Below are 112,671 nucleotides of genomic sequence, written 5' to 3'. Positions count from 1 at the left end.
CCGGCGCGGTTATAGAGCGCCGGATTCGATCAGGCCGATCACCACACTCTTGATGATGAACGCGGCCACGCCCAGGCCCAGCACGAAGAACAGAATGAACGAGCCGAAACGCCCGGCCTTGGACTTCTTCGCCAGATCCCAGACGATGAAACCCATGAAAATGATCAGGATGCTGACCAGGCCAGTCATCATCCATTCTTCGAATACTGCAGGATCCATCGGGCATCTCCGGCGCGCACAGGGCTGAAAGGGCTGGGCGATTATACGCCGAGGGGGATTGCGGGCGCATTGACCTGTGTCGGTGTGCCGCAGTGATGGTGGTCGCCTGTGCCGGCCCCTTCGCGAGCAAGCCCGCTCCCACAGTTGGAATGCATTTCCCTGTGGGAGCGGGCTTGCTCGCGAAGGCGATGTCAGCTGCGCAGATGGGTCAGCGGCAGTTCAGTGCTGTTGAGCACCTGATTCAGCACAAAACTGGAGCGCACGCTGGTTACGCCTTCAATCCGGGTCAGATGCCCCAGCAGCAGCTTCTGATAATGATCCATGTCCGGAACCACCACTTTCAACTGATAGTCGGCATCCACGCCCGTCACCAGGCTGCATTCCAGCACTTGCGGCAGAGTGCGGATTGCCGCTTCGAAATTCTCGAAACGCTCCGGTGTGTGCCGGTCCATGCCGATCAGCACGTAGGCGGTCAGGCTCAGGCCGAGCATCTTGCGATCGAGCAGGGCGACCTGGCGCGAGATGTAGCCGTCGTCCTCCAGTTGCTTGACCCGGCGCGAGCAGGGGGAGGGTGACAGACCGATGCGCTCGGCCAGTTCCTGGTTGGAGATGCGGGCGTCGCGCTGCAATTCCGCCAAAATACTCAGGTCGTAACGGTCGAGTTTGCTCATGAATCAGTCCTTGGTTGTAACTATTGCGGCGGATTATCTATCCAGGGTTAAAAATTGCGCAAGCAGTGTTTATTTGAGCAATCTTCGCAATCCTCTGTCGCGCCTCCCGGCCTATTCTTATCACCAGAATCACTGCTCGGTAACACAGTCCACTGCGGCCCGCCCAATCAGGCCCGCCGCGGCCGCCACCCCCACCGGGGCTGGGCCGGCCCCCGAGCTGCACACTGTCCAGAAGACGGCGTGAGGTGAGCCGACGTCAAAAGCGTCGAGCCAGGACGAAGTTCTCTAAAGGGAGGCCGACGGGTCTCCCTTTTTCTTGCCTGCGATTTTTGTGCCTCGATGCACAGCCTTCCTCAATAAATAAGTTTCGTGACTGATAACCTGTCGCAGAACCCGGTGTGCGTATTCCCGGTCTTAGCTACAAGCCCTCTTAATACCCGCAGTGAGGAAAAGCATGAAGTCGCGCATCTGGCGTCTGGCCGGTGTTGGTTTGCTGTGTGTGAGCGTCAGTGCGCAAGCGCTCGCCGACGATCCGGAGAGCCGCAGCCCTAATGGTGGACGCGGCCCTGAGCATCAGGGAAATAACCAGGGCCATGGGGGCGATCATCAGCCCCACGGGCAGAACAATCCGCCGCCGCAAAATCAGCCGCGGCCGCAGAACAACGAAATCATTCGGGGCGACAACAGCCGCCAGTTCGAGCACAACGGCCAGCAGCACAACAATGGCCAGTGGCAGAACCAGAACCGCGCGCCCAATCAGCCTGCTCCGGTGCATCAGTCGCCACCGTCGAACAACCTGCCGATCCAGCCACGGCCCGACACCGTGCGCCAGACTCAGGAACCGCGCCAGGGTTACTACCGCGACGAGCGGCCGCAGAATGGTTACCACAACCAGCAATGGCAAACCGGCAACCGGCCCAATGACAATCGCTGGCCGGGTCGCCCGGACGGGCATGGCAACGGTTGGGGTCCAGGCCCGCAATACCGCCCGGGGCATGTGATCGACCGTTTCCCGGATCGCGAATACCGCGTGCCGTATCGTGGTCAGGACTACTTCTATTCCGGTGGCTACTGGTATCGCCCGCAAGGCCCGCGCTACATCGTCGTGCAGCCGCCACGAGGGATTCGCACCCAGTATCTGCCGGACTATGCCCGTGAAGTGTGGATCGGCGGTGCGCTGCTGTTCCTCGCTGCCGGTTCCTACTATGCGTATCAGGAAGCCACTCAGGATTACGTCGTAGTCGAACCCCCGGCGCAGCAACCGCCGCAACCGCAGCCGCAATCCCAGGGCTATGACGTCGAGGCCTATCCGGCCAACGGTCAATCGCCGGAACAGGTGCAGCAGGACGGTTATCAGTGCTACCAATATGCTGTGCAGCAGAGCGGTTTCGACCCGCGTACCGCGACCTATCAACCAGCGCCTGAAGTGGTGCAGGCTTACCGTCAGGCTCAGGGCAACTGCCTGAGCAGTCGCGGTTATCAGGTATCTTACTGAATCCGGGTTTGCGCCCGTTCGGTCTTGACCACTTCCTGCGGGTCGGCGTGCACCAGCACTTCGGCTCGTGGGTAGGCGGCGTGAATCGCATCCGCCGCCTGATCGCTGATGCCGTGAGCCACTGACAAGGTCAGCTCTCCTGGCAACTCCAGATGCAACTGCACAAACCAGTGGTTGCCTGAAATCCGCGTGCGCAAATCATGCGCGCCCAGTACGCCGGGTACGCCGCAGGCCAGTTCGAGCATGTGCTGACTGACGTCCGCCGGCAACTCTTCATCCATCAGCACCGAAAAACTTTCCCGGGCGATCTGGATCGCACTCCACAAAATGTACCCGGCAATCCCCAGACCGAACCATGCATCGAGCTGATGAAAGCCCATGCCGGCGAGGATCAGCGCAATCAGAATACTGCCGTTGAGCAGCATGTCCGAACGGTAGTGCAGCGAGTCGGCGCGCACGGCGTTGGAGCCGGTCTGCTTGATCACCCGATGTTGCAGCGTCAGCAACGCGGCGGTCAGCAGCAGCGAGAACACGATCACGCCGATGCTCAGCCACGGCGCGCCGAGCGGCTCCGGTTGCTTGATGCGTTCATACGCCTGGAACGCAATCAGCACCGCACTGCCACCGATGAACAGCGCCTGCGCCATGCCCGCCAGCGATTCGGCCTTGCCGTGGCCGTAACGGTGATCGTCATCGGCCGGACGCAGCGCGTAATGCACCGCCAGCAGATTGAGCAGCGAAGTGACGCCATCCAGCGCCGAGTCGGTGAGGCCGGCGAGCATGCTCACCGAGCCGCTCAGCCACCAGGCGATGGCTTTGGCGATGATCAGCGTGCAGGCCACCGCCACCGAAGCGCGGGTTGCCAGCCGCAGCAGGCGGGCGTGTTCGGGGCTGGTGGTCATGTGATTTCCTTATGCGGCGGGTTGCAGGCCAAACATCGCCAGTTGTTGAGTGCTGCCCTTGTGCTGGATCAGGCGCGGATCGTCCAGTGGCAGGTTGCGGCCCAGTTCTGTTTCGAGAATAGCCTGCAACTTGAGGTTATCGACCTGACCGTCCGGGCCGACCGCCTGTTTGAGCTTGGCCGGATCGACCTGAGCGGTGTGGCCGGGTTCGAAATAGATCGCGCCGGTGGTGAAGTCGACCGCGAACGCGATCAGCCCTGGAATCACGTAGAACAGCAGGCCCACGGCGTCGAGCACGGCAATCGCCGGGTCGATCTTGCCATCGATCTGACCGCGACGATCCGGGTAGAAAATCGAACCGCAAGCCGTGAGTTGCGTGAGCAGGGTGGCGACCAGTACACCGCCGATCAGGCGAGAAGGTAAGCGCATGGAAAATCTCCTGAGTCATTTGAAAACGAAGCGTCGTCATTTGAAATTAAGACCCTGACAAACGCCCGGCAGTTCGCCGTTATACTCGCCCTCGGCAGGGCGCGCCCACAGTAAATTGCGGCCTCGTCTCACCCCTACCGAAATATGTTGAGGATTGAAGTTGTTTTCTCCAGATCGACACCTCGTGAAGGTTGATGAATCCTGGCGGGGTTCGCCCCTCCGGGCTAAAGCTGTGAACGCGCCATGCTGCGTTGCGGAACTTGGCAAGGAAACGACCCTTACCTGCGTCCCGCGCCTTGCCTGGCACGCTCACAGCTTTAACGCGACTCGCAATTTACTGTGGGCACGCCCTGGGGAGCCAGCATGATTTCTTTGCCGATCGATGAAGTTTTACCCGCCCTGCGTGAAGCGTTGGCGACACGCCACGAAGCCGTGCTCGAAGCACCGCCCGGCGCCGGTAAAACCACCCGCGTGCCTTTAGCCTTGCTCGATGAAGCGTGGCTGGCCGGGCAGACCATTCTGATGCTCGAACCACGGCGTCTCGCCGCGCGAGCCGCTGCCGAACGGTTGGCCAGCGAACTGGGTGAGAAGGTCGGTGAAACCGTCGGTTATCGCATCCGCCTCGACAGCAAGGTCGGCCCCAATACCCGTATCGAAGTGGTCACCGAGGGGATTCTCACCCGGCGTCTGCAGGATGATCCGGCGCTGGAAGGCGTCGGTTTGCTGATCTTCGACGAATTTCACGAACGCAGTCTTGATGCCGATCTGGCCTTGGCCCTGAGTTTGAACGGTCGTGAACTGTTCCGAGCTGAACAGCCGCTGAAGATTTTGCTGATGTCCGCCACGCTGGAAGGCGAGCGTCTGGCCGGGTTGCTGGATGACGCGCCGATCCTGCGCAGCGAAGGGCGCATGTACCCGGTGACGATGCGCTGGGGGCGGCCGTTCCAGCCCGGCGAATACATCGACCAGCGCGTGACCCAGACCGTCCTCGAAGCCCTGCACGATGAAACTGGCAGCCTGCTGGTGTTTTTGCCGGGGCAGGCGGAAATCCGTCGGGTGCATCAGCAACTGAGCGATGCCATCGGCGAGCGTAAAGACGTATTGCTCTGCCCATTGCACGGTGAACTGGACCTGAATGCCCAACGCGCTGCCATCGACCCGGCGCCGGCCGGCCAGCGCAAAGTGGTGCTGGCGACCAACATCGCCGAGACCAGCCTGACCATCAACGGCGTGCGCGTGGTGATCGACGCCGGGCTGGCGCGGGTGCCGCGTTTCGACCCAGGCAGCGGCATGACCCGCCTCGATACTCAGCGCATTTCCAGGGCCAGCGCCACCCAGCGTGCGGGCCGGGCCGGACGTCTGGAGCCGGGTGTGTGTTACCGCTTGTGGTCGCAGGATCAGCACGAGCAACTCGCCGCTTACGGCAGTGCCGAAATTCTGTCGGCGGATCTGGCTAGTCTGGCGCTGCAACTCGGACGCTGGGGCGTGACTCCGGGCGAACTGGTCTGGCTCGATATTCCGCCGGCAGCAGCCTACGCCCAGGCGCAGGATTTGTTGCAGCGCCTGGGCGCACTCGAAGGCGAGGCACTGACGTCCCACGGTCAGGCCATGGCCGAGTTGCCTGCGCATCCGCGCATCGCCCATCTGTTACTGCGCGGTCAGGCCCTGGGGCTGGCAAACATGGCGTGTGACGTCGCGGCACTGCTCGGCGAGCGCGATATTTTGCGCGGCGCCGGGGCCGATCTGCACAGCCGCTTGGTGCTGCTCTCCGGCGAAGAACGCGCGGCACGCGGTGCTCAGGGCGGCGTGCAGCGTGCGCGGCAACTGGCGCGGCAATATCGCGGTTACCTGCGCGGCAAGGCCAGCGCGCCGGTCAGCGATCCCGATCACCCGCGCTGGCTCGGTGCGCTGCTGGCGCTGGCCTACCCGGATCGCGTCGCCCAACAGCGGCGTGCCGGTGGCGCCGAATATCGTCTGGCCAATGGTCGCGCTGCGCTGTTCGCCGAAGCCGACAGCCTGATGAAGGAGCCGTGGATTGTGATCGCCGATCTCGGCAGTCGTCAGGGCCAGCGTGAGGAACGGATTTACCTGGCGGCGGATTTTGATCCGGCGCTGTTCGATTCGGTGCTCGCCGAGCAAGTGCGCGCTGTCGATCAACTGGACTGGGATGAGCGCGAAGGCGTGCTGCGCGCCGAGCGTCAGCGCAAGGTTGGCGAACTGATCCTCAGCCGCGAACCGTTGACCGGTCTCGACGAAGCGGCGCGCAGTCAGGCGCTGGTCAATCTGGTGCGGCGCAAGGGACTGGAGTTGTTGCCGTGGACGCCGGAGCTACGGCAGTGGCAGGCGCGGGTTGCTCTGTTGCGGCAATTGGATCTGGCCACGCAGGATGACAGTCAGTGGCCGGATGTCAGCGATGTAACGTTGCTGAAAACCCTCGAGCATTGGTTAATGCCTTACCTGGGCAAGGTCTCGCGGCTCAGCCATTTCGCCAATCTTGACCTGTCGAGCATCGTCCGCAATCTGCTGGCGTGGCCGCTGCCGCAGAAGCTTGATGAGCTGGCGCCACATCACATCAGTGTGCCGTCGGGTTCATCGATTCGTCTGGATTACACCGAGTCTCCGCCGATTCTCGCGGTGCGTCTGCAGGAGTTGTTCGGCCTCGCCGAGACGCCGCGAATTGCCGGCGGCCGGCAAGTGGTCAAGCTGCATCTGTTGTCCCCGGCACGGCGGCCAGTGCAGGTGACGCAGGATCTGGCCAACTTCTGGCGCAGCACCTATGCCGAGGTGAAGAAGGATCTCAAGGGGCGCTATCCGAAGCATTATTGGCCGGATGATCCGTTGGTGGCCGAGGCCACGGCACGGGCCAAGCCACGCGGCACCTGAAGAGCAAAACATCGCAGCCTGCTACCCCATCACGGTACGACATCAATCTATTGTGGGAGCGGGCTTGCTCGCGAAGGCGGTGCGCCAGGCACGGATGCATCAACTGACACGACGCTTTCGCGAGCAAGCCTGCTCCCACAGGGGGATATCGTGTTAACTGGCTACGGGGCTGCGGGCAGCAGGAACCGCGCAATCACCGGCAAGTGATCGGAAATGCGCAAGGTATCGTCCTGGCGCACCCGCGCTTCGACCCGTTTGATCTTCGGGCTGTAGAACAGATAGTCGACCGTGCGGTCCGGGCCATTCAGGCCGGGGTCGTTGGGGTAGTGGGTCAGCCAGTGGGCGCGGTCGATGCCGCTGGCTTCGTTATTGGTCGGGATCATCGGGTACTTGTCCCACAACAGATGCAGGGCGCTGTCGATCGAGTAGGGCCGTGCGCTGCTCGGCGGGCAGACGCTGATACTGGCCCAGCGGCAACAGATTGAAGTCGCCGCCGATCAGCCAGCCACGGCAGGCCCTGGCTTTCGTACTTGTCGAGTACCTTGGTCACCGCTGTCACCTGCGCCTGCAAGGTCTCGTCCGGTTGGCGGGCGCGATCCAGATGGGTGTTGAACACCGTCAGTTGCCCGCCGTCGCTCAGTGGCAGTTTGGTCGCGAGCAGGGCGTCCTTGGGTTCGAACTGGCGGGAGATGAAGTTCGCCGGCGGCACCGGCAATTGCAGGCGTTCGGCGTGTTCGATGCGGTAGCGGCTGAGGGTCGCCAGTTGCCGGCCGACGCTGCCGAAGATGTGCGGATCGGGGACAAAATCGGCCTTCCAGTCGAAGGCGTGAGCGCTGCACGGGTAAAGGTCGGTGACCCGTTCCCGCAGCAGCTTGAGCTGATTCTGGTAATCACTGGCCTTGGCGCCGTCATCCAGTTCCTGCAGCAGCACCACGTCGGGTTGTTCGTCGCGGATCACCCGCGCCACTTCGTCGAGACTGAAGGCCATGTCTTCCCGGGACGGCGCTTCATCGGAGCCTTGGGCGAGATCGTTCCAGAACACGTACCGCTTGCCCGCGAGGTACTGCACGTTCCAGGTCATGACTTTCAGCGCTTGCCCCGGCACCAGGGTCGGCGGCGTACCGCTGCAGGCGACCGGCAGGGTTTCCCGTGCGCCGGGGCGCCAGGTCAGGCTGTAGAACAGCCCGCCGATCAGGACGATGGCGAGCACAATCAGCAACAGGGTGTAGCGCAGCAGACGGGGCATGGCTCGGCTTATCGCGTTACAAAAGTGGCTCCGAGCATACCTGACCGCAGAGCCTTGGCCCAAGGGCCGCGAAGTCAGACTGCTCCGTTACGTTTGTCAGGCAATTCGCTGATCAGCATGAACAGGCGGAACAGCACCACACTGGTGAACAGCTGCAGGAAACTGTGCGCGCTGTCGATCAGTACCGCGATCAGCGGATTCTGCGGGTGGGGGTACGCCGCCAGGGTCGCGCCCTTAAGCAGCCACAACGGCCCCATCACACACAGAATGCACAGCAGGATCCGCCAGAAATGCCCACGGGTCAGGCGCAGACTTTCCTTCATCGCCTGCAACGGCCCCATACCGCGCAACACCAGCAGGTATTCAGCGAATGCGAGCATGACCATCAGCATCAGCCCCGGCAGGAAATACAGCGACAACCCCAGCAGAATCAGCAAGGTATTGAGCGCGGTGAGCAAGGCGAAACGCGGCCACAGGCGCGCGGACATCGCCAGCAGATCGAGATGGCGCGGGGCTTCGCCACGGGTGCGAGCATCGAGGAACAGAATCAGCGCGGCGGTGTACAGCGGATACACCAGCAGACCGACGACCACGCTGGCGGCGGAGAAACTGTCCGGGTCGGTGACGTGATCCACCACTTGTTGCAGCGCCGCCTCGAAGATCACCAGCGGCAGGCACAGCTGCACGATGCTGACCAGATGGCGTTTGAAAAAATACAGAGAGTCGCGCAGTACATCGAAGGCATTCATCAGTCGGTATCGCAGGTCGAAAACAGTGGCTCACTTTAACCGATGATGGGCGGGCGGACACAAACGTAAACATTCGGTAAAGGTCGTTGAAACATCCTGTCACTGCCTCCATTACAGAGGTGCGCCATGTCCACAGTGGACACGGGCAACGTTATCCCCGGCAATCTACGAGGTCGCCATGAACAGCGAAGAGCAAACCCTGATCGATGGACTGTTTTCCCGGCTGCAACAGGCCGAAACGGAGGCAGCCCCGCGCGACGCCCAGGCCGAGGCGCGGATCAAGGAACACCTGACCCGCCAGCCGGCGGCAGGTTATTTCATGACCCAGGCGATTCTGGTGCAAGAGGCGGCCATCAAGAGCCTCGACGAACAGAACAAGCAGCTGACCCAGCAAGTCCAGCAATTGCAGGCTGAACTGCAAGCGGCCAAGTCCCAGAGTGCGGCCCCGGCCCCGGCGCCAAGCGGCGGCGGTGGTTTCCTGTCGAGCATCTTCGGCGGCGGCAGCTCGCGTCCAGCGTCGACCCAGAGCGCTCCGGCTTCTACCGGCGGCTGGCGTGAGCCGGCACCGCAGCAGAACTACGCTGCGCCAGCGCCACAACAGAACTATGCCGCACCACCGCCCAACTACGCGCAGCAAGCAGCTCCGGCTGCGGGCAGCAGCTTCCTCGGCGGCGCCCTGAAAACCGCCGCTGGCGTGGCCGGTGGCGTGATGCTGGCGCAGGGCATCAGCAGCCTGTTCCATCACAACCAGCAGCCTGAAGAAATTGTTGAAGTGATCAAGGAAGATCCGGCGCAGGTGGCTGACCAGAGCGGCAACGACTGGGGCAATGACCAGCGTGTGGCCGATAACGGTTTCTCTGGCAATGACCAGGGCGGATTCACTGATACTGATTACAGCGATGACAACTCGTCATTCTTCGATGACGACGATTCGTTCGTCTGAGTGATAAGCCGCCAGTATCAAACCTGTGGTGAGGGGATTTATCCCCGATGGGCAGCGCAGCGGCCCCGAAAATGGGACTGCTGCGCACTCCATCGGGGATAAATCCCCTCACCACAGTCCACCATCCGTCCGGAGTGGTGGGTTGATTATTCGCGCCACCTTCCTGTGGACTGGCATACTGAGCGCCTTTTTCGGGCCCGGCGCCTGATCCCGCTTCGTGCGCTATGCGCTCACAGGAATCCCGGTGAAAAAAATCGCAGTGTTCGCCGATGTGCAGAACCTCTACTACACCGTGCGTCAGGCCTATGGTTGCCATTTCAACTACGCCGCGCTGTGGGCTGACATTAGCAAACAAGGGCAGATCGTCGAGGCCTATGCCTACGCCATCGACCGTGGCGACAGCAAGCAGCAGCAGTTCCAGCAGATCCTGCGCAACCTCGGTTTCACCGTGAAGCTCAAACCCTATATCCAGCGCAGCGACGGCTCGGCCAAGGGCGACTGGGACGTGGGCATCACCCTCGACATCATGGACGCCGCCGACCACGTCGACGAAATCGTCCTGGCCTCCGGTGACGGCGACTTCGACATGCTGCTCGAACGCATCATCAGCAAGCACGGCGTACAGGCAGTGGCCTATGGCGTGCCGGGTCTGACCGCCAACTCGCTGATCCGCGCCGCCAGCCGTTATGTGCCGATTGAAGGCGCACTGCTGTTGAAAAACTGAGCGTTGCTCAAGAATTGATTTGTACGGAGTTGAACCCGGTTTGGAACGCATTGCAGTCATCGACTTTGAAACCACCGGCCTGTCGCCGAACAGCAGCTGTCGCGCCACGGAAATCGCCGTGGTCATGCTGGAAAACGGCCGTATCGTCGAGCGTTACCAGAGCCTGATGAACGCCGGCGTGCGCGTTCCTGCGTTCATCGAACAACTGACCGGCATCAGCAACGCCATGCTGCGCAGTGCGCCGCCGGCAGAGCGGGTGATGGAAGAGGTCAACGAATTCGTCGGCTGCACCCCGCTGGTGGCGCACAACGCCTCGTTCGACCAGAAGTTCTGGGACTTCGAACTGGGGCGGATCAAACGCACCCGTCTGCAGAATTTCGCCTGCTCGCTGCTGCTGGCCCGGCGCCTGATGCCGGCGGCGCCGAACCACAAGCTTGGCACCCTGACCACGTTCGCCCGCCTGCCACACACCGGCCAGGCGCACAGGGCGATGGCGGATGCCGAGATGGCGGCCAACCTGATGGCGCATCTGGCTGAAGAACTGCGGCACAAGCATGGGGTGCGTGAGCTGAACCACGACCTGCTGTGCAAACTGCAGAAAGTCCCGGCGGCCAAAGTCGGCGAGCACTTGCAGCGCTACCGCTGATCTTGAAGTCACCCAAAATCCCCTGTGGGAGCGGGCTTGCTCGCGAAAGCGGTGTGTCATTCGGCAACTATGTTGTCTGACACTCCCTCTTCGCGAGCAAGCCCGCTCCCACATTTGGATCTTCTGAGTTTCTGATTACTTACCGTTGCCTTCGATGTGGCTGAGCGGCACGCGCTTCTCGATTGCGCTCGACAGCACAATCGAGGTCTTGCTGAAGCCGAACTTCGCCACGCGATTGATCAACTCTTCCAGCTCCGTCATCGACGCCACCGCACCCTTCATCATCACGCACGGATCGCCCGTCACTCGAAAGCATTCGGTCAGTTGCGGGATTTTCACCAGTTCGTCGTAGACCTTCTGGCTGCCGTTCTGGTGCAGGCGCAATTCGATCATGCACTGAATCGGCAAGCCGATTTTCGACAGGTCGATGTTCGCCTGATACCCGGTGATCACGCCGGCGGCTTCCAGCTTGGCCACGCGCTCGGCCACTGCCGGGGCGGACAGGTTCACTTTGCGCGCCAGATCGGCGTAGGACGCACGCCCGTTTTCCAACAGGGCGCTGAGCAGCATGCGGTCGTATTTGTCCAAGGCCGGACTCCTGAAATTGCCAGACTTTCGAAATCGTGGTTTATCCCGTCGATCTCCGTTGTTTCAAAAGTGTACCGGCGCGATAAACAGGTTTTGTAGCTTATTTTTGCTCGCGGGCCTTTCTAGAATAATTCACACCCTGCCTCTGACTGTCGAGCTGCCCATGCCTGCCTTGCGCCGTTTTTCCTTGCCGTTGATCGCCGCGTTTTTCGCGCTGTATGTGATTTGGGGATCAACCTATCTGGTGATCCGCCTCGGCGTCGAATACTGGCCACCACTGATGCTCGGCGGGGTGCGATTCGTGATTGCCGGCAGCCTGATGTACGCCTTCCTGCGCTGGCGCGGGGCACCGGCGCCGACCTGGGCGCAATGGAAAGCGGCGGGGATCATCGGGATTCTGCTGCTCAGTTTCGGTAACGGCGCGGTCAGTGTCGCCGAGCACACTGGCGTGGCTTCCGGCGTGGCGGCACTGGCGGTGGCGACGGTGCCGTTGTTCACCTTGCTCTGCGGCTATTTCTGGGGCGCGCGCAATACGCGCCTCGAATGGGCCGGGGTGGCGTTGGGAATTGTCGGCATCGCCATGCTCAACATGGGTTCCAACCTGCAATCGAGCCCGCTGGGCGCGGCGCTGCTGATTTTTGCGGCGGCGACCTGGGCGTTCGGCTCGGTGTGGAGCAAACACCTGCCGCTGCCGCAAGGGGCAATGGCCAGTGCCGTGGAGATGCTGGTGGGTGGCGTGGTGCTGTTGATCGGCAGCGCAGTGAGCGGCGAACACCTGCAAGCCTTGCCGCCGATGGAAGGCTGGCTGGCCTTGGGTTATCTGATCTTCTTCGGGTCGATCATCGCCTTCAATTCCTACATGTACCTGCTCAAACACGTGCGTCCGGCGGCGGCCACCAGTTATGCCTACGTCAACCCGGCGGTGGCGGTGTTGCTGGGGATCGTGTTTGTCGGCGAGACCATCGGCATGGAAGAAGCGCTGGCGATGCTGGTGATCATCAGTGCCGTGGTGCTGATCGGTCTGCCGCAGTGGCGGCGGCCGGCGCAGCCGCTCGTCGCGGAGCCGCCGAAGACCGCCATTCCAGCAGAGCAACGTGTGAATTAGGGTAAACTGCGCGCCATTGCACACTCGTGTCGCACAATTGCGCTGAATTTTCCTACGGTACTCCCATGACTTTCGCCACCCTTGGCCTGATCGAACCCTTGCTGCGCTCCCTCGAGAAGCTCGGCTACCAGACTCCAACGCCGGTCCAGGCGCAAGCCATTCCGGCCGTTCTGGCCGGTCGCGACCTGATGGCTGCGGCCCAGACCGGCACCGGCAAGACCGCCGGTTTCGCCTTGCCGCTGCTGCAGCTGCTGGCCATGGAAGGACCGAAAGTGGCCGCCAATTCGGCGCGTGCACTGATTCTGGTGCCGACCCGCGAGCTGGCGGAGCAGGTTCATGAGTCGGTGCGCCAATACGCTGAAAACCTGCCATTGCGCACGTATGCGGTGTACGGCGGCGTCAGCATCAACCCGCAGATGATGAAGCTGCGCGGCGGCGTTGATGTGCTGGTCGCCACGCCTGGTCGCCTGATCGACCTGTTCCGCCAGAACGCGTTGAAACTCGATCAGTTGCAAACCCTGGTGCTGGATGAAGCCGACCGTATGCTCGACCTGGGCTTCTCCGAAGAACTGGCGAACATCTACCGCATGCTGCCGAAGAAGCGCCAGACGCTGCTGTTCTCTGCGACCTTCTCCGACGACATCCGCCTGCTGGCCGGGCAGATGCTCAACGATCCGCTGAGCATCGAAGTCAGCCCGCGCAACGTCGCGGCCAACACCGTCAAGCAGTGGGTGGTGACGGTGGACAAGAAGCGCAAGCCGGAACTGTTCGTGCACTTGATGCGCAAGAACAAGTGGAAGCAGGTGCTGGTGTTTGCCAAGACCCGCAATGGAGTGGACGCGCTGGTGGAAAAACTCCAGGGCCTGGGCATCAACGCCGACGGCATTCATGGCGACAAACCGCAGGCGACCCGTCAACGTGCGCTGGATCGTTTCAAGCTCAGCGAAGTGCAGATTCTGGTGGCCACCGACGTCGCTGCCCGTGGTCTGGATATCGAAGATTTGCCGCTGGTGGTCAACTTCGACCTGCCGATCGTCGCCGAGGATTACATCCACCGCATCGGTCGTACTGGCCGTGCGGGCGCGACGGGCGAGGCGATCTCGCTGGTGTGCGCGGATGAAGTAAACATGCTCTCGGCAATCGAGATGCTCACCCGCCAGACCTTGAAGCGTCAGAACGAGCCGGATTTCGAACCTGAGCACCGCGTGCCGGATACCGATGCCAGCGGTCAGGTGATCAAGAAGCCGAAGAAACCGAAAAAGCCGAAAGCATCCGGCGGCGGTGGCAAGCGCAATCTGGGCAAGTGGGTCGACAGTGGCGACACCCAGGCGCCGGAGCCGTCGATCAAGCCTGTGCGTAAAGTGCCGGTGTTCAATACCGGGCCGCGTAAGCGCAAGCCTTAAAGCCAAAAGCCCCTCACCCTAACCCTCTCCCGGAGGGAGAGGGGACTGATTGGAGGATGCTTGAATTCTACGCCGATCTGATTCTGCTGCTGTGAATCCACAATCGACTCGGTCTTTCAGGTCGATGTGTTACGCCAGACACCTCGGTCGGCTCCCTCTCCCTCGGGGAGAGGGTTCAGGCAGGCACCTCGGACTTGAGCCACTGCAACATTCCAATCCCCGCCGCCCGCCCGCTGGCAAAACACCCGGTCAGCAGATAGCCACCTGTCGGCGCTTCCCAATCGAGCATTTCCCCCGCACAGAACACCCCCGGCAACGCCTTGAGCATCAAACGCTGATCCAGCGCTTCGAACGTCACGCCACCGGCACTGCTGATCGCTTCGTCAAGCGGACGGGTTTTCACCAAGGTCAGCGGCAACGCCTTGATCGCCCGCGCCAACAACGCCGGATCAGCGAAGGTTGCTGCGTCGGTCAGCTCGCGCAACAACGCCGCTTTCACCCCATCAATTCCGACCTGACTGTGCAGATGCTTGGCCATCGAGCGTGAACCGCGTGGCTTGCTCAACGCTGCCTGCAATTTATCCACAGGTCGGCCGGGCAACAGATCGATGTGCACCGTGGCTGAACCCTGCGTATTGATCGCCTCGCGAATCGGTGCCGACAGCGCATAGATCAGGCTGCCTTCGACCCCGGTTGCGGTAATCACGCATTCGCCCAAGCGCGGGATATCGTCGTTCAAACCGATGGCGACATTTTTCAGCGGTGCGCCGGCGAATTTGCTGACAAGCAATTCGCTCCAGGCCTGCACCTCGAAGCCGCAATTGCTCGGCTGCAACGGCGCCAGTCCTACGCCTTTTTGCTCCAGGGGCAGCATCCACGCGCCATCCGAACCCAGCCGCGACCAACTGCCACCGCCGAGGGCGAGCAGGGTGGCGTCGGGTTTGACGGTGATTTCGCCGTCGGGGCTGGCGATGCGCAGCGCATCGTGTTCATCCCAGCCGAGCCAGCGATGGCGGGTGTGGATAACCACGCCGCTGTCGCGCAGGCGTTTGAGCCAGGCGCGCAGCAGCGGCGCGGCTTTCATGTCGGTGGGGAACACCCGGCCGGAGCTGCCGATAAAGGTTTCGATGCCCAGTTCATGAATCCAGCGGCACAACGCGTCGGCGTCGAAACCGCGCAGTAACGGCGCGATCTGCGGTGCGCGTTCGGCGTAGCGCGCGAGGAATGCCGGGTAAGGCTCGGAGTGGGTGATGTTCATGCCGCCGACCCCGGCCAGCAGGAACTTGCGCCCCACCGACGGCATGCCGTCGTACAAATCGACGCGCACGCCGGCCTGGCTCAGCACTTCGGCGGCCATCAGGCCGGCGGGGCCACCGCCGATGATGGCGACGTGAGCGGGGTGGGAGGCGGAGGTCTGGGTCATGGCGTGCGCTGCGGTATGGCGGGATAAGGCGCGCATTCTAACAGCGCAGACCTTTGTAGGAGTGAGCCTGCTCGCGATGGCGGTTGATCAGGCGACATAAGTGCTGAATGTCGGTCCGCCATCGCGAGCAGGCTCACTCCTACAAGGAGATCGAAGTGAATTCAGTATGTGGTCAAAAAATAACCATCGCGCTGTACGCCATGTTCGCTGTGGGCTGTAGTCCCTTTCGCTCAGGTTATCCACAGGCCGTTCCACAGCGATTGTGGGTAACGCAGCACAGCTTAGTGACAACCGTGTGACGTCCAGACCCGTTGCGCGCTGTGATGCAGGATGCCGTGGCGGCGGGCGAGGGCGTGGCGATCCTTGCTGTAGCCGCCGCCGATCACGCCGACTACCGGGATGTCGCGGCCCAGGCAATGGCGCATCACGCTTTCATCGCGGGCGGCCACGCCTTCGTCTGTCAGCTGCAGATAACCGAGGGCGTCGTCCTTGTGCACATCGACCCCGGCGTCGTACAGCACCAGGTCCGGTTGATACAGCGGCAGCAGGTAGTTGAGGGTGTCATCCACCACTTTCAGATAATCGGCATCGCCCATGCCGTTGGGCAGCGGAATGTCCCAGTCGCTTTCGGCCTTGCGTGCCGGAAAATTCTTTTCGCAGTGCAGGGAAACGGTAACTGCTTCCGGGGTGTCGTGGAGGATCCGCGCGGTGCCATCGCCCTGATGCACGTCGCAATCGAAGATCAGCACCCGGTTCACCCGACCGCTTTGCAGCAGGTAATGGCTGATGATCGCCAGGTCGTTGAAGATGCAGAACCCGGCCGGGTAGTCGTAGTGAGCGTGATGGGTGCCGCCGGCGAGGTGACAGGCCAGACCATGCTCGAGGGCTTTTTTCGCCGCCAGAATCGAGCCGCCGACCGCCCGCACCGTGCGCCGCGCCAAGGCTTCGTTCCACGGCAGGCCGAGGCGCCGCTGGTCTTCGCGAGACAACTCGCCGCTCATGTAGCGTTCGATATAGCTACGGTCATGGGCCAAGGCGAGGATGTCGTTGGGGCAGATCTCGGGACGCAGCAGGTCGGCGTCGCGGGTCAGGCCGCTGTCGACCAGGTGGTCGCGCAGCAAGCGGAATTTGTCCATCGGAAAGCGGTGATCCGCCGGAAACTCGGGGCTGTAGTCTTCGTGGTAGATCAGCGGCAGGGGCATGGCAACTTCATGTAGGAACGATGGAAAGAGTGAACGATCCTACCAGCGATGTAGACTTGCGGCATGGAAATGGAGGGGCATGATGGAGCCGATTCAGCAACTCGAAAGCGCACGCCTGCTGATGCGTCAGTGGCGCGACGAGGATTTGCCGGAATTTGCGGCGATGTGCGCCGATCCTCAGGTGATGCGTTACTTTCCGGCCCCGCTCAGCCGTCTCGAAAGTGCGTCGATGATCGGCCGGGTGCGCGGGCATTTTGCCGAGCACGGTTTCGGTCTGTGGGCGCTGGAGCGCAAGGACAGCGGTGAGTTCATCGGTTTCACTGGCCTGGGTGTGGTCGGTTTCGATGCGCCGTTCACCCCGGCGGTGGAAATCGGCTGGCGTCTGGCCCGCGAGCATTGGGGGCTGGGCTATGCCAGTGAGGCGGCGTGGACGGCATTGCGCGCAGGTTTTGATCGGCTGGGGCTGAAGGAAATCGTGTCTTTCACCGCCCAGAGCAATCTGCCGTCGGAGAAAGTCATGCAGGCGATTGGCATGCAGCACGATCCGGCCGATGATTTCGATCACCCCAAACTTGCCGTCGATCACCCGTTGCGGCGGCATCTGTTGTACCGAATTACCAGGGAGCAATGGCTGCAAACCCTGCATGGCTAAGCCGACACGGACGTTTACAATGGCGCGACAGTGGCTCGCGCCAGAACCTGAATGGGCCGCCGCAGCCAAGACTGCGCGGCATAGCGTTGTGTGAGGAGAGTCTGAATGAGCCAAGTGTTGGAAGATCTGGTCGACCTGCTGACCCTGGAGCCAATCGAGGAAAACCTGTTCCGTGGCCGCAGCCAGGACTTGGGTTTCCGTCAGTTGTTCGGTGGCCAGGTGCTCGGTCAGTCGCTGTCGGCGGCCAGTCAGACGGTTGAAGAAGCGCGCCACGTGCATTCGATGCACGGTTATTTCCTGCGTCCGGGCGATGCCAAGTTGCCGGTGGTGTATTCGGTGGATCGCGTGCGTGACGGCGGCAGCTTCAGCACGCGACGGGTCACGGCGATCCAGAAGGGCCACCCGATCTTCACCTGCAGCGCTTCGTTTCAATACGACGAGGCAGGCTTCGAGCATCAGAGCCAGATGCCGGTGGTGGTCGGCCCGGAAAACCTGCCGTCGGAGCTGGAACTGACCCAGCAACGCGCGCACCTGATCCCCGAGCACATGCGCGAAAAACTGCTGTGCCCGAAACCGATCGAAGTGCGCCCGGTCACCGAAAAGGATCCGTACAACCCGCAGCCGGCCGATCCGGTGAAGTATGTGTGGTTCCGTGCCGACGGCGCGTTGGCGGATATTCCGGCGCTGCACAAGTACCTGCTGGCCTACGCCTCGGACTTCGGTCTGCTGACCACTTCGATGCTGCCGCACGGCAAGTCGGTCTGGCAGAAAGACATGCAGGTCGCCAGCCTCGATCACGCGCTGTGGTTCCACAACGATCTGCGCGCCGATGACTGGTTGCTCTACGCGATGGACAGCCCGTGGGCCGGCAATTCCCGGGGGTTCTCCCGTGGCAGCGTGTACAACCGCGCCGGGCAACTGGTGGCGTCGGTGACCCAGGAAGGCCTGATTCGTCACCGCAAGGACTGGGCATGAGCCTGAGCGATGTGAAGCACTGGGTGTTCGACATGGACGGCACCCTGACGGTCGCCGTGCATGACTTTGCGGCGATCCGCGTGGCGCTGGCGATTCCGCCCGAGGACGACATTCTCACCCACCTCGCGGCGCTTCCCGCCGATGAAGCCGCGGCGAAACACGCGTGGTTGCTGGAGCATGAGCGCGATCTGGCGCTGGGTTCGAAACCGGCTGCCGGTGCGGTGGAGCTGGTGCGTGACCTGCACGGGCGCGGTTATCGCCTGGGCATTCTGACCCGTAATGCGCGGGAACTCGCGCATGTGACGCTCGACGCCATCGGTCTGGCCGACTGCTTCGCCGTGGAAGATGTGCTGGGCCGCGATGAAGCGCCACCCAAGCCGCATCCCGGCGGGTTGCTGAAACTGGCCGAGGCCTGGAACGTGCCGGCCCGCGAGATGGTGATGGTTGGGGATTACCGCTTTGACTTGGATTGCGGGCGAGCGGCCGGGGCGCGGACGGTACTGGTGAATCTGCCGGACAATCCGTGGCCGGAGCTGACGGACTGGCATGCGCAGGATTGTGTCGAGTTGCGGCGGATGCTTTCGGTCTGAGATCTTTATTGTCTGATCTGGCCTCATCGCGAGCAGGCTCACTCCTACAATTGGAATGCGTTTCCCCTGTAGGAGTGAGCCTGCTCGCGATGGCGCCTCAACAGTCACCACAAGTCATTAATCAAACAGCGCTTTCAGCCCCTCCGGCGACGTCAACATCCCATCGCCGTTATGCCCGACCCCGGGCACTTCAACCAGCCGCTGATTGACCCCTTCCGGATGCCGGCGCAGCAGGTAGCCGAAAAACAGCTTGCCGCGTTCCAGCCGATACGCGCCTTGTGCCTCGGCGGCGCAACTCTTGTCCAGCGCCGGATGTTGCGGGTCTATGTCCTGCTGCCCCAGCAGGTAAATCACTTCGCGCTTGATGTAGCTGCTCTCAAGCTGCAACGGCGTTTGCCCACCGGCGTACAACCGGCATGTCTGCCAGACCGTACTTCCAGCGATTGAAACCCGGGCACTGTGCGTGGTCGAACGCCACCGGCCGCTGTTCGTTGAAATACGCGTACGACGACGGATTAGCCACCACATAGCGCAGGCGAATGCCATTGGCCTTCAGCGCCGGTTGATCCTTGGCCAGCAGGGCATAACGCTGCACCACTTGACCGCCACCGGAATGGCCGAAAATCACGATCTGCTTCACGTCCGGAAACTGCTTGCGGTCGCTGACCCGGGCGACGATGGCGTCGAGTGCGGCGTAGGAGCTCAGCGGCTTCGGCTCTGTGGATAAACCGCCGCCCATCCACTCGTTGCCTTTCCAGCGCAGCAATGTGTTGGGCAGGGAGTAGTACAGGGCGACGTCGCTTTCGTTGAGAAACTGCGGCGCGATCACCAGCGTGTGCGCCGTTTGCCCGGCCAGTTCAGTGGCGTGCTCGGCACTCTTGCGATAGGTCTCGGCATTGCGCAGCCGTCCGTGAATGACGATCAACACCCGCTCGATTTTTTCCGGTGCCGGGCTGATGCCGACGGCCATTTCGCCGGCCTCGAATTGCAGGCGCCCGGGGCTGATGGCATCGACGCCTGCCGCGTGCGCGTTGCCGCCGATGATCAGTAAAGCCAGAAGCCATTTGCGCATTTACAGGTTTTTCGCCGCGAAGGTATCGCACTGGCCGACCTGGCCCTGAGCGAAACCGGTTTTGAACCAGCGCACCCTTTGCGCCGACGTGCCATGGGTAAACGAGTCCGGCACCACGCGGCCCTGACCCTGTTGTTGCAGGCGATCATCACCGATGGCGTTGGCCGCATTCAAGGCCTCTTCGACGTCACCCGGTTCCAGCCAGTTCAGGCGCTTCTGTGCATGGTAGGCCCAGACGCCGGCCAGGCAGTCGGCCTGCAACTCCTGACGCACCAGCAAACCGCCGTCGCCCTGCATCTGCCGGCCCTGCTGACGGGCCGTCTGAATTTTTGCCGAGACGCCGAGCAGCGTCTGCACATGGTGGCCGACTTCGTGCGCGATCACGTAGGCCTGGGCGAAGTCACCGGCGGCCTTGAAGCGCTGGGCCATTTCCTGGAAGAAGGCCATGTCCAGATAGACTTTCTGATCCGCCGGGCAGTAGAACGGGCCGGTCGCCGAAGTCGCCAGCCCGCAAGCGGAATTCACCCGGTTGCTGAACAGCACCAGGGTCGGGTCCTTATATTGGCGCCCGGCCTGCTGGAAGATGGCGCCCCAGGTGTCTTCGGTATCACCAAGGATCGAACGCACGAATTCGGCTTGCTGGTCGTTGGCCGGTGGCGCCTGGCGGGTTTGCGTCGAGGCCGGTGCCGATTGCTCGGTCATTTGCCCAGTGAGCTGGCCGAGGATCTGCAACGGATCCTGTCCGGTGATCCAGCCGATGCCGACGATCAGCAGGATCGCCCCCAGGCTCAGGCCTTTGCCGCCACCGAACCGCATGCCACCACCGCCGCCGCTATCATCGCCACGGGCATCGACGACGTTGTCACTGCGTCGGCCTTTTTTCCATAGCATGTGGTAATCCTCTTTCTGTACGTGGTGATGAGTGTTGCTGGTGTGAGAGTGTGGCGCCAGTCCGGTCGTCCGTCTATTCGAGCACACGCCAACAGGCCCGGCCTCGGGTGACGAGGGCGGGCCTGTTATTGACGAGCGTGTGCGCGACTAATTCAATCCGTTGGCGGATTTCTCTCGGCGCGCTGTGCGTCAGCGATCGAAGGCATCCCACACCGGGGCGAAATCCGGGCTGACCTGACGCTGATTCTTCGGCAGCGCGGCGATCAGTGCGCGGTCTTCAGCGTCCAGTTCAACCTGCAGCGAAGCCAGGTTCGCCAGTTGATTGGCGCGGCTGCTGGCTTTGGGAATCGCCGCGACGTTGGGCTGATCCAGCAGCCACTTCAGCGCCACCTGAGTCGGTAGCACGCCGTGTTTTTCGGCAATCTGCTGAATCTGTGGAATCTCCGAGACCTTGTTACGCGCCAATGGCGTGTAGGCCGTCAGTGCCAGATCGTGTTGGCGGGCATAGTCGAGCAGGGCGTTCTGGCCGAGCAGGACGTGGTACTCGACCTGGATCGCTGACAGAGGGATGCCGTATTCCTCGACGACTGTGCGCAGCAGCGGCAGCGGAAAATTCGCCACGCCGATGTTGCGAGCCAGACCTTGCTCCTTGAAGGATGCGAGGGTTTCAAGCGTGCGCGGCAAGTCCCAGTCAGTGCTCGGCCAGTGGATCATGAACAGGTCGACGTACTCGCAGCGCAAAGCCTTGAGGCTTCGTTCCATCGAGTGGCGCATGGCGTCGGGTTGCAACTGGTCCCACCAGACCTTGGTGGTGACATGAATCTGCTCGCGGGGTGTCGGTGTATTCGCCAATGCTTGTCCGACCGCGTCTTCGTTGTTGTAGGCCGCTGCCGTGTCGATGTGCCGGTAGCCGAGTTCCAGCGCTTGCTCGACGGCACGGGTGCATTCGTCGCCGAGCATCGGCCAGGTGCCGAGGCCGAGTTTCGGCATGTTCAAACCCTGGGCGTTAACGATGTGCTGCATGGTCGATCTCCTGTTCGAAAGCAGTGATGCCGGCGATATGCCGAGCGGCGATGTAGCCGAAAGTCAGCGCCGGGCCGAGGTTGATCCCGCCTGCCGGATAGTGCCCGCCCATGATGCTGGCCATGTCGCCACCGGCGGCGTAGAGCCCGGCGATGGGCTGGGCATGGGCATCGAGCACTTGCGCCTGCGGGTTGACCTTGAGCCCGGCAAAGGTGCCGAAGCAGCCCGGTTGGATTTTCACGGCATAGAAGGGGCCTGTCTCTATTGGGGCAACGCAAGGGTTGGGAAGGTTCGCCGGATCGCCCTGTTTGCGGTTATAGGGCGTTGCGCCGCGACCGAACGACGGGTCCTCGCCGTGGCGTGCATGGCGGTTGTAGTCCTCCACCGTCTGGCGCAACCCGCTGGGGTCGATGCCGCAGGCGCTGGCCAATTCTTCAAGGGTGTTGCCGGTTTTCAGATAGCCGCTGCGGATAAATCCTGACACCGGCACGGGAAATGGCCGCGACATGCCCAAGCCATAACGCCGTTGAAAGGCACGGCTGCAGATCAGCCACGAGGCGACCTCTTCGCCTTCAGGCGTGGCGGCAACCATGGCGCTGACGTAGTCGTAGTAACCGTTGGCCTCGTTGACGAAGCGCTGGCCGTTGCGCAGTACGCCGATGATTCCCGGTTTGCCGCGTTCGATGATGTGTGGGAAATGGCCGATGCTGCCGTCAGCATGCGGCACTTGCGAGACCGGCGCCCAGGCCACGGGCGACGCCAGCTCGGTATTGACCGTGGCACCGACGCTTTCGCCCAGACGCAGGCCATCGCCATTCACCGCCAGCGGCGGCAGTGCCCAGTGTTCATGACCCGTGGGCGTGCGCGGAAACAAGGCCTTGCGCCGCTCGATGTCGTTGGCGAATCCGCCGGCGGCCAGCACCACGGCTTTGCGTGCATGAATGCGGATCGGGCCTTTGGCGCTGTTGACCAGCGCGCCGCAAACCCCTGCTTCATCGCGCAGCAGTTCGGTCACTGGCGCTGACTCCCATAACAGGACGCCAAGGTCCTCGGCGGACTTCGCCAGTCGTGCGACCAGCGCCACACCGTTGACCAGTTGCATGGCCCGGCCGTGTACCGCGAGGTCAAGCAAGTGCCGGGTAAAACGCCGGGTTACGTGCCACGCGGCTTTCAGCGAACGGGTGAGATTGAGGAACGCCGAAAGGTCGGCGCCGGCCATGATCGGCATGCCCATGAAGGACGTTTCGCGCATTGTTGTACGCAGGCGCCTGAGCAGGCGTCCGACTGTTCGTCCGTCGTAAGGCGCCGCGATGACCGAGCGACCGCCCGTGCCCGCGCCGGGCGTATCGCCATGAATGTCGGCAATGGCGTTGCCGTCGGCAAATTGCAGAGCAGTGTGCTGTTCGAAAAACGCGACCATGTGCGGCCCGGCGGTGAGGAATGCGTCGACCATTGCCGGGTCGTAATGCTCACCGAGTTCGTGGCGCAGGTAAGTGCGCGGTCGCTCGACGTCTTCGACGATGCCGGCGCGTCGGGCCAGCGGATTGCACGGCACCCATGCCCAGCCGCCGGACCACGCGGTGGCACCGCCGAACACCGGATCTTTTTCAACCACGATGACCTTCAGGCCGTGCCATGCGGCAGTGACCGCTGTGGATAAACCGGCGGCACCGGAGCCGACGACCAGAACGTCACAGTCGATTTCGGGAAGTTCGGCAGGCATCAGGCAAAGCTCCGCAGCTGGGTTTTATTGGAATCAGGTTCCGGAAATTAACCAATGATGTGCAGCTGCAACAAGGCATGGTTTAGTAAAGTGGGCGGTTATCGCACGCCAGTTCCGGATTTCGCTTTGTCTCGGATGTCTTCTAGAATCGGCAAAATTTCACTTGGACCTTCCCATGGCCGGCAGTCAGATCGAACGGGTTTTCAGCGTGCTGGAAAGCCTCACCAGTGAGCCGCGCGGGCTGCCGATGCAGACGCTGGCCGAGCAACTGGACATCCCGAAAAGTGCCACCCACCGGATGCTCGCGGAGCTGATTCGGTTGGGCTACGTGCGGCAGAATGCCGACACTTTGCGCTATCACCTGTCGACCAAACTGGTGGCGATGGGGTTTCAGTACCTGTCGAGCAGCGGTGCCGACATCGTGCAACCGGTGCTGGATCGACTGGCGCAGGAAACCGGTGAACTGGTGCGTCTGGGGGTGATCGATGGCGAGCGCCAGACCTGGATCGCCAAGGCGCAGGGCGCACGCACGGGCCTGCGTTATGACCCGGACATGGGCCGCGACGCGCCGTTGTTCTACACCGCTTCCGGGCATGCGTGGCTGGCCTGCATGAGCGATGCCGAGGCGTTGTCGCTGGTCGAGCGCCAGGGCGCGGAAGTACCGGTGGGCGTCGGGCCGAATGCGCCGCGCTCCAATATCGAACTGCTGGAGCGCCTGCGCCTGGCGCGGGAACAGGGTTATGCCTGTGTCGAGGAAAGTTCGGCGGTGGGCACCTCGGCGATTGCCGCGGTGGTCAAGCATCCGGTTGACGGGCGAGTGATCGGCGTACTGAGCATTGCCGGGCCGAGCGCACGGATGCCCGGCGCGCGGTTGCACGAATTGGCGCCGCTGCTGATGAAGTTTACCGAGGAGTTGTCGGCGGCGAGCCTGGCGTCCGAATTGTTCATCTGACCGATCCCCTGTAGGAGCTGCCGAAGGCTGCGATCTTTTGACTTTGTTTTTTAAGGTCAAGATCAAAAGATCGCAGCCTTCGGCAGCTCCTACAGGTCCGGGTGTCGTGTACAAAGTTGTGCGGTGTTCGCACGGTTTTCCCATCACTGGGTGTTTGATTGTGGAACGCGGTTCTAAATTGTTGCTGGAGTGACATTTCCAACAACAATCACAAAAGGATCGCGCCTTGACTCCGCCCCTTCGTATCGCCCTGATCGGCGCTGGCAACATGGGCCAGCAGCATTACCAGCATTTGCAAACCCTCGAAGAAGCCCGGTTGTGCGCAGTGGCTGATCCCGGCCCGCAGGCTCCCGCGCTGGCGGCGCAGTGGGGCGTGGCGTATTTCGCCGATCACCGGCAGATGCTGGAGCAGGTGCGGCCCGATGCGGTGATCGTGGCCAATCCGAATAATCAGCACGTCAGCACGGCGCTGGATTGCCTCGCCGCCGGGGTTCCGGTGTTGCTGGAGAAACCGGTGGGTGTGCATCTGGATGAGGCACGCGAACTGGTGGCGGCAGTCAAACGCAGTGGCGTGCCGGTGCTGGTCGGCCACCATCGGCGGCACAATCCGTTGATCGTGCGTGCCCACCAATTGTTGCTCAGCGGCGCGCTCGGGCGGCTGACCACGGTTACTGCACTGTTCCAGTTACGCAAACCCGACCGATATTTCGAGGTCCCGTGGCGCCGTGAACCGGGCGCGGGCCTGTTGCTGACCAATCTGATTCACGACCTCGATCTGCTGCGTCACCTGTGCGGTGAAGTGCAGTCGGTGCAGGCCGTCACCGACAACGCGGTGCGGGGTTTTGCCAACGAAGACAGTGTCGCGGTGTTATTGCAATTTGCCGGCGGTGCACTGGGCACGCTGAGCGGTTCCGATGCGGTCGCCGCGCCGTGGAGCTGGGAGCTGAATTCCGGAGAGAACCCGGCCTACCCGCGTCAGGTCGATCAGCCGTGTTATCTGCTGGCGGGTACCGCCGGGGCGCTGAGCATTCCGCAACTCAAGCGCTGGCATTACGCTGCCGATCAAGTCGATGCCGGTTGGCACGAACCGCTGATCGCGCAGCAAGAACAGTGTGAGGCCGGGGACGCGTTGCGGTTGCAGCTGCAGCATTTTGTGCAGGTCGCGCGGCGTGAGGTCGAACCCTTGGTCAGTGCCGCCGATGCCGCGCGAACTCTGGCGCTGGTCGAGGCGATACGTGAGGCGGCGGCCAGCGGTCGTGCCTGTTCCCCGGCAGCGGTCGAGGCTTGAGCATGAACGAACGAATTCTGTCTCTGGCCAGTCTCACCGTACTCGAGTTGTCACCGCCGCAAATGGTCGAGGTGGCGGCGCGTGCCGGTTACAGCCATGTCGGTTTGCGCCTGGAGCCGGCGACGGCGGAGGAATATCACTTTCCATTGGTGGCCGATGGCGGCTTACGGCGTCAGACGTTGGCGCGTTTGCGCGACACTGGCATCGCTGTGCTCGATGTGGAAATCCTGCGTCTGAAACCGCAAACCGTGGTCGCCGATTTCGACAAGCTGCTGGCCGTCGGCGCGGAGTTTGGCGCCAGTGAATTACTGGTCGCCGGCAATGATCCTGACGAGCATCGGCTCACCGACAACTTTGCCGCCCTATGTGATCTGGCGGCGCCTTACGGTTTGCATCCGCATCTGGAGTTCATGCCCTGGACCGATGCGTGCAACCTCGAACAGGCGTTGCGCATCGTTGCCAATGCCGACCGGGAAAACGCCGCGGTGCTGGTCGATGCCTTTCATTTCGATCGCTCCGGCTCACGGCTGGAGGATCTGGTCAGCGTTGCGCCCGCGCGCCTGCGTTATGCGCAATTGTGTGATGTGGCGGGACCGAGACCGGCGGACATGGCCGAGATCTTGCGTCAGGCGCGCAATGAGCGGCGGTTTCCCGGCGAGGGCGATTGTGATTTGCACGGTTTGTTGCGCAGTCTGCCAGCTAATATTCCACTGAGCCTGGAGATCCCCACGGTAAAACTGCTGGAGCAGGGCGTCAGCGGATTGCAACGAGCGCAGATGGCGCTCGACAGGACGCGGGAATTGTTGGCGCAGTTATAAGTCAGTTTTTGTGGCGGGGCGCCAGCGTCCCCGCCACTGTTCATTTTTCCTTCAGAGATATCCAATGACCGTCAGCACCCCGCTCTCCGGTGTCAACCAACCCTTCAAGGGGATCTTGCTGATTGTCGTGGCGACTTTCCTGTTCTCCAGCCACGATGCGCTGTCGAAATACCTCTCGGGTTTCTACCCGATCATCATGGTGGTCTGGGCGCGGTATCTGGTGCACACCTTGCTGATGGCGGGGATTTTCCTGCCACAGTCGGGGTTGCGCGTGCTGCGCACCAAACGACCTTTATGGCAGTTGGCGCGGGCGCTGTGCCTGCTCGGCACCAGTCTGTTTTTCACCACGGCGCTGCTGTATATCCCGCTGGCCGAGGCCACGGCGGTCAACTTTCTCGCGCCGGTGCTGGTGACGGCGCTGTCGGTGCCGTTGCTCAAGGAACGGGTGACGCGCGGGCAGTGGATCGCGGTGATCTGCGGTTTTATCGGGGTGCTGATCATCGTCCATCCGGGAGGCGAGTTGTTCACCCCGGCGGTGCTGCTGCCGTTCTGCTCGGCGTTGTTTTTCTGCTTCTATCAACTGCTGACGCGCAAGCTCGCGGAAATCGACAGCCCGACCACCAGCAACTTCTTCGCCGGGTTGTGCAACACCTTGGTGATGAGCGCGCTGGTGCCGTTCTTCTGGCAAGTGCCAACGTTGTCTCACGCCGTGTTGATGCTGGCGCTGGGCAGCTGCGGGATGACCGCGCACCTGTTTCTGACCCAGGCGTTCCGCCATGCCGCGCCGGCATTGCTGGCGCCGTTCGGTTATTGCCAGATCGTGTTTGCCGGGTTGTTGGGGTGGGTGGTGTTCAACCACACGCCGAGTCTGTTGACGGTGATCGGCATTGCGGTGATCTGCTGCAGCGGCCTGGCGGCGGCTTGGCAGCAGAGCCGCAGATGAGAGAGATAAATAACCCTGTGGGAGCGGGCTTGCTCGCGAAGGCGGTGGATCAGTCGACATCTTCAGTGACTGACTAAATGCTTTCGCGAGCAAGCCCGCTCCCACAGGGGGGAGGGGTGCAGGCAGGTTATTCGGTGACGTCTGGAATCTTGCGCGGGGCCATGAAGTACATCCAGGTCAGGGCAATGAAGTACATCGCCGGGATCAGCGTGAACAGCACCGTGTAGTTGTTATGGGTGACGGTCAGGATGTGGCCGACGATCTGGGTCATGAACATCCCGCCGATCGCTGCGCACATACCGCCGAAACCGAACACCGTGCTCATCGTGTGCTTGGGCGTGTAGTCCATCACCAGGCTCCAGATGTTCGCGGTCCAGGCCTGATGCGCGCCGATGGCCAGGGAGATTGCCGCGACGGCGACCCACAGATTGCTCGAACCGGCGGCCATGATCACGCCGATGATGCAGCATGCGAACAGGAACATCGACAGCAGCCGCGCTTTGATCGAGTTCATGCCGCGACCGATCAGGAACGAAGACAGAATCCCGCCGCCCACGCTGCCGAAGTCAGCGGTGACGTAAATGATGATCAGCGGAATGCCCATCTGGGTGACGTTGATACCCAGGTTGTATTGCTGATTGAGAAACGGCGGCAGCCAGTACAGGTAGAACCAGAACACCGGCGCGGTCAGCGAATAGGCGAGGGCGAACGCCCAGGTGCCGCGCATGCGCAGGATGCGTGAAAACGGTACGCGGGCCTGTTCCGGTTCGACTTCCTGCTGGATGTACTCAAGCTCGGACTGTTTAACGCTTGGATGGTCTTCCGGGTTGAAGTACTTCAGGCCCCAGAACAGCAACCAGATCCCGCCCAGTGCCGACATGCACAGGAACGCCGCCTGCCAGCCCCACACGTGCAGAATCAGCGGCAGCAGCATCGGCGTGAACATGGCGCCGACGTTGGTCCCGGCGTTGAAGATGCCGGTGGCCACGGCGCGTTCACCGGCGGGGAACCACAGGCGCGTGGTTTTCACGCAGGCCGGGTAGTTGGCCGCTTCGGTCAGGCCGAGGATGAAGCGGCAGACCATGAAGCCGACGGCCGAAGTCGCCAGACCGTGGGCGCCGGTAGCCAGGCTCCAGAGCAGCACTGCGCAGAAGAACACGCGTTTCACGCCGACCCGGTCGATCAGGCGTCCCTGCAGGACGAAACCAATCGCGTAGCCGACCTGAAACCAGAAGTTGATGTTGGCGTAATCCATCGCCGTCCAGCTCATTTCCTTGGCGAGGATCGGCTGCATGACGCCGAGGGCTGCGCGGTCGATGTAGTTCAGGGTCGTGGCGAAAAACACCAGCGCCAGCATGCCCCAACGGGTCTTGCCGACAGCCATGGCGCCGCGGATCTTGTCGCCGATGCCACCCGTGGCAGTGCTCATGGCCGGGGCCATGCGGGAAGTCTGTGAAGGAATCATTGTTCCACCCGTTTTTGAATTTGTTATGTGGTGTTGTTTGCACGCACTGCGACCGAAGGTTCATTTCCGGACTCAATGTGAAGTCGATGGTGGGCAGTGGACGAAAAGTCGTCAATTCGCCGAAACGCCATAGTGTTCGATAATCGCACGCAAAACTAACCGGCTGGTACACTTTAAATTGCTGCTGAAGACGATGCAGCCAATAATTTCCTCACGATAAAAAATGATCCCCTGTAAAAAAACTGCAGCGCAGTCCGGGAGTAGCAACATGCAGCGTTCCATTGCCACCGTTTCCCTGAGCGGCACCCTGCCGGAAAAGCTCGAAGCCATTGCCGCCGCCGGGTTCGACGGCGTCGAGATCTTCGAGAACGATCTTCTGTATTACGACGGCAGCCCGCGGGAAATCAGGCAGATGTGCGCTGACCTGGGGATCGCCATCACCCTGTTCCAGCCGTTCCGCGATTTTGAAGGCTGCCGCCGTGATCGGCTGGCGCGCAATCTGGAGCGGGCCGAGCGCAAATTCGACCTGATGCAGGAGCTGGGCACCGATCTGGTGCTGGTCTGCAGCAACGCCTCGGCGGACAGCGTCGGCGACCGGCAGATTCTGGTCGATGACCTGCGGCTGCTGGCCGAACGTGCCGGCGCTCGCGGGTTGCGTATCGGCTATGAAGCGCTGGCCTGGGGCCGGCACGTCAATACTTATCAACAGGTCTGGGACATTGTTCGCCAGGCCGACCACCCGGCACTCGGCGTGCTGCTCGACAGCTTTCACACCTTGTCGCTGAAAGGTGATCCAAGCGCGATTGCCGACATTCCTGGCGACAAGATTTTCTTTGTGCAAATGGCTGACGCGCCGATCCTCGCCATGGATGTCCTGGAGTGGAGCCGGCATTTCCGTTGCTTCCCGGGGCAGGGCGAATTCGATCTGCCGGGGTTCCTCGCGCCGATCATCCAGAGTGGTTACACCGGGCCGTTGTCGCTGGAGATCTTCAACGATGGCTTCCGCGCCGCGCCACCACGGGCCAATGCTGCCGATGGTCTGCGTTCGCTGCTGTATCTGGAAGAGAAAACCCGTCAGCGCCTGGAACAGCAAACAACGCCGGTGGCCAACCGCGACATCCTCTTCGAAACGCCGCCGGCCAGCGAGTACAACGGCATCGAGTTTCTCGAGTTCGCCGTCGACGAAAGTCTTGGCGCCAAACTGAGCAACTGGCTGGAGCGCCTGGGCTTCGTCAAGGCTGGACAGCACCGCTCCAAGAGCGTGAGCCTGTTGCGCCAGGGCGATATCAACCTGATCCTCAACGCCGAACCGTACTCGTTCGGCCACAGCTTTTTCGAGGCCCACGGCCCGTCGCTGTGTGCCACCGCCGTGCGGGTCAAGGACAGCGCCAGCGCCCTGGCCCGTGCCGTTGCCTACAAGGGCCAGCCCTATCGCGGCCTGGTCGGCCCCAACGAACTGGAACTGGCCGCGGTGCGTGCGCCGGACGGCAGCCTGATTTATCTGGTGGATGAGGCGGCGGACGTTTATGGCACTGACTTCAATCTGCTGCCGAACGCTCAGGCCCGTGGCGGCCTCAAGCGCATCGATCACATGGCCATGGCGCTGCCGGCCGACAGCCTCGACAGCTGGGTGCTGTTCTACAAGAGCCTGCTGGATTTCGAGGCCGACGATGAAGTGGTGTTGCCCGATCCGTACGGTCTGGTGAAAAGCCGGGCGTTGCGCAGCCGCGATAGCTCGATCCGTCTACCGCTGAACATCTCCGAGAATCGCAACACCGCGATCTCCCACGCGCTGTCGAGTTATCGCGGCTCCGGTGTGCATCACATCGCCTTCGATTGTGATGACATCTTCGCCGAAGTCAGCCGCGCCAAAGAAGCTGGTGTGCCGTTGCTGGATATCCCGCTCAACTATTACGACGACCTCGCCGCGCGCTTCGATTTCGACGACGAGTTCCTCAGCGAGCTGGCGTACTACAACGTGCTCTACGACCGCGACGCGCAGGGCGGCGAGCTGTTCCACGTGTACACCGAGCCGTTCGAGGGGCGCTTCTTCTTCGAGATCATCCAGCGTAAAAACGGCTATGCCGGTTATGGTGCGGCGAACGTTGCGGTCCGTCTGGCGGCGATGGCCAAATCACGCAGCGGTGCGGTGCGTCAGGCGAAGTTGTAGGAATTTCGTAAACGCGCGATTAAACACGAGCCGCGTGGCTTCCTTCACTGTGCAGCGCGGCCCATAATCGCCAACCTGTGCAGTGATGGCCGTGAGCCCGCAATGACAATGACTTCAGAACTCCCCGCCGCTCCCGTCGAATCCGGTATCGAGCCGCGCAAGAGTCGCAAGAACAACCCGGAAAAAACCCGCGAGAACATCCTGCAGGAGGCGATCGTCGAGTTCGTCCAGCAGGGCTTGTCCGGCGCCCGCGTCGACGCGATCGCCGAGCGTATCCACACCTCCAAACGCATGATCTATTACTACTTCGGCAGTAAGGAGCAGTTGTACGTCGAGGTGCTGGAGAAGCTTTACGGCGACATCCGCAGCACCGAAAACCGCCTGCACCTGGCCGAGTTGCCGCCGGTGGTGGCGATCCGTCGACTGGTGGAATTCACCTTCGATCACCACGACCGCAACGTCGATTTCGTGCGCATCGTCTGTATCGAAAATATTCACAACGCCGAGTTCGTGAAGCGTTCGGACACGATCAAGGCGATGAACAATACGATCCTCGATTCACTGGGCGAGATTTTGCGGCGCGGTGCCGAGGAGGGGGTCTTCCGCGCCGGGCTGGACGCGCTGGATGTGCACTTGCTGATCAGTTCGTTCTGTTTCTACCGCGTCTCGAACCGCCATACGTTCGGTGAGATTTTTCAGATCGACCTGCCGGACGAAAGCATCAAGCAGCGTCATCGCGAGATGATCTGCGAGTCGGTGTTGCGCTACTTGCAGCCGTGACACCTATCCAATGTGGGAGCGGGCTTGCTCGCGAAAGCGGCGTGTCAGCCTATACATCTAGCGCCTGACACACAGCCTTCGCGAGCAAGCCCGCTCCCACAGGATCGATGTTTATCTTCAGCCGTTCATGCTTTGAAAATGCGCAAGCATCCGCTGCGCATCCGGCACCACGCCGCTGAACAATTCAAACGCCTTCACCGCTTGAAACACCGCCATGTTGCCGCCGTCCAGCGTGCGGCAACCCAGCGCGCGGGCGTTGCGCAGCAGTTCGGTTTCCAGCGGGAAGTAAACGATCTCCGCCACCCACAATTCCTTGCGCAGCAACTCCACCGGCACTGGCATCCCCGGCAGTTTGGCCATGCCCATCGGCGTGGTATTCACCAGACCATCGGCCTGATTCAGCGTGCCCGGCAGATCTCGCCCGGCCACCGCGCGGCCTGAGCCGAAATGCTGGTTGAGGTTGTTCGCCAGACTCTCGGCACGTTCGCGGTCGACGTCGAAAATGCTCAGTTGCTGTACGCCTTCGCTCAGCAGCGCGTGGGCCACTGCCGCTCCCGCACCGCCGGCCCCCATCTGGACGACACGTTCACGCGCAGCGTCCTTCAGGCCTCGGCGAAAACCTTCGGCAAAACCCAGGCAATCAGTGTTGTGGCCGATGCGTTTGCCGTCCTTGAGCACCACGGTGTTGACCGCGCCGATGCCCCGGGCTTCCGGGGACAGTTCGTCGAGCAGCGGGATGATCGCCTGCTTGCACGGGAAAGTAATGTTCAGGCCGGTGTAGTTCATCCGCTCGGCCGCCTGCAGCAAGTCGGGCAGGGCGTTGCTGTCCAGATGCAACTGATCGAGATCAATCAGCCGATACAGGTAGCGCAAGCCTTGGGCGTCGCCCTCATGTTCATGCAGTGCTGGCGTGCGCGAGGCTTGAATACCCGCACCGATCAGGCCAGCCAGTATTACCGGTTTACGGGTCATGCTGCGCGCCCCTTCAGTCGCTGACTGAAATGCTCCAGGGCCAGGCGATAGCCATGGCTGCCGAAGCCGCACATCACCGCCGTGGCGATGGCCGAGACAAACGAGTGGTGGCGGAATGGCTCACGCGCATGCACGTTGGACAGGTGCACTTCGATCACCGGCAACTCACTGGCCACCAGCGCGTCGCGGATCGCCACCGAGGTGTGCGTCCACGCCGCCGGGTTGATCACGATCCCGGCGCAACGGCCGCGTGCCGCATGAATCCAGTCGAGCAATTCGCCTTCGTGATTGGTCTGGCGAAACTCCACGGCCAGGCCGAATTCTTCGGCAGCGCGGCCGCACAGAGCAGAAATATCAGCCAGGGTTTCGTGACCGTAGGTTGCCGGTTCACGAGTGCCGAGCAGGTTCAGGTTCGGGCCGTTGAGCACCAGAACGATAGGGGGCATGGGGGCAAACTCCACTTATTGTTTTTGGCTTGGGCCGAAGGTTTCAGCCTGTGGAGGTAAAATGTACCAGATGGTTACCATGGTCAATTGAGCAACGTTGCGCTTGGCGCTTAGTGTTCGTTAATCGCACAAAACAAAACATCACCCACAAAAAAGCCGTCAATCAAGACGGCTTTCTCGTATCCGGCATTCGCCATCAACGCCGGGTCAGCAACACCCCGGACTCCATGTGATGTGTCCACGGGAACTGGTCGAACATCGCGCAGCGGGTGATGCGGTGCGTGTCGTGCAGTTGGGCGATGTTGGCCGCGAGGGTTTCCGGGTTGCAGGAGATGTACAGGATATTGTCGAAGCGCCGGGTCAGCTCGCAGGTGTCCGGGTCCATACCGGCGCGCGGCGGGTCGACGAATACGCTGCCGAACTCGTAGCTTTTCAGGTCGATGCCTTGCAGGCGACGGAACGGGCGCACTTCGTTCAGCGCTTCGGTCAGCTCTTCGGCGGACAGGCGCACCAGCGTGACGTTATCCACAGCGTTTTCGCTGAGGTTGCTCAGTGCGGCGTTGACCGAGGTCTTGCTGATCTCGGTGGCCAGCACTTTGCGCACACGGGTGGCGAGCGGCAGGGTGAAGTTGCCGTTGCCGCAGTACAGCTCCAGCAGATCATCGCTGCGATCGCCCAGCGCTTCGAATGCCCAGTTCAGCATCTTCTGGTTCACCGTGCCGTTGGGCTGGGTGAACGCGCCTTCTGGCTGGCGGTAGCTGAAGGTGCGACCACCGACTTCGAGTTTCTCCACCACGTAATCGTGGCCGATGACTTCGCGTTTGCCCTTGGAACGGCCGATGACGCTGACGTTGAGATCAGCCGCCAACTTCGACGCGGCCGCATGCCAGTGCTCGTCCAGCGGACGGTGATAGCACAGGGTAATCATCGCATCGCCGGCCAGGGTGGTCAGGAACTCCACCTGGAACAGCTTGTGGCTCAGCGCCGAACTGGCCTGCCATGCCGCCTTGAGCTGCGGCATCAACTGGTTGATGCGCAGGCTGGCAATCGGGAACTCTTCGATCAGGATTGGCGTGCGCTTGTCGTCCTGGGAGAACATTGCGTAGTGCCGCTCACCGGCCTCGCGCCACAGGCGAAATTCCGCGCGCAGGCGGAAGTTCTGCAGCGGCGAGTCGAACACGGTCGGCTCTGGTGCATCGAACGGGGCCAGCAGGTCACGCAAACGCGTGACCTTGTCTTCGAGCTGAGTGGCGTAGGCCTGGGAATCGAAAGTCATGCGTTGAACCAACCCAACTTGATCACAAACAGAATCGACAGAATCACCAGCGCCGGGTTCAGCTCACGGGCGCGGCCCGACAGCAACTTGATCACGGTCCAGGAGATGAAGCCGAAGGCGATGCCGTTGGCGATCGAGTAAGTGAATGGCATCGCCAGCGCGGTAACCACCACCGGTGCGGCCACGGTGATGTCTTCCCAGTCTATTTCCGCCAGACCGGAAGTCATCAGCACGGCGACGAACAGCAGCGCCGGTGCGGTGGCGAAGGCTGGCACGCTGGCCGCCAGTGGCGAGAAGAACAGCGCCAGCAGGAACAGGATAGCTACCACTACAGCCGTCAGACCGGTACGCCCGCCAGCGCTCACGCCAGCCGCGGATTCGATGTAGCTGGTGGTGGTCGAAGTACCCAGCAGCGAGCCGGCCATCGCCGCGGTGCTGTCGGCGATCAGTGCGCGACCCATTTTCGGCATGTGGCCGTCCTTGCCCATCAGGCCGGCACGCTTGGCGACGCCGATCAGGGTGCCGGAGTTGTCGAACAGGTCGACGAACAGGAAGGCGAAGATCACGCTGACCAGACCGATATCCAGCGCGCCCTTGATGTCCAGTTGCATGAAGGTCGGGGCCAGCGAAGGTGGCATCGAGGTCACGCCGCCGAACGGGGTGAAGCCCATGGCGATGGAAATGATGGTCACCGCCAGAATGCCGATCAGCACTGCGCCGCGCACTTTCAGTGCTTCGAGGGCGACGATCAGGGCGAAGCCGAGGGTGGCGAGGATCGGCGCCGGGGCTTTCAGGTCACCGAGGCCGACCATGGTCGCCGGGTTGCTGACCACGATGCCCGCGTTGTGCAGGGCGATCAGCGCCAGGAACAGGCCGATACCGGCGGCAATCGCCGAGCGCAGCGGCAGCGGGATGCTGTTGATGATCCATTCGCGGATGCGGAAGATCGACAGCAGGAAGAAGCACACTGCCGAGATGAACACCGCGCCCAGCGCCACTTGCCAGGTGTGGCCCATGTGCAGGACCACGGTGTAAGTGAAGAAGGCGTTCAGGCCCATGCCTGGCGCGAGGGCGATCGGGTAGTTGGCGATCAGGCCCATGATGGTCGAGCCGATGGCGGCTGCCAGACAGGTGGCGACGAACACCGCGCCCTTGTCCATGCCGGTCTCGCCGAGGATGCTCGGGTTGACGAACAGAATGTAGGCCATGGCCAGGAAGGTCGTGACGCCCGCCAGAATCTCGGTACGCACGTTGGTGTTGTGTGCCTTGAGTTGAAACAGCCTTTCCAGCATGTCTGCTCCCCGTGGCGCGCGCGGCGCCGTGAATGTATCGACCTCAACAGCAAAGCACAGACCGTCGCAAGCGCCTGGGAATTTGTGGTGGGCCGGAAAAAGCCGCGCATCATACCAGCAGCGTGAGGAATATGGCGGTTGTTGGTGCCGAACGTCGTCGAAGTTTTGCCACAGGGCCAACTGCGCCATACTGCGCGCTGAATTTTTTGGGGAAATACGATCACATGGGCAAGCGCTGGATAAAGGCTTTGGGGGTAATGGCCGGGCTGATGGTCGGGTCGACGGCGGCGCTGGCAGCCTCGGCGCCACCATTGACTGAAGTTAAGGTGATCAAGGTTCAATCGCCGGCCTGTGGTCTGGAAGACATCGGCGATAACCAGCCGCAAACCCAGTGCAATCACAGCGGCCCGAGCATCAAGGTGTTCGTGCTGGAAATCGGCTATGGTCAGAACCAGCCGCATGCCACGCTGGACGGTTTTGAAGTCAACGGCACCCGGGCGCCGGTGTGCGCCTTTGATAACGGCAACCTGACTGAGTGCAAGCCCGGCAGCAACACCGTCGGCTCACTGTATACCTTTGATCTGGCGGGCAAGCAGGAAGGCACCTTCACCTTCAGTAACACCTCGATCAACGCGCCACGCAACACCCTGTCGGCCCAGCTTTACATCAAGTAACGGCTATCACCGGACGGGGCAGGACAAAGCTGACTACGCTTGGAAGATCACCCAGCGGATAGCGCCCATGACCTTTAGAGCCCTGATTACCCTCGCCGAGGGCATCGATGATCTGCAAAGCGTGACCCTGGTCGACGTGCTGCGCCGCGCCGGCGTCGAAGTCGTGGCGGCCAGCATCGAAGGCCGGCGCATGCTGACCTGCGCGCGCGGTACGCGCCTGACAGCGGACGGCATGCTGGTTGATGTATTGGCGCAGACCTTCGACCTGATCGTCCTGCCCGGTGGTGCCGTCGGCGCCCAACATCTCGCGGCGCATCAGCCGCTGCAGCAATTGCTCAAGGACCAGGCCAGCGCCGGCCGCCTGTTCGCCGCCATCGGCGAAGCCCCTGCCATCGCCCTGCAAGCCTCCGGCGTATTACGCCAACGGCGCATGACCTGCCTGCCGACTACCAGTCATCAACTGTCGGGCTGTACGTTTGTTGATCAACCGGTGGTGATCGACGGCAATTGCATCACCGCCCAAGGCTCTGGTGGCGCACTGGCGTTTGCCCTGACGCTTGTCGAGCAGCTTGGCGGCAAGGCGTTGCGGGCGAAAGTGGCGGGGGAGATGTTGGTTTGACGAGAGTCAGACCTTCACCTCTTCCACCGGCACATGCATCCGGTCGCGTTTGGCCAGGCTCGGGAACAGTTTGATCCACGTTCCGGTGACCACCAGCGTGCCGATCCCGCCCATCACCACCGCCGGGACGGTGCCGAACCAGTGCGCGGTGAGGCCGGATTCGAATTCGCCCAACTGGTTCGAGGCGCCGATGAACAGGCCGTTCACTGCGCTGACCCGGCCGCGCATTTCGTCCGGAGTTTCCAGCTGCACGAAGGAGGCGCGGATCACCATGCTGATCATGTCCGCCGCGCCGAGCACCACCAGCACCGCCAGCGAGAACCAGAACGAGGTCGACAGACCGAAGGCGATGGTTGCGACGCCGAACACGCCAACGGCGGTGAACATCACCCGGCCAACATTGCGCTCGACGGCAAATCGCGCCAGAAACAGCGACATCCCCAACGCACCAACCGCCGGCGCCGAGCGCAGCAGGCCCAGGCCCCAAGGCCCGGTGAGCAGGATGTCCTTGGCGAACACCGGCAGCAACGCCGTAGCGCCACCGAGCAACACCGCGAACAGATCCAGCGAGATCGCCCCGAGGATGTCCGGGCGGCTGCGAATGAAGCGGATGCCTGCCAGCAACGAATCCAGCGTGGCTTTGCCTTTGTTCAGCGGCGTTTGTCGGGCAGGCAGGTTGAGCATCAAGGTGCAGGCGATGACATAGAGCAATACCGTCGGGCCGTAGACCCAGACACTGCCAAACGCGTAAAGCAAGCCACCGAGGGCCGGAGCGACAATGGTGGCTGACTGTTGAGCCGACTGCGCTGCGGCGACCGCCCGTGGAAACAGGGCGCTGGGCACGATGCTCGGCAGCAGCGCCTGGGTCGTCGGCATTTCGAAGGAGCGCGCCGCACCGAGCAGGAAGGCGAGGATAAAGATCATTTCCCGGGTGACGTGGTCGGTCGCACTGCCGATGGCCAGTGCCAGGGCAATCAACGCCTGCAACGACTGACAGATCGCCGCAACACGGCGCCGGTCATAACGGTCGGCGACATGCCCGGTGTGCAGCATGAACAGCACCCGTGGCGCGAACTCGACCAGCCCGACCAGACCCAGGTCGAGCACGTTGCCGGTCAACTGATACAGATTCCAGCCGATCGCCACCGTGAGCATCTGAAAGCCACTGGCGGTGAAGATTCGGGCGAACCAGAACGCAAGAAAAGGACGATGGTGACGTAACAGCAGGGGCTCTTGGCTGGGCATCTGAAGGCAGGTCTGGCTCTTGGGGGAACCGCGAGGTTATCACCAGTCTGTAACAGGAAGTTGCTATGACAAAAAATTTAGTTAGCCAGACATCTATCGCTCCCTGGCATACCTCATCTCAATGTGGTGAGGGGATTTATCCCCGATCGGCTGCGCAGCAGTCGTAAAAAATTGACGACGCAACGAAACATCTGGGGCTGCTTCGCCGCCCATCGGGGATGAATCCCCTCACTACAGGTCGTGCAGCTCTGAGGAGTGTCTTTCAGAACGTTGCCCAGGCAATGAGGCAACTTGTCACGCGGCAAACGACCACGCCGTTCTTCGTCGGAAATGGGACTACTCTTTTAACGTTGCTTGATCCAGATCAAGACCCTCCCGGGCCATGCTCTGGTGGCCCGTTGGCCAGACTCCCTGCGTTGCGATGGCTGTTAAAAAAGAACGAATCAGAATTCGCCGCACTCCATATCCGTGGGGGCAGTAGGCAGGGGCCACAAGCCCCAATGCCGGTATTACCTGACAGAGGAAGACTTATGTTCGGTTTAGAGGCACTCGATCTCGCCCGAATTCAGTTCGCGTTCACCATCTCGTTCCACATCCTGTTCCCGGCCATCACCATTGGCCTGGCGAGTTACCTGGCGGTGCTTGAAGGGCTGTGGTTGAAAACCCATAACGACACTTACCGGGATCTCTACCACTTCTGGTCGAAAATCTTTGCCGTCAACTTCGGCATGGGTGTGGTCTCCGGTCTGGTCATGGCTTACCAGTTCGGCACCAACTGGAGCCGTTTCTCGGACTTCGCCGGTTCCGTCACCGGACCGTTGCTGACCTACGAGGTGCTCACGGCATTCTTCCTTGAGGCCGGTTTCCTCGGGGTGATGCTGTTTGGCTGGAACAAGGTCGGACGCAAACTGCACTTCTTCTCCACAGTGATGGTGGCGATCGGCACGCTGATCTCGACATTCTGGATTCTCGCTTCCAACAGCTGGATGCAGACGCCGCAAGGCTTCGAGATCGTCAACGGTCAGGTGATCCCGACCGACTGGCTGGCGATCATCTTCAACCCGTCGTTCCCGTATCGCCTGATGCACATGGCGACCGCTGCGTTCGTGGCCACGGCGTTCTTCGTCGGTTCGTCGGCGGCCTGGCACCTGCTGCGCGGCAAGGACAACCCGGCGATTCGCACCATGTTGTCGATGGCGATGTGGATGGCGCTGATCGTTGCGCCGATCCAGGCGGTCATTGGCGACTTCCATGGCCTCAATACGCTTGAGCACCAGCCAGCGAAAATCGCTGCGATCGAAGGTCACTGGGAGAATAAAGGCAACGAAGCGACCCCGCTGATCCTTTTCGGCTGGCCGGACATGAAGGAAGAGAAAACCAAGTTCGCCGTGGAGATTCCGTACCTCGGCAGCCTGATCCTCACCCACTCGCTGGACAAGCAGGTGCCGGCGCTCAAGGAGTTCCCGCCTGAAGACCGGCCGAACTCGACCATTGTGTTCTGGTCGTTCCGGGTCATGGTCGGCCTCGGCTTCCTGATGATCTTCACCGGTCTGTGGAGCCTGTGGCTGCGCAAGCGCGATTCGCTCTACACCTCGCGGCCGTTCCTGTATCTGGCGTTGTGGATGGGGCCGTCCGGCCTGATCGCGATCCTCGCTGGCTGGTTCACCACTGAAATCGGTCGGCAGCCGTGGGTGGTCTACGGGCTGATGCGCACGGCGGATGCTTCGTCCAATCACAGTTTCATGCAGATGAGCATCACCCTGATCATGTTCGTCGTGGTGTATTTCGCGCTGTTCGGTGCGGGGCTTGGCTACATGATGCGCCTGGTGCGCAAAGGGCCGAAAACCGACGAAGGCAAGGAAACCAACGAAGGTGGTCCTGGCCAGAAACGCACTCCGGCTCGGCCGTTGTCCGCAGCCGATGATGAAGGTACCGACGCCGACTCGCAGCGTAGCCTGGAAAAGGAGATTTGACTCATGGGTATTGATCTTCCGCTGATCTGGGCCGTGATCATCATCTTCGGCATCATGATGTACGTGGTCATGGACGGCTTCGACCTGGGGATCGGGATTCTCTTCCCGTTCATCCCGGGCAAGACCGACCGTGATGTAATGATGAACACCGTCGCCCCGGTTTGGGACGGCAATGAAACCTGGCTGGTACTGGGCGGCGCGGCGTTGTTCGGCGCGTTCCCGCTGGCCTATTCGGTGGTGCTGTCGGCGCTGTACCTGCCGTTGATCTTCATGCTGATCGGCCTGATTTTTCGCGGTGTGGCGTTCGAGTTCCGCTTCAAGGCCAAGGACGACAAGCGCCACCTGTGGGACAAGGCGTTCATCGGCGGTTCGGTGGCGGCGACGTTCTTCCAGGGCGTGGCACTCGGGGCTTTCATCGACGGTTTGCCGGTGGTCAATCGGCAATACGCCGGCGGTTCACTGGACTGGCTGACACCATTCACCCTGTTCTGCGGCGCCGCGCTGGTGGTGGCCTATGCCTTGCTCGGTTGCACCTGGTTGATCATGAAGACCGAAGGCAAGTTGCAGGAGCAGATGCACAACCTCGCGCGGCCGCTGGCATTCGTGCTGTTGGCGGTGATCGGCATCGTCAGTCTGTGGACGCCGCTGGCTCACCCCGAGATCGCGACACGCTGGTTCAGCATGCCGAACCTGTTCTGGTTCATGCCGGTGCCGATTCTGGTGCTGGTGACGCTGTACGGGCTGATCCGCGCGGTGGCGCGCAATGCCAACTACATGCCGTTCCTGCTGACCCTGGTGCTGATATTCCTCGGCTACAGCGGTCTGGGCATCAGCCTGTGGCCGAACATCGTGCCGCCGTCGATCTCGATCTGGGACGCCGCCGCACCGCCGCAAAGCCAGGGCTTCATGCTGGTCGGTACGCTATTCATCATCCCGTTCATCCTGGGTTACACCTTCTGGAGCTACTACGTGTTCCGCGGCAAGGTCACCCATGAAGACGGTTACCACTGATCTCTCGCTCTGCTCACCCTGTGAGAGCAAGCCGGCTCGCGGTGGCGTCCTCAGCGACGCCATCGCCCAAGAGGAACGATGCAATGAACGGCAAACATTCCCTGCACGAGATTGAAGAAGCCGAAAAAAAGCCGCTGTGGCAGCGGCTCGGCTGGTTGGCCCTGATCTGGATCGGTAGCGTCGGCGCGCTGTTCATTGCCGCCAGCCTGATGCGCCTGTTCATGAACGCGGCCGGCCTGACCACACACTGAAACATCCCGTCCCGCTGCCCTTGGGCACGGTTTTATGACCCTCCGCATTGCGGAGGGTTTTTTTTGCCTGACGCTTTACTTGCGGGCTTTGAGAATCACGAATTTCGGTGTGGCAGCCACTTGCTCGACGCCACGGAACAGCCGCGCCAGTTTGCTGTGATAACCCAGGTGCCGGTTGCCGACGATGTACAACGCACCGCCCACCACCAGCGCCTCGCGGGCCTGCTGGAACATGCGCCAGGCGAGGAAATCGCCGACCACCTGTTGTTGATGGAACGGCGGATTGCACAGCACTACGTCCAGCGATTGCGGCGCCTGTCCGGCCAGACCATCGCCAGCGCGCACGAGCACTTCGCGCTCGCCCAGCGCGGCGCGCCAGTTCTCGGCGGCCGATTGCACGGCCATGAACGATTCGTCGACCAGCGTGTAGTGCGCGTCGGGGTTGTGCAGGGCGCTGGCGATGGCCAGGACGCCGTTACCGCAGCCGAGGTCGGCGACCCGGGCGCTGCCGAGGTTCTTGGGCAGGTGCGGGAGAAAAGCTCGGGTGCCAATATCCAGGCCTTCACGGCAAAACACGTTGGCGTGGTTGAGCAATTCGATGGCCGGCTCGTCGAGCTGATAGCGCGAAGGGTAGGGCGAGGTCGCCGGAGCTTTGGTCTCGGGCGTCGCGATCAACAGGCGAGCTTTCTTCACCGCCAGTGAAGCCTGTACCGGGCCAATGTAACGCTCCAGCAGATCACCGGCTGCGCGCGGCAAATGCTTGACCATGGCCGCTGCCACCACTTCGGCGCCGGGTGCCAGTAGCCCTTGCAGGCGGATCAGTTGCTCTTCCAGCAATGCCAGCGTTTTGGGCACGCGGATCAGCACTCGGTCGAACGGCCCGACCAACGGCTCACTGGCCGCAATCCCGCGCACGGCATCAAATGCCAGGCCGTTGCGTACCAGGTTCTTTTCCAGGCCCTGGAATGCGAGAAACGAGTCGCCACTGCTGCTGACCTGAACCTTGCCCGCCAGACTCGCCGCCAGCGCTCCGAAGCTGTCATTGAGTACCAATACCCGAGTGTCTGCCGTCGGTTGTTGCGCGGCCAGATGATTGAGCAGGTATTCGTCAGCCGCATCGAACGCTTGCAGCGGTTCATTCTGCTGCTCGGGCTGGCGGATCAGGTCGAGTTGGGCAAAGGGCGTTTCGAGCAAGGGCATGGTACGGGAACTCTGGTTATTCAACGGGTGGCCCGCAGCCCAGGGCATCGCGCAGCGGAACCGTCCGAGTGAAATACAACGTCAAGGTTCACGTCATCACTCAGGAAGGTCGCAGATGGTACGTTTTTTTCCGTTGAAATACTCGCAGCTTTTAGTGGGCAGGCATGTCGAGAAGGCCGCAACTCTTGGCAGCAATGACCGCAGAAATCTTGTTGCAGACGTTCAGTTTGAGAATCACGTTTTGCACGTGGTAATTCACCGTCCGCTCGCTCAGGCAGAGGATCCTGGCAATCTCATAGGCCGTCTTGCCGAGCGCCGATAGCTTGAGCACTTCCAGTTCTCGCGGTGAAAGGCGTGGGGGGGCGGGCTTTTTGACCGGTTTGGGCAAGGTTTTGGCGAACAGGTCACTCAGGTGGCTGGTCGCGTAAAACATATAGCCAAAATGCTCGTACAACTCGAGCGGACTTAATGGACCGTTTTTCCTGGCGAGGCTCAGGGTGCTGCACAGCCCGCTGTCTTCGTGGTGGAACGACTGCGACCAACCGTGTCGCAATCCATGTTTCTGTTGGGCGTCCCACAGCGACAAGGTTTGCGAAAACACGTCCTCGGTCCAGACAATCGGCAGCATTGAACGACTGCAGTGTGCTATTACCGGATCGATTTTCCGGTAGTTTTGTCTTTCATAAAGTTGGTTCCACTCTTTCGGATAGTTATTGATTTGCAAGGTCTTTAAGTCAGCGTTCCGATTGTTTGATGTCAATGAGATGGCACAAAAATTGAAGCCAATATTTTGAGCGAATCGCAGCAAGATCGGATAAGCGGTCTCTATTTCTCTTGCGAAAGTCAGTTGCTTTAATTGCGACTCCTTCCACATTTCCATCACTCACTCTCCATGAGTCGTTCGTAGGGTGCTTTTTATGGATCCAATCGGATCCCGCACGCAACCGAGTGTAGGACAGGTCTTACAAATGGCGTTGAATTTTTTTGCTCTTGGAGGGGGCGGTTAGTTGCTGGAAAGGTTATTAGTCATCAATAACGCGTTGGATTTAACCTGTCATTCAATCGGACTTTGAATACTGCTGTATTAACGGCATTTGGGTTTAATTCTCATTTTTTCGGGCGGTCTGAACGGTAAACCACTACAAAAGCAGTGGTGTTTATGCTCTGAGTTTGCGCGAGACTGTCAGGGTCTTTTCCGTGGAGTGCCCCCATGACTGTCAGCGCAGATAAATTTACTGCCCAGACCTTGCTCGACGTGCAGCCTTTGACCCCCAGTCTGTTTACCCTGCGCACCACGCGCGATACGGGCTTCAGGTTTCGCGCGGGACAATTCGCTCGCCTGGGGGTGACAAAGGCTGATGGCAGCACGGTCTGGCGTGCTTACTCGATGGTCTCTTCACCCTTCGACGAGTTTCTCGAGTTCTTCTCCATCGTGGTGCCAGGTGGCGAATTCACCAGTGAACTTAGTCGCTTGCAGGTCGGCGATACCCTGCTGGTGGAACGCCAGGCTTTTGGTTACCTGACGCTGGATCGGTTTGTCGACGGTCGGGATTTGTGGCTGTTATCCACCGGGACCGGGGTTGCGCCGTTTCTGTCGATTCTGCAGGATTTCGAAGTGTGGGAGCGATTCGAGCGGATCATTCTGGTGTACAGCGTGCGCGAAGCGCGGGAACTGGCCTATCAGTCGTTGATTGCAGAACTGTCCGAGCGTGATTACCTGGCAGAACACGCCCACAAACTGCAGTTCATTCCCACCGTTACCCGAGAAAAGGTTCCTGGTGCCTTGCATGGCCGTATTACCAGCCTGATTGAAAGCGGCGAGCTGGAGCGTGAAGCCGGCGTTGAACTGGCCCCCGAGCACTCGCGCGTCATGCTGTGCGGCAATCCGCAGATGATCGACGACACCCGGGCACTGCTGAAGAAACGCCACATGAGCCTGAGCCTGACGCGGCGGCCGGGACAGGTGGCGGTGGAAAACTACTGGTAAAAAAACGGCGCCATCAGGCGCCGTTCTTTATTCATCAAGCAGTCAAGGCCGGTTGTTCTGGGCCTTGAGCAGATCGCGGATCTCACCGAGCAACTCTTCTTCCTTGGTCGGAACCGGTGGCAGGGAAGGGGCTACGGCTTCTTCGCGTTTAAGGCGGTTGATGGCTTTGACACCCATGAAGATCGCGAAGGCGACGATCACGAAGTCCAGAATGCTCTGGATGAATTTACCGTAAGCCATGACCACGGCAGGGGCGTTGCCCTCGGCGGCTTTAAGCGTGATGGCCAGATCACTGAAGTCCACCCCTCCGATCAACAGGCCGATTGGCGGCATGATCACGTCGCCGACAAACGACGAAACAATTTTGCCAAAGGCGGCACCGATGATGATACCGACGGCCATGTCGACCACATTGCCTTTGACCGCGAAGGCCTTGAACTCACTTAGCACGCCCATAGGTTATTTCCTTGTTACAGATGAGGTTGGTGTACGCAGTGTAAATCAGCAAACGCGTCCTGCGCGAAACACCTTCTTACAATGCCCGTTTTTATCGACCGATAAATCTGCAATTAGTTTGCAAAGTGCCACTAATCGCGCGCGAAATACGCCGTAACACGCTGATCGGGAAGCCAAAATTTTCAATCGTCGGGTTACGAACTTTCTATTTATGTTCGCGGACTTAGCCCTCTAGCCTCTGGTTGGCGCACCTGGATGCGCCCAAAAGAACCAGAGGAACCTGATATGAATTCCACCCTTGGACTGGGGGCTTTTCCCCATCGCCGTACGCTCGGCGTACTCACCGCCAGCCTGTTGACCTTCTCCGTGCACGCCGCGCCCCTGACCCGGGATAATGGTGCAGCGGTGGGCGACAATCAGAACTCGCAAACCGCCGGCGCCAACGGCCCGGTGCTGCTGCAAGACGTGCAACTGATCCAGAAACTCCAGCGTTTCGACCGTGAGCGCATTCCCGAGCGTGTGGTGCATGCCCGCGGTACCGGTGCCCATGGCACGTTCACCGTGACCAACGACCTCAGCGACCTGAGCAAGGCCAAGGTATTCGCTGCCGGGCAGGTGACGCCAGTGTTCGTGCGCTTCTCCGCAGTGGTTCACGGTAACCACTCCCCGGAAACCCTGCGCGATCCACGGGGCTTTGCCACCAAGTTCTACACCGCTGATGGCAACTGGGACCTGGTCGGCAACAACTTCCCGACCTTCTTCATTCGCGACGCGATCAAGTTTCCGGACATGGTCCATGCGTTCAAACCCGATCCACGTACCAACCTTGACGATGACTCGCGTCGTTTCGACTTCTTCTCCCACGTGCCGGAAGCCACTCGCACGCTGACCGAGCTGTATTCCAATTCGGGTACTCCAGCCAGTTATCGGGAAATGGACGGTAATGGCGTGCATGCCTACAAGTTGGTTAACGCCAAAGGCGAAGTGCACTATGTGAAGTTCCACTGGAAAAGTTTGCAGGGCATCAAAAACCTGACACCTGAACAAGTCGAGAAAGTTCAGGGCAAAGATTACAGTCATATGACTAATGATCTGGTCAGTCATATCAATAAGGGTGATTTCCCGAAATGGGACTTGTACATCCAAGTGCTGAATCCGCAAGATTTGTCCAAGTTTGATTTCGATCCATTGGACGCTACCAAGATCTGGCCGAATGTTCCTGAACGAAAAGTTGGACAAATGGTGTTGAACCGTAATCCGGCCAATGTATTCCAGGAAACCGAACAAGTTGCCATGGCCCCGGCCAATGTTGTGCCGGGTATCGAACCTTCAGAAGATCGTCTGTTGCAAGGTCGAGTGTTTTCTTATGCCGATACGCAGATGTATCGTCTGGGAGCCAATGCCCTGCAGTTGCCGATCAACGCGCCAAAAGTTGCGGTCAACAATGGCAATCAGGACGGTGCGATGAACTTTGCAGCCACGCAGTCTGGCGTGAACTATCAGCCAAGCCGCCTGCAACCGCGTGAAGAGCCGCAGAGCGCGCGTTACAGCCAGCTGGCACTGTCGGGCAGCACCCAGCAGGCGAAGATTCAGCGTGAGCAGAACTTCAAACAGGCCGGGGATCTGTATCGCTCGTTCAGCCAGCAGGAGCGTCAGGACCTGATCGCCAGCTTCGGCGGTTCGCTGGCGACCACCGATGACGAGAGCAAGCACATCATCCTGTCCTTTCTTTATAAGGCAGATCCGGAATACGGCACCGGTGTGACCAAAGTGGCCAAGGGTGACCTGAGCCGGGTCAAGGCGCTGGCAGCGAAACTGGTCGACTGATCTCGACGCCATGCAACGCGGGGCCTGATTCAGGCCCCGTTCTGCCCAAGGAGAGCGTTTATGCGTGCCTTTCTTTTACTGTTGCTCGGTTGCCTGTCATTTACAGCGCTGGCCGAACAGAACCCCGAGGCGATCAAGGCGCAGTTGCAGGATTACTATTTCGATGCCGCCCGGCGTGGTGATGTGCCGATGCTCGAGACCTTTATCGAGTCCGGTTATTCCCTCGATACCCGCGACAGCAAGGGCTACACGGCTTTGATTCTGGCGGCGTATCACGGCCAGGGCGCAGCAGTTGACCGGTTACTGGCGGCGGGCGCTGATGCCTGCGCGCAGGACCAACGTGGCAACACAGCGCTGATGGGCGCGATTTTCAAAGGAGAGATGCAGATTGCTCGAAGGCTGATGGCCACCGATTGCAGCCCCGATCAGCGCAACGGCGCAGGCCAGACTGCGGCGATGTACGCCGGGTTGTTCAAGCGTGTCGAACTGCTCGATGCGCTCAAGGCCAAAGGCGCCGATCTCAATGCCGAAGACCCGCTGGGCAATAGCGCCGCGCGTCTGGCCAACGGCGAAATCCGCACCGCCGCACCGCGCTGAGCGGTGGCTGCGTTATCATCGCGGTTTTTGCCGGGGGATCCAGATGGCCAAGGCCAAGCGCATGTACGGCTGCACCGAGTGCGGCGCAACCTTTCCCAAGTGGGCAGGCCAGTGCGGCGAGTGCGGCGCCTGGAACACCCTGACCGAAACCATGATCGAAAGCGGCGGGGCCACGGCGCCCACCGGGCGTACCGGCTGGGCCGGGCAGCAGGCGCAGATCAAGACCCTGGCCGAAGTCAGCATCGAGGAGATTCCGCGCTTCTCCACCGCGTCCGGTGAGCTGGATCGGGTTTTGGGTGGCGGTCTGGTCGACGGCTCGGTGGTGCTGATCGGTGGTGACCCGGGCATCGGCAAGTCGACGATTCTGTTACAGACCCTGTGCAACCTCGCCAAGAGCATGCCAGCGCTGTACGTCACCGGCGAAGAATCCCAGCAGCAGGTGGCGATGCGCGCCCGGCGTCTGGGGTTGCCCCAGGATCAACTGCGGGTGATGACCGAAACCTGCATCGAAACCATCATCGCCACCGCCCGTCAGGAAAAACCCAAGGTGATGGTGATCGACTCGATCCAGACCATTTTCACCGAACAATTGCAGTCGGCCCCCGGCGGCGTGTCGCAGGTACGCGAGAGCGCGGCGCTGCTGGTGCGTTATGCCAAGCAGAGCGGCACGGCGATTTTCCTCGTTGGTCACGTTACCAAGGAAGGCGCGCTCGCCGGTCCGCGAGTGCTGGAGCACATGGTCGATACCGTGCTGTATTTCGAAGGCGAATCCGATGGCCGTTTGCGTCTGTTGCGGGCGGTGAAAAACCGTTTCGGTGCGGTCAACGAGCTGGGTGTGTTCGGCATGACCGACAAGGGCCTGAAAGAAGTCTCCAACCCGTCGGCGATTTTTCTCACCCGTGCCCAGGAAGAAGTCCCGGGCAGTGTGGTCATGGCGACGTGGGAAGGCACCCGGCCGATGCTGGTGGAAGTTCAGGCGCTGGTGGACGACAGTCATCTGGCCAATCCGCGCCGCGTGACGTTGGGCCTTGATCAGAACCGATTGGCAATGTTGTTGGCGGTATTGCACCGTCACGGTGGTATTCCGACCCACGACCAGGACGTGTTCCTCAACGTGGTCGGCGGGGTGAAGGTGTTGGAGACAGCATCGGATCTGGCGTTGATGGCGGCGGTGATGTCGAGCTTGCGCAACCGGCCATTGCCGCATGATTTGCTGGTGTTTGGTGAAGTCGGTTTGTCCGGCGAAGTGCGCCCGGTGCCGAGCGGTCAGGAGCGCTTGAAGGAAGCGGCCAAGCATGGCTTCAAACGGGCAATCGTGCCCAAGGGCAATGCACCGAAAGAGGCGCCGACGGGGTTACAGATCATTGCCGTGACCCGGCTGGAACAGGCGCTCGACGCACTGTTCGAGTAACCGCCGTTCCCTTGTTTGAATGAAATCCTGTAGTGAGGGGATTTATCCCCGATGGGCTGCGCAGCAGACCCAGATTTATCAGGGCCGCTCCGCGCCCCATCGGGGATAAATCCCCTCACCACAAGAGTGTTCCCACGTTGATTTGGCGGCTAGATTTCGATCAAGGCACCCAATTCGCGCTCAAGCTCGGTTTCATCCGCCAGATTCAGCTCGATCAACCGCCGCAAGCGCTGGATCGATTCCAGACTGATATGCCGGCATTTAAACCCCAGTTGCCCGTGATCCTCGTGGGCCAGATGCACATCCATCTGAATATTCACGTCATCGCTCAGATGAATGTCGACGAAGAAATCCTGCTCCTTGTCCCCCAGCCACGGCTCCGGCTTCTCGATCAGCAAGCCCTTGAGCGACAGGTCGATCAACTTCACCGGCCAGATGAAGTGGCCCTGACTCAGCTCGGTTCTGGCATCGAACGCAATACGTTTGAAGCGACGGCGATTGGCTGGGTGTTCGCTCATGGCGCAATCCTCGGGAGAGTTCGCTGACTATAGACCCGACTTGCGGGTGGCTGCCAATCAACGAGCCGTCTAGACCAACGTCGGGGTATGGCCTTTGGCGCCGTAAGCGCTAAACTCGGGGTGGCTGTCTTTCTTGTCCACCCTGGCTGGAATAATAAAATGAAAAATAATAATAGCCTGCTACGCCACTTACCCTGGCTAGTGCTGGCAATCGTAGGAGCGTGCGCCCTGGGCGTAGTGGCATTGCGCCGAGGAGAGGCGATCAACGCCTTGTGGATCGTGGTCGCGGCAGTGGCCATTTATCTGGTTGCGTACCGTTACTACAGCCTGTTCATCGCCAACAATGTGATGCAACTGGATCCGCGTCGGGCCACCCCCGCCGTGCTCAACAACGACGGTCTGGACTACGTGCCGACCAACAAACACATTCTGTTCGGTCACCACTTCGCGGCCATTGCCGGCGCAGGCCCGCTGGTCGGCCCGGTACTGGCGGCGCAGATGGGTTATCTGCCCGGCACGCTGTGGCTGATTGCCGGGGTGGTGCTGGCGGGCGCGGTGCAGGACTTCATGGTCCTGTTCATGTCGACCCGGCGCAACGGCCGTTCCCTGGGCGACATGGTGCGTGAAGAAATGGGCCGCATCCCCGGCACCATCGCCCTGTTCGGCTGCTTCCTGATCATGATCATCATCCTCGCGGTGCTGGCGCTGATCGTGGTCAAGGCACTGGCGGAGAGCCCATGGGGCATCTTCACCGTGATGGCGACCATCCCGATCGCGATGTTCATGGGCATCTACATGCGCTACATCCGCCCGGGCCGCATCGGCGAGATCTCGGTCATCGGCGTGTTGCTGCTGCTCGGTTCCATCTGGCTCGGTGGGCAGATTGCCGCTGATCCGGTGTGGGCCAAGGCCTTCAGCTTCACCGGTGTGCAAATCACCTGGATGCTGATCGGTTACGGCTTCGTTGCCGCCGTGTTGCCGGTGTGGCTGATTCTGGCGCCGCGCGACTACCTGTCGACGTTCCTCAAGATCGGCACCATCATCGCACTGGCGATCGGCATTCTGGTAACCATGCCCGAGCTGAAAATGCCGGCGCTGACCCAGTTCGTCGACGGCACCGGGCCGGTGTGGAAGGGCGGTCTGTTCCCGTTCCTGTTCATCACCATCGCTTGCGGTGCGGTATCGGGTTTCCACGCGCTGATCTCGTCGGGCACCACGCCGAAGCTGCTGGATAACGAAACCAACGCCCGTTACATCGGTTACGGCGGCATGCTGATGGAATCGTTTGTAGCGATCATGGCGATGGTTGCCGCTTCGGTGATCGAGCCGGGCGTGTACTTCGCCATGAACAGCCCGGCCGCGGTGGTCGGTGGTGACGTGGCATCGGTGGCGCAGATGGTCAGCAGTTGGGGCTTCGCGATCACGCCGGAGGCACTGCAAGCTGTGGCGCATGACATTGGCGAAACCACCATCCTGGCTCGTGCCGGCGGTGCGCCGACCCTGGCGGTCGGTATCGCGCAGATCCTGCACAGTGTCCTGCCCGGTGAAAACACCATGGCGTTCTGGTACCACTTCGCGATCCTGTTCGAAGCGCTGTTCATCCTGACCGCTGTGGACGCCGGCACCCGTGCCGGGCGCTTCATGCTGCAGGACCTGCTCGGCTCCTTCGTTCCGGCGCTCAAGCGTACCGAATCGTGGACCGCCAACCTGATCGCCACCGCCGGTTGTGTGGCGATGTGGGGCTGGTTGCTGTATCAGGGCGTCATCGATCCACTGGGCGGCATCAACACCCTGTGGCCACTGTTCGGTATCTCCAACCAGATGCTGGCCGGTATCGCGCTGATGCTCGGCACTGTGGTCCTGATCAAGATGAAGCGTCAGCGCTACATCTGGGTCACCCTGCTGCCAGCCGCCTGGCTGCTGATCTGCACCACCACCGCAGGCTTCATCAAGCTGTTCGACGCCAACCCGGCGATCGGCTTCCTGTCGCTGGCCAAGAAGTACAGCGATGCCCTGGCCGCCGGCCAAGTCATTGCCCCGGCCAAGAGCATCGAGCAGATGCAGCACGTGATCTTCAACGCCTACACCAACGCAACGCTCACTGCGCTGTTCCTGTTCGTGGTCTTCAGCATCCTGTTCTATGCGCTCAAGGTCGGCATCGCCGCCTGGGGCAAGAAAGAGCGTACGGATAAAGAATCGCCATTCCAGGCCCTGCCGGACGCGTAACCAGAGGATTGCACGATGTTCAATGACCTGAGTCGCCTCGGTAAATACCTCGGTCAGGCCGCACGCCTGATGGTCGGCATGCCCGACTACGACACCTACGTCGAGCATATGCAAACCAAACACCCGGACAAACCGGTGATGAGCTACGAGATGTTCTTCCGCGAACGTCAGGAAGCGCGTTACGGTGGCAAGGGTGGGCCGAAGTGCTGTTGAGCTGACAGCCTGCGGTTGAGGTAATCCCCCGGTGGGAGCGGGCTTGCTCGCGAATACGGAGTGTCAGTTGATACGTGTGGTGACTGACACACCGCTTTCGCGAGCAAGCCCGCTCCCACATTTGTTTTGTGTTTCTTTAAGGAGATCGTGTTTTGTCTTCTCCCATACCCGTAACGGTACTCAGCGGTTTCCTCGGTGCCGGCAAGACCACCTTGTTGCGCCATCTGCTCAAAGCCGAGCATGGCCTGAAGATCGCCGTGATCGAGAACGAATTCAGCGACGCCGGCATCGACACCCAGTTGCTCGGCGACGAACCGGTGCAAGTCATGACCCTGGCCAACGGCTGCGTCTGCTGCACCATCCACACTGACCTGACCAAGGCCTTGTACCTGCTGCTCGAACGCCTGGACAACGGCGAAATCGCCTTCGATCGCTTGGTGATCGAGTGCACCGGTCTGGCCGACCCGGCCCCGGTGGCGCAGACCTTTTTCATCGATGAGGAACTGCGCGAGCGTTATCTGCTCGACGGCATCATCACCCTCGTGGATGCCGCCCATGCCGACCAGCACCTGACCCAGACCATTGCTCAGGCGCAGATCGGTTTCGCCGACCGCTTGCTGGTGAGCAAGACCGATCTGGTGGATGAGGCCACGTTCACCGCGCTGGGCGAACGCCTGACGCGGATCAATCGTCGCGCGCCGATCCGCGTGGTCGAGCATGGCAACATCGATCTGGCCGAACTGCTCGACGTGCGTGGCTTCAATCTCAATGCCGACCTCGATGGCGGGGTGAGCCTGCGTCCGGTGAGCAAGGCGCCTTCCATCGACCGTATCTCCAGCCTGGTGCTGCGCACAGACCAGCCGCTGGATATCGATCAGCTCAGCGAGTTCATGAATGAGCTGCTGGAAGAACATGGCAAGCAGTTGTTGCGCTACAAGGGCGTGTTGAACATCGCTGGCGAGGATCGGCGGCTGGTGTTTCAGGGCGTACTGAAACTTTACGGATTCGACTGGGACACCGAGTGGGCCGAGGGTGAGGCGCGGGAAAGTGTGATTGTGTTTATTGCCGATGATTTGCCGGAAGAGAAGATTCGGGCCGGGTTTGCCAGAGTGACTTCTGCCTGATGGTTTCTCGGCGCCAGGGCTGACACCTTCGCGAGCAAGCCCGCTCCCACAGTAGGCCGCATTCTGTCAGGAGGAATGCAATTCACTGTGGGAGCGGGCTTGCTCGCGAAGGCGATCTAACCGGCGACACGATGCTCAAGGGCTGTACCCAGCAAGGTCTGCTCAAGATGATCCAGGTGTTGATTCATCAGTCGCTCAGCCATGGACATATCCCCAGACGCGACCGCCTCGACAATCGCCAGATGCTCCTGCCACGCGCAGCAACCGGGCGTCGATCCATCACACCGCGCAATCGCCAGCGACGTCAACGGCACCAGACTGCCAAGAAAATGCGCCAACGGTGCATTCCCCGCCATCCGTGCCAACTGCAGATGAAACTCGCCGGACAAACGAATCGCCGCCGCACGCCGTTCCTGAGCCACGGCCAGACGTTCGCGTTCGACCAGCGTGCGCAAGCGTTTCAAACCCTCCGCTGAGGCATTCTGACAAGCCAGACGCACCAGCGTCGCTTCGGTCAGGCGCCGGGCGTGCAGGGTTTGCCGGGTCTGCTCGGCATCCGGTGCGGCCACCCGTGGCCGATGGTTGGCGCGCAGCACAATCACCTGCTCATGGGACAACTGCGTCAGCACCCGGCGCACATCGGCGCGGCTGACGCCAAACATCTGCTTGAGACTGTCTTCGGTGAAGCGGCTGGCCGGGTCGATTCGCCGGTCCAGAATCGCGTCGAACAGCCGCGGGTATAGATCATCTGCCGGCGCCTGCAGGCGGGAGAAGGGCAGGGGGGCCGACATCTGACGAGTGTGCGGCGACGTGGCAAGGCTGTTCATGGCCGGTCTCCAGTGTGAATCAATCAGTGGCTGAGGTTGTCATCCGGAATGTTCAATTCAACGCCCATCCGTTGGCCTTCGCGCAGAATGTGCCGACGCATTTCGGCGCTGGCCTGAGCGCTGTTCTTGCTGCGGATTGCGCGCACCACCGCTTCGTTTTCTTCCAGGCGTTCGGCCAGATGCTCAGGCGAATTGCGCAGCACTTCGGCGCTTTGCTTGAGGGCATTGCTCGTTTGCTGCACCACACTCTGGAAGATCGGGTTCGAGGTCAGGGTGAACAGCTCCTCGTGGAAGGCGATGTAGGCGCTGACCCCGGCTTCACTGTCACCGGCTTCAAGGGCTTCGCGCATGTCCATCAGGGTCAGACGCAATTGCCCGACTTCCTTGCTGCTGATCGACTGCGCGACCAGACCGACGATGAACGGCTCTAGGGTGTAGCGCAGTTGCAGCACGTCTTCGAGGCTGGCGCCGGCCACCGCGCTGTCGTGGCTCTGGCTGTCGCTGAGTTGGGCGTCGAGCACCACCACGCCTTTGCCCGGCATCGAACGCACCAGGCCAAGGGTTTCCAGGACGATCACCGCTTCGCGCAGGCTTGGGCGGCTGATGCCCAGTTGTTCGGCCAGTTCGCGCTGGCCCGGCAGCATGTCGCCGGAGCGCCACTGACCACGGGCGAGGGCGGCGCGCAGTTTTTCTACGACTGAGTTGACGACGGTTGATGTGGTGATCACTTGTCTTGCTCCGTGAGCCCGTTGGGGCTGCCGCAAACAGGATCAAAAGATCGCAGCCTGCGGCAGCTCCTGCGGGGTTGAAAATCAGAACTCTTGCTGGTGCGCCGGAGTTCCGCTTTTACGCGGTTGAAAGGTGTAGCCCTGCTGACCGCTGAGTACTTTGTTTGCGCGTTGCACATCGATGTCCTTTTCCCAACGGGCGATGGCCACGGTGGCGACGCAGTTGCCGATCAGGTTGGTCAGTGCCCGGCCGATGCCCATGAACCAGTCCACCGCCAGTACCAGCACCAGACCCACGACCGGAATCGCCGGGATCGCCGTCAGCGTCGCCGCCAGAATCACCAGCGCCGAGCCGGGAATGCCGTGGGCGCCCTTGGAAGTGATCAGCGACACCAGCAGAATCGTCAGCAGATCGGTCATCGCCAGTGGCGTGCCGGTGGCGTTGGCGATGAACACGATGGCCAGGGTCAGGTAGATCGAGAAACCGTCGAGGTTGAACGAATAGCCGGTGGGAATCACCAGCCCGACTGTCGAGCTGCCAATCCCCAGGTGTTCAAGTTTGCGCATGATCTGTGGCAGCACGGCGTCGGAAGAAGCGGTGCCCATGACGATCAGCAATTCTTCGCGCAGGTACTTGAGCAGGGGCCACAGACGCAGGCCCGAGGCGCGCATTACCACGCCGAGGATCACACTGACGAACGCCATGCAGGTCAGGTAGAACAGGCCGACCAGACTGCCCAGATGTTGCAGCGAATCGAGGCCGTACTTGCTGGTGGTGAAGGCGATGGCGCCGAACACGCCGATCGGCGCCAGGCGTACGATCATGCCCATGATCCGGAAGATCACATGGCTCAGCTCGTTGATCAGCCGTGAGATCCCGGAAGCCGCTTCGCCCACCAGATTCAGCGCGCTGCCGAACAGCACCGAGAACAGCAGTACCTGCAGGATGTTGTTGTCGGCGAAGGCTCCGAGCACCGAGGTCGGAATCAGGTCCATCAGGAACTGCGTGGTGGTGTGCATATGCTGGCCGCGTTCGGCGATGTCGCCCATGTCGGCGGCGGACAACTGCTCCAGATGGATATTCGCGCCACTGCCGATGCCGGTGCTGAAGGCGAATACCAGACCGATCACCAGCGCGATGGTGGTCAGCACTTCAAAGTAGATCACCGACTTGAGGCCGATGCGCCCGACCTTCTTCAGATCACCTGCGCCGCTGATGCCGCTGACCACCACGCAGAACACGATCAGGCCGATAAGCATCTTGATCAGTTTGATGAAGCCGTCACCCAGTGGTTTGAGCTGAGCGGAATATTCGGGAAGGGTCAGCCCGCAGACGATGCCGAGCACCAGTCCGAGAACCACTTGGAGGAAGATTGAACGCGAGCACCATCTGAGCATGGGAGGAATCCTGGTCGGTGTCCTGGCTGCCGTGCGCCTTTGGGCGCATCAGATTCAGAACTTAATTATTGTGGTCTTACCGGTATGTCCAGTGCGGGTGCAGTCTAGGCGCGGATTTTTGCGGATCGCAAGTGAAAATTGACGAATTGGCATGACCGGTCTGACCAGTTGTGCGGTGAGTCCCATTCTTGAGCGGTTCAGGCGTTTGAAAAAATGTAGGCACAAAAAAACCGGCCAATCACTTGGCCGGTTTTTCATGCTGCGGATTTAACGTCGCTATTACGCGCCGTACACCGGCAGTTTCTTGCAGATGGCTTTGACTTTCTCACGAACGGCGTCGATCACCGCTTCGTTGTTCAGGTCAGCCAGGATGTCGCAGATCCAGCCGGCCAGCTCTTTGCACTCTGCTTCCTTGAAGCCGCGAGTGGTCACAGCCGGGGTGCCGAAGCGCAGGCCGGAGGTGACGAATGGCGAGCGTGGATCGTTTGGCACGGAGTTCTTGTTCACGGTGATGAACGCTTTGCCCAGAGCGGCGTCGGCGTCTTTACCGGAGATGTCCTGCTTGATCAGCGACAGCAGGAACAGGTGGTTCTTGGTCCCGCCGGACACCACGTCGAAACCGCGCTCGATGAACACTTCGGCCATGGCTTGGGCGTTCTTCACCACTTGTTCCTGGTAAGCCTTGAACTCAGGCTGCAGCGCTTCCTTGAAGCAGATCGCTTTAGCGGCGATCACGTGCTCCAGCGGGCCACCCTGGGCGCCCGGGAATACTGCGGAGTTCAGCTTCTTCTCGATCTCGGCGTTGGCGCGCGCCAGGATCAGACCGCCACGAGGACCGCGCAGGGTCTTGTGGGTGGTGGTGGTGACCACGTCAGCGAATGGCACCGGGTTCGGGTAGACGCCAGCGGCGACCAGACCGGCCACGTGAGCCATGTCGACGAACAGGTAGGCACCGACTTTGTCAGCGATGGCGCGGAAGCGTGGGAAGTCGAGAATCTGCGAGTAGGCAGAGAAACCGGCCACGATCATTTTCGGCTTGTGCTCAACCGCCAGACGCTCGACTTCGTCGTAGTCGATCAGGCCGTTGGCGTCGATGCCGTACTGCACGGCGTTGTACAGCTTTCCGGAGGAGGAAACGCTGGCACCGTGAGTCAGGTGACCACCGTGGGCCAGGCTCATGCCCAGGATGGTGTCGCCACCTTGCAGCAGGGCCAGGTAAACAGCGGCGTTGGCTTGCGAACCGGCGTGCGGCTGAACGTTGGCGTAATCGGCGCCGAACAGCTCTTTGGCACGGTCGATGGCCAGTTGTTCAACAACGTCGACGTACTCGCAACCACCGTAGTAGCGCTTGCCCGGGTAGCCTTCGGCGTATTTGTTGGTCAGTACCGAGCCTTGAGCTTCCATCACCGCAGGGCTGGTGTAGTTTTCCGAAGCGATCAGCTCAATGTGCTCTTCCTGGCGCTGAGCTTCTTGCTCCATGGCGGCAAAGAGATCGGCGTCGTACTTGGCAATAGTCAAATCACGGCTGAACATGGCGGTCCTCAAGGATCGGGGGCAGAAAAGGGGGGCATTCTAACCCAATGGGTTTTGGATGGCATATGAAACGACATCATGTCGCAGACAAGTGGCGTTCATGCCAGATGTGCGGTGCTTTTGCTGGCTCCACAATGGCCGCGTTTCAACCGGAGAATACTGATCCACGGCAAGTCCCTGTGGCAGCCAGCCTGCTGGGGATGGCTGCACCGCAGATTTTTCCGGCGTCTGTACCGGCCCTTTCGCGAGCAAGCCCGCTCCCACAGGGATGGGCATTCCAATGTGGGAGCGGGCTTGCTCGCGAAGGCGTCATTGGCGGTGCCGCAAAAAATCAGTCGAACATGAATAGCGCATCATTGCTGAACTGCGCTTCAAAACGGCTCGCCGGCATCGGTCGTCCGAACAGGTAGCCCTGAACCTCATCGCAGCCGTGCTCGCGCAGGAAGTCCAGTTGCTCATGGGTTTCCACGCCCTCGGCGATTACCGCCAGATTGAGGCTGTGGGCCATGGCGATGATTGCGCGAGCGATCTGCGCATCCTGTTCGCCTGACGGCAGGCCGTCGACGAAAGTGCGGTCGATCTTCAGCACGTCGATCGGGAATTGCTTGAGGTAGTTCAGCGACGAATAACCGGTGCCGAAGTCGTCGACCGCAATGCTCAGGCCCAGGTTTTTCAGCCCGGCCAGAATCTGCATCGCCTCGCTGACTTCGCGCATCAGGATACTTTCGGTCAGTTCCAGCTCCAGACACGCCGGCGGCAGCCCGGTTTCCCGCAGAATCGTCGCGATGCGCGTACCGAGCTGGCCATCGGAGAACTGCCGCGCCGAAATGTTCACCGAGACCTTCGGCACGCGCACGCGGTTCTGGTGCCAGGTCTTGAGCTGACGGCAGGCCTCGCTGATCACCCAGTCGCCAACGTCGACCACCAGACCCAGCTCTTCCAGCACCGGAATGAAATCCCCCGGCGGCACCAGCCCGCGACGCGGATGACGCCAACGCAGCAGCGCTTCGGCGCCAGTCAGGCGTTTGCCGTCGCCGCTGAATTGCGGCTGGTAGTACAGGACAAATTCGTTCTGCTCCAGCGCATGACGCAGGTCGCTTTCCAGCTCCAGACGTTCCAGTGCACTGGCGTTCATGTCGGCCTGATAGAACTGGAAGTTGTTCTTGCCGCGCTCCTTGGCGTGGTACATCGCGGTGTCGGCGTTCTTCATCAACTGGCTGAGTTCGTTGCCGTCCTGCGGGCTCAGGGCGATGCCGATACTGGCGGTGACGAAGAACTCGCGACCTTCCAGCACAAATGGACGCACCAGGCTGGCGAGAATCTGCTCGGCCACATGAATCGCTCGGTTCAGCGCCATTTCGCGGCTGGAGCGGTGTTGCAGGAGCAAGGTGAACTCGTCACCGCCCATGCGCGCCACGGTGTCGTCATCGTCGACGCAGGCCAGCAACCGCGTGGCCATGTCTTTCAACATGCGGTCGCCAGCCGCGTGGCCGAGGGAGTCGTTGATCGGTTTGAAGCGGTCGAGGTCGAGGAACATCAGCACCACCCACGACTTCTGCCGTTCGGCCGATTGCAGCGCGGTATGCAGACGATCCTGGAACAGCGTGCGGTTCGGCAGGTGGGTCAGGGCGTCGTAGTAAGCGAGACGATGGATGCGTTGTTCGCTGGCCTTGCGCTCGCTGATGTCGCTGAAGAAGCACACGTAACTAGCCAGATCGCCTTCATCGTCGAGTACCGCCGTGATGCCGACCCACGCCGGGTAATGCTCGCCGTTACGGCGCTTGAGCCAGACTTCGCCTTCCCACGTGCTGTGCTGATGCAATTGCTTGAGCACGTAGCGCAGGTGCGCGTCCTGTTGCTCGTCGACGGTGAGCATGTTCGGCAACTGATCGAGCACCTCCGACACCGCGTAACCGCTGACCCGGCTGAAGGCTTCGTTGGCCTGCACGATGTAACCGGCCGGGTCGGTGATCAGGATCGCCGAGGTCGAGTGCTCGAATACGGTGGCGGCCATGCGCAAGTCTTTCTCGGCGCGGCGCTGCTGGCTGATGTCGCGACCGACGCCGAGCACGCCTTCGAACGCGCCGTGTTCGTCCCACACCAGCACCAGACGCAGCTCGATCGGGATCTTGCGGCCGTCGGCGCGCAGGCAGTCGAACAGGAACATCTGCGTCTGTACCTGGCTTCGCAGTTGCGCGAGTTGCTCAGGCTTGTCGAGCGCTTTGCTGACCCGATCCATCAAGGTGTAGATGCCGGATAGCTGCTGCGGGTTGGCGATCGTCGATTGCCAGCCATTCTGGAAGATCCACTCGGCGTCGTAACCCAGCACCGCCTGCACCGACGGGCTGACGTAGTTCAACGACAGCTTGCTGTCGGTGGAGAAAATCACATCGCTGATGCTTTCGGCGAGCATGCGGTAGCGCTGCTCGCTGTCGCGCAGCGATTCGCTGGCCTCGATCTGCTCGGTGATGTCCTTGGCCACGCCGATGATCCGCGTGACCTGATCATGTTTGTCACGGGCCAGCGCCTGCTCACGAATATCGAAGCGCCGCCACTTGCCGTCGCGATGGCGGAAGCGCAATTGGCACTGCAACAGCTGGCTGTACCCGGCGTGCCGCTGCATCTGCCGCGAGCGGTGGTAATAGTCGGCGTCTTCCGGGTGCAGCAGGATCTCCCAGAAATACTCGCCCATCTGATGCAGCTCGGAGCGGTTGTAACCGAGGGTCTGGCCGAGGTGGTGGTTGCTGAAAATCATCCGCTGGCTGATCACGTCCTGCACATACAGATGATCCGGCACGGTGCGCACCACGTCCGACCAGAAGCCTTCGCGCTCCAGCAGCGACAGTTCGATCAGCTTGCGGCTGGTGATGTCGTTGATGCTCAGAATCACCGCTTTATAGTCGTGCAGCTCCTCAGGCAGGCGCAGGACCATCCACAGGTGCTGATCGCGGCCGTTGATGTCCGGTAGTCTGATTTCCAGTTCCAGTTGATTCTGTTGCTGCAAAACTGCGTCGAGCACCTGGTTGCCGATGGCGCACTTGCTGTGCGGATGGCCGTCGATCAGCAACTGCCAGGCGTGCTCGCAGGAATTGACATTGAGCAGTTGCAGCGCCACCTGATTGACCTCGGTGACGCGCAGTTCCTGCAGCAGTTGCTGGCGCTGGGCCGGTTGGTCGAGCCAGGCCTTGAGCTGGTCGCTGGTCTGGATCTGTGCTTTGTCGAACACCTGCTTGAGGCCGGACAGGTCGAGCACGCACAACGCAACGCCAGTGCCTTCGAAGATGTCCTGATAGCGCCGGCGGCCTTCATGCAACTGGCGCTGGCGGCGACGCATGTTCAGCAGCGCGATCACCGGCAACATCGAGAACGCCAGGCCCAGCAGGCATTTGCCGATGAACGCCGGCAGCAGTTCTTCGAGCACGCGCTGACGATCGAACAGCCCGCGCAACTGCCAGTCGCTGCTGCTCAGCGGTACGGTGAGCACGGTGTTGGCCATGTCGTCCGGGCTCAGCACCCCGGGCCGGGCGGAGGATAGCGCTTCGTCGCGGCTGATGATCTGATGGTTGAGACGGTTTTCCACCAGCCACAACGGGCGGATGCCGGTTTCGCCCAGCTTGGTCAGCGAGTCGAAGAAGGTCGGGGTCAGGCGCAATACCCAGTAGCCGCGCGTGCTGCCGCTGGCCTGATGCAACAACAGATGCACCACCGAGCCGTCGTCGGCGTTACTGAAGTAATGCGCCTGGGCGCGGCTGCGGCGCACCAGTTCAGCGAGGTAATCGGCGTCGTGGCTGTCGCTGGCGCTGTCGTTGAGGATTTTCCCGGACGGGCTGAGCAGGGCCAGGCTGCGCAGGTCCGGCAGCGATTGCTGGAGCTTGCGCAGCAGCGCCTGCTGTTCGTCGGACGACTGCGGTTGTTCGACGATCGGTAGCAGGTTGAGGGCGATTTGCGCATTCAGCGACATGTTCAGGCTGACCTGCGAGGCGAGGTCGGCGGTGTAGTCGATGGTGTACTGGCGCTGGTTTTTCTGGGTCTCGCGCAATTGATCGAGCAGTTGCCAGAACAGCAGGGCCAGCAGCAAAAGTACCAGCGTCGCCAATGCCCCCTTCAATGTTCCGCGCAGGGGCGAGCCGGTCCCCGGATTGGACGCGCTCACAGAAGCTGGCGGGGTAACGTTGGACAAGCTGAAATCCTGCGGTTTGGCTGGACTGGCGCGACGTGCACTATAAGCCGGACGCCCGAAGGGCGGCTAGCATGCCTTGAGTTGTGGCGAAGTGCCAGCCCCACTCGGCTGGACTGCCACCGGTCATTCAGGTAGCTTTGCCGGTTACGCGGGAGCGTTCCAGCTCCTAGAATCAGACTTTTTTCCGCGCGCACGCATTGATGGCCATCAAGTGGTCTAGTGAACGACGCGCATCGGTCTGGCCGGGCATCGCCTGCGCTCCAATCATTCATCTGTCACTGACCCAAGGTTCTCCATGGCTCAATACGTCTTCACCATGCATCGGCTGGGCAAAGTTGTTCCGCCGAAGCGGGAAATCCTGAAAAACATTTCGCTGTCGTTCTTCCCCGGCGCCAAGATCGGCGTACTCGGCCTCAACGGTTCGGGTAAATCCACGCTGCTGAAAATCATGGCCGGCGTCGATACCGAGTTCGAGGGCGAAGCCCGTCCGATGCCGGACCTGAACATCGGTTATCTGCCGCAAGAGCCACAACTTGATCCGACCAAGACCGTGCGTGAAGTGGTCGAGGAAGCGGTCAGCGTGATCAAGGATGCGCAAGCGCGTCTGGACGAGGTCTACGCCGCTTACGCCGATCCGGACGCCGACTTCGACAAGCTGGCAGCCGAACAGGCCAAGCTCGAAGCGATCCTGCAGGCCAGCGATGGTCATAACCTGGAGCGTCAACTGGAAGTCGCCGCCGACGCCCTGCGTCTGCCGGCCTGGGACGCCAAGGTCGAACACCTGTCCGGTGGTGAAAAACGTCGTGTGGCCCTGTGCCGTCTGCTGCTGTCCGCCCCGGACATGCTGCTGCTCGACGAACCGACCAACCACTTGGACGCTGATTCGGTAGCGTGGCTGGAGCACTTCCTGCACGACTTCCCGGGCACCGTGGTCGCGATCACGCACGACCGTTACTTCCTCGACAACGTTGCCGGCTGGATTCTGGAACTCGACCGCGGCGCGGGCATTCCTTACGAGGGCAACTACTCGGGTTGGCTCGAAGCCAAGTCCGATCGTCTGGCGGCCGAATCCAAGCAGCAGTCGGCTCACGAAAAAGCCATGAAGGAAGAACTGGAGTGGGTGCGCAAAGGCGCGAAAGCCCGTCAGTCGAAATCCAAGGCTCGTCTGCAACGCTTCGAAGAAATGCAGTCGCAGGAATTCCAGAAGCGTTCGGAAACCAACGAGATCTACATCCCGGCCGGTCCGCGTCTGGGCGACAAGGTCATCGAGTTCAAGAACGTCACCAAGGGCTACGGCGATCGCGTCCTGATCGACAACCTGTCGTTCTCCATGCCGAAGGGCGCCATCGTTGGCGTGATCGGTGGTAACGGTGCCGGTAAGTCGACCCTGTTCCGCATGCTGATGGGCAAGGAAACTCCGGATTCCGGCACCATCGAAGTCGGCGAAACCGTGCAACTGGCCTGCGTTGACCAGAGCCGCGAAGACCTCGACGGCAGCAAGACCGTGTTCCAGCAGATCTCCGACGGTTCCGACCAGATCCGCATCGGCAACTACGAGATTCCATCGCGCACTTATGTCGGTCGCTTCAACTTCAAGGGCGGCGACCAGCAGAAGTTCGTCAAGGACCTGTCCGGTGGTGAGCGCGGTCGTCTGCACCTGGCGCTGACCCTGAAGGAGGGCGGCAACGTCCTGCTGCTCGACGAACCGTCCAACGACCTCGACGTTGAAACCCTGCGTTCCCTGGAAGAAGCCCTGCTGGACTTCCCGGGCGCCGCCATTGTGATCTCTCACGATCGCTGGTTCCTGGACCGCGTCGCGACTCACATCCTGGCGTACGAAGACGACTCGCAAGCGGTGTTCTTCGAAGGCAACTACACCGAGTACGAAGCCGACCGCAAAAAGCGTCTTGGAGAAGCGGCGGCCCAGCCACACCGGGTACGCCACAAGAAACTGGCCTGATTCGGGTTGGTTGCATGAAAAAGCGGAGCCTTCGGGCTCCGTTTTTTTTGAGTTTTTTTCAGTGATTCCGAGTCGTGGCCATCGCGAGCAGGCTCACTCCTACAATTGGAATGCGGTCTCCTGTAGGAGTGAGCCTGCTCGCGATATCGATGTAACTGTTGGTGCATTACTTCAATTTGACCTCCCCATTCAGGTGCAGAATCAGCTCAAAAAACCGCCTTATTTATATCCTGTGCACCATTTAATTTCATAACTGCGACATTTTGCGCTGTTCCTGTGCGCAAATCGTTTGTTACAGTCCGGCTCAATCGCTTCCAACGACAATAAATTTGCCGAGACTTTTCCCATGATCGAATCCGTCGAATCCTTCCTCGCCCGCCTGAAAAAACGCGACCCGGATCAACCCGAATTCCACCAGGCCGTCGAAGAAGTCCTGCGCAGTCTGTGGCCGTTTCTCGAAGCCAATCCGCGTTACCTGACCTCGGGCATTCTGGAGCGCATCTGCGAGCCGGAGCGCGCAGTGGTGTTCCGCGTGTCGTGGGTCGACGATCAGGGCAAGGTCCAGGTCAATCGCGGTTTCCGCATTCAGATGAACAGCGCAATCGGCCCGTACAAGGGCGGCTTGCGCTTCCATCCTTCGGTGAACCTGGGCGTGCTGAAGTTTCTCGCCTTCGAACAGACCTTCAAGAACTCCCTGACCTCATTGCCCATGGGTGGCGGCAAGGGCGGTTCGGACTTCGATCCTAAGGGCAAGAGCGACGCCGAAGTCATGCGTTTCTGCCAGGCGTTCATGAGCGAGCTGTACCGCCACATCGGCGCGGACGTTGACGTACCGGCTGGCGACATCGGTGTCGGTGCGCGGGAGATCGGTTTCCTGTTTGGCCAGTACAAACGCCTGAGCAACCAGTTCACCAGCGTGTTGACCGGTAAAGGCATGACCTATGGCGGCAGCCTGATTCGCCCGGAAGCCACCGGTTTCGGTTGCGTGTACTTCGCCGAGGAGATGCTCAAGCGCCGCGGGCAGACCGTCGAAGGCAAGCGCGTGGCGATCTCTGGTTCCGGCAACGTCGCGCAGTACGCGGCGCGCAAGGTCATGGACCTGGGCGGCAAGGTAATTTCGCTGTCCGACTCCGAAGGCACGCTGTACTGCGAATCGGGCCTGAGCGAGGAACAGTGGCAGGCGTTGCTGGAACTGAAAAACGTCAAACGCGGACGCATCAGCGAATTGGCCACGGCGTTCGGTCTGGAATTCCGTGCCGGTCAGTTGCCCTGGTCGCTGCCGTGTGACATTGCGCTGCCATGCGCCACGCAGAACGAACTCGACGCCGAATCTGCTCGTACGCTGCTGCGAAATGGCTGCGTGTGCGTCGCCGAGGGCGCGAACATGCCGACCACGCTTGAGGCCGTGGATATCTTCATCGAGGCCGGCATTCTGTTCGCCCCGGGCAAGGCGTCGAACGCCGGCGGGGTCGCGGTCAGTGGGCTGGAGATGTCGCAGAACGCCATGCGCCTGCTGTGGACGGCGGGTGAGGTGGACAGCAAGCTGCACGCGATCATGCAGTCGATCCACCATGCCTGCGTGCATTACGGCGAAGAGAATGGACGGATCAACTACGTCAAAGGCGCGAACATCGCCGGCTTCGTCAAAGTCGCCGATGCGATGCTCGCGCAGGGTGTGGTTTAAGCCGGTTCGATGCGAATCACTTCAATCAGCTGATCGCCAGCGGGGCGCTGCCACAGCACTTCGTCATTGAGCCGGGCGCCGAGCAGCGCCCGGCCCAGCGGCGAAGCCCAGTTGATCAGGCCCTGGCTGGCGTCGGCCTGATCTTCGCCGACCAGTTGCACCCGACTTTCGGTGTCGTGTTCGTCGGCGTAGGTCACCCAACTGCCAATCTGCACCTTGTCGGTAGAGATCGCGGGGGCAGCGACCTGTGCGCTGGCGAGGCGTTGGTTGAAGTAGCGCAGATCCCGTTGCAGATCAGCCAGCCGTTGCTTGTCGGCCTGTTCGCCCTTGGCCGATTGTTCGGCGTGCAAGGCTTGCAGTCCGGCGACCTTGGCCTGCAACTGCACCAATCCCTGCGGGGTGACGTAATTGGGCTGCGCACTGACCTGCCGTTCGACGGGCTGATCGGCTTGCGCGGCGGCGTTGTCTTCGTTGACGAAAGCGCGACTCATGCTGTCCTCCTCTGCAAAGAGTTTGGGCCATGGTCGCCGGCATTTGGTTTCACTGGATGTCTGGAAACGACCTATTGCGAGCGATAAGCCCGCCCGGCGTCCTGATCTTTCTGCTGCTGCCAGGCGCGCTCGCGTTCGTCCCAGTGCTCGTTGCGATACTCTTCGCGATCCTTGTTTTCCAGCATTGCCTGGCACTGGCGGAAGCCGTCGGTCCAGCCTTCGGCGTATTGCTTGTCCTTGAGATAGCGCGGCACGTTCTTGCGAAACTCGCCACTGATCGAGCCGGCGGCTTGCCGGCCACTGACGCAGCCATCGTCAAAACCGTCGGCGAAGGCCGGTGGATAACCTTTGGCGATCAAGTCTTCGTGGGTGGTCTGGCAACCCCCGAGCAACAGCAAAACACCCAACAACCTCACACACCGCCACATCGCACTCTCCCGCGCCGATTCTCGGCTGATAGGGAAAGTCTAGAAGCGGATTCGTCGGGCGTTGGTGAAAGACATGTAAGTAATTCGTTGAATACCGGAGAACCCTGTGGGAGCGGGCTTGCTCGCGAAAGCGCTGGGTCAGTCGAGATTTGAATCGCCTGACACGACGCCTTCGCGAGCAAGCCCGCTCCCACAGGGGTTATGGATTGGGCTTCAGATCAGTAGTGGTACCACTTCACCTCAAGCATCACTTCGGTTTCCGGTGTCGCCACATGACTGAACTCACGCTGCGCACTCAGGCGCAAACCGAGGTTGCGCGACAATTCCCACTGCTGGTTCAGGCTCAGGCTGCGGCGCACTTCACCATTGAAGAAGTAATCGCCCTTGGCTTCCAGGCTGAGATTGCCCAACGGGTTTTTCCACAACACGCCGGTATTGAAACCGCCGGCCGGGGAGACGAACTCGGCGAAGTCATTGTTGTGTTCAACGCGCACGGTGCCGAGGGCAAAACCCAATACGTCATCACCTAACGCCCAGGTACCGCCACCACCACCGTTGACGTGGCTGACCAGCGTCTCGTCATCATGCTTGCCCGGCACCCGCTCAAGGCCACCGGTGACTTGCCACGACAGAGGCTGCAGCAGTTCATTGCGCGGGGTCAGCGAGCGGATGGTCGCCAGGTCCAGTTGCTGGAACTGCCACTGGTTGCCTTCGTATTGACGCAGCTTCATCTGCAGGATTTCGATCTGCGCGCCAAGGGGGAAGCTTTCGGCGTTGTCATTGAGATCGTGATAAGCCATGCGCAAACCGTATTCACCGAACGCACGATCACCGCGGGTGCCGATGCCGGCCTGCCAGGTGCGTGATTCGTGGCCGTCTTCGGGCAGGCCCGGTTGTGGAATCTGCAATTCCGGCGCCGGGTTCTTGTTGATCGCCCGCAGCAGTTCGAAGCTGCGCTGTGCACGTTGCGCATCACGTTCCTGCCCGTTGGCGCGGTAACGCTCCAGACGATAGGCGGCATCGATGATCAGCGCCTGACGATCCCGGGGCAGGGCCTTGAAGGTCGGCTCCTGCAACACCTGTTGATCGGCGCTGACCTTCAGCACCCATTGCTGTTCTTCCTTATTCAACGGCTCGGCGCGGCTGAGCAGTTCACGCTCGCGGGACGGGCGATATTCGATGCTTTCCACCAGCCCGGCTTCTTTCACCGCTTTGACCGTATCGGTAGGGATGGCGGTCAGCGGGAATTGCTCGGTCAGGCGCAGGCTCGGACGTGCCACTTGCAGCAGTTCGAGCAGGCGATAGGAGCAGTTTTCGTCGAAGAAGAAATAGTCGAACTGGATCTGCTTCAGCTCCCACACATGCTCGACCATGCGCGCGGTTTCTGCTTGCGTCAGGTTCAGCCGGTATTCCCACAGATCGCGGTTTTCCAGGCTGCGGTACTCGGAGAGTTTTTCCTGGTACGGCACCAGTGCGAACAGCCCCGGGTAGCCACCCATCAAGCCTTTCCAGGCGTAGAGAATGCTGTTGTCCGAGCCTTCGATGTAGGCGCCGAAATTGATCGCGTAACTCAGCAGCGAAGTCTTGTCGCTTTGCACGTCAGCCTGGTCGATGCGCAGCAGGGTGTGGCCGAACATCGACGACGGGCTGTTGAGGTAGGCCGCCGGGAAGATCATCACCGCACTGTGCGGCGAGACGTCCTTGAACCACTTCCTGAATTCGGCGCAATCGGGGGAGGGCAGGTCGCTGAGGTTGAGTTGCGCTTTCAGCCAGCGCGTACGCGCCGGATAGACGCATTGCGCGTGTTGCTCGCCGAGACTGGCCGGGGCGTACAGCGCCTGCACGGTGGCGGCCAGTTCATGGTCGGGGTGTTCGTTGCCATCGGGCGCGAGAAAGAATTTCCTGTCGCTGACATAGCTGCGCCAGCCACCGAGTTTGGCGGTTTCGTAATGACCGAGGGAAATCCAGAAGCGGTCGTTGGCCAGTTGCTGCAAACGTTGAGGGTCGACGTGAGGCGCGGCGGACAGCGGGGCGCAGACACAGAGCGCCAGCCAGGCAAGGCGTTTGAGCATAAGTGGCAACTTAAGTCGAAAGAAAATAAAACCCGGATCGGGCTGCGATCACTCCCCTGTGGCGAGGGGATTTATCCCCGATGGGCTGCGAAGCGGCCCTCATACCTGCAAAACTCGGTGTATCAGATACACCGAATTGAATGGTTTCACGACTGCTCCGCAGCCGATCGGGGATAAATCCCCTCACCACAGGTTCAGCGTCACATTCGAGTGATTGCACTCAAAACAAAACCCGCTTCCCGAAAGAAGCGGGTGGGGTCGAGCTTAAGCCTGAGTTGCGTACTTGGCCAGACGTGGGTCCGACTTCAGCACGGCCAGGGTGTTGGTATGCACGTCTTCTGCGGTCACGTCAGCTTTGCTGAAGATCTGCTGGAAGTGCTCGTGAGTGACAGCAGCGAAGTGCGCACGGTCTTCCGGCGCCACGCCCAGTACCACGGCGTAGGTCGTCAGCGCTTCGCCGTTGCCCTTGGCCATGTCTTCGGACAGCTCGTTCATCATGCCATTCATGGCGAACCAGGATTTACCGCCGTAGGTCAGCGACGCGTTGGTCGAGCAACCGTTGGTGCCGGAAGTCATACCGAACGTAGCGTTACCGGAGGTGCCGTTAGTGGTGGATGCCAGGAAGTGTGCCGGGGTGCCACGCTGACCTTCGAACAGCATGTTGCCCCAACCGCAATCCGGGCCACCCGGGGCTTGCGCCATGGCGTTGATGGAAACAGCGGTGAAGAGAGTACCGAGAAGAATCCGTTTCATAGCTTTGTTCTCTTTGTGTGCATACCAATGGACAGGGTTCTGGCCCCCAGGCTCCGTGATAACAGACCCTTGAAGCGCCAGTGGGCCGGTATTAGTTCCAGCCGCGCAGTTTGGAGTTTAGGCACGTTCCGGGGGTTCCGTGATTTTTTACAAAAGATTTGGCGATAACCCCGGATTCACGGGGGACGGGGCGGGGTGGCCCGGTTGACTATGCTTTGTCGTGTAGCGCGCCTTGCCAGTGGGGCACGGGCAGCGCCAGAATGCCGCTATCCGCCCCGCCTGATTGTTAAGGAAGCCCGATGCCTGATCCTGTTGCTGCCAGCCTGCGTATAGCGCCCGAAGCGCTGACTCGTCCGTTTTCCGCTGAACAGTTCAGCTTCACTACCACCAATGATCTGGAGCCCTTTCGCGGTGTGCTCGGCCAGGAACGTGCGGTCGAAGCCTTGCAGTTCGGTGTGGCGATGCCACGCCCCGGTTACAACGTCTTTGTCATGGGCGAGCCCGGCACTGGCCGCTTCTCGTTCGTCAAGCGCTACCTGAAGGCCGAAGGCAAGCGCCTGCAGACCCCGGCGGACTGGGTCTACGTCAATAATTTCGATGAGCCGCGCGAGCCCCGCGCGCTGGAATTGCCTTCTGGCACTGCGGCTTCGTTCATCGGTGACATCAACGGCCTGATCGATAACCTGCTGGCAACCTTTCCGGCCGTGTTCGAACACCCGTCCTACCAGCAGAAGAAAAGTGCCATCGACCGCGCCTTCAACCAGCGCTACGACAAGGCCCTCGATATCATCGAACGGCTGGCGCTGGAGAAGGACGTCGCCCTGTATCGCGACAGCAGCAATATCGCCTTCACGCCGATGCTTGAAGGCAAGGCGCTGGATGAAGCGGAATTCGCCCAATTGCCGGAAGCCGAGCGCGAACGGTTTCACGAAGACATCTCCGGCCTCGAAGAGCGTCTGAACGAAGAACTCGCCAGCCTGCCGCAGTGGAAGCGCGAGTCGAACAATCAGTTGCGTCAGCTCAACGAAGAAACCATCACCCTGGCCTTGCAGCCGTTGCTCTCGCCGTTGTCCGAGAAGTACGCGGAGAACGCTGCGGTCTGCGGTTACCTGCAAGCGATGCAGGTGTACTTGCTGAAAACCGTGGTCGAGCAACTGGTCGACGACAGCAAGACCGACGCCGTGGCGCGCAAGCTGCTGGAAGAGCAATACGCGCCGAGCCTGGTGGTCGGTCATCCGGCCAGCGGCGGGGCGCCGGTAGTGTTCGAGCCGCACCCGACTTACGAAAACCTGTTCGGGCGCATCGAGTACACCACCGATCAGGGCGCGCTTTACACCACTTACCGGCAGTTGCGTCCAGGTGCTTTGCATCGGGCCAATGGCGGTTTTTTGATTCTTGAAGCGGAAAAAATGCTCAGCGAGCCGTTCGTGTGGGACGCGCTGAAACGCGCCCTGCAATCGCGCAAGCTGAAAATGGAATCGCCGCTGGGCGAGATGGGCCGTTTCGCCACGGTGACCCTCAACCCGCAACACATTCCGTTGCAGGTCAAAGTCATCATCATCGGCGCGCGGCAGTTGTATTACACGCTGCAGGACCTGGATCCGGACTTCCAGGAGATGTTCCGCGTGTTGGTCGACTTCGACGAAGACATCCCGATGGTCGACGAAAGTCTGGAGCAATTTGCCCAGTTGCTGAAAACCCGTACTTCGGAGGAAGGCATGGCGCCGCTGACCGCCGATGCGGTGGCGCGTCTGGCGACCTACAGCGCACGGCTGGCCGAGCATCAGGGGCGTTTGTCGGCGCGGATCGGCGATCTGTTCCAACTGGTCAGTGAAGCGGATTTCATTCGTCATCTGGCCGGTGATGAAATGACCGATGCCGGGCACATCGAGCGGGCGCTGAAAGCCAAGGCCACTCGCACCGGTCGGGTCTCGGCGCGGATTCTCGACGACATGCTCGCCGGGATCATCCTGATTGACACCGACGGCGCCGCGGTCGGCAAGTGCAACGGGCTGACTGTGCTGGAAGTCGGTGATTCGGCGTTCGGTGTACCGGCGCGGATTTCCGCCACGGTGTACCCGGGCGGCAGCGGTATCGTCGACATCGAGCGCGAGGTCAACCTTGGGCAACCGATCCACTCCAAGGGCGTGATGATCCTTACCGGGTACCTGGGCAGCCGTTACGCTCAGGAATTCCCGCTGGCGATCTCCGCGAGCATCGCGCTGGAGCAATCCTACGGTTACGTTGATGGCGACAGCGCATCGCTGGGCGAGGCTTGCACGCTGATTTCGGCGCTGTCGAAAACCCCGCTCAAGCAGTGCTTTGCGATCACCGGTTCGATCAACCAGTTCGGCGAAGTGCAGGCAGTCGGCGGGGTCAACGAAAAGATCGAAGGCTTTTTCCGCCTCTGCGAAGCCCGCGGGCTGACCGGCGAGCAGGGCGCGATCATTCCGCAGGCCAACGTCGCCACGCTGATGCTCGACGAGAAGGTGCTGGCGGCGGTGCGCGCCGGGCAGTTCCACGTGTACGCGGTGCGTCAGGCTGACGAAGCGCTGAGCCTGTTGGTCGGCGAGCCGGCCGGTGAGCCGGATGCTGACGGTCAGTTCCCCGAGGGCAGCGTCAACGCGCGCGTGGTCGAGCGTCTGCGGGTGATTGCCGAGATGATCAGTGAAGACGACCTCAAAGAGGCGGAAAAGGAACTGGCGCAGGAGGCACTAGCCGAAGCCAAACCAGCCTGACCGCAAACGCGGTAAAAACTGTGGGAGGGGGCTTGCTCCCGAAGGCGGTGTACCAATCGACACATTAGTTGATTGAGACACCGCCTTCGGGAGCAAGCCCCCTCCCACAGTTGTTTTCAAATTGGATTTTGCGGTGATCATCGGGAAAAGTGCCACTACTCTGGCGTCAGAATTCACACAATGACCATTCGGCGCCTTCTGGTTCTATCCAGCTTGCGCGGCGGACTTTTCTTCTATTCTCTGCTCAAGGACATCGACAGTATCACTGGATCGAAACAGCCTTCGCGTGAAGGCTGAATACAGGCTTTACCGAGGGTCGCCGCCATGTCGCGCAACCTCTGCCTCACCCGTCAGTGCCTGGGTCTTGTGACCCGCATCGAATGCGCCATCAAACCGCTGGCCGGCGATAACGGCATGTGGACCTTGCTCTTCGCTGCCGGCATGGCCGGCGAACAACCCTCCGCCATCAAGGCCCAGGGCCCGTTTCACGGGCCGGTCGCCGCCGAGTCGATTCTCGACACTATTGTGGAAAGCCTGACGATGCACGGCTACGAGCTGGCCGACGATCCGCAGATCTGGAGCCTGCACCTGCAGGCACAGTTGCGCCAGATCAATGGCGGGCGTGGGCGTACGGTCGGCGTGTTCGACCACTAGGCGCAATCATGGCGCGGTGTCGGACTGCTGCGCCTTGTCGAGTTTGACCTCAAAGCCGTATTGCACGGTATTGAGCTCGGTCCGCTGATAGGTCTCCACGTGCGTTGGACGACCATAGAAGTAATGCACGCCGAACAGCGCCGGGCCATCCGCACTCGCGTCGTGACTGACCGAGAGAATCTGTTTCAGGTAGTTGCCGCTGTCGTCCTTGACGAAGAATCGCCAGGCGTTGGCCGGAAACAGTTTCAGGTCCACCACCAACGTGTTGTTCTTGATCTCCAGGCCTTTGGGCAGGGATTTGGCGTCGTAGGCTTTTTTCTCCACGCTGGCGAGAAACAGCGGCATCGACCCCACGGCAATCGCCGGGGTTTCCGGAAACAGGTTCAAATCGTAAGTGATGGTCGCCTGCAGCGGATCGACCTGATACGCCTCGGGCGGCAGTTCGATCGGCTCATCGAGTTTGCCGCTGCGTTTCTCGGTGAAGAACGTCACGGGACTCTCGCCGAGGCTGAAATCATCACCGAGCAATTCATCGTTGAAGGTTCGCCGGTGAGAGAACTCGATGCGTGCAGCGCTCGGATCCTCCACGGACTGATGGATGCGGATACCGGCCTTCAACGCTTCCTCGGTGAGGCTCGCGCCCTTGAGCCAGTTCGGCGCCAGATCGTCATAGACGACCACCGCCGGGTCCAGCGGTTGGATGGCTTTTTCGGTGGTGTGCTGGCTGAAAGTGCGCACTGGCAGATCCAGTGTTTTGCGGGTCACGGTTGCCGATGAGAAATCCAGCACGCTGACTTCGAGGGTGTCGATGGGGCCGTTGAAGTAGACCTTGTTGTAGCGGCGCGGATGCTGCTGCTCGAAGGTCTGCTGTTCGTCCTCGAGCTGTTTTTCCAACGCCTCGCTCCAGGTTTTCTGCTGTTGCAGATACGCCAGTTGTTTCTCGTAGAAGGCGACTTGTGCCGGGCTCTCATTGATTGAGCCGGCGCGCACCAGGTATTGCCCGCTGGTGTCACGGGCCTGAACGATGACTGGATTGAGCTGCGCACCCTCGACCTCAGGGGCCAGTGGCAGGCTGTTGCTGAATTCGACTTCGGCGTAGTTCTTTTCAAGCTTCAACAGGGTGACGCTGAGGTTGTCATCGGTGCGGGTCTGGCCGACGTCCTTCTGGCTCAGGTTGAAGCTGAACAGGCGGCGCGGCGCGATGACTTCGACTTTGCCTTGCAGGCTCACCGGTTGTGGCTGGCTCTTCTTGTCCACGTCCAGCCCTTCGATGAACGGGTAGGTCACGGTCAGGTCATCGGGGTTGTTGACGTTGGAGCTGGACGGGCTCAGCTGAATGCCGGGATCGGTTTCCGACCACTCCGGCTGATAGGCGATCACGCGCTTGTTGCTCAGGGTCACTGACTGCCATTCCACGCCGTGCGGGAATAGAAAGCCGCCGGGAATGTTCAGGTTGAACGGGAATACCGGTTGCAGGTCGGTAAGGTAATCGGAGCTGGCGTCCTTGTGCACCACGAACAGTCCGTTGATAAAGGTATCGACCAGCGCCTGCGGCGAAGGGTAGTGCTTGAGGATGCCGAGGGTGTCTTCGCCGTAGACGGTTTTCAGCGGGGTGCTGTCGAGCTTGAGCTGCGCGCGTTCGAGCAGCAGCAGCGAACCACCGAGTTCGGTCACGGCGTCCTTGAGTTTCGGGTCGGTAATGGCGTCCAGTGAGTGTTCGAAGGTTGTCGTCCTCGCGTCGAGGCTGACCGAGGGCTTTTTCTCATCGCCGGGTGAGCAGCCACCCAGCAGCAGAACGAGGCAAACTCCGGCAGTCGTCAACGGTAATCGCACATGCATTTCCAGTCGTCCTGTCCACTTTCGCTAGGCGGTCAATGGTTTGGACAGTAGCAGAAAAAAATTCACACACACACGCAGGTTGCGGTGATGGGAGGTGCGAGCCGGGCGGTTTCTGGCGGTCACGGGCGGCTGGTATACTCGCCGCCGATTTCAATCCTTATTGTGTGAGAGTCAATGGAACGCTTTATCGAAAATGCAATGTACGCCACGCGCTGGCTGCTGGCGCCGATCTATATCGGGCTGTCCCTCGGGCTGCTGGCGCTGGCATTGAAATTCTTCCAGGAAGTGTTTCATGTCATTCCCAACGTGTTTTCCATGGCCGAATCGGATCTGATCCTGGTGCTGCTGTCGCTGATCGACATGGCGCTGGTGGGCGGCCTGCTGGTGATGGTGATGATTTCCGGCTACGAGAACTTCGTGTCCGAGCTGAACATCGACGAAGGCAAAGAGAAGCTCAGCTGGCTGGGCACCATGGATTCCTCGTCGCTGAAGATGAAAGTGGCGGCGTCGATCGTGGCGATTTCCTCGATCCACCTGCTGCGGATCTTCATGGATGCCAAGAACGTCGATCCCGAGCACCTGATGTGGTACGTGATCATCCACATGACCTTCGTGATTTCGGCGTTCGCGATGGGTTACCTGGACAAGCTCACCAAGCACTGATCATTGTTTGATCGCTGCAAAAACACCGCCCGTCTGTTGCGAAACAGACGGGCGGTGTCGTTTGTGGCTTGTGCTTTGGCGCGCGCGGGCATATCCCTGTAAGGGTCCTGGCTCGCCACCGCACGAGGTGCGTTCATGAACCTGCAAGAGTTGAATGCGTTTGCCATCGCCAGAAAGGTCGATGAGCTGAACCTGATCTCCATGGAGGGCGGGATTTATCTGCTCGAGGCGCGGATGCACGGGGCGGCGTACCCGCTGAGTGATCTCAAGGGCGAGATGCTGCAGCTGCGTTCGGTGGAGCATGCACGGGATCTTTTGCATAACTTTCCGGTGCTGCCGTTCAACCTCGTACACACCTCGGTGCACGATGAAATGTGCGGCCTGGGCGTCAGTGACGAGGAAAGCCTGAAAGTGCCGCTGGCCTGGCGCTCGGCCCTGTAGGCGTTGCGCCCCATCGCCGGGCATCTGTGCTAGTCTGCTCGCCCTTTTGGTTCCGGGCGCGCCGGGACGCGCTGTGCACGCACGGCAAGTCTGATGGCCGTCCGCACAGCGGAGCAGTGTCATGTCCGAAGTAAATCTGTCCACCGACGAAACCCGCGTCAGCTACGGTATTGGCCGTCAGCTGGGTGACCAGCTGCGCGACAACCCGCCACCGGGTGTCAGCCTGGACGCCATCCTGGCCGGCCTGACCGACGCATTCGCCGGCAAGCCAAGCCGTGTCGATCAGGAAGCCATGTCCGCCAGCTTCAAAGTGATCCGCGAGATCATGCAAGCCGAAGCCGCTGCCAAGGCTGAAGCCGCCGCCGGTGAAGGCCGTGCTTTCCTGGCTGAAAACGCCAAGAAAGAAGGCATCACTACTCTGGCTTCCGGTCTGCAATTCGAAGTGCTGACCCAGGGCGAAGGCGCCAAGCCATCCCGTGAAGACACCGTGCGTACTCACTACCACGGCATGCTGATCGACGGCACTGTGTTCGACAGCTCCTACGATCGTGGCCAGCCAGCAGAATTCCCGGTTGGCGGCGTGATCGCCGGCTGGACCGAAGCCCTGCAACTGATGAATGCCGGCAGCAAATGGCGCTTGTACGTGCCGAGCGAACTGGCTTACGGCGCTCAAGGCGTTGGCAGCATCCCGCCGCACAGCGTTCTGGTATTCGACGTCGAGCTGCTGGACGTTCTGTAATGCCTGGCCTGTCCCGGTGACAGGTCAATAATGTGGGAGCGGGCTTGCTCGCGAAGGCGTCCTTTCTGGCAACCCATCCGTTGCCTGACACAGCGCTTTCGCCAGCAGGCTGGCTCCCACAGTTTCCATGGCGCTGATCATATTTCGATCTTGTGATGCAGCTCATTGGTCGGGCGCAACGCCCGGGCATAGCAGAACAGGAACAGATTGCGCACCAGCTCCTTGAGCACCAGCGGTTCGCTGGAATTCAGGCTGCTGACGTCCAGATCACCCTGATCCTGCAGCTCATGCAGTGCTTCTTCTTCCAGTACCGCACAGACTTCGCCGGTTTCCCGATGCAGGATCCTGAGGTACGGGTGTGGGCGATCCAGCCAGGCATCGATCAAATAAGTCATGGGTCTCATCTCCTTGAAAGGTTTCAATGAGAATAATTCTTATTCGTCAAATAGCAAGTGCCTATTGGCGGAATGCGATTTTTTCCGGGTAAAGATTGCGTAAGGTCAAAACGGCTGGCGTCTGGCTATTACGCGAGAATGCGGGGGCTGGCGGGGAGGGTGACGCACCATCCCGCGGCGGGCACGGGATGGCTGACAGCAGGATCAGACCTTTCTGACGAACTCGGACTTGAGCTTCATCGGGCCGATGCCGTCGATCTTGCAGTCGATGTCGTGGTCGCCGTCGCACAGGCGGATATTCTTGACCTTGGTGCCGACCTTGACCACCAGCGAAGTGCCCTTGACTTTCAGGTCCTTGATCACGGTGATGGTGTCGCCGTCCTGCAACACGTTGCCGACCGAATCTTTCTTCACGGCATCATCGGATGCCACTTCGGCTTCGCCGTTGGCCGACCACTCGTGGGCGCACTCCGGGCAGATCAGTTGGGCACCGTCTTCGTAGGTGTATTCGGAATTGCATTTCGGGCAGGGTGGCAACGTGCTCACTAAGGCTCCTTGATAGGGGATCGCTAAAAGTCGCACATTGTATAGGGTTTTACGCGCAGGAGGGCATAGAGCAGAAACAACTGTGGGAGCGGGCTTGCTCGCGAATGCGGTGTGTCATTGAACATTAATGTTGAATGACAGGTTGCTTTCGCGAGCAAGCCCGCTCCCACAGAAGGCAGATCAGTGCGTGCGGGCGACCGCAAATTCGCTCAGTTCCACCAGTGCATCGCGGTATTCGCTGGCCGGCAGCGCGTCGAGGCACTTGATCGCACGGGCCACGTAGTCGCGGGCCAGTTGCGCGGTGTACTCCAGCGAACCCGAGGCTTCCACGGCGATGCGGATACTTTCGAGGTCTTCGATCCCGCCTTTCTGGATCGCCTGACGTACCAGAGCAGCTTGCTCCGGCGTACCTTCGCGCATGGTGTAGATCAGCGGCAGGGTCGGCTTGCCTTCGGCCAGATCGTCACCGACGTTCTTGCCCAGAGTCTCGGCATCACCCTTGTAGTCCAGCAGGTCGTCGACCAGCTGGAACGCCACGCCGAGGTGATCACCGAAGGTGCGCAGGGCTTCGCTCTGCTCGGCGGTGGCACCGGCCAGTGCGGCGGCGCTGTGGGTCGAGGCTTCGAAAAGCATCGCGGTCTTGCCGCGGATGACTTCCATGTAGGTTTCTTCGGTGGTGCTGGCGTCGCGTACCTTGGACAGCTGCAACACTTCGCCTTCGGCGATGATGCGCGTGGCCTGGGACAGGATCTTCATTACCGGCATCGAACCCAGTTCGACCATCATTTCGAACGAGCGCGAGTACAGGAAGTCGCCGACCAGCACGCTCGGGGCGTTGCCCCACATAGCGTTGGCGGTCGAGCGGCCACGGCGCATGCCGGACATGTCGACCACGTCGTCATGCAGCAGGGTCGCGGTGTGCAGGAATTCGATGGTGGCGGCCAGCAGGCGCATGTCGTCGCCTTCGCGACCCAAGGCCTTGCCGCACAGCAGCACCAATAAAGGACGCAGGCGTTTGCCGCCGGCCGAGGTGATGTAATCGCCGATTTTCGATACCAGCGGCACTCGGGAAGTCAGCTGCTTCTTGATGATGCCGTCGACGGCGTTAAAATCGTCCGCCACCGCGCGGTAGAAAGCTTGGGGTTGCATCAGCGACAGTTGCTCCAGAAGGGTTGCGCGGCATGCTAGGACCCACACCGGGGCCTGTCAAGGCGCGATGGACGGCCACTTGCGTGACTCTCGCGGCTTGCGTACAATCGCGCACCCTGAACTTCCTGGGCAGCACCTGCCTTACGCAATTGCACTTGGGCCGTTCCATCCCCATGCAGCCATGCCAGCCAATACCTCTTCTTATAAAGAGCTGGGTGAGCAGGATTATCGGAGAAATACCATGTACGCAGTAATCGTTACCGGCGGTAAGCAATACAAGGTCGCTGAAGGTGAATACCTGAAGATCGAAAAACTGGAAGTCGCTACTGGCGAATCCGTGACTTTTGACCGCGTTCTGCTGGTCGCCAATGGCGACGACGTGAACATCGGCGCACCTGTTGTTGCTGGCGCAACCGTCAAGGCTGAAGTGATCTCCCAAGGTCGTCACGATAAAGTCCGCATCATCAAGTTCCGTCGCCGTAAGCACCACATGAAGCGTATGGGCCACCGCCAGTGGTTCACCGAGATCAAAATCACCGGTATTCAGGCTTAATTACAGCCTAATTCCTCACTAGGAGAATTGAACTCATGGCACACAAAAAAGCTGGTGGTAGTACCCGTAACGGTCGCGACTCAGAAGCCAAACGCCTTGGCGTGAAGATGTATGGCGGCCAGGTCATCAAGGCCGGCAACATCATCGTGCGTCAGCGCGGCACCCAATTCCACGCTGGCTACGGCGTTGGCATGGGTAAGGATCACACCCTCTTCGCGAAAATCGAAGGCGTGATCAAGTTTGAAGTAAAAGGCGCCTTCGGTCGTCGTTACGTGAGCGTTGTCGCGGCATAATCGCGAGATCGCTGGAAGAGCCCTGTCTTGCGACGGGGCTTTTTCGTTTGTGGGGTGAGTCTCTTGCAAAACTGTTTGTATGGGCTGTCGGCGTGCGATGCAGGTCGTGGTTTGGGGTCGCTGCGCTCATTTTTGCAAGAGTCTTATGTCTTGATTGTTTTTCGGCTCGTCCGTATGGCGAGAGGCGTTGAGTTATGAAGTTTGTAGACGAAGTATCGATCCGCGTAAAAGCTGGCGACGGCGGCAATGGCTGCATGAGTTTCCGTCGGGAAAAATTCATTGAAAACGGCGGCCCGAACGGCGGTGATGGCGGTGACGGCGGTTCCATCTACATGATGGCCGACGAGAACCTCAACACCCTGGTCGACTACCGTTACACCCGGCACTTCGATGCCGAGCGTGGCTCCAACGGCGGCAGCACCGATTGCACCGGCAAGAAGGGTGAAGACCTGATCCTGCGCGTGCCGGTCGGTACCACCGTGATCGACTCGGCCACCCAGGAAGTGATTGGCGACCTGACCAAGGCCGGCCAGAAACTGATGGTGGTGCAGGGCGGTTGGCACGGTCTGGGCAATACCCGTTTCAAATCCAGTACCAACCGTGCGCCGCGCCAGACCACTCCGGGCAAGCCGGGTGAGCAGCGCGACCTGAAACTGGAAATGAAAGTGCTGGCTGACGTCGGTCTGCTGGGCTTGCCGAATGCCGGTAAAAGTACCTTTATCCGTTCGGTGTCGGCCGCCAAGCCGAAAGTCGCCGACTACCCGTTCACCACGCTGGTGCCGAACCTGGGTGTGGTCAGCGTTGACCGCTGGAAAAGCTTCGTCATCGCCGACATTCCGGGTCTGATCGAGGGCGCTTCCGACGGTGCCGGCCTGGGTATTCGCTTCCTCAAGCACCTGGCGCGTACGCGTCTGTTGCTGCACCTCGTCGACATGGCGCCGCTGGATGACACCAGCGCACCGGACGCTGCTGAAGTGATCGTCAACGAACTGGTCAAATTCAGTCCGTCGCTGGCCGAGCGTGATCGCTGGCTGGTGCTGAACAAGTGCGACCAGATCCTTGAAGAAGAGCATGAAGAGCGCGTCAAGGAAATCGTTGATCGCCTGCAGTGGGAAGGTCCTGTCTACGTGATCTCGGCCATCGCCAAAGAAGGCACCGAGCGCCTGACCCGCGACATCATGCGTTATCTGGAAGATCGTGCCGATCGCCTGGCCAACGATCCTGCGTACAAGGAAGAACTGGCTGATCTCGATCAGCGCATCGAAGACGAAGCTCGTGCGCAGTTGCAGGCGCTGGATGACAAGCGTGCCCTGCGTCGCAGCGGCGTGAAGTCGGTCCACGACATTGGCGACGATGACTGGGACGAAGAAGATGTGGATGATGAAGACGGTCCGGAAATCATTTACGTGCGCGACTGATTCGTTGCAGTAAACTTAAGCGCCGCTCAATCGAGCGGCGTTTTAGTATCTGGAAATCGATCGTTGGTCACCAATAGCCACGATTAACGTCACGGGCAGCGCTGGGTCGCGCGGCCCTCAAGCTAAGGTTGAAGATGATGCGGAGCAAAGTGACAGGTGCGCAGCGTTGGGTCGTGAAGATCGGCAGCGCTTTGCTGACAGCTGATGGCAAAGGGCTGGATCGTGCGGCAATGAGTGTCTGGGTCGAGCAAATGGTCGCCCTGCATGAGGCAGGTGTCGAGTTGGTGCTGGTGTCCTCCGGGGCGGTGGCTGCCGGCATGAGTCGTCTGGGCTGGACCGCACGACCCAGTGCGATGCACGAGCTCCAGGCCGCTGCTGCAATCGGCCAGATGGGCTTGGTGCAGGCCTGGGAGTCGAGCTTTGCCGAGCATGGCCGGCACACCGCGCAGATTCTCCTGACTCACGATGACCTGTCCGACCGCAAGCGCTACCTGAACGCCCGCAGCACCCTGCGTGCCCTGGTCGAGCTGAAAGTCATCCCGGTGATCAACGAAAACGACACCGTGGTCACCGACGAAATCCGTTTCGGCGACAACGATACGCTGGCGGCGCTGGTGGCCAATCTGGTCGAGGCCGATCTGCTGGTGATCCTCACCGATCGCGACGGCATGTTCGACGCCGACCCGCGCAATAACCCAGATGCGCAACTGATTTACGAAGCGCGCGCCGATGATCCGACCCTGGATGCAGTGGCGGGCGGTACCGGCGGTGCGCTGGGGCGTGGCGGCATGCAGACCAAGCTGCGCGCGGCGCGTCTGGCGGCGCGTTCCGGGGCGCATACCATCATCGTCGGTGGGCGTCTGGAGCGAGTGCTCGATCGCCTGAAGGCTGGCGAGCGCATCGGTACGCTGCTGTCGCCTGAGCGCGGCATGCTGGCGGCGCGCAAGCAGTGGCTGGCCGGGCATCTGCAGACGCGCGGCACGCTGGTGCTGGATGAGGGTGCGGTGTCGGCATTGTCCCAGGGCAACAAGAGTCTGTTGCCGGTCGGCGTCAAATTGGTCCAGGGCAGCTTCCGGCGTGGCGAGATGGTGGTCTGCGTGGCGCCGGACGGTCGCGAAATTGCTCGCGGTCTGGCCAACTACAGTGCGCTTGAAGCGCAAAAAATCATTGGTCAGTCGTCGGATGCAATTGTCGGCGTGCTGGGCTACATGGCTGAGCCGGAACTGGTTCACCGTGACAACCTGATTCTGGTCTAAGGAAAAACGCGATGCGCATGGCAAAAGGATTGTTGGGTCTGCTGATGGCGTTGCCATTGCTGGCCTCGGCCGAGGAAATCGGTCAGGTGTCGACGGTGTTCAAGTTCGTCGGCCCGAATGACCGGATCGTGGTCGAAGCTTTCGATGATCCGAAGGTCGACGGCGTGACCTGCTACCTGTCTCGCGCCAAGACGGGAGGGGTGAAGGGTGGTCTGGGTCTGGCCGAGGATCGCGCCGAGGCGTCGATCGCCTGTCGTCAGGTCGGTCCGATCAAGTTCAAGGGCGAACTGAAGGATGGTGATGAGGTGTTCAAGGAGCGCACGTCGCTGGTATTCAAAACCATGCAGGTAGTGCGTTTCCTCGACAAGAAGCGCAATACGCTGGTGTACCTTGTCTACAGCGATCGGGTGATCGAAGGTAGCCCGCAGAATGCGGTGACGGCGATCCCGATCGTGCCGTGGGTGCCGGTCCAGCAATAACGCCGCAAATCCACAATGTGGGAGCGGGCTTGTTCGCGAAGAGGTCGTGTCAGTCGCTAGAGATGCCGGCTGACAGATTGTATTCGCGAGCAAGCCCGCTCCCACTTTTTTATGTGCGGGATTCACCAAATCGCAGGCAATAAAAAACCGACCCTAAGGTCGGTTTTTTAATGACTACGTCGATTAAGCAGCTTCTTTCAGTGCCTTGACGTGGCCATTCAGACGGCTCTTATGACGAGCAGCCTTGTTCTTGTGGATGATGCCTTTATCGGCCATGCGGTCGATAACTGGCACAGCCAGAACGTATGCAGCTTGAGCTTTTTCAGCGTCTTTTGCGTCGATGGCCTTAACTACATTCTTGATGTAGGTACGAACCATGGAACGCAGGCTGGCGTTGTGGCTGCGACGCTTCTCAGCCTGTTTTGCACGTTTTTTGGCGGAAGGTGAGTTGGCCACCGTCGAGCTCCTCGAAAGACTTTTTAGGAAATAGCAAACAAAATAGGCCGCGAATCATGCCGATGAAGAGAAGTCTTGTCAAGGGCGCTTGAAACGTTCCGCTAAGTGGTAGGTGTAAAGAGGCGGGATATTTATTTCCGGCGCTTGACCTGTAAACTCGCGAGCTTTGGCTCTGTGCTGTTGCGGCGCAGAGTATCGCACAAGTAGGCGCATTGTTCGCCTGCTGTTTATCGACAGGCACACATTCCCTCAATGAATCTGCTCAAATCGTTGGCCGCCGTCAGCTCTATCACCATGCTTTCCCGGGTTCTCGGGTTCGTCCGTGACACGCTCATCGCTCGCACGTTCGGTGCCGGAATGGCGACGGATGCCTTTTTTATTGCCTTCAAACTGCCCAACCTGCTGCGGCGAATCTTCGCCGAGGGCGCGTTCTCGCAGGCCTTTGTGCCGATTCTGGCGGAATACAAGAGTCAGCAGGGTGAAGAGGCGACCCGTACCTTTATTGCTTATGTCTCGGGCCTGCTGACCCTGGTGCTGGCATTGGTCACCGTGCTGGGCATGATCGCCGCGCCGTGGGTGATCTGGGCCACGGCGCCGGGGTTTGCCGATACGCCGGAAAAATTCCAGCTCACCTCCGACCTGTTGCGGGTGACATTCCCCTATATATTGCTGATCTCCCTGTCCTCGCTGGCCGGGGCGATTCTCAACACCTGGAACCGCTTTTCGGTGCCAGCGTTCGTGCCGACCCTGCTCAACGTCAGCATGATTGTGTTTTCGCTGTTTCTCACGCCGTATTTCGATCCACCAGTCATGGCCCTCGGCTGGGCGGTACTGGTCGGTGGTCTGGCGCAGTTGCTCTATCAACTGCCGCACTTGAAAAAAATCGGCATGCTGGTGCTGCCGCGTCTGAATCTGCGCGATACCGGCGTCTGGCGAGTGATGAAGCAAATGCTGCCGGCGATCATCGGTGTCTCGGTCAGCCAGATTTCGCTGATCATCAACACCATTTTCGCCTCGTTCCTGGTGGCCGGTTCGGTGTCGTGGATGTATTACGCCGACCGTTTGATGGAATTGCCGTCCGGCGTGCTCGGCGTAGCGTTGGGCACGATTTTGCTGCCGACGCTGGCCAAGACTTATGCGAGCAAGGATCGCCACGAATACTCGCGGATCCTCGATTGGGGCCTGCGCCTATGCTTCGTGTTGGTGTTGCCGTGTGCGCTGGCGCTGGGGATTCTTGCCGAGCCGCTGACCGTGTCACTGTTCCAGTACGGCCAGTTCAGCGCGTTTGATGCGTCCATGACCCAGCGTGCGCTGATTGCCTATTCTGTCGGTCTGCTCGGAATTATCGTGATCAAAGTGCTGGCGCCGGGCTTTTACGCGCAACAGAACATCCGCACCCCGGTAAAAATCGCAATCTTCACCCTGATCGTCACTCAACTGTTCAACCTGGTGTTGATCGGGCCGCTGGCTCACGCCGGTCTGGCGCTGGCGATCAGTGCCGGTGCCTGCCTCAATGCCGGGCTGCTGTTCTATCAACTGCGCAAGCAAAAGATGTATCAGCCGCAACCGGGCTGGTACATGTTCGGCTTCAAACTGGTAGTGGCGGTAGCGGTCATGTCGGCGGTATTACTACTGGGCATGCATTTCATGCCGGCCTGGGATCAGGGGCACATGCTGGAGCGCTTCCTGCGTCTGGGGGCATTGGTAGTTGCCGGTGTGGTGGCATATTTCGGTATGTTGCTGCTGCTCGGTTTCCGTCTGCGCGACTTCAATCGCAAGGCTTTGAGCTGAGGTTTCAGCCTTTATAAACGGGCGCGGGCCGGCAGTTTTGTCGGCTCGATCACTTTGCGTTACGGTGTTGCCTGTCGTCGACCGTCGGGTGTGGTTATAATCGACCACTTTATGAGCAAGAAGCGCGTTATGCAGCTGGTTCGAGGCCTCCACAACTTGCGCCCCCAGCATCGGGGCTGCGTCGCCACTATTGGCAACTTTGACGGTGTTCACCGTGGTCACCAGGCTATCCTGGCCCGGCTGCGTGAGCGTGCGCTCGAGTTGGGCGTACCCAGCTGCGTGGTGATTTTCGAGCCGCAGCCACGGGAATTCTTTGCCCCGGAGACCGCTCCGGCGCGTCTGGCCCGCTTGCGTGACAAGCTGCAGCTGCTGGCCGCCGAAGGCGTCGACCGGGTGTTGTGCCTGGCTTTCAATCAGCGCCTGAGCAAGCTCAGCGCCAGTGAGTTCGTCGATACCATCCTGGTGGACGGCCTCGGCGTGCAGCATCTGGAAGTCGGCGACGATTTCCGCTTCGGCTGCGATCGCCTTGGCGATTTCGATTTTCTGCTGCAGGCCGGCCAGGTTCACGGTTTTACCGTGGAAGCCGCGCAAACCGTCGAGCTGGACGGCATTCGCGTCAGCAGCACTCAGGTGCGCAACGCGTTGGCCGCCGCCGATTTTGCCTTGGCCGAACGCCTGCTCGGCCGCCCGTACCGGATCGCCGGTCGCGTGCTGCACGGTCAGAAACTGGCCCGGCAACTGGGTACGCCCACTGCCAACATTCAACTCAAGCGCCGTCGCGTACCGTTCACCGGGGTTTACCTGGTAGATGTGGACATCGACGGCAAGACCTGGCCCGGCGTCGCCAATATTGGCGTGCGGCCTACGGTCCAAGGTGATGGCAAAGCCCACCTTGAAGTTCATCTACTGGATTTTGCCGGCGATCTGTATGACCGGCGTCTGACGGTGGTTTTCCACCAAAAGCTGCGTGAAGAGCAGCGTTTCGCCTCCCTGGAGGCACTGAAAACGGCGATCAACGCGGATGTCGCCGCCGCCCGTGCACTAGCCGCACCTAGCGCCCATCGCTAATGAAGAGCCTTAAATGACCGACTATAAAGCCACGCTAAACCTTCCGGACACCGCCTTCCCAATGAAGGCCGGCCTGCCACAGCGCGAACCGCAGATCCTGCAGCGCTGGGACAGTATTGGCCTGTACGGAAAGTTGCGCGAGATTGGCAAGGATCGTCCGAAGTTCGTCCTGCACGACGGCCCTCCGTACGCCAACGGCACGATCCACATCGGTCACGCACTGAACAAGATTCTCAAGGACATGATCATCCGCTCGAAGACCCTGTCGGGTTTCGACGCGCCGTATGTTCCGGGCTGGGACTGCCACGGCCTGCCGATCGAGCACAAGGTTGAAGTGACCCACGGCAAGAACCTGGGCGCGGACAAGACCCGTGAGCTGTGCCGTGCCTATGCCACCGAGCAGATCGAAGGGCAGAAGACCGAGTTCATCCGTCTCGGCGTGCTGGGCGACTTCGCCAACCCGTACAAGACCATGGACTTCAAGAACGAGGCCGGTGAAATCCGCGCCCTCGCCGAAATCGTCAAGGGCGGTTTCGTGTTCAAGGGCCTGAAGCCGGTGAACTGGTGCTTCGACTGCGGTTCGGCGCTGGCCGAAGCCGAAGTCGAGTACGAGAACAAGAAGTCCTCGACCATCGACGTGGCTTTCCCGATCGCCGACGAAGCCAAACTGGCCGCCGCGTTCGGTCTGCCATCGCTGAGCAAACCCGCTTCGATCGTGATCTGGACCACCACCCCGTGGACCATCCCGGCCAACCAGGCATTGAACGTTCACCCTGAATTCAATTACGCCCTGGTTGATATCGGCGACAAGCTGCTGGTGCTGGCTGAAGAGCTGGTTGAATCCTGCCTGTCGCGTTACGGCGTTGAAGGCACCGTACTGGCCACCGCGCCGGGTTCGGCGCTGGAACTGATCAACTTCCGTCACCCGTTCTACGACCGTCTGTCGCCGGTGTACCTGGCCGACTACGTTGAACTGGGCGCCGGCACCGGTGTGGTTCACTCCGCCCCGGCCTACGGCGTGGACGACTTCGTGACCTGCAAGAAATACGGCATGGTCAACGACGAGATCCTCAACCCGGTGCAAAGCAACGGCGTGTACGTGCCGTCGCTGGAGTTCTTTGGCGGCCAGTTCATCTGGAAGGCCAACCCGGCCATCGTCGAAAAACTGACCGAAGTCGGTGCGCTGCTGCACACCACCGTCATCGAACACAGCTACATGCACTGCTGGCGCCACAAGACCCCGCTGATCTATCGCGCCACCGCGCAGTGGTTCATCGGCATGGACAAAGAGCCGGTCAGCGGCGACACCCTGCGCGTGCGCTCGCTCAAAGCCATCGAAGACACCAAGTTCGTTCCGGCCTGGGGCCAGGCGCGCCTGCACTCGATGATCGCCAACCGTCCGGACTGGTGCATCTCCCGTCAGCGCAACTGGGGCGTGCCGATCCCGTTCTTCCTGAACAAGGAAAGCGGCGAACTGCACCCACGCACCGTCGAACTGATGGAAGAAGTCGCCAAGCGCGTTGAAGTCGAAGGCATCGAAGCCTGGTTCAAGCTCGACGCCACCGAACTGCTGGGCGACGAAGCGCCGCTGTACGACAAGATCAGCGATACCCTCGACGTGTGGTTCGACTCGGGCACCACCCACTGGCACGTGCTGCGCGGTTCGCACCCGATGGGTCACGAAACCGGCCCGCGCGCCGACCTGTACCTGGAAGGTTCCGACCAGCACCGCGGCTGGTTCCACTCGTCGCTGTTGACCGGTTGCGCCATCGACAACCACGCGCCGTACCGCGAGTTGCTGACCCACGGTTTCACCGTCGATGAGTCCGGCCGCAAGATGTCCAAATCGCTGGGCAACGTGATTGCGCCGCAGAAAGTCAACGACACCCTGGGCGCCGACATCATGCGTCTGTGGGTTGCGTCGACCGACTACTCCGGCGAAATGGCCGTGTCCGAGCAGATCCTGCAGCGCAGCGCGGACGCCTATCGTCGCATCCGTAACACCGCGCGTTTCCTGCTTTCCAACCTGACCGGTTTCAACCCCGCCACCGACCTGCTGCCGGCTGAAGACATGCTCGCACTGGATCGCTGGGCCGTGGATCGTACCCTGCTGCTGCAACGCGAGTTGCAAGAGCACTACGGCGAATACCGTTTCTGGAACGTCTACTCGAAGATCCACAACTTCTGCGTGCAGGAGCTGGGTGGTTTCTATCTCGACATCATCAAGGATCGCCAGTACACCACCGGCGCCGACAGCAAGGCACGTCGCTCGTGCCAGACCGCGCTGTTCCACATCTCCGAAGCGCTGGTACGCTGGATCGCGCCGATCCTCGCGTTCACCGCCGACGAGCTGTGGCAGTACCTGCCGGGCGAGCGCAACGAATCGGTGATGCTCAACACCTGGTACGAAGGTCTGACCGAGCTGCCGGAAGGCTTCGAGCTGGGTCGCGCCTACTGGGATCGCATCATGGAAGTGAAGGTGGCGGTCAACAAAGAGATGGAAATCCAGCGTGCGGCCAAAGCCGTCGGTGGCAACCTGCAAGCCGAAGTGACGCTGTTCGCCGAAGAGGCGCTGAGCGTCGACCTGGCCAAGCTGAGCAACGAGCTGCGCTTTGTCCTGATCACCTCGACTGCCAGCGTGGCACCTTTCGTTCAGGCACCTGCGGACGCGGTAGCCACCGAAGTCAGCGGCCTGAAACTGAAGATCGTCAAATCGGCCTTCCCGAAGTGCGCCCGTTGCTGGCACTGCCGTGAAGACGTCGGCGTGAACCCGGAGCATCCGGAAATCTGCGGTCGTTGCGTCGACAACATCAGCGGCGCCGGCGAGGTTCGTCACTATGCCTAACGCCGTTGGCCGTTTCGGACGGTTGAGCTGGCTCTGGTTGAGTTTGCTGGTTCTGGTCATCGACCAGGCCAGCAAGTTCTACTTCGAAGGCAAGCTCGAAATGTTCCAGCAGATCGTGATCATTCCCGATTACTTCAGCTGGACCCTGGCCTACAACACCGGCGCTGCCTTCAGCTTCCTGGCTGACAGCTCCGGCTGGCAGCGCTGGCTGTTCGCCCTGATCGCGATTGTGGTCAGTGCGGTGCTGGTGGTCTGGCTCAAGCGTCTGGGGCGCAACGATACCTGGCTGGCTGTCGCTTTGGCGCTGGTGCTGGGCGGCGCGCTGGGCAATCTGTATGACCGCATTGCCCTGGGCCATGTGATCGACTTCATTCTGGTGCACTGGCAGAACCGCTGGTACTTCCCGGCGTTCAACTTCGCCGACAGCGCCATCACCGTCGGTGCGGTGATGCTGGCACTGGACATGTTCAAAAGTAAGAAAACCGGAGAAGCCGTTCATGACTGAACAGGTATTGGCTGAGCAACGCATCGGCCAGAACACGGAAGTCACTTTGCACTTTGCATTGCGCCTGGAGAACGGCGATACGGTCGACAGCACGTTCGACAAGGCCCCGGCGACCTTCAAGGTCGGCGATGGCAACCTGCTGCCGGGTTTCGAAGCGGCATTGTTCGGCTTCAAGGCCGGCGACAAGCGTACGCTGACCGTCGAGCCGGAAAACGCTTTCGGCCAGCCGAACCCGCAAAACGTACAGATCATCCCGCGCGCGCAGTTTGCCGACATGGAACTGTCGCCGGGTCTGCTGGTGATCTTCAACGATGCGGCCAATACTGAGCTGCCGGGTGTGGTGAAAGAATTCGACGACGCGCAAGTGACCGTCGACTTCAACCACCCGCTGGCCGGCAAGACGCTGACCTTTGACGTCGAGATCATCAACGTCAAAGCGATCTGAGTACACCGCAGAACAATGGTGGGAGCGGGCTTGCTCGCGAATGCTGACTGACATTCAACATAGAAGTTGTCTGACACACTGCTTTCGCGAGCAAGCCCGCTCCCACATTGGATTTTTGCTGGATTTGAGCAATGTGCTCGATCAGCAGGACGTAAATTTATTTCGCGCGCAAGACACGAGGCACAGCATGCAAATCAAACTCGCCAACCCCCGTGGCTTCTGCGCCGGCGTGGACCGGGCGATCGAAATCGTCAACCGCGCCCTGGAAGTCTTCGGGCCGCCGATCTACGTGCGTCATGAAGTGGTGCACAACAAATTTGTCGTCGAAGACCTGCGCAGCCGTGGCGCGATCTTCGTCGAGGAGCTGGATCAGGTGCCGGACGACGTCATCGTAATCTTCAGTGCTCACGGCGTTTCTCAAGCCGTACGCAGCGAAGCCGCCGGCCGTGGCCTGAAGGTATTCGACGCCACTTGCCCGCTGGTGACCAAGGTGCACATTGAAGTCGCGAAATACAGCCGCGACGGCCGTGAGTGCATCCTGATCGGCCACGCCGGTCACCCGGAAGTCGAAGGCACCATGGGCCAGTACGACGGCAGTAACGGCGGCGCGATCTACCTCGTCGAAGACGAGAAAGACGTAGCCGAACTGCAAGTACGGAACCCGGAAAAACTGGCGTTCGTGACCCAGACCACCCTGTCGATGGACGACACCAGTCGGGTGATCGATGCCCTGCGCACACGTTTCCCGGCCATCGGTGGCCCGCGCAAGGACGACATCTGCTACGCCACGCAAAACCGTCAGGACGCGGTCAAGCAACTGGCCGACGAATGCGACGTGGTCTTGGTGGTGGGCAGTCCGAACAGCTCCAACTCCAACCGTCTGCGTGAACTGGCCGAACGCATGGCCACGCCGGCCTACCTGATCGACGGCGCCGAAGACCTGCAGAAGAGCTGGTTCGAGGGTGTCGAGCGCATAGGCATCACCGCTGGTGCCTCCGCACCGGAAGTGCTGGTTCGCGGCGTGATCCAGCAGTTGCAAGCCTGGGGCGCGACCGGTGCCGATGAACTGGCCGGTCGCGAAGAGAACATCACCTTCTCGATGCCGAAAGAGCTGCGCGTCCGTTCGATCTGACGCTCTTCGCCTTCAGGCACAATGCCTGCTCAGCCTTCGCGCTGGTCAGGCGCACCCGGCCGGTTGCCGCCAGCACCACCTGGCGCTGGCTGACCGGCTCGCGTGCCGAACAGATATGTAATGTCCCTGCCTGAAACGCCCGCCCGGGCATCAGCGGTTGTCCCAGACTGCTGAAGCGCACGTAACGACTGACCGCCCAATTACCAACAATCGGTGTCCGCCCGTCACTCGCATGTTCCACCAGCAGCGGATTGCTGCTGTCCTGCGGCCCCTTGCCGCTGATATCCAGAATGATCCGCCAGCCCTGACTCCAGTCGCCATTGATGCCATGGATAACCACGCTCTGATTGCGGGTGATGGCCAGGGTGCGGGCGTTGCGAATTCCGTCGAGCAGCGACTGCGCCGCTTGGTCGCGATGGGTCGACTCGGTGAAGGTGGCGAACGCCGGGCTGACCAGCGACAGAACAATTGCGCCAATCGCCAGTCCCATAAGCAATTCAATCAGGCTGAAACCCTGTTGCGGCATGACAACTCCCTCCGTGGAGCATGAAGCCCGGCGCGATCCTTTTCGCCGGGCAGGGCAAATCAACCGACGCGGGCCGGTTGAATGTTCTAGTTTGTAGAAGCAGGTATAGCCGACGGCAACGGAGGGCATCGATGGATCATCGTACAAAAGGTTTCACGCTGCCCGAGTTGTTGGCTGCGGTAGCGGTGATGGTGATCCTCATCACCCTGGCGGTGCCGGGCTTCACCCGCTCGATCCAGAGCAGCAAGGCCGACACCGAAATGGGCGACCTGCAGCGCGCCATCAACTACGCGCGGCTGGAGGCGATTGATCGCGGCGTGACCACACGCTTGCGCCCGAGCGCCGGCGGCAGCGTGTGGACCGGCGAATTGTCGGTCTACGACAGTACTGGCACTCCGGCCAATGTATTACGGGTTGTTCCAGCGATGAGCAGCGGCGCGACTCTGACGCTACCCTCAGGAGTGACCGCACTGGATTTCAACAATCTGGGCGGCCTGGCGGCGCCGTCGACGGCGGTGGCCATTAGTTATGTGCTGGGAACACAAAGCAGGACGCTGAACGTGTGTCTGAACGGACGAATTCAATTGGGTGGAAGTTGCGGATGAGGGCAGGGAGCACACAGGCACAGGAGGGCATGTCGCTGATCGAGGTACTGGTCGCGTTGCTGATTCTGACCGTCGGCATATTGGGCGCGGCCGCCGTTCAAGTGAATGCGCTGAAGTACACCGACAGTTCGCGGATGACCAGTCAGGCGAGCTTCATCGCCTACGACATGATGGACCGCATCCGCGCCAATTCCGCTGCCGATTACACGGTCACGCCGCCGACCGCCGGCAACCTCAGCGTCGCCCGCGATCAGGATCTCTACGATTTCACCACTAACATCGTCAATTTCGGCGGGCCGACTGCCACGGGCACGATCACCCTCAATCAACGGGTGTACACCATCACCATCAACTGGAATGACTCACGGGCGGCGAATGCCACCGGTACCACCCGCAGCTTCGTTCTGACCAGTCGCGCCACGGTCGATCCGGTGGCCACGCCATGAAGCATGATCAGCGGGGGTTCGGCCTGATCGAAATGCTCATCGCGCTAGCGCTTGGGCTGATCATCGTACTGGGGGTGGTGCAGACGTTCCTTGCAGCCAAAAACACTTACGTCAGCCAGAACACCGCCGCTGCGATGCAGGAAGACGCACGTTTTGTCCTGAGCAAGATGATTCAGGAACTGCGCATGGTCGGCATGTTCGGCTGTCTGGGCACGATTACTGACGCGAGCTCGGCGGGGGATTTCAACGCGGCGCAGATCATCCCGATCAGTTGGGACAACAGCAACCTCAAGCTGACTCTGGTTACCGCCGATGTCGGCGGCAGTGGTGGCACGCCGACCTGGACGGTGGTCTCCGATTGCCGCAACAGTGCCACGGCCTATACCGGGTTGCGGGCGGCAGCGAACGGGCAGATCGCTTTTCCGATCCGCCGCTTGGTCTACAGCTTCAGCAACAACCAGATTCTCATGGGCACCGGCAGCGGTACTCCGACCCAACAGGTGCTGGTGAACAATGTCAGTGCGTTCAGCGTCATGTTCGGTCTGGCGACGTCCGCCACTGACGTCGCGGCGTCCTCCTACAGTGCCAACCCTAGCGATCCGGCGCGCATCCGCAGTGTGCGACTGAGCCTGACCCTCACTGACCCGAACAACCGGGTGGCCAATCAAACCTTCAACGTGGTTGCCGCTTTGCGCAACCGCTTGCAATGAGGGCCGGGCCGATGAGGATGACTTTCGACCAGCGGCAAAACCAGCGTGGCATGGTGTTGCTGGTCAGTCTGGTGTTTCTGTTGCTGCTGACCTTGATCGGGCTGTCGTCGATGCAGAGCGCCAACCTGCAGGAAAAAATGGCCGGCAGCGTCAGCCTGCGCAATCAGTCGTTCCAGACCGCCGAGGCGGCGTTGCGTATCGGCGAGAGTGCGGTGCAGCTCGACAGTTATTCGCTGGCGGTGTGTGCCAGCACTACACAGTGTGCACCGCCGGCAGAGTCTTCGGTGGTCAGTGCGGCGGGGCTCAATTCGACTTCCGGGGTCACATGGATCGCTGCCGGTAATGGCTTTTATGGGGTGCAGAACATTGGCACCACCCTGACGGCGGTCAACGTGCCGAGCAACACGTCGGCGACCCTGTACCGAGTGACCGCTGTCGGCATTGCTGGTACTTCGCGCAGTGTGGTGGAGAGTGTCTATGCGAAGTATTGAGCGCTGCCGGACGTTGTTGGCGGGGATGCTGCTGAGCTTGTATCTGGCGGCGCCGGCGTATGCGTTCACGCCGTCCGATTCGCCGCTGCTGAGTGCCGCTGCGGTACCGCCCAACGTGATGTTGCTGATCGACGATTCCGGCAGCATGAACAGCATCATTTATGCGGCGGGATTCGATCCGACCGTCACACGTACCCCGGCCCGGCAATGTAATGCGTTGCTCGGGCTGTGCCTGAGTTCAACGGCGATCACTGGCGATCCGGTGTTTCTCTCGAACCTGCCGACCTCCGGTTGCTCCGGCGGCGCCTTCGCCTTCTACAACAACAGCGTCGCGCCGTTGTGCCTGAAACTGCCTGATCCGGTGGGCGGCGGCAATACGCGCTACACGGGGGATTACATCGCCTATGTGGTCGGGCTGGCGATCAACAACGGCACCCGCGACTTCACCACCGGGGCGATTCCCAACGACTATCGGATCAACGTCGCGCGCAACGTGTCCACCGCACTGGTCACCAGCAACCGTAACTTGCGCATGGGCCTGTCGACCTTCAACCCGGTGACCAGCAACAACCCCGGGAACGGTGGATACATCGCTCGTTCCATCAGTGATCTGTCGCCGGTCTCCGGCAGCGTGACCCAGGCGCAGGCCGACGCCAACTACAATGCGTTGATTTCGGCGATCGGTGGTTTGGGGGCCGTGGCCAACACGCCGCTGGCAGAAACCTATTACGAAATCACCCGGTACATGCGCGGCATGACGCCGTACTACAACAGCACACCCACCACTTACACCAGTCCGATCCAGTACCGCTGCCAGAAGAACTATGGCGTAGTGATCACCGACGGCCTTCCGACGTATGACCGCACGTTTCCCACCAATGACCCGTTGGGCGGAAGTCGCTTGCCGAACTGGGACGGCATCAACAATGACGGCAACAACCTCAATGGAGACAATGAAGGCGACACGCTGTATCTGGATGACATCGCCAAGTTCGCCTACGACATCGACATGCGTTCGACCGGCGTCGATGCGGCGGGCAAGAGCTGGAGTTCGGCGGATTTTCCCAAGCAGAACATGAACACCTACACCGTCGGCTTTACCGCCGACAACGACATGCTTTCCGACGCCGCTGCCTATGGGCAGGGCAAGTATTACCAGGCGAGCGACAGCACCGGTCTCAACAGTGCGCTGTCCTCGGCGTTGAGCGACATCACTTCCAAGGCCGGTTCCGGCGGCAGCGGGGTCACCAGTGGCACCACGCTGGCCAGTGGCACCAGTTATTTCCAGACCAGCTACGATCCCAAGGACTGGCGCGGCACGATCAAATCCTTTGGCTTCACTTCGGCTGGCGCGGTGAACACCTCGGCAGCGTTGTGGACCACCGATACCACCATCGTGCCGGGCGCGACCGCACCGACCTATCAATCGTGGAACACCAGCAGCAATGCCGCCGTGACTCTGGCCTACGGCAACTTTTCCGCGACCCAACAGACGACGCTCAGCCAGAGCCTGCCCACCGGCATCAGCGGCAGCGATCTGGTGGAGTGGAGCAAGGGCACCAACAAGACCGGGCTGAAAGTGCGCAGCGTGTTGCTTGGCGACATCATCAACTCGCCGTTGTCGCTGGCCTCACCCAGCGACAAAACCGCCTCCGACCTCTCGGGAGACACCACGTACACCACGTACCTGACCACCAAAGCGGCGAACATGAATTCGAGTCTGGTGGTGAATGCCAACGACGGTTTCGTCAACGTGATCAACTCGGCCAACGGCACCCGGCGTTATGCCTACATGCCGTCCAGCGTGTTGCCGTCGCTGCGGCTGATTGCCGACCCGGCGTACATCAATGGCGTCAGCCACAAGTTTCTGGTGGACGGTCAGGTCGGTGTGTATGACGCGCAAATCAACAGCGCCTGGAAAACCCTGGCCATCGGCGGTACCGGTGCTGGCGGCAAGACTTTCTATGCGCTGCAACTGTTCGACGCGTCGGCAGGCAATGTGCTCAATGCCCTGTGGGAAGTCAGTGCACCTGCCACGGCGAACACTGCCAACGCATTCAATGATCTGGGTTACGCCTATGCCCGGCCGGAAGTGGCACGCTTGGCCGACGGTCGTTGGGCGGCATTCATTGCCAATGGTTATGGCAGCAACTCCGGAGTGGCGGCGTTGTATGTGCTGGATGTGCGTGACGGATCGTTGATCAAGAAGATCGTGATCGACAGCACCGAAACCACCAATGGTTTGTCGTCGGTGAAGCTCAAGGTCAATTCGTCGAACGTGGTGCAGGCCGCTTACGGAGGTGACCTGAAAGGACGTCTGTGGAAATTCGATCTGAGCGCGACGTCGACCGACAGCTGGGGCGTGGCGTTTTCCGGCAAACCACTGTTCACTACGGCGGGCGGAGCGACTCAGCCGATCACCGCGCAGCCGCTGCTGGCGGACAATTCGCTGGGGGGCAAACAGATCTTCGTCGGCACCGGCAAATTCAACGAGACCGCCGACAAGACCAACAAGGATTTGCAGGCGTTCTACTCAGTGTGGGATGCCGACGGCGGTTCCGGGCAACTGACGGTCAGCAGCCTGCAGGCACAGGCCGTGACCGGAGTGTTCTCTGGCAGCACCGGGCAGTTCATCACCACCAGCCAGAATGACACGACCTATCCGGCGGAGAAGGGCTGGTACCTGCCCTTGGTGTACAACAACGTACTGACCGGCGAGCGGGTGATCAATCAGGCCAGTCTGGTGCTCGGACGCATCGTGTTTACCACCGCCAGTGTCGACACCACCGACCCGTGTGCCAGTTTCGGCACCGGCAAACTGGTCGAACTGGATGCGTTCAGCGGTAAGATGCTCAACTACGCTGTGCTCGACACCAACGCCGATGGCGTGGTCGACAGCAACGACACGATTTCCAGCGGCGTGGTGTTCACCGGCGGGATCCCCACCCTGAACGCCATCGTCAATGGCGCAACGCGCAAGATCGTCAACGATTCCAGTGGCACTGTCACCACACTGGTGGAAAAATCCGGCGGCGGCAGCCGGCGTATCATGTGGCGACAAATACAGTAAGTGAGAGTTTGAGGCATGCGCAGATTCAACCGAGGTTTCACCCTGATCGAAATCATGATCGTGATTGCGATCATCGGGATCATCATCACCATCGCCGCACCGAGCTACACCGAATACCTGAAAAAGGGCCGGCGCGCCGAAGTGGTGTCGCTGCTCTCGGAGCAGGCGCAGAGCCTCGAACGCTTCTACACCAAAAACAATGTCTACACCGGCATCACCGGTCTGAGCGCGGGCAATGATTTCTACACCATCACCCCGACGATCGCTGATCAGACCTTCCTGCTGACGGCCACCCGCAAGGCCGGCACTGCCATGGCCACCGACAAGTGCGGGGACTTCACCCTGACCAATACGGGTGTGCGCAGCATGAACAACGCAACCACCGGGCTGACCACCAAGGATTGCTGGGGCCGCTGAGGTACCTTCTCAAGGGCGCCTTTTGCGCCCACTGTCTTTTTTACGGTTGGATCAAACATGACCAGGCAACAGCAAGTGGTGATTGTCGGTGGCGGGGTGATTGGCCTGCTGACCGCCTACAACCTCGCCTCCGAAGTGCGCAGCGTGGTACTGCTGGATCGCTCGAACGTCGGCCAGGAATCGTCCTGGGCCGGCGGCGGTATCGTTTCGCCGCTGTACCCGTGGCGCTATAGCCCGGCAGTCACCGCGCTGGCGCATTGGTCGCAGGATTTTTATCCACAGCTGGGCGAGCGGCTGTTTGCCGATACCGGGGTTGATCCCGAAGTGCACACCACCGGCCTGTATTGGCTGGATCTGGAGGATGAAGCCGAGGCGCTGGCTTGGGCCGAGCGGGAAAACCGTCCGCTGCGGGCTGTGGATATCTCGGCGGCGCACGACGCAGTGCCGGTGTTGGGCGGCGGGTTCTCCCGGGCGATCTACATGGCCGATGTGGCCAATGTGCGTAACCCGCGCCTCGTCAAATCATTGAAAGCCGCTTTGCTGGCGCTGCCGAACGTGACCCTTCACGAGCAATGCGAAGTCAGCGGGTTTGTTCGCGAAGGCGCGCGGGTGGTTGGCGTCGAGACGTCCAAAGGCGTGATCAGTGGCGACCAGGTGGTGCTGACCGCCGGAGCATGGAGCGGTGATCTGCTCAAGACGCTGGACCTGACGCTGCCGGTCGAGCCGGTCAAGGGCCAGATGATTCTCTACAAGTGTGCGGCGGATTTCCTGCCGAGCATGGTGCTGGCCAAGGGACGTTATGCGATTCCGCGTCGCGACGGGCACATTCTGATCGGCAGTACGCTGGAGCATGAAGGCTTCGACAAGACCCCGACCGATGTCGCGTTGCAGAGCCTCAAGGCTTCGGCGGTCGAGCTGCTGCCGGCGCTGGCGGAGGCCGAAGTGGTGGGGCACTGGGCCGGTTTGCGCCCGGGCTCGCCGGAGGGGATTCCGTATATCGGCCGGGTGCCGGGGTTTGAGGGGTTGTGGCTGAACTGCGGGCATTACCGCAATGGCCTGGTGCTGGCGCCGGCGTCGTGTCAGTTGTTTGCCGATGTAATGCTGGGGCGGGCGCCGATTATCGATCCGGCGCCGTATGCGCCTGAAGGTCGCATTTAGTCAGGTAGTTCTCTGGTGGCTGGCAGACCGTTTTCGCGAGCAAGCCCGCTCCCACATTGGATTTGCGATAAACACAAATTGTGTGAACAACCGAGATCTACTGTGGGAGCGGGCTTGCTCGCGAAGGGGCCTCAATCCAGACCGAGTTTCTTCAGCCTGTAGCGCATCGAGCGAAACGACAGGCTCAAGCGTTGCGCTGCCGCCGTGCGATTCCAGCGCGTTTCCTCCAGCGCCTGCAGGATCAGTTTGCGCTCGACGTTTTCCAGATAGTCCTCAAGGTTATCGATCTGCGTCAGGTCGGCAATGCCGTCCTCGACTGCGCAATTGCCTTCGCTCAAGCGCAAATCCGCAGCCTCGATCACCTGGTTTTCGCACAGAGTGTGCGCGCGTTCGAGGACATTCTCCAGTTCTCGCACATTTCCGGGAAAACGATAACGCTTCAGTGCTTCAAGCGCTTGCGGGTGCAATTGGGCTGCCGGCTGGCCACTGTTGCTGGCCAGACGCTGGAGCATGTGCGTGGCCAGCACTTCGATGTCGTCGCGCCGTTCGCGCAGGGATGGCACGCGCAGTTCGATCACATTCAAGCGGTAATACAGGTCCTGGCGAAAGCGCCCGGCGGCGACTTCCGCTTCCAGGTCTTTGTGTGTGGCGCACAGAATGCGCACATCGACCACGGTTTCTTGCTGGCCGCCGACGCTGCGCACGGCTTTTTCCTGAATCGCCCGCAGCAGCTTGACTTGCATCGACAGCGGCAGATCCGCCACTTCATCGAGAAACAGGGTGCCGCCGTGCGCGGCCTGAAACAGCCCCGGTTTGTCGTCCACCGCGCCGGTAAAGCTGCCTTTGCGATGGCCAAAAAATTCGCTCTCCATCAGCTCTGAAGGGATCGCCCCGCAATTGACCGGTACAAACGGCTGTTGCGCGCGCGGCCCTTGTTCGTGGATCAGCCGCGCGACCAGTTCTTTGCCGCTGCCCGATTCGCCGCTGATGTAGACCGGTGCCTGACTGCGCGCCAATTTGTCGATCTGTTTGCGAAGGTCGCGCATGGGCTGCGAGTCGCCGAGCAGGCGCCGATCTATCGACGATGCGACGCCCCCCGCCGCTGGCATGCGCAGTGCGGTGCTGACCAGTTCGCGCAGGCGCGTGAGATCAACCGGCTTGGTGAGGAAGTCGAAGGCGCCGGCCTTCAGCGCATTGATCGCGGTTTCCAGGCTGCCATAGGCGGTGATCATCGCCACCGGCAGTTGTGGATGACGTTGCTGGATGTGCTGCACCAGGTCCAGCCCCGTGCCGTCGGGCAGGCGCATGTCGGTCAGGCACAGGTCGAACGCATTGCGCTGCAACAGTGCCTGGGCTTCGCCGAGGTTGCGAGCACTGAAGGTGTCGAGTTTCATCCGTCCCAGGGTGATTTCCAGGAGTTCGCGGATATCCGGTTCGTCGTCGACGATGAGGATTTTTTGCCGTGGGCTCGTGTTCAACTTTGTTTCCGTCCGTGAGCAAAGGTGATGCGAAAGCAGCCGCCGCCTTGGCGTGGTTTGAAGTCTAGGCGCGCCTGGTTGCTTTCGCACAGCTCACGGGACAGATAAAGCCCAAGGCCGGTGCCTTGGCTGCTGGTGGTGAAGAACGGTTCGAACAGATGCGCCTGCTGATCGGACGGCACACCGGGGCCGTTGTCCTGTACTTCGAGCACCGCCAGCTGGCTGTCGGGGTCGACGAACAGCGCCAGCCAGACTTCGGCCTGCTGGTGCAGCAGAACGCTGTGCCGCCAGCCGTTGCGTAACAGATTGTCGAGAATCTGCGTGAGCTGGTCGGGATCCATCAACGTGATGAAGTCCCCGGAATTGATCCGCAAATGAATCGACTGGCGCTCGCTCGCCTGCTCGCGGCTCTCGGCAACAAAGTGTTCCAGCCACGGTTTGAGATCCAGCCGTTGCGGAGCGCTTTGCTGGCGGCGCGACAGTTGCAGGACGTTTTCGATGACTCGGTTCATGCGGCGGGAGTGGTCTTGAATGATCTGCGTCAGACGCCGATCGGCGCTATCGAGTTCCTCGGACTCCGCCAATAGCTGCGCGGCATGACTGATGGCGCCCAGTGGATTGCGGATTTCATGGGAGATGCCGGCAGTCAGACGCCCCAGTGCGGCGAGTTTGAGCTGCTGGGCTTGCTGAGCGATTTGCGCCAGATCTTCGAGGAACACCAGGGTTTGCTGGTTGGGACTCTGGTCGAGGGCGATGAAGCTGGGTTGCAGTTCCAGGCCGTTGCCGGGGATCTTCAGACTCTGCGGGCGCAGGGTCGGGTTGCTCAGCCACAGCTGCAGACGCTCGACTAATGCCGGCGAGTAGTCGCTGATCAAATGCCCTTCAAGATGCGACTGGGCCAACAGATTTTTCGCGCTGTGATTGGCCAGCTGTACCCGGCGCTGTTCGTCGAGTACCAGGATGCCGGTGCGCATGCGTTGCAGAATCAGGGCGTTGAGGGCTTCAAGACTGGTGACTTCGCTGGCACGCTGTTCGGCGAGATTTTCGCTGACTTCCAGACGCCGGATCAGGCCCTGGACCAGCAACGATGCGGCAAAACACAAAGCGCCGAGGGTCCCGGCTTGCAGATAGTCATTGGCGCTCAGGGGGTGACTGAAGCCCAGCAGAAAGCTGGAGCCGACTATGCCGAGTGCGCCGATGGCGGCAATCAGCAGGCCGATGCGCCGGCGCAGCAGGGTGTTGGCGATCGCCACCGAGACAATCAGCAGGTTGCCGATGGCGCTGGCCACGCCGCCCGCCGCGTAGAACAGGCCGCACAGCAACAGCACATCGACCAAGGCCAGGGTGAACAACTGCGCCGGGCGGCGGGTGTTCTCCAGGAACACCACCAGCAGAATGTTCAGCACCAGATACAACCAACTGCCGCTGCGCAGCAGATCGTCGTCGGCTGACGTCAGCAGGCGGTTGTCCATGTTGCTGGAGATCAGCAGCACCAGCGTGATGCCGACGCTCAAACGGTAGAGATGATACAGGCGCAGCAGGCGCTGCGCCTGTTTACGGTCGGCGTTGGCGACCTCAGCGATCACTGGCACCCGGGCCTTGCTCAAGGTGAGCCTGGCTGCAATACCATTGTTGCTGAAGGTTCAGCGCGCGGTCGCGGGGCAGGTGCACGCCGCAGTGAGCGCAGCGCACCATCGGCGCGGCGTCTTGCTCGCGGGGCGATTGGGCAGACGAGGCGGGCGCCTTGAATTTGCGCCACAGCCATACCGCAGCGAAAATCAGGACAATCCAGAACAGTAAACGAAGCATGATGGGCGGCTTTTCGGCTAATGATTCGGCAGTTTAGCCAAGGCGCCGGCAAGCGCACAGACTATTAATGCGCAGCCATGAAAAAGGGAGATCCGCAGATCTCCCTTTTTTGTAACGCCCGGTGTGATCAGTCGAACACGCCGAAGGTCATGTAGCTGAACCACGAACGGTCATCGTTGTTGCCTTCAGCCTCGTGATGTTCTTCCTCGATCACGTCACCGTTTTCGTCTTTAGGCTTGAGCTCGTTCGGGATTGCGTCTTTCGCGTCCTGGAACTGCTTCTGCACGTCCTGGTTGGCGCGGGTTTCTCCCGGCGGCAGCGGTGGACGCGATTCGATCAGGCCCAGCGTCGCCTTGCTCAGGAACGAACGGTTGTCGGCTTCGGCGACCGATGGCACGAACTGACCGTCCTGCAGGCTTGGGTGGTTCGGGTAGTTGAGCTTCAGGGTTTCCAGGCTGGTGGCGGCCAGATCGTCCAGGTGCAGACGCTGGTAAGCCTCGGTCATCACCGCCAGGCCGTCGCCGACCGATGGGGTTTCCTGGAAGTTTTCCACTACATAACGGCCACGGTTGGCGGCGGCGACGTAGGCCTGACGAGTCAGGTAGTAGTCGGCTACGTGGATTTCGTAGGCCGCCAGCAGGTTGCGCAGGTAGATCATGCGCTGCTTGGCGTCCGGCGCGTAGCGGCTGTTCGGGTAGCGGCTGGTCAGCTGCGCGAACTCGTTGTACGAGTCGCGGGCAGCGCCCGGGTCACGCTTGGTCATGTCCAGCGGCAGGAAGCGCGCCAGCAGGCCGACGTCTTGGTCGAAAGAGGTCAGACCTTTCAAGTAGTACGCGTAATCCACGTTCGGATGCTGCGGATGCAAACGAATGAAACGCTCGGCGGCGGACTTTGCAGCTTCCGGCTCGGCGTTCTTGTAGTTGGCGTAGATCAACTCCAGCTGTGCCTGATCGGCGTAGCGACCGAACGGATAACGCGACTCCAGGGCCTTCAGCTTGGCTGTGGCGCTGGTGTAGCTGTTGTTGTCCAGGTCAGTCTGAGCCTGCTGATACAGCTCGGCTTCGCTGAGGTTTTCGTCTACGACTTCCTTCGATGAGCAAGCAGCGGTCAATGCGAGGATGGCGATCAGCAGCAGGTGTTTCACTTGCATGGCGGCTTGCGTCCCTATGACGGCCGCTGTCTTGGGCGGGGCCGTCCTGTTATGATGAGCGCCCCGTTGAAAAGCCTCGGGGCAAAAGACGCCGTATTTAACCACAAGCGCGCAGCCGAAACCAAAGGCTGTGCCGACGCCAGTCAGAGCATGTCCGATAAAATTGAACTTCGCGCAGAGGTGCCGTCCGATTTGGGCGGCCAACGCCTCGATCAAGTCGCCGCCCAACTCTTCGCTGAGCACTCACGCTCGCGCCTTTCCGCCTGGATCAAAGAAGGTCGCCTGACTGTGGACGGGGCGGTCATCCGCCCGCGCGACATCGTGCATGGCGGTGCCATCCTTGAACTGACTGCCGAGCAGGAAGCCCAGGGCGAGTGGATCGCCCAGGACATCGAGCTCGACATCGTCTATGAAGACGACGACATCCTGGTGATCAACAAGCCTGCGGGCCTGGTGGTGCACCCGGCTGCTGGCCACGCTGATGGCACCTTGCTCAATGCCTTGCTGCACCACGTGCCGGACATCATCAATGTCCCGCGCGCCGGTATCGTGCATCGCCTGGACAAGGACACCACCGGTCTGATGGTGGTGGCCAAGACCATTCAGGCGCAGACCAAGCTCGTTGCCCAGTTGCAAAGCCGCAGTGTCAGCCGGATCTACGAGTGCATCGTGATCGGCGTGGTGACTGCCGGGGGCAAGATCAACGCTCCGATCGGCCGCCATGGCCAGCAGCGCCAGCGCATGGCAGTGATGGAAGGCGGCAAGCCGGCCGTCAGTCACTACCGCGTGCTGGAGCGTTTCCGGTCCCACACGCATGTGCGGGTCAAACTGGAAACCGGCCGCACCCACCAGATTCGCGTGCACATGTCGCACATCAACTTCCCGTTGGTCGGCGACCCGGCGTACGGCGGTCGTTTCCGCATTCCGCCTGCCGCGAACCCGACCATGGTCGAGTCGCTCAAGCACTTCCCGCGTCAGGCCCTGCACGCACGTTTCCTCGAGCTGGATCATCCGACCACCGGTGAGCGCATGAGCTGGGAATCGCCGCTGCCGGAAGATTTCGTCTGGCTGCTGACCCTGCTCAAGCAGGATCGCGAGGCATTCGTCGGATGAACTGGCTGACGCCGGACTGGCCTGCGCCGGCCAGCGTCAGGGCCTGTGTCACCACCCGCGAGGGGGGTGTCAGCGAGGCACCGTTCGACAGCCTCAATCTGGGTGATCATGTCGATGATCGCCCGGATGCAGTCGCCGAGAATCGTCGGCGTCTGACCGAACACTTCTCTATACAGCCTGCCTGGTTGCAGCAAGTACACGGGATTGCCGTGGCCCATGCTGATCCGGGCGTGGTTGCCACCGCCGATGCCAGTTGGACGGCGACTCCCGGGATTGCCTGCACGGCGATGACCGCAGATTGTCTGCCGGCATTGTTCTGCAACCGTGCCGGTACTCGCGTCGCGGCGGCTCACGCCGGTTGGCGCGGTTTGGCGGCGGGCGTACTGGAAGCCACTCTCGATCATCTCGACACCGCTGCGGCGGACGTACTGGTCTGGCTCGGCCCGGCCATTGGCCCGAAAGCCTTTGAAGTCGGCCCGGAAGTACGCGAAGTCTTTGTCAATCAATTGCCGGAAGCGGCAGCAGCCTTCGTGCCCAGCCACAATGCTGGCAAGTTCATGGCCGACATCTACCTGCTGGCGCGCCTGCGCCTGGCTGAACGCGGTGTCACTGCGGTTTATGGCGGCGGTTTCTGCACCGTGACCGACCCGCGCTTCTTTTCTTACCGCCGTGCGTCGCGCACTGGCCGTTTCGCCTCCCTTGTCTGGCTCACCCGCTAGACTTGCCTGACCTGAATCAACTCGCTGACGCTTGAATCTCCCAGAATCGACCGCATCTACAGTGGTATCTGGCAGGTTTCTTTATTCAGGATGGTTTTTAGGTCCGGCCTGCTCAAAAGGAAGGTGACCCCATGCGTATAGACCGTTTAACCAGCAAATTACAGTTGGCGTTGTCCGACGCCCAATCCCTGGCCGTTGGCCACGATCATCCGGCCATCGAGCCGGCGCACTTGATGCAGGCCATGCTTGAACAGCAGGGTGGTTCGATCAAACCCCTGTTGATGCAAGTCGGCTTCGACGTCAACAGCTTGCGCAAAGAGCTGACCAAAGAGCTCGACCAATTACCGAAAATCCAGAACCCGACCGGCGACGTCAACATGTCGCAGGATCTGGCGCGTCTGCTCAATCAGGCTGATCGCCTGGCTCAGCAGAAGGGCGACCAGTTCATTTCCAGCGAGCTGGTGCTGCTCGCCGCGATGGACGAGAACAGCAAGCTCGGCAAACTGCTGCTCGGCCAGGGCGTGAGCAAGAAAGCCCTGGAAAACGCGATCAACAACCTGCGCGGTGGTGAGGCGGTAAATGACGCCAACCACGAAGAGTCGCGTCAGGCGCTGGATAAATACACTGTCGACCTGACCAAGCGTGCCGAAGAAGGCAAGCTCGATCCGGTGATCGGCCGTGACGACGAAATTCGCCGCACCATTCAGGTTCTGCAGCGTCGCACCAAGAACAACCCGGTGCTGATCGGTGAACCTGGCGTGGGTAAAACCGCGATTGCCGAAGGTCTGGCCCAGCGCATCATCAACGGCGAAGTGCCGGACGGCCTCAAGGGCAAACGTCTGCTGTCGCTGGACATGGGCGCGCTGATTGCTGGTGCCAAGTATCGCGGTGAGTTCGAGGAACGCCTGAAAGCGCTGCTCAACGAACTGTCGAAGCAGGAAGGGCAGATCATTCTGTTCATCGACGAGCTGCACACCATGGTCGGCGCCGGTAAGGGCGAAGGCTCGATGGATGCCGGCAACATGCTTAAACCGGCACTGGCGCGCGGTGAGCTGCACTGCGTCGGCGCTACCACGCTCAACGAGTACCGCCAATATATAGAGAAGGATGCGGCCCTCGAACGGCGTTTCCAGAAAGTGCTGGTGGACGAGCCGAGCGAAGAAGACACCATCGCCATCCTGCGTGGCCTCAAGGAGCGTTACGAGGTTCACCATAAAGTGGCGATCACCGACGGCGCGATCATCGCCGCGGCCAAGCTCAGCCATCGCTACATCACGGATCGGCAGTTGCCGGACAAGGCCATCGACCTGATCGATGAGGCTGCCAGCCGTATCCGCATGGAGATCGACTCCAAGCCGGAAGTGCTGGATCGTCTGGAGCGTCGCCTGATTCAGCTCAAGGTGGAATCCCAGGCGCTGAAGAAAGAAAGCGATGAAGCGGCGATGAAACGCCTGGAAAAACTCCAGGAAGAAATTGTTCGCCTTGAGCGTGAATATTCGGATCTGGAAGAAATCTGGAACTCGGAAAAAGCCGAGGTACAGGGTTCGGCGCAGATTCAGCAGAAGATCGAGCAGTCGCGGCAGGAGCTGGAAGCGGCGCGCCGCAAAGGCGATCTCAACCGCATGGCCGAATTGCAGTACGGGGTGATCCCGGATCTGGAGCGCAGCCTGCAAATGGTCGACCAGCACGGCAAGAGCGAAAACCAGTTGCTGCGCAGCAAGGTGACTGAAGAGGAAATCGCCGAAGTCGTGTCGAAGTGGACCGGTATTCCGGTATCGAAAATGCTCGAAGGCGAGCGCGACAAGCTGATGAAGATGGAAAGCCTGTTGCACCAGCGTGTGATCGGTCAGGACGAAGCGGTGGTCGCGGTCGCCAACGCGGTACGGCGCTCGCGTGCCGGACTGGCGGATCCGAATCGTCCGAGCGGCTCGTTCATGTTCCTCGGCCCGACCGGTGTCGGTAAAACCGAGCTGTGCAAGGCGCTGGCCGAATTCCTCTTTGATACCGAAGAGGCAATGGTGCGGATCGACATGTCCGAGTTCATGGAGAAACATTCCGTGGCGCGGCTGATCGGGGCGCCACCAGGCTACGTGGGTTACGAGGAGGGCGGTTACCTGACCGAAGCGGTACGTCGCAAGCCTTACTCGGTGATCCTGCTGGACGAGGTCGAGAAGGCGCATCCGGATGTATTCAACATCCTGCTGCAAGTGCTTGAGGATGGACGGCTGACCGACAGCCACGGACGCACGGTGGATTTCCGCAATACCGTGATCGTCATGACCTCGAACCTCGGTTCGTCGCAGATCCAGGAACTGGTCGGTGATCGTGAGGCCCAGCGTGCAGCGGTGATGGACGCGCTGACGTCGCACTTCCGTCCCGAGTTCATCAACCGGGTCGACGAAGTAGTGATCTTCGAGCCACTGGCGCGGGATCAGATCGCGGGCATTACCGAGATCCAGTTGGGCCGTCTGCGCAGTCGTCTGGCCGAGCGCGAGCTGAAGCTGGAACTGAGCCCGGAAGCGATGGACAAGCTGATTGCCGTTGGTTACGACCCGGTTTATGGCGCACGCCCACTCAAACGTGCGATCCAGCGCTGGATCGAAAACCCGTTGGCGCAGTTGATCCTGTCGGGGCATTTCCTGCCGGGCGATACAGCAACCGGCAAGGTCGTGAACGACGAAATCGTTTTCGACTGAGCGGCAACGCCAATGAAATAAGGAAGGCCTCGCTTTGCGAGGCCTTTTTTTCGTTAGGCTGTTGAAGTCTAAGGAAAAGGCTTGTAAAGTGCGCCCCGCAGTCAGTCACCCGCAGCATCTCAGCTCACTGAGCTGAAATCTGAAATAAGTTGCAAATCATTAACTTGAAAGCGATTTAGGGGGTTGACAGAGGTGTTCTAGGTTGTAGAATAGCGCGCCTCAGACACACGAACGCAGCGATGCGAACGGAAGTCTAAGAGCTGTAAGTTTCATCGTTGTAAATTGAAATATGTAGTTCCGTGATAGCTCAGTCGGTAGAGCAAATGACTGTTAATCATTGGGTCCCAGGTTCGAGTCCTGGTCACGGAGCCAATTTCAAACCGGGGTATAGCGCAGTCCGGTAGCGCGCCTGCTTTGGGAGCAGGATGTCAGGAGTTCGAATCCCCTTACCCCGACCATTTTTGGGTCGTTAGCTCAGTTGGTAGAGCAGTTGGCTTTTAACCAATTGGTCGTAGGTTCGAATCCCACACGACCCACCATTTTTGAAACCAGGTAACACTGGGATCGAATCTTAAGATCAGAGGCCAAAAGCGCTGATCGAAGAAGGCGATCTTTGAAAGGTCGCTTTTTTTTTACCGGGGTATAGCGCAGTCCGGTAGCGCGCCTGCTTTGGGAGCAGGATGTCAGGAGTTCGAATCCCCTTACCCCGACCATATTAAAAATCCTCGTATCGAAAGATACGGGGATTTTTTTTGTCCTCGCGAAAGACAATTCCCTTCAAGTCATCGTACAACTTGCCGATAGCCCGCTAACGAGAGGGGGACTGCCGCTGTTCGCCCCTTCAATCTGGCCAATACAAGAATAAGGGCGTCCGTCATGTTGCTTCGTCAGTTGAATATTGCTCCACGTGCCGCACTGGGTTTCGCCCTGATCGCGGTCCTGGTGGCGCTGCTTGGGGTATTCGCCTTGGGGCAGATGTCGAGCATCCGTGACAGTGAGGTCGCGGTAGAGAGCCAGTGGTTGCCTAGCATTCGCGGCGGTGACGAGATTCGCGAGCTGATGTTGCGGATCCGCACGATTTCCCTGCGCATGGCGCTTGATCAGGATCCGAAGAACGTCGCGACTTACCGCAGCCAGATGGATACCCGCGACAAGGAGCTGAGCGAGAAGATCGCCGCCTACGACAAATTGGTCACCACGGCGGAAGGCCAGCAGCTCTATGACCAGTTCAAAACAACCTTCGCCGCGTATCGCACCGGCATCGCGCAATCCTTCACCCTGGCCGATCAAGGCAAGCGTGATGAACTGACCAAATTGTTGCTGGTTGATATGAAAACCGTGGTCGACGGCTCCGGCAAGCAGCTCAATGATCTGGCGGATCTGTTCGCCAAACAGGTTGCCGCGGAAAGCCAGAAGTCTGCTGACCACTACCAGACCTCACGCACCATCGTCAGTCTGTTCATCGCGCTGGCGGCGCTGGCCACCGTGGCGCTGGCCATGTTGCTCACCCGCAGCATCATTCGTCCGTTGAGCACGGCCGTCAGCGCTGCCGAAAGTGTGGCCCAAGGCGACCTGACCCGACCGATCGAAACCCACGGTAACGATGAAGTCAGCCGCTTACTCAAGGCCTTGGCAACCATGCAGCAGAACCTGCGGGAAACGCTGCAAGGCATCAGCGGTTCGGCCACGCAATTGGCCACCGCTGCCGATGAGCTCAACGCGGTGACGCTCGACAGCACACAAGGCCTGCAGCAGCAGAACAACGAAATCGAACAGGCCGCCACGGCGGTCAATGAAATGACCACGGCGGTTGAAGAAGTCGCGCGCAACGCGGTGTCGACGTCCGATGCCACCCGCCAATCCAGTGAGTCGGCGCAACTGGGGCAGGCGCGGGTCAGTGACACCGCATCGGCGATCAATGCGCTGGCCAGCGATGTGCAGCACACCGGCGAGTTGGTGCAATCGCTGGCCAACCAGTCGCAAGACATCGGCAAAGTGCTGGATGTGATCCGTGCGATTGCCGAGCAGACTAATCTGCTTGCGCTCAACGCTGCCATCGAGGCGGCCCGCGCAGGGGAGAGCGGACGCGGTTTTGCGGTGGTTGCCGATGAGGTGCGGGCGCTGGCCTATCGCACTCAGCAATCGACGCAGGAGATTGAGCAGATGGTGCAGGGCATGCGCAGTGGCTCAAGCCTGGCGCTGGATTCGATGCAGGCCAGCGCTGCGCGGGCCACATCCACGCTGGCGTTGGCCGAGCGCGCCGGGGAGGCGCTGGAAACCATCACCGCGTCAGTGCATGAGATTCATGAGCGCAATCTGGTGATCGCCAGTGCGGCGGAGGAGCAGGCGCAAGTTGCGCGGGAAGTGGATCGTAACCTGGTGAACATTCGCGACCTGTCGGTGCGTTCGGCAGCGGGCGCCGATCAGACCAGCGCGTCGAGTCACCAACTGTCGCAACTGGCCAACGCGCTGCAAGGCATGGTAAGGCGCTTCCAGCTCTGATGTGCAGAGATCGATTGCTGGATTTTTGAGCTGCGCAAAACAGTGTGGGAGCGGGCTCGCTCGCGAAAAGCGGTGTATCAGTCGACATGAATGTTGAATGACACAACCTCTTCGCGAGCAAGCCCGCTCCCACAGTTTTAGATCAATGCAGCTTCAAGCGTGGCTCGGTGCCGCGGCCGATCTTGCTGCCCAGCATCAGCATCGCCGTGCGGAACGGTCCGTACAGCGCCATCTGGTGCATGCGGTACAGCGACACGTAGAACATCCGCGCCAGCCAGCCCTCCAGCATCACACTGCCGGTCAGGTTACCCATCAAGTTACCCACAGCCGAAAAACGCGACAGCGAAATCAGCGAGCCGTAGTCGGTGTACTTGTACTCCGGCAGGGTTTTGCCCTCGATGCGCAGCTTCAGTGACTTGGCCAGCAACGACGCCTGTTGGTGCGCGGCTTGCGCACGCGGCGGCACGTTGCGATCCGAACCCGGTTGCGGGCAGGCGGCGCAGTCACCGAAGGCGAAAATGTTTTCGTCGCGGGTGGTCTGCAACGTCGGCAGCACTTGCAGTTGATTGATACGGTTGGTTTCCAGACCGTCGATGTCCTTGAGGAAACCCGGCGCGCGAATCCCGGCGGCCCAGACTTTCAGGCTGGCCTTGATCACATTGCCATCGGCGGTGATCAGGCTGTCGGCGGTCACTTCGCTGACCGAAGCGTTGGTCATCACATTGACCCCGAGTTTCTCCAGAGTCTTGTGCACCGGGCCGCTGATGCGCTCCGGCAGGGCTGGCAACACCCGTGGGCCGGCTTCGATCAGGGTTATGTGCATGTTTTCCGGTTTGATTCGGTCCAGACCGTAGGCCGCCAGTTCGTGTGCGGCATTGTGCAGTTCTGCCGCCAGCTCGACACCCGTGGCGCCGGCCCCGACGATCGCCACACTGATCTGCTCGACCACATCGGTCTGCCCGGCATGCGCGCGCAGGTAATGGTTGAGCAGTTGCTGGTGAAAGCGCTCGGCCTGTTTGCGGGTGTCGAGGAACAGGCAGTGCTGCGCAGCGCCCTGGGTGCCGAAATCGTTGGTGGTGCTGCCGACGCTGATCACCAGCGAGTCGTAGGCCACTTCACGCGCAGGAACCAGTTCCACGCCGTTTTCGTCGTAGGTGGCGGCCAGCTGGATTTTCTTCTGCGCGCGATCAAGCCCGCTCATGCGTCCCAGCTGGAACTCGAAGTGGTTCCATTTCGCCTGGGCAACATAGTTGAGTTCATCCTCGGAAGAGTTCAGCGATCCGGCGGCCACTTCGTGCAGCAGGGGCTTCCAGATGTGCGTGAGGTTCGCGTCGACCAGCATCACACTGGCCGTGCCGCGCTTGCCCAGAGTCTTACCCAGACGGGTAGCCAACTCCAGACCGCCGGCGCCGCCGCCGACAATGACAATACGATGGGACATAGGGATAACTCGCAAGGTTTTTAAAGGAAATCGGTGCAATCACCTTCGCGAGCGCAATGCAGCTCATAGCGTCAGGTAACTGATGAGTCGGCTCAGCAAGCCCAGACCAATGGTCACTGCCAGCACCAGCACCAGGAGCATCCACGGCCGAAAAGGCCGTCGCTCGACACGGTGTTGGGACAGTTGCAGGTACTCTTCGACATGCTTTTGGTCTTCGGGGTTCAGGCGGCTGGTCATAAAGGCCTCGTCAGGTAGACGTTGCTGAATGTGCAGAAGCTACAGCGGTTTTCAACCGGGGTTGAACGCAGCATAGCCGCTGTCCGGAACCGGTTCGACAGACACACCGTCGTCGAGGCGAATGATCCCGCTTTGTAACACCCGCGCGGTTATTCCGCCATGCCCGCGCACCGCTTGAAAGGTGCCGGGACCGAGGTTGTTTTGCAGGCGCGCGCAGGGCTGGCACCAGCCGGTGGTCTCGAATATTGCCTGACCGATGCGAAAGCGCCGACCCTTGAGACTAAACAGATTGATACCGCTGATGACCAGATTGCGCCGCAGGTCTTCAGGCCGCACGGGTTGATCTTCAGGCCGGCCCATCAACGCGCTGATGACCGCCAGGTGTTCGAACTGAATCAACGTTACTTGCCGCGCGTTGCGCACGCCGGGGCGGGCGTGGTCACCGGTCAATCCGGCTTCGAGCCGTGCCTCGACGGCGTCGAGCTCGATCATCGGGCCGCGAGACTCGGGGCGCACGCCGATCCAGCGTACGCGGCCAGTCTGCGGGACGTCGGCAATCAACTGCTGCAGCGGCGTCACAGGCTGATCCCGACATCGAAGACGATACTGCGACCGAGGTTGCTGCGCAGAAAGTCCGGCGCATCGGGATGGGCGAACAGCACCCGGGCGAAGGTCGGGCCGACCAGCGACAGCGAGCGCCAACCCTGACGCAGATACTCGGTCGGCGGTGGAAAATGGCTGTTGAGGTCCAGCACCTCGCGCTTGAGGCTGGCGAAGGCGATGATGTCCAGTTCGCCCAGATCCATGCCGCGTTCCTTGTAGTTGTGCGCTTTTTTGCGCAAGGTCGGCGCCAGTCGCAGTAAGAATTCATTGGCCGGGATCCGCCGTGGCTTGGCTTCACGACGCACCAACTGGCTGAGGGAAAACGCACTGCGGCGGCGTTGCAGTTCATCGCGCCATTCGTCGTTGAGCCGGCGCCCTTCATCGAGAACGAAGAACACTTCGAAATTGGCATCGCGAAACAGCACGTCCGGCGGCTCGCCGGCGGGGGCGAACTCATCGGCACGGTAGGGAATGTTCAAGCCTTGCAGCAGGCGCTGGCAGACCCAACGCTCACGCTCCCATTTGCGGGCATTGGACAGGAACGCGTTGGCTTGCTCGGCCGCAATGGTCAGCAGGCGTAAGTAATCTGAGTCATCCATAGGCCAAGCTTAGCGTTCAAATGCGACAAGCAGAAAGCTTTGCATCGGCTGATGCCCGGAAGAGGGCGGTGTAGACTCCGATGAAGGAATCAAACCCATGGAGAAGGTAAGGGATTCATGATCGGTGCAGAACTGCTGTCCTCGACGAGCCTGA

Annotated in this window: 103 protein-coding genes, 4 tRNA genes and 3 pseudogenes (2 of these 110 only partly in view); 64 read left to right on the top strand and 46 right to left on the bottom strand. The window is 60.7% G+C overall.

Features of this window, described 5'->3' with window-relative positions; genetic code table 11:
- Positions 1-15, top strand: partial view of a pseudouridine synthase gene (locus E3Z29_RS27625; RefSeq protein ID WP_134787398.1) — the 3' portion only. Its footprint begins 621 nt before the window's first position; the window shows 15 of its 636 coding nt (coding positions 622-636); its start codon lies beyond the left edge, outside the window; its stop codon occupies positions 13-15.
- Here the strand turns inward: E3Z29_RS27625 and E3Z29_RS27620 are convergent.
- Both E3Z29_RS27620 and E3Z29_RS27615 read right to left on the bottom strand, forming a co-directional pair.
- On the bottom strand, positions 10-219 hold the full coding sequence (locus E3Z29_RS27620) for a DUF2788 domain-containing protein (RefSeq protein ID WP_003228500.1): 210 nt from the start codon (positions 217-219) through the stop codon (positions 10-12). The genes E3Z29_RS27625 and E3Z29_RS27620 overlap by 6 nt on opposite strands.
- Positions 220-410: 191 nt before the next feature.
- Positions 411-890, bottom strand: a complete 480-nt coding sequence (locus E3Z29_RS27615) for an Lrp/AsnC family transcriptional regulator (protein ID WP_007909658.1) — start codon at positions 888-890, stop codon at positions 411-413.
- A gap of 454 nt (positions 891-1,344) precedes the next feature.
- Here E3Z29_RS27615 and E3Z29_RS27610 point away from each other — a divergent pair, with 454 nt between their 5' ends.
- Positions 1,345-2,385 (top strand): DUF6515 family protein, encoded by a 1,041-nt coding sequence (locus E3Z29_RS27610; RefSeq protein ID WP_134787397.1) that lies wholly within the window; start codon positions 1,345-1,347, stop codon positions 2,383-2,385.
- Here E3Z29_RS27610 and E3Z29_RS27605 read toward each other — a convergent pair.
- Together E3Z29_RS27605 and E3Z29_RS27600 are read right to left on the bottom strand one after the other, a co-directional pair.
- Positions 2,379-3,287, bottom strand: a complete 909-nt coding sequence (locus tag E3Z29_RS27605) for a cation diffusion facilitator family transporter (RefSeq protein ID WP_134787396.1) — start codon at positions 3,285-3,287, stop codon at positions 2,379-2,381. The genes E3Z29_RS27610 and E3Z29_RS27605 overlap by 7 nt on opposite strands.
- 9 nt (positions 3,288-3,296) lie before the next feature.
- The gene (locus E3Z29_RS27600; protein ID WP_003228492.1) at positions 3,297-3,716 is read right to left on the bottom strand and encodes a hypothetical protein; all 420 of its coding nucleotides are present in this window, start codon (positions 3,714-3,716) and stop codon (positions 3,297-3,299) included.
- A 363-nt stretch (positions 3,717-4,079) separates the two neighbouring features.
- Here E3Z29_RS27600 and hrpB point away from each other — a divergent pair, with 363 nt between their 5' ends.
- A complete protein-coding gene (gene hrpB / locus E3Z29_RS27595) occupies positions 4,080-6,599 on the top strand; it encodes an ATP-dependent helicase HrpB (RefSeq protein ID WP_134787395.1) in 2,520 nt (839 codons plus the stop codon).
- A gap of 161 nt (positions 6,600-6,760) precedes the next feature.
- Here hrpB and E3Z29_RS27590 read toward each other — a convergent pair.
- Both E3Z29_RS27590 and E3Z29_RS27585 read right to left on the bottom strand, forming a co-directional pair.
- Positions 6,761-7,845: pseudogene (locus tag E3Z29_RS27590) on the bottom strand (endonuclease/exonuclease/phosphatase family protein).
- A 74-nt stretch (positions 7,846-7,919) separates the two neighbouring features.
- Positions 7,920-8,594: a YciC family protein gene (locus E3Z29_RS27585; protein ID WP_134787394.1), complete on the bottom strand. Its 675-nt coding sequence runs from the start codon at positions 8,592-8,594 to the stop codon at positions 7,920-7,922.
- Positions 8,595-8,772: 178 nt separating this feature from the next.
- Between E3Z29_RS27585 and E3Z29_RS27580 the strand changes: the two genes are divergently transcribed.
- The 3 genes from E3Z29_RS27580 (at position 8,773) to E3Z29_RS27570 (ending at position 10,907) form a co-directional block, all read left to right on the top strand.
- On the top strand, positions 8,773-9,537 hold the full coding sequence (locus tag E3Z29_RS27580) for a DUF2076 domain-containing protein (protein ID WP_134787393.1): 765 nt from the start codon (positions 8,773-8,775) through the stop codon (positions 9,535-9,537).
- A 244-nt stretch (positions 9,538-9,781) separates the two neighbouring features.
- Positions 9,782-10,261 (top strand): NYN domain-containing protein, encoded by a 480-nt coding sequence (locus E3Z29_RS27575; RefSeq protein ID WP_007963710.1) that lies wholly within the window; start codon positions 9,782-9,784, stop codon positions 10,259-10,261.
- Between the two features lie 40 nt (positions 10,262-10,301).
- Positions 10,302-10,907 (top strand): PolC-type DNA polymerase III, encoded by a 606-nt coding sequence (locus tag E3Z29_RS27570; protein WP_134787392.1) that lies wholly within the window; start codon positions 10,302-10,304, stop codon positions 10,905-10,907.
- A gap of 135 nt (positions 10,908-11,042) precedes the next feature.
- Here E3Z29_RS27570 and E3Z29_RS27560 read toward each other — a convergent pair whose 3' ends face one another.
- The gene (locus E3Z29_RS27560; RefSeq protein WP_027612871.1) at positions 11,043-11,495 is read right to left on the bottom strand and encodes an Lrp/AsnC family transcriptional regulator; all 453 of its coding nucleotides are present in this window, start codon (positions 11,493-11,495) and stop codon (positions 11,043-11,045) included.
- A gap of 163 nt (positions 11,496-11,658) precedes the next feature.
- On the opposite strand from E3Z29_RS27560, the gene yedA reads away from it, so the two are divergent.
- Together yedA and E3Z29_RS27550 are read left to right on the top strand one after the other, a co-directional pair.
- Positions 11,659-12,600, top strand: coding sequence for a drug/metabolite exporter YedA (gene yedA / locus E3Z29_RS27555; protein WP_134787391.1), 942 nt, complete (start codon positions 11,659-11,661; stop codon positions 12,598-12,600).
- A gap of 65 nt (positions 12,601-12,665) precedes the next feature.
- Entirely contained in the window at positions 12,666-14,003 is a 1,338-nt protein-coding gene (locus E3Z29_RS27550; protein WP_134787390.1) for a DEAD/DEAH box helicase, read from the top strand.
- 175 nt (positions 14,004-14,178) lie between these two features.
- Here the strand turns inward: E3Z29_RS27550 and E3Z29_RS27545 are convergent, their stop codons facing one another.
- Positions 14,179-15,426 (bottom strand): TIGR03862 family flavoprotein, encoded by a 1,248-nt coding sequence (locus E3Z29_RS27545; protein WP_134787389.1) that lies wholly within the window; start codon positions 15,424-15,426, stop codon positions 14,179-14,181.
- A gap of 281 nt (positions 15,427-15,707) precedes the next feature.
- Positions 15,708-16,628: a histone deacetylase gene (locus E3Z29_RS27540; RefSeq protein ID WP_134787388.1), complete on the bottom strand. Its 921-nt coding sequence runs from the start codon at positions 16,626-16,628 to the stop codon at positions 15,708-15,710.
- A gap of 82 nt (positions 16,629-16,710) precedes the next feature.
- Here E3Z29_RS27540 and E3Z29_RS27535 point away from each other — a divergent pair, with 82 nt between their 5' ends.
- The 3 genes from E3Z29_RS27535 to E3Z29_RS27525 all read left to right on the top strand — a co-directional run bounded on the left by E3Z29_RS27535 (position 16,711) and on the right by E3Z29_RS27525 (position 18,845).
- Positions 16,711-17,280 carry a GNAT family N-acetyltransferase gene (locus E3Z29_RS27535; RefSeq protein ID WP_027612866.1) on the top strand — a complete coding sequence of 190 codons (570 nt, stop codon included), beginning with the start codon at positions 16,711-16,713 and terminating at the stop codon, positions 17,278-17,280.
- Positions 17,281-17,385: 105 nt separating this feature from the next.
- Entirely contained in the window at positions 17,386-18,255 is an 870-nt protein-coding gene (tesB, locus tag E3Z29_RS27530) for an acyl-CoA thioesterase II (RefSeq protein WP_003228466.1), read from the top strand.
- A complete protein-coding gene (locus tag E3Z29_RS27525) occupies positions 18,252-18,845 on the top strand; it encodes an HAD family hydrolase (RefSeq protein WP_134787387.1) in 594 nt (197 codons plus the stop codon). Before tesB ends, E3Z29_RS27525 begins: the two co-directional genes overlap by 4 nt.
- 117 nt (positions 18,846-18,962) lie before the next feature.
- On the opposite strand, the pseudogene E3Z29_RS27520 reads toward E3Z29_RS27525, so the two are convergent.
- The 4 genes and pseudogenes from E3Z29_RS27520 to E3Z29_RS27505 all read right to left on the bottom strand — a co-directional run bounded on the left by E3Z29_RS27520 (position 18,963) and on the right by E3Z29_RS27505 (position 23,554).
- Positions 18,963-19,917: pseudogene (locus E3Z29_RS27520) on the bottom strand (alpha/beta fold hydrolase).
- On the bottom strand, positions 19,918-20,808 hold the full coding sequence (locus E3Z29_RS27515) for a neutral zinc metallopeptidase (RefSeq protein ID WP_027612863.1): 891 nt from the start codon (positions 20,806-20,808) through the stop codon (positions 19,918-19,920). It abuts the pseudogene before it with no gap.
- A 189-nt stretch (positions 20,809-20,997) separates the two neighbouring features.
- On the bottom strand, positions 20,998-21,831 hold the full coding sequence (locus E3Z29_RS27510) for an aldo/keto reductase (protein WP_134787386.1): 834 nt from the start codon (positions 21,829-21,831) through the stop codon (positions 20,998-21,000).
- The gene (locus E3Z29_RS27505) at positions 21,815-23,554 is read right to left on the bottom strand and encodes an FAD-dependent oxidoreductase (protein ID WP_134787385.1); all 1,740 of its coding nucleotides are present in this window, start codon (positions 23,552-23,554) and stop codon (positions 21,815-21,817) included. Before E3Z29_RS27505 ends, E3Z29_RS27510 begins: the two co-directional genes overlap by 17 nt.
- A 175-nt stretch (positions 23,555-23,729) precedes the next feature.
- On the opposite strand from E3Z29_RS27505, the gene E3Z29_RS27500 reads away from it, so the two are divergent.
- The 4 genes from E3Z29_RS27500 to E3Z29_RS27485 all read left to right on the top strand — a co-directional run bounded on the left by E3Z29_RS27500 (position 23,730) and on the right by E3Z29_RS27485 (position 27,555).
- A complete protein-coding gene (locus E3Z29_RS27500) occupies positions 23,730-24,506 on the top strand; it encodes an IclR family transcriptional regulator (RefSeq protein WP_115988842.1) in 777 nt (258 codons plus the stop codon).
- 226 nt (positions 24,507-24,732) lie between these two features.
- Positions 24,733-25,794, top strand: a complete 1,062-nt coding sequence (locus E3Z29_RS27495) for a Gfo/Idh/MocA family protein (RefSeq protein WP_134787384.1) — start codon at positions 24,733-24,735, stop codon at positions 25,792-25,794.
- Between the two features lie 2 nt (positions 25,795-25,796).
- Entirely contained in the window at positions 25,797-26,612 is an 816-nt protein-coding gene (locus E3Z29_RS27490; RefSeq protein WP_134787383.1) for a sugar phosphate isomerase/epimerase, read from the top strand.
- A 64-nt stretch (positions 26,613-26,676) separates the two neighbouring features.
- Positions 26,677-27,555: a DMT family transporter gene (locus E3Z29_RS27485; RefSeq protein WP_134787382.1), complete on the top strand. Its 879-nt coding sequence runs from the start codon at positions 26,677-26,679 to the stop codon at positions 27,553-27,555.
- A gap of 127 nt (positions 27,556-27,682) precedes the next feature.
- Here the strand turns inward: E3Z29_RS27485 and E3Z29_RS27480 are convergent, their stop codons facing one another.
- Positions 27,683-29,020 (bottom strand): MFS transporter, encoded by a 1,338-nt coding sequence (locus E3Z29_RS27480; protein ID WP_134787381.1) that lies wholly within the window; start codon positions 29,018-29,020, stop codon positions 27,683-27,685.
- A 268-nt stretch (positions 29,021-29,288) separates the two neighbouring features.
- Between E3Z29_RS27480 and quiC the strand changes: the two genes are divergently transcribed.
- Entirely contained in the window at positions 29,289-31,190 is a 1,902-nt protein-coding gene (quiC, locus tag E3Z29_RS27475) for a 3-dehydroshikimate dehydratase QuiC (RefSeq protein WP_134787380.1), read from the top strand.
- A gap of 102 nt (positions 31,191-31,292) precedes the next feature.
- On the top strand, positions 31,293-31,970 hold the full coding sequence (locus tag E3Z29_RS27470) for a TetR family transcriptional regulator (protein ID WP_027612854.1): 678 nt from the start codon (positions 31,293-31,295) through the stop codon (positions 31,968-31,970).
- 117 nt (positions 31,971-32,087) lie between these two features.
- Here the strand turns inward: E3Z29_RS27470 and E3Z29_RS27465 are convergent, their stop codons facing one another.
- From E3Z29_RS27465 to E3Z29_RS27450, 4 genes are all read right to left on the bottom strand, one after another.
- Positions 32,088-32,942 (bottom strand): shikimate dehydrogenase, encoded by an 855-nt coding sequence (locus E3Z29_RS27465; protein WP_134787379.1) that lies wholly within the window; start codon positions 32,940-32,942, stop codon positions 32,088-32,090.
- Positions 32,939-33,388, bottom strand: a complete 450-nt coding sequence (gene aroQ / locus E3Z29_RS27460) for a type II 3-dehydroquinate dehydratase (protein ID WP_025108744.1) — start codon at positions 33,386-33,388, stop codon at positions 32,939-32,941. The genes E3Z29_RS27465 and aroQ overlap by 4 nt, the downstream gene beginning before the upstream one ends.
- Positions 33,389-33,584: 196 nt before the next feature.
- Positions 33,585-34,664: a tRNA (uridine(54)-C5)-methyltransferase TrmA gene (trmA, locus tag E3Z29_RS27455; RefSeq protein ID WP_098965728.1), complete on the bottom strand. Its 1,080-nt coding sequence runs from the start codon at positions 34,662-34,664 to the stop codon at positions 33,585-33,587.
- Positions 34,661-35,956, bottom strand: a complete 1,296-nt coding sequence (locus tag E3Z29_RS27450) for an NCS2 family permease (protein ID WP_003228434.1) — start codon at positions 35,954-35,956, stop codon at positions 34,661-34,663. The genes trmA and E3Z29_RS27450 overlap by 4 nt, the downstream gene beginning before the upstream one ends.
- A 224-nt stretch (positions 35,957-36,180) precedes the next feature.
- On the opposite strand from E3Z29_RS27450, the gene E3Z29_RS27445 reads away from it, so the two are divergent.
- Both E3Z29_RS27445 and E3Z29_RS27440 read left to right on the top strand, forming a co-directional pair.
- Positions 36,181-36,630 (top strand): DUF4879 domain-containing protein, encoded by a 450-nt coding sequence (locus E3Z29_RS27445; protein ID WP_134787378.1) that lies wholly within the window; start codon positions 36,181-36,183, stop codon positions 36,628-36,630.
- A gap of 67 nt (positions 36,631-36,697) precedes the next feature.
- A complete protein-coding gene (locus tag E3Z29_RS27440; protein WP_134787377.1) occupies positions 36,698-37,249 on the top strand; it encodes a DJ-1 family glyoxalase III in 552 nt (183 codons plus the stop codon).
- Between the two features lie 6 nt (positions 37,250-37,255).
- On the opposite strand, the gene E3Z29_RS27435 is transcribed toward E3Z29_RS27440, so the two are convergent.
- Positions 37,256-38,494 (bottom strand): MFS transporter, encoded by a 1,239-nt coding sequence (locus tag E3Z29_RS27435; protein WP_134787376.1) that lies wholly within the window; start codon positions 38,492-38,494, stop codon positions 37,256-37,258.
- Positions 38,495-39,024: 530 nt separating this feature from the next.
- On the opposite strand from E3Z29_RS27435, the gene E3Z29_RS27430 reads away from it, so the two are divergent.
- The 3 genes from E3Z29_RS27430 (at position 39,025) to E3Z29_RS27420 (ending at position 41,729) form a co-directional block, all read left to right on the top strand.
- Complete coding sequence (locus E3Z29_RS27430; protein ID WP_134787375.1) at positions 39,025-40,467, top strand: cytochrome ubiquinol oxidase subunit I; 1,443 nt, start codon at positions 39,025-39,027, stop codon at positions 40,465-40,467.
- A gap of 3 nt (positions 40,468-40,470) precedes the next feature.
- Positions 40,471-41,478 carry a cytochrome d ubiquinol oxidase subunit II gene (gene cydB, locus E3Z29_RS27425; RefSeq protein ID WP_007963753.1) on the top strand — a complete coding sequence of 336 codons (1,008 nt, stop codon included), beginning with the start codon at positions 40,471-40,473 and terminating at the stop codon, positions 41,476-41,478.
- An 83-nt stretch (positions 41,479-41,561) separates the two neighbouring features.
- Positions 41,562-41,729: a DUF2474 domain-containing protein gene (locus E3Z29_RS27420; protein ID WP_007963754.1), complete on the top strand. Its 168-nt coding sequence runs from the start codon at positions 41,562-41,564 to the stop codon at positions 41,727-41,729.
- 75 nt (positions 41,730-41,804) lie between these two features.
- Here E3Z29_RS27420 and E3Z29_RS27415 read toward each other — a convergent pair whose 3' ends face one another.
- Positions 41,805-42,929 (bottom strand): class I SAM-dependent methyltransferase, encoded by a 1,125-nt coding sequence (locus E3Z29_RS27415; protein WP_134787374.1) that lies wholly within the window; start codon positions 42,927-42,929, stop codon positions 41,805-41,807.
- 151 nt (positions 42,930-43,080) lie between these two features.
- A complete protein-coding gene (locus E3Z29_RS27410) occupies positions 43,081-43,809 on the bottom strand; it encodes an autoinducer binding domain-containing protein (protein ID WP_098965721.1) in 729 nt (242 codons plus the stop codon).
- A 330-nt stretch (positions 43,810-44,139) separates the two neighbouring features.
- Between E3Z29_RS27410 and E3Z29_RS27405 the strand changes: the two genes are divergently transcribed.
- Complete coding sequence (locus E3Z29_RS27405; RefSeq protein ID WP_027612842.1) at positions 44,140-44,916, top strand: ferredoxin--NADP reductase; 777 nt, start codon at positions 44,140-44,142, stop codon at positions 44,914-44,916.
- A 42-nt stretch (positions 44,917-44,958) separates the two neighbouring features.
- On the opposite strand, the gene mscL is transcribed toward E3Z29_RS27405, so the two are convergent.
- The gene (mscL, locus tag E3Z29_RS27400; RefSeq protein WP_027612841.1) at positions 44,959-45,372 is read right to left on the bottom strand and encodes a large-conductance mechanosensitive channel protein MscL; all 414 of its coding nucleotides are present in this window, start codon (positions 45,370-45,372) and stop codon (positions 44,959-44,961) included.
- Between the two features lie 285 nt (positions 45,373-45,657).
- Between mscL and katB the strand changes: the two genes are divergently transcribed.
- The 3 genes from katB to radA are packed head-to-tail and all read left to right on the top strand — an operon-like array spanning position 45,658 to position 49,207.
- Complete coding sequence (gene katB, locus E3Z29_RS27395; protein WP_098965718.1) at positions 45,658-47,199, top strand: catalase KatB; 1,542 nt, start codon at positions 45,658-45,660, stop codon at positions 47,197-47,199.
- A gap of 60 nt (positions 47,200-47,259) precedes the next feature.
- Positions 47,260-47,796 carry an ankyrin repeat domain-containing protein gene (locus E3Z29_RS27390; RefSeq protein ID WP_098965717.1) on the top strand — a complete coding sequence of 179 codons (537 nt, stop codon included), beginning with the start codon at positions 47,260-47,262 and terminating at the stop codon, positions 47,794-47,796.
- A 43-nt stretch (positions 47,797-47,839) separates the two neighbouring features.
- Positions 47,840-49,207, top strand: a complete 1,368-nt coding sequence (gene radA / locus E3Z29_RS27385; RefSeq protein WP_134787373.1) for a DNA repair protein RadA — start codon at positions 47,840-47,842, stop codon at positions 49,205-49,207.
- Between the two features lie 149 nt (positions 49,208-49,356).
- Here the strand turns inward: radA and E3Z29_RS27380 are convergent, their stop codons facing one another.
- Positions 49,357-49,725 (bottom strand): PilZ domain-containing protein, encoded by a 369-nt coding sequence (locus E3Z29_RS27380; protein WP_098965715.1) that lies wholly within the window; start codon positions 49,723-49,725, stop codon positions 49,357-49,359.
- Positions 49,726-49,884: 159 nt separating this feature from the next.
- On the opposite strand from E3Z29_RS27380, the gene E3Z29_RS27375 reads away from it, so the two are divergent.
- The 3 genes from E3Z29_RS27375 to yjiA all read left to right on the top strand — a co-directional run bounded on the left by E3Z29_RS27375 (position 49,885) and on the right by yjiA (position 53,288).
- A complete protein-coding gene (locus E3Z29_RS27375; protein ID WP_007963766.1) occupies positions 49,885-51,951 on the top strand; it encodes a carbon starvation CstA family protein in 2,067 nt (688 codons plus the stop codon).
- Positions 51,952-51,966: 15 nt separating this feature from the next.
- Complete coding sequence (locus E3Z29_RS27370) at positions 51,967-52,164, top strand: YbdD/YjiX family protein (protein ID WP_003228401.1); 198 nt, start codon at positions 51,967-51,969, stop codon at positions 52,162-52,164.
- Between the two features lie 152 nt (positions 52,165-52,316).
- Complete coding sequence (yjiA, locus tag E3Z29_RS27365; protein WP_098965713.1) at positions 52,317-53,288, top strand: GTPase; 972 nt, start codon at positions 52,317-52,319, stop codon at positions 53,286-53,288.
- Between the two features lie 116 nt (positions 53,289-53,404).
- Here yjiA and E3Z29_RS27360 read toward each other — a convergent pair whose 3' ends face one another.
- The 5 genes from E3Z29_RS27360 to E3Z29_RS27340 form a co-directional block, all read right to left on the bottom strand.
- The gene (locus E3Z29_RS27360; RefSeq protein WP_134787372.1) at positions 53,405-54,115 is read right to left on the bottom strand and encodes a GntR family transcriptional regulator; all 711 of its coding nucleotides are present in this window, start codon (positions 54,113-54,115) and stop codon (positions 53,405-53,407) included.
- 23 nt (positions 54,116-54,138) lie between these two features.
- Positions 54,139-54,843: a FadR/GntR family transcriptional regulator gene (locus E3Z29_RS27355; protein WP_027612834.1), complete on the bottom strand. Its 705-nt coding sequence runs from the start codon at positions 54,841-54,843 to the stop codon at positions 54,139-54,141.
- A gap of 84 nt (positions 54,844-54,927) precedes the next feature.
- On the bottom strand, positions 54,928-56,241 hold the full coding sequence (locus E3Z29_RS27350) for a C4-dicarboxylate transporter DctA (RefSeq protein ID WP_097089270.1): 1,314 nt from the start codon (positions 56,239-56,241) through the stop codon (positions 54,928-54,930).
- A gap of 279 nt (positions 56,242-56,520) precedes the next feature.
- Positions 56,521-57,774, bottom strand: coding sequence for a serine hydroxymethyltransferase (gene glyA / locus E3Z29_RS27345; protein ID WP_003228394.1), 1,254 nt, complete (start codon positions 57,772-57,774; stop codon positions 56,521-56,523).
- 331 nt (positions 57,775-58,105) lie between these two features.
- Positions 58,106-61,954: a bifunctional diguanylate cyclase/phosphodiesterase gene (locus E3Z29_RS27340; RefSeq protein WP_134787371.1), complete on the bottom strand. Its 3,849-nt coding sequence runs from the start codon at positions 61,952-61,954 to the stop codon at positions 58,106-58,108.
- Between the two features lie 295 nt (positions 61,955-62,249).
- On the opposite strand from E3Z29_RS27340, the gene ettA reads away from it, so the two are divergent.
- Both ettA and gdhA read left to right on the top strand, forming a co-directional pair.
- Complete coding sequence (gene ettA / locus E3Z29_RS27335) at positions 62,250-63,914, top strand: energy-dependent translational throttle protein EttA (RefSeq protein WP_003228391.1); 1,665 nt, start codon at positions 62,250-62,252, stop codon at positions 63,912-63,914.
- Positions 63,915-64,260: 346 nt separating this feature from the next.
- Positions 64,261-65,598, top strand: a complete 1,338-nt coding sequence (gene gdhA, locus E3Z29_RS27330; RefSeq protein ID WP_134787370.1) for an NADP-specific glutamate dehydrogenase — start codon at positions 64,261-64,263, stop codon at positions 65,596-65,598.
- Here gdhA and E3Z29_RS27325 read toward each other — a convergent pair.
- From E3Z29_RS27325 to E3Z29_RS27305, 4 genes are all read right to left on the bottom strand, one after another.
- Positions 65,595-66,089, bottom strand: coding sequence for a GreA/GreB family elongation factor (locus E3Z29_RS27325; protein WP_134787369.1), 495 nt, complete (start codon positions 66,087-66,089; stop codon positions 65,595-65,597). The genes gdhA and E3Z29_RS27325 overlap by 4 nt on opposite strands.
- Before the next feature lie 71 nt (positions 66,090-66,160).
- The gene (locus E3Z29_RS27320) at positions 66,161-66,517 is read right to left on the bottom strand and encodes a hypothetical protein (RefSeq protein ID WP_134787368.1); all 357 of its coding nucleotides are present in this window, start codon (positions 66,515-66,517) and stop codon (positions 66,161-66,163) included.
- A gap of 218 nt (positions 66,518-66,735) precedes the next feature.
- Positions 66,736-68,589, bottom strand: a complete 1,854-nt coding sequence (locus tag E3Z29_RS27315) for a DUF4105 domain-containing protein (protein WP_134787367.1) — start codon at positions 68,587-68,589, stop codon at positions 66,736-66,738.
- 264 nt (positions 68,590-68,853) lie between these two features.
- Positions 68,854-69,342: a DUF3015 domain-containing protein gene (locus tag E3Z29_RS27305; RefSeq protein ID WP_007909797.1), complete on the bottom strand. Its 489-nt coding sequence runs from the start codon at positions 69,340-69,342 to the stop codon at positions 68,854-68,856.
- A gap of 299 nt (positions 69,343-69,641) precedes the next feature.
- Between E3Z29_RS27305 and E3Z29_RS27300 the strand changes: the two genes are divergently transcribed.
- Both E3Z29_RS27300 and E3Z29_RS27295 read left to right on the top strand, forming a co-directional pair.
- Positions 69,642-72,080, top strand: coding sequence for a Lon protease family protein (locus E3Z29_RS27300; protein ID WP_027612829.1), 2,439 nt, complete (start codon positions 69,642-69,644; stop codon positions 72,078-72,080).
- A gap of 324 nt (positions 72,081-72,404) precedes the next feature.
- Complete coding sequence (locus E3Z29_RS27295) at positions 72,405-72,734, top strand: hypothetical protein (RefSeq protein ID WP_007963794.1); 330 nt, start codon at positions 72,405-72,407, stop codon at positions 72,732-72,734.
- 6 nt (positions 72,735-72,740) lie between these two features.
- On the opposite strand, the gene E3Z29_RS27290 is transcribed toward E3Z29_RS27295, so the two are convergent.
- A complete protein-coding gene (locus tag E3Z29_RS27290; RefSeq protein ID WP_134787366.1) occupies positions 72,741-74,573 on the bottom strand; it encodes a hypothetical protein in 1,833 nt (610 codons plus the stop codon).
- Between the two features lie 174 nt (positions 74,574-74,747).
- Here E3Z29_RS27290 and E3Z29_RS27285 point away from each other — a divergent pair, with 174 nt between their 5' ends.
- The 3 genes from E3Z29_RS27285 (at position 74,748) to E3Z29_RS27275 (ending at position 76,416) form a co-directional block, all read left to right on the top strand.
- Positions 74,748-75,236, top strand: coding sequence for a TIGR00645 family protein (locus tag E3Z29_RS27285; RefSeq protein WP_007963798.1), 489 nt, complete (start codon positions 74,748-74,750; stop codon positions 75,234-75,236).
- A gap of 135 nt (positions 75,237-75,371) precedes the next feature.
- A complete protein-coding gene (locus tag E3Z29_RS27280; protein WP_096795239.1) occupies positions 75,372-75,677 on the top strand; it encodes a DUF6482 family protein in 306 nt (101 codons plus the stop codon).
- Between the two features lie 121 nt (positions 75,678-75,798).
- Complete coding sequence (locus E3Z29_RS27275; RefSeq protein ID WP_003228367.1) at positions 75,799-76,416, top strand: FKBP-type peptidyl-prolyl cis-trans isomerase; 618 nt, start codon at positions 75,799-75,801, stop codon at positions 76,414-76,416.
- Positions 76,417-76,553: 137 nt separating this feature from the next.
- On the opposite strand, the gene E3Z29_RS27270 is transcribed toward E3Z29_RS27275, so the two are convergent.
- The 3 genes from E3Z29_RS27270 to E3Z29_RS27255 all read right to left on the bottom strand — a co-directional run bounded on the left by E3Z29_RS27270 (position 76,554) and on the right by E3Z29_RS27255 (position 78,506).
- The gene (locus tag E3Z29_RS27270; RefSeq protein WP_003228365.1) at positions 76,554-76,811 is read right to left on the bottom strand and encodes a hypothetical protein; all 258 of its coding nucleotides are present in this window, start codon (positions 76,809-76,811) and stop codon (positions 76,554-76,556) included.
- 204 nt (positions 76,812-77,015) lie between these two features.
- Positions 77,016-77,357, bottom strand: a complete 342-nt coding sequence (locus E3Z29_RS27265; RefSeq protein WP_003228364.1) for a zinc ribbon domain-containing protein YjdM — start codon at positions 77,355-77,357, stop codon at positions 77,016-77,018.
- Between the two features lie 180 nt (positions 77,358-77,537).
- Positions 77,538-78,506, bottom strand: coding sequence for a polyprenyl synthetase family protein (locus E3Z29_RS27255; protein ID WP_003228362.1), 969 nt, complete (start codon positions 78,504-78,506; stop codon positions 77,538-77,540).
- Between the two features lie 241 nt (positions 78,507-78,747).
- Between E3Z29_RS27255 and rplU the strand changes: the two genes are divergently transcribed.
- From rplU to E3Z29_RS27230, 5 genes are all read left to right on the top strand, one after another.
- Positions 78,748-79,059, top strand: coding sequence for a 50S ribosomal protein L21 (gene rplU, locus E3Z29_RS27250; RefSeq protein WP_003228361.1), 312 nt, complete (start codon positions 78,748-78,750; stop codon positions 79,057-79,059).
- A gap of 35 nt (positions 79,060-79,094) precedes the next feature.
- Positions 79,095-79,352 (top strand): 50S ribosomal protein L27, encoded by a 258-nt coding sequence (rpmA, locus tag E3Z29_RS27245; protein WP_003228360.1) that lies wholly within the window; start codon positions 79,095-79,097, stop codon positions 79,350-79,352.
- Between the two features lie 194 nt (positions 79,353-79,546).
- The gene (gene cgtA, locus E3Z29_RS27240) at positions 79,547-80,770 is read left to right on the top strand and encodes an Obg family GTPase CgtA (protein ID WP_003228358.1); all 1,224 of its coding nucleotides are present in this window, start codon (positions 79,547-79,549) and stop codon (positions 80,768-80,770) included.
- Between the two features lie 137 nt (positions 80,771-80,907).
- On the top strand, positions 80,908-82,026 hold the full coding sequence (gene proB, locus E3Z29_RS27235) for a glutamate 5-kinase (protein ID WP_027612826.1): 1,119 nt from the start codon (positions 80,908-80,910) through the stop codon (positions 82,024-82,026).
- An 11-nt stretch (positions 82,027-82,037) separates the two neighbouring features.
- Positions 82,038-82,505 carry a CreA family protein gene (locus tag E3Z29_RS27230; RefSeq protein ID WP_003228353.1) on the top strand — a complete coding sequence of 156 codons (468 nt, stop codon included), beginning with the start codon at positions 82,038-82,040 and terminating at the stop codon, positions 82,503-82,505.
- A 183-nt stretch (positions 82,506-82,688) separates the two neighbouring features.
- Here the strand turns inward: E3Z29_RS27230 and rpsT are convergent, their stop codons facing one another.
- Positions 82,689-82,961, bottom strand: coding sequence for a 30S ribosomal protein S20 (gene rpsT, locus E3Z29_RS27225; protein ID WP_003228351.1), 273 nt, complete (start codon positions 82,959-82,961; stop codon positions 82,689-82,691).
- A 252-nt stretch (positions 82,962-83,213) separates the two neighbouring features.
- Between rpsT and murJ the strand changes: the two genes are divergently transcribed.
- From murJ to ispH, 6 genes are all read left to right on the top strand, one after another.
- Complete coding sequence (gene murJ, locus E3Z29_RS27215; protein ID WP_134787365.1) at positions 83,214-84,752, top strand: murein biosynthesis integral membrane protein MurJ; 1,539 nt, start codon at positions 83,214-83,216, stop codon at positions 84,750-84,752.
- A 129-nt stretch (positions 84,753-84,881) separates the two neighbouring features.
- Positions 84,882-85,820: a bifunctional riboflavin kinase/FAD synthetase gene (gene ribF / locus E3Z29_RS27210; RefSeq protein WP_003228347.1), complete on the top strand. Its 939-nt coding sequence runs from the start codon at positions 84,882-84,884 to the stop codon at positions 85,818-85,820.
- 13 nt (positions 85,821-85,833) lie between these two features.
- Complete coding sequence (ileS, locus tag E3Z29_RS27205; protein WP_134787364.1) at positions 85,834-88,665, top strand: isoleucine--tRNA ligase; 2,832 nt, start codon at positions 85,834-85,836, stop codon at positions 88,663-88,665.
- Complete coding sequence (gene lspA / locus E3Z29_RS27200; RefSeq protein ID WP_007963824.1) at positions 88,658-89,170, top strand: signal peptidase II; 513 nt, start codon at positions 88,658-88,660, stop codon at positions 89,168-89,170. The genes ileS and lspA overlap by 8 nt, the downstream gene beginning before the upstream one ends.
- Positions 89,171-89,177: 7 nt before the next feature.
- Positions 89,178-89,615 carry an FKBP-type peptidyl-prolyl cis-trans isomerase gene (fkpB, locus tag E3Z29_RS27195; protein WP_177416217.1) on the top strand — a complete coding sequence of 146 codons (438 nt, stop codon included), beginning with the start codon at positions 89,178-89,180 and terminating at the stop codon, positions 89,613-89,615.
- A 187-nt stretch (positions 89,616-89,802) separates the two neighbouring features.
- Positions 89,803-90,747, top strand: a complete 945-nt coding sequence (ispH, locus tag E3Z29_RS27190) for a 4-hydroxy-3-methylbut-2-enyl diphosphate reductase (RefSeq protein WP_003228337.1) — start codon at positions 89,803-89,805, stop codon at positions 90,745-90,747.
- On the opposite strand, the gene E3Z29_RS27185 is transcribed toward ispH, so the two are convergent.
- Positions 90,704-91,273, bottom strand: a complete 570-nt coding sequence (locus tag E3Z29_RS27185; protein WP_098965691.1) for a GspH/FimT family pseudopilin — start codon at positions 91,271-91,273, stop codon at positions 90,704-90,706. The two genes, ispH and E3Z29_RS27185, sit on opposite strands and share 44 nt — an antisense overlap.
- A gap of 131 nt (positions 91,274-91,404) precedes the next feature.
- Between E3Z29_RS27185 and E3Z29_RS27180 the strand changes: the two genes are divergently transcribed.
- Genes E3Z29_RS27180 through thiO form a run of 7 tightly spaced genes read left to right on the top strand, consistent with a single transcriptional unit; the run spans position 91,405 to position 98,170 of the window.
- Positions 91,405-91,878, top strand: coding sequence for a GspH/FimT family pseudopilin (locus E3Z29_RS27180; protein ID WP_098965689.1), 474 nt, complete (start codon positions 91,405-91,407; stop codon positions 91,876-91,878).
- Entirely contained in the window at positions 91,875-92,324 is a 450-nt protein-coding gene (gene pilV / locus E3Z29_RS27175) for a type IV pilus modification protein PilV (protein ID WP_134787363.1), read from the top strand. Before E3Z29_RS27180 ends, pilV begins: the two co-directional genes overlap by 4 nt.
- Positions 92,321-93,034 carry a PilW family protein gene (locus E3Z29_RS27170; protein WP_134787362.1) on the top strand — a complete coding sequence of 238 codons (714 nt, stop codon included), beginning with the start codon at positions 92,321-92,323 and terminating at the stop codon, positions 93,032-93,034. Before pilV ends, E3Z29_RS27170 begins: the two co-directional genes overlap by 4 nt.
- A gap of 11 nt (positions 93,035-93,045) precedes the next feature.
- Positions 93,046-93,525: a PilX N-terminal domain-containing pilus assembly protein gene (locus E3Z29_RS27165; protein WP_134787361.1), complete on the top strand. Its 480-nt coding sequence runs from the start codon at positions 93,046-93,048 to the stop codon at positions 93,523-93,525.
- A complete protein-coding gene (locus E3Z29_RS27160; protein WP_134787360.1) occupies positions 93,512-96,595 on the top strand; it encodes a pilus assembly protein in 3,084 nt (1,027 codons plus the stop codon). Before E3Z29_RS27165 ends, E3Z29_RS27160 begins: the two co-directional genes overlap by 14 nt.
- 15 nt (positions 96,596-96,610) lie before the next feature.
- Positions 96,611-97,012, top strand: coding sequence for a type IV pilin protein (locus tag E3Z29_RS27155; protein ID WP_097089243.1), 402 nt, complete (start codon positions 96,611-96,613; stop codon positions 97,010-97,012).
- 57 nt (positions 97,013-97,069) lie between these two features.
- Positions 97,070-98,170, top strand: coding sequence for a glycine oxidase ThiO (thiO, locus tag E3Z29_RS27150; RefSeq protein ID WP_134787359.1), 1,101 nt, complete (start codon positions 97,070-97,072; stop codon positions 98,168-98,170).
- Between the two features lie 131 nt (positions 98,171-98,301).
- Here the strand turns inward: thiO and E3Z29_RS27145 are convergent, their stop codons facing one another.
- The 4 genes from E3Z29_RS27145 to E3Z29_RS27130 all read right to left on the bottom strand — a co-directional run bounded on the left by E3Z29_RS27145 (position 98,302) and on the right by E3Z29_RS27130 (position 102,607).
- Positions 98,302-99,648 (bottom strand): sigma-54 dependent transcriptional regulator, encoded by a 1,347-nt coding sequence (locus tag E3Z29_RS27145; RefSeq protein WP_134787358.1) that lies wholly within the window; start codon positions 99,646-99,648, stop codon positions 98,302-98,304.
- Complete coding sequence (locus E3Z29_RS27140) at positions 99,645-101,234, bottom strand: PAS domain-containing sensor histidine kinase (RefSeq protein ID WP_134787622.1); 1,590 nt, start codon at positions 101,232-101,234, stop codon at positions 99,645-99,647. Before E3Z29_RS27140 ends, E3Z29_RS27145 begins: the two co-directional genes overlap by 4 nt.
- Positions 101,224-101,457: a PP0621 family protein gene (locus E3Z29_RS27135; RefSeq protein ID WP_027612810.1), complete on the bottom strand. Its 234-nt coding sequence runs from the start codon at positions 101,455-101,457 to the stop codon at positions 101,224-101,226. The genes E3Z29_RS27140 and E3Z29_RS27135 overlap by 11 nt, the downstream gene beginning before the upstream one ends.
- A gap of 127 nt (positions 101,458-101,584) precedes the next feature.
- Positions 101,585-102,607: an outer membrane protein assembly factor BamD gene (locus tag E3Z29_RS27130; RefSeq protein ID WP_027612809.1), complete on the bottom strand. Its 1,023-nt coding sequence runs from the start codon at positions 102,605-102,607 to the stop codon at positions 101,585-101,587.
- Between the two features lie 150 nt (positions 102,608-102,757).
- Between E3Z29_RS27130 and rluD the strand changes: the two genes are divergently transcribed.
- From rluD to E3Z29_RS30085, 9 genes and pseudogenes are all read left to right on the top strand, one after another.
- Entirely contained in the window at positions 102,758-103,720 is a 963-nt protein-coding gene (gene rluD, locus E3Z29_RS27125) for a 23S rRNA pseudouridine(1911/1915/1917) synthase RluD (protein WP_007963852.1), read from the top strand.
- A complete protein-coding gene (gene pgeF / locus E3Z29_RS27120; protein ID WP_134787357.1) occupies positions 103,717-104,439 on the top strand; it encodes a peptidoglycan editing factor PgeF in 723 nt (240 codons plus the stop codon). Before rluD ends, pgeF begins: the two co-directional genes overlap by 4 nt.
- A 131-nt stretch (positions 104,440-104,570) precedes the next feature.
- The gene (gene clpB, locus E3Z29_RS27115) at positions 104,571-107,135 is read left to right on the top strand and encodes an ATP-dependent chaperone ClpB (RefSeq protein ID WP_027612807.1); all 2,565 of its coding nucleotides are present in this window, start codon (positions 104,571-104,573) and stop codon (positions 107,133-107,135) included.
- Positions 107,136-107,431: 296 nt separating this feature from the next.
- Positions 107,432-107,507, top strand: a tRNA-Asn gene (locus E3Z29_RS27110).
- Positions 107,508-107,516: 9 nt separating this feature from the next.
- Positions 107,517-107,593, top strand: a tRNA-Pro gene (locus E3Z29_RS27105).
- Positions 107,594-107,598: 5 nt separating this feature from the next.
- Positions 107,599-107,674, top strand: a tRNA-Lys gene (locus E3Z29_RS27100).
- A 97-nt stretch (positions 107,675-107,771) separates the two neighbouring features.
- A tRNA-Pro gene (locus E3Z29_RS27095) sits at positions 107,772-107,848 on the top strand.
- Positions 107,849-108,011: 163 nt separating this feature from the next.
- Positions 108,012-108,734, top strand: a pseudogene (locus tag E3Z29_RS30090) (MCP four helix bundle domain-containing protein); the annotation flags it as partial.
- Between the two features lie 39 nt (positions 108,735-108,773).
- Complete coding sequence (locus E3Z29_RS30085; RefSeq protein WP_372241232.1) at positions 108,774-109,637, top strand: methyl-accepting chemotaxis protein; 864 nt, start codon at positions 108,774-108,776, stop codon at positions 109,635-109,637.
- A gap of 142 nt (positions 109,638-109,779) precedes the next feature.
- Here the strand turns inward: E3Z29_RS30085 and E3Z29_RS27085 are convergent, their stop codons facing one another.
- From E3Z29_RS27085 to E3Z29_RS27070, 4 genes are all read right to left on the bottom strand, one after another.
- Positions 109,780-111,078 carry an NAD(P)/FAD-dependent oxidoreductase gene (locus tag E3Z29_RS27085; protein WP_047600277.1) on the bottom strand — a complete coding sequence of 433 codons (1,299 nt, stop codon included), beginning with the start codon at positions 111,076-111,078 and terminating at the stop codon, positions 109,780-109,782.
- Positions 111,079-111,141: 63 nt separating this feature from the next.
- Positions 111,142-111,315: a DUF3094 family protein gene (locus tag E3Z29_RS27080; protein ID WP_003228304.1), complete on the bottom strand. Its 174-nt coding sequence runs from the start codon at positions 111,313-111,315 to the stop codon at positions 111,142-111,144.
- Positions 111,316-111,366: 51 nt separating this feature from the next.
- Positions 111,367-111,894 (bottom strand): MOSC domain-containing protein, encoded by a 528-nt coding sequence (locus E3Z29_RS27075; RefSeq protein WP_096795222.1) that lies wholly within the window; start codon positions 111,892-111,894, stop codon positions 111,367-111,369.
- Positions 111,891-112,517 carry a DUF1780 domain-containing protein gene (locus E3Z29_RS27070; protein ID WP_003228301.1) on the bottom strand — a complete coding sequence of 209 codons (627 nt, stop codon included), beginning with the start codon at positions 112,515-112,517 and terminating at the stop codon, positions 111,891-111,893. Before E3Z29_RS27070 ends, E3Z29_RS27075 begins: the two co-directional genes overlap by 4 nt.
- Before the next feature lie 117 nt (positions 112,518-112,634).
- On the opposite strand from E3Z29_RS27070, the gene E3Z29_RS27065 reads away from it, so the two are divergent.
- Positions 112,635-112,671 carry the start of an energy-coupling factor ABC transporter permease gene (locus E3Z29_RS27065; RefSeq protein ID WP_115988876.1) on the top strand. The gene runs 653 nt beyond the window's last position, so only the first 37 of its 690 coding nucleotides appear in the window; it begins with the start codon at positions 112,635-112,637; its stop codon lies off the right edge, out of view.

It is taken from the genome of Pseudomonas sp. S150 (assembly GCF_004526365.1).
GTDB classification, from domain to species: Bacteria; Pseudomonadota; Gammaproteobacteria; order Pseudomonadales; family Pseudomonadaceae; genus Aquipseudomonas; species Aquipseudomonas putida_A.
The sequence above is the reverse complement of the archived record's forward strand: the minus strand, read 5'-3'. Positions and strand labels throughout refer to the sequence as shown.

What these genes read in the sequence shown, in the direction of transcription:
- E3Z29_RS27580 (WP_134787393.1), top strand. Translation starts at nt 8,773, where the DNA reads ATGAACAGCGAAGAGCAAACCCTGATCGATGGACTGTTTTCCCGGCTG.
- E3Z29_RS27295 (WP_007963794.1), top strand. Translation starts at nt 72,405, where the DNA reads ATGTCGCGCAACCTCTGCCTCACCCGTCAGTGCCTGGGTCTTGTGACC.
- rplU (WP_003228361.1), top strand. Translation starts at nt 78,748, where the DNA reads ATGTACGCAGTAATCGTTACCGGCGGTAAGCAATACAAGGTCGCTGAA.
- E3Z29_RS30085 (WP_372241232.1), top strand. Translation starts at nt 108,774, where the DNA reads ATGCAGCAGAACCTGCGGGAAACGCTGCAAGGCATCAGCGGTTCGGCC.
- E3Z29_RS27525 (WP_134787387.1), top strand. Translation starts at nt 18,252, where the DNA reads ATGAGCCTGAGCGATGTGAAGCACTGGGTGTTCGACATGGACGGCACC.
- E3Z29_RS27500 (WP_115988842.1), top strand. Translation starts at nt 23,730, where the DNA reads ATGGCCGGCAGTCAGATCGAACGGGTTTTCAGCGTGCTGGAAAGCCTC.
- ribF (WP_003228347.1), top strand. Translation starts at nt 84,882, where the DNA reads ATGCAGCTGGTTCGAGGCCTCCACAACTTGCGCCCCCAGCATCGGGGC.
- E3Z29_RS27315 (WP_134787367.1), bottom strand. Translation starts at nt 68,589, where the DNA reads ATGCTCAAACGCCTTGCCTGGCTGGCGCTCTGTGTCTGCGCCCCGCTG.
- E3Z29_RS27615 (WP_007909658.1), bottom strand. Translation starts at nt 890, where the DNA reads ATGAGCAAACTCGACCGTTACGACCTGAGTATTTTGGCGGAATTGCAG.
- E3Z29_RS27535 (WP_027612866.1), top strand. Translation starts at nt 16,711, where the DNA reads ATGGAGCCGATTCAGCAACTCGAAAGCGCACGCCTGCTGATGCGTCAG.
- E3Z29_RS27305 (WP_007909797.1), bottom strand. Translation starts at nt 69,342, where the DNA reads ATGAAACGGATTCTTCTCGGTACTCTCTTCACCGCTGTTTCCATCAAC.
- E3Z29_RS27470 (WP_027612854.1), top strand. Translation starts at nt 31,293, where the DNA reads ATGACAATGACTTCAGAACTCCCCGCCGCTCCCGTCGAATCCGGTATC.
- E3Z29_RS27605 (WP_134787396.1), bottom strand. Translation starts at nt 3,287, where the DNA reads ATGACCACCAGCCCCGAACACGCCCGCCTGCTGCGGCTGGCAACCCGC.
- E3Z29_RS27325 (WP_134787369.1), bottom strand. Translation starts at nt 66,089, where the DNA reads ATGAGTCGCGCTTTCGTCAACGAAGACAACGCCGCCGCGCAAGCCGAT.
- clpB (WP_027612807.1), top strand. Translation starts at nt 104,571, where the DNA reads ATGCGTATAGACCGTTTAACCAGCAAATTACAGTTGGCGTTGTCCGAC.
- tesB (WP_003228466.1), top strand. Translation starts at nt 17,386, where the DNA reads ATGAGCCAAGTGTTGGAAGATCTGGTCGACCTGCTGACCCTGGAGCCA.
- E3Z29_RS27290 (WP_134787366.1), bottom strand. Translation starts at nt 74,573, where the DNA reads ATGCATGTGCGATTACCGTTGACGACTGCCGGAGTTTGCCTCGTTCTG.
- E3Z29_RS27610 (WP_134787397.1), top strand. Translation starts at nt 1,345, where the DNA reads ATGAAGTCGCGCATCTGGCGTCTGGCCGGTGTTGGTTTGCTGTGTGTG.
- ettA (WP_003228391.1), top strand. Translation starts at nt 62,250, where the DNA reads ATGGCTCAATACGTCTTCACCATGCATCGGCTGGGCAAAGTTGTTCCG.
- E3Z29_RS27160 (WP_134787360.1), top strand. Translation starts at nt 93,512, where the DNA reads ATGCGAAGTATTGAGCGCTGCCGGACGTTGTTGGCGGGGATGCTGCTG.
- E3Z29_RS27485 (WP_134787382.1), top strand. Translation starts at nt 26,677, where the DNA reads ATGACCGTCAGCACCCCGCTCTCCGGTGTCAACCAACCCTTCAAGGGG.
- E3Z29_RS27275 (WP_003228367.1), top strand. Translation starts at nt 75,799, where the DNA reads ATGTCCGAAGTAAATCTGTCCACCGACGAAACCCGCGTCAGCTACGGT.
- E3Z29_RS27390 (WP_098965717.1), top strand. Translation starts at nt 47,260, where the DNA reads ATGCGTGCCTTTCTTTTACTGTTGCTCGGTTGCCTGTCATTTACAGCG.
- E3Z29_RS27155 (WP_097089243.1), top strand. Translation starts at nt 96,611, where the DNA reads ATGCGCAGATTCAACCGAGGTTTCACCCTGATCGAAATCATGATCGTG.
- E3Z29_RS27585 (WP_134787394.1), bottom strand. Translation starts at nt 8,594, where the DNA reads ATGAATGCCTTCGATGTACTGCGCGACTCTCTGTATTTTTTCAAACGC.
- cgtA (WP_003228358.1), top strand. Translation starts at nt 79,547, where the DNA reads ATGAAGTTTGTAGACGAAGTATCGATCCGCGTAAAAGCTGGCGACGGC.
- E3Z29_RS27540 (WP_134787388.1), bottom strand. Translation starts at nt 16,628, where the DNA reads ATGCCCCTGCCGCTGATCTACCACGAAGACTACAGCCCCGAGTTTCCG.
- E3Z29_RS27255 (WP_003228362.1), bottom strand. Translation starts at nt 78,506, where the DNA reads ATGCAACCCCAAGCTTTCTACCGCGCGGTGGCGGACGATTTTAACGCC.
- quiC (WP_134787380.1), top strand. Translation starts at nt 29,289, where the DNA reads ATGCAGCGTTCCATTGCCACCGTTTCCCTGAGCGGCACCCTGCCGGAA.
- murJ (WP_134787365.1), top strand. Translation starts at nt 83,214, where the DNA reads ATGAATCTGCTCAAATCGTTGGCCGCCGTCAGCTCTATCACCATGCTT.
- ispH (WP_003228337.1), top strand. Translation starts at nt 89,803, where the DNA reads ATGCAAATCAAACTCGCCAACCCCCGTGGCTTCTGCGCCGGCGTGGAC.
- E3Z29_RS27170 (WP_134787362.1), top strand. Translation starts at nt 92,321, where the DNA reads ATGAAGCATGATCAGCGGGGGTTCGGCCTGATCGAAATGCTCATCGCG.
- E3Z29_RS27280 (WP_096795239.1), top strand. Translation starts at nt 75,372, where the DNA reads ATGAACCTGCAAGAGTTGAATGCGTTTGCCATCGCCAGAAAGGTCGAT.
- E3Z29_RS27435 (WP_134787376.1), bottom strand. Translation starts at nt 38,494, where the DNA reads ATGCCCAGCCAAGAGCCCCTGCTGTTACGTCACCATCGTCCTTTTCTT.
- E3Z29_RS27080 (WP_003228304.1), bottom strand. Translation starts at nt 111,315, where the DNA reads ATGACCAGCCGCCTGAACCCCGAAGACCAAAAGCATGTCGAAGAGTAC.
- E3Z29_RS27415 (WP_134787374.1), bottom strand. Translation starts at nt 42,929, where the DNA reads ATGCCCTTGCTCGAAACGCCCTTTGCCCAACTCGACCTGATCCGCCAG.
- katB (WP_098965718.1), top strand. Translation starts at nt 45,658, where the DNA reads ATGAATTCCACCCTTGGACTGGGGGCTTTTCCCCATCGCCGTACGCTC.
- E3Z29_RS27600 (WP_003228492.1), bottom strand. Translation starts at nt 3,716, where the DNA reads ATGCGCTTACCTTCTCGCCTGATCGGCGGTGTACTGGTCGCCACCCTG.
- E3Z29_RS27370 (WP_003228401.1), top strand. Translation starts at nt 51,967, where the DNA reads ATGTTCAATGACCTGAGTCGCCTCGGTAAATACCTCGGTCAGGCCGCA.
- yedA (WP_134787391.1), top strand. Translation starts at nt 11,659, where the DNA reads ATGCCTGCCTTGCGCCGTTTTTCCTTGCCGTTGATCGCCGCGTTTTTC.
- ileS (WP_134787364.1), top strand. Translation starts at nt 85,834, where the DNA reads ATGACCGACTATAAAGCCACGCTAAACCTTCCGGACACCGCCTTCCCA.
- E3Z29_RS27180 (WP_098965689.1), top strand. Translation starts at nt 91,405, where the DNA reads ATGGATCATCGTACAAAAGGTTTCACGCTGCCCGAGTTGTTGGCTGCG.
- E3Z29_RS27450 (WP_003228434.1), bottom strand. Translation starts at nt 35,956, where the DNA reads ATGCTGGAAAGGCTGTTTCAACTCAAGGCACACAACACCAACGTGCGT.
- E3Z29_RS27410 (WP_098965721.1), bottom strand. Translation starts at nt 43,809, where the DNA reads ATGGAAATGTGGAAGGAGTCGCAATTAAAGCAACTGACTTTCGCAAGA.
- E3Z29_RS27070 (WP_003228301.1), bottom strand. Translation starts at nt 112,517, where the DNA reads ATGGATGACTCAGATTACTTACGCCTGCTGACCATTGCGGCCGAGCAA.
- proB (WP_027612826.1), top strand. Translation starts at nt 80,908, where the DNA reads ATGCGGAGCAAAGTGACAGGTGCGCAGCGTTGGGTCGTGAAGATCGGC.
- rpmA (WP_003228360.1), top strand. Translation starts at nt 79,095, where the DNA reads ATGGCACACAAAAAAGCTGGTGGTAGTACCCGTAACGGTCGCGACTCA.
- pilV (WP_134787363.1), top strand. Translation starts at nt 91,875, where the DNA reads ATGAGGGCAGGGAGCACACAGGCACAGGAGGGCATGTCGCTGATCGAG.
- E3Z29_RS27490 (WP_134787383.1), top strand. Translation starts at nt 25,797, where the DNA reads ATGAACGAACGAATTCTGTCTCTGGCCAGTCTCACCGTACTCGAGTTG.
- E3Z29_RS27550 (WP_134787390.1), top strand. Translation starts at nt 12,666, where the DNA reads ATGACTTTCGCCACCCTTGGCCTGATCGAACCCTTGCTGCGCTCCCTC.
- rluD (WP_007963852.1), top strand. Translation starts at nt 102,758, where the DNA reads ATGTCCGATAAAATTGAACTTCGCGCAGAGGTGCCGTCCGATTTGGGC.
- E3Z29_RS27165 (WP_134787361.1), top strand. Translation starts at nt 93,046, where the DNA reads ATGAGGATGACTTTCGACCAGCGGCAAAACCAGCGTGGCATGGTGTTG.
- E3Z29_RS27480 (WP_134787381.1), bottom strand. Translation starts at nt 29,020, where the DNA reads ATGATTCCTTCACAGACTTCCCGCATGGCCCCGGCCATGAGCACTGCC.
- E3Z29_RS27510 (WP_134787386.1), bottom strand. Translation starts at nt 21,831, where the DNA reads ATGCAGCACATCGTTAACGCCCAGGGTTTGAACATGCCGAAACTCGGC.
- E3Z29_RS27185 (WP_098965691.1), bottom strand. Translation starts at nt 91,273, where the DNA reads ATGCCGCAACAGGGTTTCAGCCTGATTGAATTGCTTATGGGACTGGCG.
- radA (WP_134787373.1), top strand. Translation starts at nt 47,840, where the DNA reads ATGGCCAAGGCCAAGCGCATGTACGGCTGCACCGAGTGCGGCGCAACC.
- trmA (WP_098965728.1), bottom strand. Translation starts at nt 34,664, where the DNA reads ATGACTTTCGATTCCCAGGCCTACGCCACTCAGCTCGAAGACAAGGTC.
- E3Z29_RS27505 (WP_134787385.1), bottom strand. Translation starts at nt 23,554, where the DNA reads ATGCCTGCCGAACTTCCCGAAATCGACTGTGACGTTCTGGTCGTCGGC.
- pgeF (WP_134787357.1), top strand. Translation starts at nt 103,717, where the DNA reads ATGAACTGGCTGACGCCGGACTGGCCTGCGCCGGCCAGCGTCAGGGCC.
- E3Z29_RS27445 (WP_134787378.1), top strand. Translation starts at nt 36,181, where the DNA reads ATGGGCAAGCGCTGGATAAAGGCTTTGGGGGTAATGGCCGGGCTGATG.
- E3Z29_RS27440 (WP_134787377.1), top strand. Translation starts at nt 36,698, where the DNA reads ATGACCTTTAGAGCCCTGATTACCCTCGCCGAGGGCATCGATGATCTG.
- E3Z29_RS27085 (WP_047600277.1), bottom strand. Translation starts at nt 111,078, where the DNA reads ATGTCCCATCGTATTGTCATTGTCGGCGGCGGCGCCGGCGGTCTGGAG.
- mscL (WP_027612841.1), bottom strand. Translation starts at nt 45,372, where the DNA reads ATGGGCGTGCTAAGTGAGTTCAAGGCCTTCGCGGTCAAAGGCAATGTG.
- gdhA (WP_134787370.1), top strand. Translation starts at nt 64,261, where the DNA reads ATGATCGAATCCGTCGAATCCTTCCTCGCCCGCCTGAAAAAACGCGAC.
- E3Z29_RS27135 (WP_027612810.1), bottom strand. Translation starts at nt 101,457, where the DNA reads ATGCTTCGTTTACTGTTCTGGATTGTCCTGATTTTCGCTGCGGTATGG.
- E3Z29_RS27230 (WP_003228353.1), top strand. Translation starts at nt 82,038, where the DNA reads ATGCGCATGGCAAAAGGATTGTTGGGTCTGCTGATGGCGTTGCCATTG.
- E3Z29_RS27515 (WP_027612863.1), bottom strand. Translation starts at nt 20,808, where the DNA reads ATGCTATGGAAAAAAGGCCGACGCAGTGACAACGTCGTCGATGCCCGT.
- E3Z29_RS27350 (WP_097089270.1), bottom strand. Translation starts at nt 56,241, where the DNA reads ATGCTCAGATGGTGCTCGCGTTCAATCTTCCTCCAAGTGGTTCTCGGA.
- E3Z29_RS27300 (WP_027612829.1), top strand. Translation starts at nt 69,642, where the DNA reads ATGCCTGATCCTGTTGCTGCCAGCCTGCGTATAGCGCCCGAAGCGCTG.
- glyA (WP_003228394.1), bottom strand. Translation starts at nt 57,774, where the DNA reads ATGTTCAGCCGTGATTTGACTATTGCCAAGTACGACGCCGATCTCTTT.
- hrpB (WP_134787395.1), top strand. Translation starts at nt 4,080, where the DNA reads ATGATTTCTTTGCCGATCGATGAAGTTTTACCCGCCCTGCGTGAAGCG.
- E3Z29_RS27320 (WP_134787368.1), bottom strand. Translation starts at nt 66,517, where the DNA reads ATGTGGCGGTGTGTGAGGTTGTTGGGTGTTTTGCTGTTGCTCGGGGGT.
- E3Z29_RS27620 (WP_003228500.1), bottom strand. Translation starts at nt 219, where the DNA reads ATGGATCCTGCAGTATTCGAAGAATGGATGATGACTGGCCTGGTCAGC.
- thiO (WP_134787359.1), top strand. Translation starts at nt 97,070, where the DNA reads ATGACCAGGCAACAGCAAGTGGTGATTGTCGGTGGCGGGGTGATTGGC.
- E3Z29_RS27270 (WP_003228365.1), bottom strand. Translation starts at nt 76,811, where the DNA reads ATGACTTATTTGATCGATGCCTGGCTGGATCGCCCACACCCGTACCTC.
- E3Z29_RS27285 (WP_007963798.1), top strand. Translation starts at nt 74,748, where the DNA reads ATGGAACGCTTTATCGAAAATGCAATGTACGCCACGCGCTGGCTGCTG.
- E3Z29_RS27360 (WP_134787372.1), bottom strand. Translation starts at nt 54,115, where the DNA reads ATGAACAGCCTTGCCACGTCGCCGCACACTCGTCAGATGTCGGCCCCC.
- E3Z29_RS27465 (WP_134787379.1), bottom strand. Translation starts at nt 32,942, where the DNA reads ATGACCCGTAAACCGGTAATACTGGCTGGCCTGATCGGTGCGGGTATT.
- aroQ (WP_025108744.1), bottom strand. Translation starts at nt 33,388, where the DNA reads ATGCCCCCTATCGTTCTGGTGCTCAACGGCCCGAACCTGAACCTGCTC.
- E3Z29_RS27405 (WP_027612842.1), top strand. Translation starts at nt 44,140, where the DNA reads ATGACTGTCAGCGCAGATAAATTTACTGCCCAGACCTTGCTCGACGTG.
- lspA (WP_007963824.1), top strand. Translation starts at nt 88,658, where the DNA reads ATGCCTAACGCCGTTGGCCGTTTCGGACGGTTGAGCTGGCTCTGGTTG.
- E3Z29_RS27380 (WP_098965715.1), bottom strand. Translation starts at nt 49,725, where the DNA reads ATGAGCGAACACCCAGCCAATCGCCGTCGCTTCAAACGTATTGCGTTC.
- E3Z29_RS27430 (WP_134787375.1), top strand. Translation starts at nt 39,025, where the DNA reads ATGTTCGGTTTAGAGGCACTCGATCTCGCCCGAATTCAGTTCGCGTTC.
- E3Z29_RS27375 (WP_007963766.1), top strand. Translation starts at nt 49,885, where the DNA reads ATGAAAAATAATAATAGCCTGCTACGCCACTTACCCTGGCTAGTGCTG.
- E3Z29_RS27545 (WP_134787389.1), bottom strand. Translation starts at nt 15,426, where the DNA reads ATGACCCAGACCTCCGCCTCCCACCCCGCTCACGTCGCCATCATCGGC.
- E3Z29_RS27130 (WP_027612809.1), bottom strand. Translation starts at nt 102,607, where the DNA reads ATGCAAGTGAAACACCTGCTGCTGATCGCCATCCTCGCATTGACCGCT.
- cydB (WP_007963753.1), top strand. Translation starts at nt 40,471, where the DNA reads ATGGGTATTGATCTTCCGCTGATCTGGGCCGTGATCATCATCTTCGGC.
- E3Z29_RS27420 (WP_007963754.1), top strand. Translation starts at nt 41,562, where the DNA reads ATGAACGGCAAACATTCCCTGCACGAGATTGAAGAAGCCGAAAAAAAG.